Source organism: Microbacterium sp. LMI12-1-1.1 (genome assembly GCF_040676455.1).
GTDB lineage: Bacteria > Actinomycetota > Actinomycetes > Actinomycetales > Microbacteriaceae > Microbacterium.
The window spans coordinates 226,682-340,100 of the sequence record NZ_JBEGIA010000016.1 but is presented as its reverse complement, the minus strand read 5'-3'; the positions used below and the strand labels follow the sequence as shown (position 1 = coordinate 340,100).

At 70.7% G+C, this 113,419-nt stretch carries 98 protein-coding genes (2 of these 98 cut by a window edge); 48 read left to right on the top strand and 50 right to left on the bottom strand.

What is annotated here, in order from left to right; all coding sequences use genetic code 11:
- Positions 1-657, top strand: partial view of a glycosyltransferase family 2 protein gene (locus MRBLMI12_RS19630; RefSeq protein ID WP_363357879.1) — the 3' portion only. 312 nt of this gene lie to the left of the window's left edge; only the last 657 of its 969 coding nucleotides appear in the window; its start codon lies beyond the left edge, outside the window; the stop codon is at positions 655-657.
- Here the strand turns inward: MRBLMI12_RS19630 and MRBLMI12_RS19625 are convergent, their stop codons facing one another.
- Genes MRBLMI12_RS19625 through MRBLMI12_RS19615 form a run of 3 tightly spaced genes read right to left on the bottom strand, consistent with a single transcriptional unit; the run spans position 658 to position 3,833 of the window.
- Complete coding sequence (locus MRBLMI12_RS19625; RefSeq protein ID WP_363357878.1) at positions 658-1,758, bottom strand: acyltransferase family protein; 1,101 nt, start codon at positions 1,756-1,758, stop codon at positions 658-660.
- Positions 1,755-2,891, bottom strand: coding sequence for an NAD-dependent epimerase/dehydratase family protein (locus MRBLMI12_RS19620; RefSeq protein WP_363357877.1), 1,137 nt, complete (start codon positions 2,889-2,891; stop codon positions 1,755-1,757). Before MRBLMI12_RS19620 ends, MRBLMI12_RS19625 begins: the two co-directional genes overlap by 4 nt.
- Positions 2,892-2,942: 51 nt before the next feature.
- Positions 2,943-3,833: a glycosyltransferase gene (locus MRBLMI12_RS19615; RefSeq protein WP_349426784.1), complete on the bottom strand. Its 891-nt coding sequence runs from the start codon at positions 3,831-3,833 to the stop codon at positions 2,943-2,945.
- 152 nt (positions 3,834-3,985) lie between these two features.
- Here MRBLMI12_RS19615 and glf point away from each other — a divergent pair, with 152 nt between their 5' ends.
- Genes glf through MRBLMI12_RS19600 form a run of 3 tightly spaced genes read left to right on the top strand, consistent with a single transcriptional unit; the run spans position 3,986 to position 6,702 of the window.
- Positions 3,986-5,122 carry a UDP-galactopyranose mutase gene (glf, locus tag MRBLMI12_RS19610; RefSeq protein ID WP_349426786.1) on the top strand — a complete coding sequence of 379 codons (1,137 nt, stop codon included), beginning with the start codon at positions 3,986-3,988 and terminating at the stop codon, positions 5,120-5,122.
- A gap of 24 nt (positions 5,123-5,146) precedes the next feature.
- Complete coding sequence (locus tag MRBLMI12_RS19605; protein WP_349426787.1) at positions 5,147-5,953, top strand: ABC transporter permease; 807 nt, start codon at positions 5,147-5,149, stop codon at positions 5,951-5,953.
- Positions 5,953-6,702: an ABC transporter ATP-binding protein gene (locus MRBLMI12_RS19600; RefSeq protein WP_349426788.1), complete on the top strand. Its 750-nt coding sequence runs from the start codon at positions 5,953-5,955 to the stop codon at positions 6,700-6,702. The genes MRBLMI12_RS19605 and MRBLMI12_RS19600 overlap by 1 nt, the downstream gene beginning before the upstream one ends.
- 3 nt (positions 6,703-6,705) lie before the next feature.
- Here the strand turns inward: MRBLMI12_RS19600 and MRBLMI12_RS19595 are convergent, their stop codons facing one another.
- The 6 genes from MRBLMI12_RS19595 to MRBLMI12_RS19570 form a co-directional block, all read right to left on the bottom strand.
- On the bottom strand, positions 6,706-7,689 hold the full coding sequence (locus tag MRBLMI12_RS19595; protein ID WP_363357876.1) for a glycosyltransferase: 984 nt from the start codon (positions 7,687-7,689) through the stop codon (positions 6,706-6,708).
- A 60-nt stretch (positions 7,690-7,749) separates the two neighbouring features.
- Positions 7,750-9,171: a bifunctional cytidylyltransferase/SDR family oxidoreductase gene (locus MRBLMI12_RS19590; RefSeq protein ID WP_349426790.1), complete on the bottom strand. Its 1,422-nt coding sequence runs from the start codon at positions 9,169-9,171 to the stop codon at positions 7,750-7,752.
- A gap of 56 nt (positions 9,172-9,227) precedes the next feature.
- Positions 9,228-12,326, bottom strand: a complete 3,099-nt coding sequence (locus MRBLMI12_RS19585; protein WP_349426791.1) for a CDP-glycerol glycerophosphotransferase family protein — start codon at positions 12,324-12,326, stop codon at positions 9,228-9,230.
- Positions 12,323-14,644, bottom strand: coding sequence for a CDP-glycerol glycerophosphotransferase family protein (locus MRBLMI12_RS19580; RefSeq protein ID WP_363357875.1), 2,322 nt, complete (start codon positions 14,642-14,644; stop codon positions 12,323-12,325). The genes MRBLMI12_RS19585 and MRBLMI12_RS19580 overlap by 4 nt, the downstream gene beginning before the upstream one ends.
- Positions 14,645-14,781: 137 nt before the next feature.
- Positions 14,782-16,125 carry an O-antigen ligase family protein gene (locus MRBLMI12_RS19575; protein WP_363357874.1) on the bottom strand — a complete coding sequence of 448 codons (1,344 nt, stop codon included), beginning with the start codon at positions 16,123-16,125 and terminating at the stop codon, positions 14,782-14,784.
- Positions 16,122-17,621, bottom strand: coding sequence for an O-antigen ligase family protein (locus MRBLMI12_RS19570; RefSeq protein ID WP_363357873.1), 1,500 nt, complete (start codon positions 17,619-17,621; stop codon positions 16,122-16,124). The genes MRBLMI12_RS19575 and MRBLMI12_RS19570 overlap by 4 nt, the downstream gene beginning before the upstream one ends.
- A gap of 84 nt (positions 17,622-17,705) precedes the next feature.
- Here MRBLMI12_RS19570 and manA point away from each other — a divergent pair, with 84 nt between their 5' ends.
- The 4 genes from manA to MRBLMI12_RS19550 all read left to right on the top strand — a co-directional run bounded on the left by manA (position 17,706) and on the right by MRBLMI12_RS19550 (position 23,832).
- A complete protein-coding gene (gene manA, locus MRBLMI12_RS19565; protein ID WP_363357872.1) occupies positions 17,706-18,854 on the top strand; it encodes a mannose-6-phosphate isomerase, class I in 1,149 nt (382 codons plus the stop codon).
- 182 nt (positions 18,855-19,036) lie between these two features.
- On the top strand, positions 19,037-19,363 hold the full coding sequence (locus MRBLMI12_RS19560; protein ID WP_349426796.1) for a WhiB family transcriptional regulator: 327 nt from the start codon (positions 19,037-19,039) through the stop codon (positions 19,361-19,363).
- 87 nt (positions 19,364-19,450) lie between these two features.
- Entirely contained in the window at positions 19,451-22,429 is a 2,979-nt protein-coding gene (locus MRBLMI12_RS19555; protein WP_363357871.1) for a glycosyltransferase, read from the top strand.
- Positions 22,426-23,832, top strand: a complete 1,407-nt coding sequence (locus tag MRBLMI12_RS19550; RefSeq protein WP_363357870.1) for a DUF5719 family protein — start codon at positions 22,426-22,428, stop codon at positions 23,830-23,832. The genes MRBLMI12_RS19555 and MRBLMI12_RS19550 overlap by 4 nt, the downstream gene beginning before the upstream one ends.
- Positions 23,833-23,941: 109 nt before the next feature.
- Here the strand turns inward: MRBLMI12_RS19550 and MRBLMI12_RS19545 are convergent, their stop codons facing one another.
- On the bottom strand, positions 23,942-24,295 hold the full coding sequence (locus MRBLMI12_RS19545; RefSeq protein ID WP_414684615.1) for a metallopeptidase family protein: 354 nt from the start codon (positions 24,293-24,295) through the stop codon (positions 23,942-23,944).
- A gap of 225 nt (positions 24,296-24,520) precedes the next feature.
- On the opposite strand from MRBLMI12_RS19545, the gene MRBLMI12_RS19540 reads away from it, so the two are divergent.
- On the top strand, positions 24,521-24,727 hold the full coding sequence (locus MRBLMI12_RS19540) for a DUF3499 family protein (protein ID WP_163616793.1): 207 nt from the start codon (positions 24,521-24,523) through the stop codon (positions 24,725-24,727).
- A 22-nt stretch (positions 24,728-24,749) separates the two neighbouring features.
- A complete protein-coding gene (ahcY, locus tag MRBLMI12_RS19535; RefSeq protein WP_363357869.1) occupies positions 24,750-26,249 on the top strand; it encodes an adenosylhomocysteinase in 1,500 nt (499 codons plus the stop codon).
- 104 nt (positions 26,250-26,353) lie between these two features.
- Here ahcY and MRBLMI12_RS19530 read toward each other — a convergent pair whose 3' ends face one another.
- Positions 26,354-27,199 (bottom strand): RDD family protein, encoded by an 846-nt coding sequence (locus MRBLMI12_RS19530; RefSeq protein WP_363357868.1) that lies wholly within the window; start codon positions 27,197-27,199, stop codon positions 26,354-26,356.
- Positions 27,200-27,215: 16 nt separating this feature from the next.
- On the opposite strand from MRBLMI12_RS19530, the gene MRBLMI12_RS19525 reads away from it, so the two are divergent.
- The 3 genes from MRBLMI12_RS19525 to katG all read left to right on the top strand — a co-directional run bounded on the left by MRBLMI12_RS19525 (position 27,216) and on the right by katG (position 31,208).
- Positions 27,216-28,211 carry a stage II sporulation protein M gene (locus MRBLMI12_RS19525; protein WP_363357867.1) on the top strand — a complete coding sequence of 332 codons (996 nt, stop codon included), beginning with the start codon at positions 27,216-27,218 and terminating at the stop codon, positions 28,209-28,211.
- A 172-nt stretch (positions 28,212-28,383) separates the two neighbouring features.
- A complete protein-coding gene (locus MRBLMI12_RS19520; RefSeq protein WP_363357866.1) occupies positions 28,384-28,851 on the top strand; it encodes a Fur family transcriptional regulator in 468 nt (155 codons plus the stop codon).
- Between the two features lie 47 nt (positions 28,852-28,898).
- Complete coding sequence (katG, locus tag MRBLMI12_RS19515) at positions 28,899-31,208, top strand: catalase/peroxidase HPI (protein ID WP_363357865.1); 2,310 nt, start codon at positions 28,899-28,901, stop codon at positions 31,206-31,208.
- 71 nt (positions 31,209-31,279) lie between these two features.
- On the opposite strand, the gene aqpZ is transcribed toward katG, so the two are convergent.
- The 6 genes from aqpZ to MRBLMI12_RS19485 form a co-directional block, all read right to left on the bottom strand.
- Complete coding sequence (aqpZ, locus tag MRBLMI12_RS19510; RefSeq protein WP_349426805.1) at positions 31,280-32,077, bottom strand: aquaporin Z; 798 nt, start codon at positions 32,075-32,077, stop codon at positions 31,280-31,282.
- Between the two features lie 261 nt (positions 32,078-32,338).
- Positions 32,339-33,640, bottom strand: coding sequence for a DUF58 domain-containing protein (locus MRBLMI12_RS19505; protein ID WP_363357864.1), 1,302 nt, complete (start codon positions 33,638-33,640; stop codon positions 32,339-32,341).
- A gap of 63 nt (positions 33,641-33,703) precedes the next feature.
- Positions 33,704-34,633 carry an AAA family ATPase gene (locus MRBLMI12_RS19500; protein ID WP_349429105.1) on the bottom strand — a complete coding sequence of 310 codons (930 nt, stop codon included), beginning with the start codon at positions 34,631-34,633 and terminating at the stop codon, positions 33,704-33,706.
- Positions 34,634-34,722: 89 nt separating this feature from the next.
- Complete coding sequence (locus tag MRBLMI12_RS19495) at positions 34,723-35,922, bottom strand: DUF4350 domain-containing protein (RefSeq protein WP_363357863.1); 1,200 nt, start codon at positions 35,920-35,922, stop codon at positions 34,723-34,725.
- Entirely contained in the window at positions 35,919-36,605 is a 687-nt protein-coding gene (locus MRBLMI12_RS19490; protein ID WP_363357862.1) for a DUF4129 domain-containing protein, read from the bottom strand. The genes MRBLMI12_RS19495 and MRBLMI12_RS19490 overlap by 4 nt, the downstream gene beginning before the upstream one ends.
- Positions 36,596-38,110, bottom strand: a complete 1,515-nt coding sequence (locus tag MRBLMI12_RS19485) for a glycerophosphoryl diester phosphodiesterase membrane domain-containing protein (protein ID WP_363357861.1) — start codon at positions 38,108-38,110, stop codon at positions 36,596-36,598. Before MRBLMI12_RS19485 ends, MRBLMI12_RS19490 begins: the two co-directional genes overlap by 10 nt.
- A gap of 222 nt (positions 38,111-38,332) precedes the next feature.
- Here MRBLMI12_RS19485 and mtrA point away from each other — a divergent pair, with 222 nt between their 5' ends.
- From mtrA to MRBLMI12_RS19455, 6 genes are all read left to right on the top strand, one after another.
- A complete protein-coding gene (gene mtrA / locus MRBLMI12_RS19480; protein WP_308868351.1) occupies positions 38,333-39,013 on the top strand; it encodes an MtrAB system response regulator MtrA in 681 nt (226 codons plus the stop codon).
- 7 nt (positions 39,014-39,020) lie between these two features.
- The gene (gene mtrB, locus MRBLMI12_RS19475; RefSeq protein ID WP_363357860.1) at positions 39,021-40,754 is read left to right on the top strand and encodes an MtrAB system histidine kinase MtrB; all 1,734 of its coding nucleotides are present in this window, start codon (positions 39,021-39,023) and stop codon (positions 40,752-40,754) included.
- Positions 40,751-42,460, top strand: a complete 1,710-nt coding sequence (locus tag MRBLMI12_RS19470) for a hypothetical protein (RefSeq protein WP_363357859.1) — start codon at positions 40,751-40,753, stop codon at positions 42,458-42,460. The genes mtrB and MRBLMI12_RS19470 overlap by 4 nt, the downstream gene beginning before the upstream one ends.
- Positions 42,461-42,553: 93 nt before the next feature.
- Positions 42,554-43,273 (top strand): ComF family protein, encoded by a 720-nt coding sequence (locus tag MRBLMI12_RS19465; protein ID WP_363358235.1) that lies wholly within the window; start codon positions 42,554-42,556, stop codon positions 43,271-43,273.
- Between the two features lie 120 nt (positions 43,274-43,393).
- Entirely contained in the window at positions 43,394-44,053 is a 660-nt protein-coding gene (gene hpf, locus MRBLMI12_RS19460; protein ID WP_363357858.1) for a ribosome hibernation-promoting factor, HPF/YfiA family, read from the top strand.
- 131 nt (positions 44,054-44,184) lie between these two features.
- Positions 44,185-45,396, top strand: coding sequence for an amidohydrolase family protein (locus tag MRBLMI12_RS19455; protein ID WP_363357857.1), 1,212 nt, complete (start codon positions 44,185-44,187; stop codon positions 45,394-45,396).
- Positions 45,397-45,474: 78 nt separating this feature from the next.
- Here MRBLMI12_RS19455 and MRBLMI12_RS19450 read toward each other — a convergent pair whose 3' ends face one another.
- The 8 genes from MRBLMI12_RS19450 to MRBLMI12_RS19415 form a co-directional block, all read right to left on the bottom strand.
- A complete protein-coding gene (locus MRBLMI12_RS19450; RefSeq protein ID WP_363357856.1) occupies positions 45,475-46,836 on the bottom strand; it encodes a hypothetical protein in 1,362 nt (453 codons plus the stop codon).
- A gap of 131 nt (positions 46,837-46,967) precedes the next feature.
- A complete protein-coding gene (locus MRBLMI12_RS19445; protein WP_349429107.1) occupies positions 46,968-48,752 on the bottom strand; it encodes a DEAD/DEAH box helicase in 1,785 nt (594 codons plus the stop codon).
- A 295-nt stretch (positions 48,753-49,047) separates the two neighbouring features.
- Entirely contained in the window at positions 49,048-51,915 is a 2,868-nt protein-coding gene (locus MRBLMI12_RS19440; protein ID WP_363357855.1) for an ABC transporter permease, read from the bottom strand.
- Complete coding sequence (locus MRBLMI12_RS19435; RefSeq protein WP_363357854.1) at positions 51,915-52,631, bottom strand: ABC transporter ATP-binding protein; 717 nt, start codon at positions 52,629-52,631, stop codon at positions 51,915-51,917. The genes MRBLMI12_RS19440 and MRBLMI12_RS19435 overlap by 1 nt, the downstream gene beginning before the upstream one ends.
- Entirely contained in the window at positions 52,628-53,245 is a 618-nt protein-coding gene (locus MRBLMI12_RS19430; RefSeq protein ID WP_363357853.1) for a PadR family transcriptional regulator, read from the bottom strand. The genes MRBLMI12_RS19435 and MRBLMI12_RS19430 overlap by 4 nt, the downstream gene beginning before the upstream one ends.
- Positions 53,246-53,280: 35 nt before the next feature.
- Positions 53,281-54,492, bottom strand: a complete 1,212-nt coding sequence (locus tag MRBLMI12_RS19425) for an ABC transporter permease (RefSeq protein WP_363357852.1) — start codon at positions 54,490-54,492, stop codon at positions 53,281-53,283.
- Positions 54,489-55,400, bottom strand: coding sequence for an ABC transporter ATP-binding protein (locus MRBLMI12_RS19420; protein WP_414686237.1), 912 nt, complete (start codon positions 55,398-55,400; stop codon positions 54,489-54,491). The genes MRBLMI12_RS19425 and MRBLMI12_RS19420 overlap by 4 nt, the downstream gene beginning before the upstream one ends.
- Positions 55,388-56,317, bottom strand: coding sequence for an efflux RND transporter periplasmic adaptor subunit (locus MRBLMI12_RS19415; protein ID WP_363357850.1), 930 nt, complete (start codon positions 56,315-56,317; stop codon positions 55,388-55,390). The genes MRBLMI12_RS19420 and MRBLMI12_RS19415 overlap by 13 nt, the downstream gene beginning before the upstream one ends.
- A gap of 232 nt (positions 56,318-56,549) precedes the next feature.
- On the opposite strand from MRBLMI12_RS19415, the gene secA reads away from it, so the two are divergent.
- The 3 genes from secA (at position 56,550) to MRBLMI12_RS19400 (ending at position 61,296) form a co-directional block, all read left to right on the top strand.
- Positions 56,550-59,387 carry a preprotein translocase subunit SecA gene (secA, locus tag MRBLMI12_RS19410; RefSeq protein WP_349426822.1) on the top strand — a complete coding sequence of 946 codons (2,838 nt, stop codon included), beginning with the start codon at positions 56,550-56,552 and terminating at the stop codon, positions 59,385-59,387.
- A gap of 251 nt (positions 59,388-59,638) precedes the next feature.
- Positions 59,639-60,865 carry a pyridoxal phosphate-dependent aminotransferase gene (locus MRBLMI12_RS19405; protein WP_349426824.1) on the top strand — a complete coding sequence of 409 codons (1,227 nt, stop codon included), beginning with the start codon at positions 59,639-59,641 and terminating at the stop codon, positions 60,863-60,865.
- A gap of 74 nt (positions 60,866-60,939) precedes the next feature.
- Positions 60,940-61,296 carry a hypothetical protein gene (locus MRBLMI12_RS19400; RefSeq protein ID WP_363357849.1) on the top strand — a complete coding sequence of 119 codons (357 nt, stop codon included), beginning with the start codon at positions 60,940-60,942 and terminating at the stop codon, positions 61,294-61,296.
- Between the two features lie 74 nt (positions 61,297-61,370).
- Here MRBLMI12_RS19400 and MRBLMI12_RS19395 read toward each other — a convergent pair whose 3' ends face one another.
- Entirely contained in the window at positions 61,371-61,808 is a 438-nt protein-coding gene (locus MRBLMI12_RS19395; protein WP_308868367.1) for an Rv3235 family protein, read from the bottom strand.
- 150 nt (positions 61,809-61,958) lie between these two features.
- On the opposite strand from MRBLMI12_RS19395, the gene MRBLMI12_RS19390 reads away from it, so the two are divergent.
- Positions 61,959-62,567 carry a hypothetical protein gene (locus MRBLMI12_RS19390; protein WP_363357848.1) on the top strand — a complete coding sequence of 203 codons (609 nt, stop codon included), beginning with the start codon at positions 61,959-61,961 and terminating at the stop codon, positions 62,565-62,567.
- A gap of 144 nt (positions 62,568-62,711) precedes the next feature.
- Here MRBLMI12_RS19390 and MRBLMI12_RS19385 read toward each other — a convergent pair whose 3' ends face one another.
- Entirely contained in the window at positions 62,712-62,993 is a 282-nt protein-coding gene (locus MRBLMI12_RS19385; protein ID WP_363357847.1) for a helix-turn-helix domain-containing protein, read from the bottom strand.
- Positions 62,994-63,092: 99 nt separating this feature from the next.
- Between MRBLMI12_RS19385 and MRBLMI12_RS19380 the strand changes: the two genes are divergently transcribed.
- The 3 genes from MRBLMI12_RS19380 to MRBLMI12_RS19370 are packed head-to-tail and all read left to right on the top strand — an operon-like array spanning position 63,093 to position 66,543.
- Positions 63,093-63,725, top strand: coding sequence for a hypothetical protein (locus MRBLMI12_RS19380; RefSeq protein WP_363357846.1), 633 nt, complete (start codon positions 63,093-63,095; stop codon positions 63,723-63,725).
- An 8-nt stretch (positions 63,726-63,733) separates the two neighbouring features.
- Positions 63,734-65,035: an AAA family ATPase gene (locus tag MRBLMI12_RS19375; RefSeq protein ID WP_363357845.1), complete on the top strand. Its 1,302-nt coding sequence runs from the start codon at positions 63,734-63,736 to the stop codon at positions 65,033-65,035.
- 23 nt (positions 65,036-65,058) lie between these two features.
- The gene (locus MRBLMI12_RS19370) at positions 65,059-66,543 is read left to right on the top strand and encodes a sensor histidine kinase (RefSeq protein WP_349426831.1); all 1,485 of its coding nucleotides are present in this window, start codon (positions 65,059-65,061) and stop codon (positions 66,541-66,543) included.
- Between the two features lie 102 nt (positions 66,544-66,645).
- On the opposite strand, the gene MRBLMI12_RS19365 is transcribed toward MRBLMI12_RS19370, so the two are convergent.
- Positions 66,646-66,894 (bottom strand): WhiB family transcriptional regulator, encoded by a 249-nt coding sequence (locus MRBLMI12_RS19365; protein WP_018171995.1) that lies wholly within the window; start codon positions 66,892-66,894, stop codon positions 66,646-66,648.
- Positions 66,895-67,139: 245 nt separating this feature from the next.
- Between MRBLMI12_RS19365 and MRBLMI12_RS19360 the strand changes: the two genes are divergently transcribed.
- Entirely contained in the window at positions 67,140-67,568 is a 429-nt protein-coding gene (locus MRBLMI12_RS19360) for a histidine kinase (protein ID WP_363357844.1), read from the top strand.
- Between the two features lie 76 nt (positions 67,569-67,644).
- Here the strand turns inward: MRBLMI12_RS19360 and bcp are convergent, their stop codons facing one another.
- The 3 genes from bcp to aroA form a co-directional block, all read right to left on the bottom strand.
- On the bottom strand, positions 67,645-68,115 hold the full coding sequence (gene bcp, locus MRBLMI12_RS19355; RefSeq protein ID WP_349426833.1) for a thioredoxin-dependent thiol peroxidase: 471 nt from the start codon (positions 68,113-68,115) through the stop codon (positions 67,645-67,647).
- 80 nt (positions 68,116-68,195) lie between these two features.
- Positions 68,196-69,260, bottom strand: coding sequence for a ribosome small subunit-dependent GTPase A (rsgA, locus tag MRBLMI12_RS19350; RefSeq protein ID WP_363357843.1), 1,065 nt, complete (start codon positions 69,258-69,260; stop codon positions 68,196-68,198).
- Positions 69,261-69,324: 64 nt separating this feature from the next.
- Positions 69,325-70,698, bottom strand: a complete 1,374-nt coding sequence (gene aroA / locus MRBLMI12_RS19345; RefSeq protein WP_363357842.1) for a 3-phosphoshikimate 1-carboxyvinyltransferase — start codon at positions 70,696-70,698, stop codon at positions 69,325-69,327.
- A 167-nt stretch (positions 70,699-70,865) separates the two neighbouring features.
- Between aroA and MRBLMI12_RS19340 the strand changes: the two genes are divergently transcribed.
- The gene (locus MRBLMI12_RS19340) at positions 70,866-71,474 is read left to right on the top strand and encodes a sigma-70 family RNA polymerase sigma factor (protein ID WP_363358234.1); all 609 of its coding nucleotides are present in this window, start codon (positions 70,866-70,868) and stop codon (positions 71,472-71,474) included.
- Complete coding sequence (locus tag MRBLMI12_RS19335) at positions 71,471-71,713, top strand: zf-HC2 domain-containing protein (protein WP_349426836.1); 243 nt, start codon at positions 71,471-71,473, stop codon at positions 71,711-71,713. The genes MRBLMI12_RS19340 and MRBLMI12_RS19335 overlap by 4 nt, the downstream gene beginning before the upstream one ends.
- A gap of 18 nt (positions 71,714-71,731) precedes the next feature.
- Here the strand turns inward: MRBLMI12_RS19335 and MRBLMI12_RS19330 are convergent, their stop codons facing one another.
- Together MRBLMI12_RS19330 and MRBLMI12_RS19325 are read right to left on the bottom strand one after the other, a co-directional pair.
- Positions 71,732-72,637, bottom strand: a complete 906-nt coding sequence (locus MRBLMI12_RS19330; RefSeq protein ID WP_363357841.1) for a diacylglycerol kinase — start codon at positions 72,635-72,637, stop codon at positions 71,732-71,734.
- Positions 72,634-74,298, bottom strand: coding sequence for an FAD-binding oxidoreductase (locus MRBLMI12_RS19325; protein ID WP_363357840.1), 1,665 nt, complete (start codon positions 74,296-74,298; stop codon positions 72,634-72,636). Before MRBLMI12_RS19325 ends, MRBLMI12_RS19330 begins: the two co-directional genes overlap by 4 nt.
- Positions 74,299-74,332: 34 nt before the next feature.
- Between MRBLMI12_RS19325 and MRBLMI12_RS19320 the strand changes: the two genes are divergently transcribed.
- Both MRBLMI12_RS19320 and MRBLMI12_RS19315 read left to right on the top strand, forming a co-directional pair.
- Positions 74,333-74,920 carry a TetR/AcrR family transcriptional regulator gene (locus MRBLMI12_RS19320; protein WP_363357839.1) on the top strand — a complete coding sequence of 196 codons (588 nt, stop codon included), beginning with the start codon at positions 74,333-74,335 and terminating at the stop codon, positions 74,918-74,920.
- Positions 74,917-76,476 (top strand): glycerol-3-phosphate dehydrogenase/oxidase, encoded by a 1,560-nt coding sequence (locus MRBLMI12_RS19315; RefSeq protein ID WP_363357838.1) that lies wholly within the window; start codon positions 74,917-74,919, stop codon positions 76,474-76,476. Before MRBLMI12_RS19320 ends, MRBLMI12_RS19315 begins: the two co-directional genes overlap by 4 nt.
- A gap of 310 nt (positions 76,477-76,786) precedes the next feature.
- Here MRBLMI12_RS19315 and MRBLMI12_RS19310 read toward each other — a convergent pair whose 3' ends face one another.
- The gene (locus MRBLMI12_RS19310) at positions 76,787-80,509 is read right to left on the bottom strand and encodes a multifunctional oxoglutarate decarboxylase/oxoglutarate dehydrogenase thiamine pyrophosphate-binding subunit/dihydrolipoyllysine-residue succinyltransferase subunit (protein ID WP_363357837.1); all 3,723 of its coding nucleotides are present in this window, start codon (positions 80,507-80,509) and stop codon (positions 76,787-76,789) included.
- A gap of 178 nt (positions 80,510-80,687) precedes the next feature.
- Here MRBLMI12_RS19310 and MRBLMI12_RS19305 point away from each other — a divergent pair, with 178 nt between their 5' ends.
- The 3 genes from MRBLMI12_RS19305 to MRBLMI12_RS19295 all read left to right on the top strand — a co-directional run bounded on the left by MRBLMI12_RS19305 (position 80,688) and on the right by MRBLMI12_RS19295 (position 84,741).
- Positions 80,688-82,145, top strand: a complete 1,458-nt coding sequence (locus MRBLMI12_RS19305) for a GuaB1 family IMP dehydrogenase-related protein (protein ID WP_349426843.1) — start codon at positions 80,688-80,690, stop codon at positions 82,143-82,145.
- Between the two features lie 209 nt (positions 82,146-82,354).
- Positions 82,355-83,686: a hemolysin family protein gene (locus tag MRBLMI12_RS19300; protein WP_363357836.1), complete on the top strand. Its 1,332-nt coding sequence runs from the start codon at positions 82,355-82,357 to the stop codon at positions 83,684-83,686.
- Positions 83,683-84,741, top strand: coding sequence for a hemolysin family protein (locus MRBLMI12_RS19295; protein WP_363357835.1), 1,059 nt, complete (start codon positions 83,683-83,685; stop codon positions 84,739-84,741). Before MRBLMI12_RS19300 ends, MRBLMI12_RS19295 begins: the two co-directional genes overlap by 4 nt.
- A 157-nt stretch (positions 84,742-84,898) precedes the next feature.
- Here MRBLMI12_RS19295 and MRBLMI12_RS19290 read toward each other — a convergent pair whose 3' ends face one another.
- Positions 84,899-85,963, bottom strand: coding sequence for an NADH:flavin oxidoreductase/NADH oxidase (locus MRBLMI12_RS19290; RefSeq protein WP_363357834.1), 1,065 nt, complete (start codon positions 85,961-85,963; stop codon positions 84,899-84,901).
- Positions 85,964-86,004: 41 nt separating this feature from the next.
- Between MRBLMI12_RS19290 and MRBLMI12_RS19285 the strand changes: the two genes are divergently transcribed.
- The 5 genes from MRBLMI12_RS19285 (at position 86,005) to MRBLMI12_RS19265 (ending at position 90,900) form a co-directional block, all read left to right on the top strand.
- Positions 86,005-86,871, top strand: coding sequence for an ADP-dependent NAD(P)H-hydrate dehydratase (locus MRBLMI12_RS19285; protein WP_363357833.1), 867 nt, complete (start codon positions 86,005-86,007; stop codon positions 86,869-86,871).
- Between the two features lie 255 nt (positions 86,872-87,126).
- Positions 87,127-88,338, top strand: a complete 1,212-nt coding sequence (locus MRBLMI12_RS19280) for a hypothetical protein (RefSeq protein ID WP_363357832.1) — start codon at positions 87,127-87,129, stop codon at positions 88,336-88,338.
- Between the two features lie 57 nt (positions 88,339-88,395).
- The gene (locus MRBLMI12_RS19275) at positions 88,396-88,722 is read left to right on the top strand and encodes a thiamine-binding protein (RefSeq protein ID WP_349426849.1); all 327 of its coding nucleotides are present in this window, start codon (positions 88,396-88,398) and stop codon (positions 88,720-88,722) included.
- Between the two features lie 135 nt (positions 88,723-88,857).
- Positions 88,858-90,042: an MFS transporter gene (locus tag MRBLMI12_RS19270; protein ID WP_363358233.1), complete on the top strand. Its 1,185-nt coding sequence runs from the start codon at positions 88,858-88,860 to the stop codon at positions 90,040-90,042.
- Positions 90,043-90,144: 102 nt separating this feature from the next.
- A complete protein-coding gene (locus tag MRBLMI12_RS19265) occupies positions 90,145-90,900 on the top strand; it encodes an NUDIX hydrolase (protein ID WP_363357831.1) in 756 nt (251 codons plus the stop codon).
- A 7-nt stretch (positions 90,901-90,907) separates the two neighbouring features.
- Here MRBLMI12_RS19265 and MRBLMI12_RS19260 read toward each other — a convergent pair whose 3' ends face one another.
- Complete coding sequence (locus tag MRBLMI12_RS19260) at positions 90,908-92,563, bottom strand: peroxidase family protein (RefSeq protein WP_363357830.1); 1,656 nt, start codon at positions 92,561-92,563, stop codon at positions 90,908-90,910.
- 69 nt (positions 92,564-92,632) lie between these two features.
- Positions 92,633-93,838 carry a homoserine O-acetyltransferase MetX gene (metX, locus tag MRBLMI12_RS19255; protein ID WP_363357829.1) on the bottom strand — a complete coding sequence of 402 codons (1,206 nt, stop codon included), beginning with the start codon at positions 93,836-93,838 and terminating at the stop codon, positions 92,633-92,635.
- A gap of 101 nt (positions 93,839-93,939) precedes the next feature.
- On the opposite strand from metX, the gene MRBLMI12_RS19250 reads away from it, so the two are divergent.
- The gene (locus MRBLMI12_RS19250; protein ID WP_363357828.1) at positions 93,940-94,185 is read left to right on the top strand and encodes a hypothetical protein; all 246 of its coding nucleotides are present in this window, start codon (positions 93,940-93,942) and stop codon (positions 94,183-94,185) included.
- Positions 94,186-94,237: 52 nt separating this feature from the next.
- Here the strand turns inward: MRBLMI12_RS19250 and MRBLMI12_RS19245 are convergent, their stop codons facing one another.
- Positions 94,238-95,560: a bifunctional o-acetylhomoserine/o-acetylserine sulfhydrylase gene (locus MRBLMI12_RS19245; protein WP_363357827.1), complete on the bottom strand. Its 1,323-nt coding sequence runs from the start codon at positions 95,558-95,560 to the stop codon at positions 94,238-94,240.
- A 242-nt stretch (positions 95,561-95,802) separates the two neighbouring features.
- Here MRBLMI12_RS19245 and MRBLMI12_RS19240 point away from each other — a divergent pair, with 242 nt between their 5' ends.
- The 4 genes from MRBLMI12_RS19240 to MRBLMI12_RS19225 are packed head-to-tail and all read left to right on the top strand — an operon-like array spanning position 95,803 to position 98,819.
- Complete coding sequence (locus MRBLMI12_RS19240; protein WP_363357826.1) at positions 95,803-96,591, top strand: SDR family oxidoreductase; 789 nt, start codon at positions 95,803-95,805, stop codon at positions 96,589-96,591.
- On the top strand, positions 96,588-97,481 hold the full coding sequence (locus MRBLMI12_RS19235; RefSeq protein WP_363357825.1) for a metal-dependent hydrolase: 894 nt from the start codon (positions 96,588-96,590) through the stop codon (positions 97,479-97,481). Before MRBLMI12_RS19240 ends, MRBLMI12_RS19235 begins: the two co-directional genes overlap by 4 nt.
- A complete protein-coding gene (locus MRBLMI12_RS19230; RefSeq protein WP_363357824.1) occupies positions 97,481-98,173 on the top strand; it encodes a uracil-DNA glycosylase in 693 nt (230 codons plus the stop codon). The genes MRBLMI12_RS19235 and MRBLMI12_RS19230 overlap by 1 nt, the downstream gene beginning before the upstream one ends.
- 34 nt (positions 98,174-98,207) lie before the next feature.
- Positions 98,208-98,819, top strand: coding sequence for a GNAT family N-acetyltransferase (locus MRBLMI12_RS19225; protein WP_363357823.1), 612 nt, complete (start codon positions 98,208-98,210; stop codon positions 98,817-98,819).
- A 3-nt stretch (positions 98,820-98,822) separates the two neighbouring features.
- Here the strand turns inward: MRBLMI12_RS19225 and MRBLMI12_RS19220 are convergent, their stop codons facing one another.
- The 8 genes from MRBLMI12_RS19220 to MRBLMI12_RS19185 all read right to left on the bottom strand — a co-directional run bounded on the left by MRBLMI12_RS19220 (position 98,823) and on the right by MRBLMI12_RS19185 (position 107,043).
- The gene (locus MRBLMI12_RS19220; RefSeq protein ID WP_363357822.1) at positions 98,823-99,365 is read right to left on the bottom strand and encodes a hypothetical protein; all 543 of its coding nucleotides are present in this window, start codon (positions 99,363-99,365) and stop codon (positions 98,823-98,825) included.
- On the bottom strand, positions 99,343-100,413 hold the full coding sequence (locus MRBLMI12_RS19215) for a M4 family metallopeptidase (protein WP_363357821.1): 1,071 nt from the start codon (positions 100,411-100,413) through the stop codon (positions 99,343-99,345). Before MRBLMI12_RS19215 ends, MRBLMI12_RS19220 begins: the two co-directional genes overlap by 23 nt.
- Before the next feature lie 100 nt (positions 100,414-100,513).
- The gene (locus tag MRBLMI12_RS19210; protein WP_363357820.1) at positions 100,514-101,311 is read right to left on the bottom strand and encodes an ATP-binding cassette domain-containing protein; all 798 of its coding nucleotides are present in this window, start codon (positions 101,309-101,311) and stop codon (positions 100,514-100,516) included.
- On the bottom strand, positions 101,308-102,096 hold the full coding sequence (locus MRBLMI12_RS19205; protein ID WP_363357819.1) for an ABC transporter ATP-binding protein: 789 nt from the start codon (positions 102,094-102,096) through the stop codon (positions 101,308-101,310). Before MRBLMI12_RS19205 ends, MRBLMI12_RS19210 begins: the two co-directional genes overlap by 4 nt.
- 336 nt (positions 102,097-102,432) lie before the next feature.
- Positions 102,433-103,302, bottom strand: coding sequence for an ABC transporter permease (locus tag MRBLMI12_RS19200; protein WP_349429110.1), 870 nt, complete (start codon positions 103,300-103,302; stop codon positions 102,433-102,435).
- A gap of 143 nt (positions 103,303-103,445) precedes the next feature.
- A complete protein-coding gene (locus MRBLMI12_RS19195; protein WP_363357818.1) occupies positions 103,446-104,396 on the bottom strand; it encodes an ABC transporter permease in 951 nt (316 codons plus the stop codon).
- Positions 104,393-105,904: an ABC transporter substrate-binding protein gene (locus MRBLMI12_RS19190; protein ID WP_363357817.1), complete on the bottom strand. Its 1,512-nt coding sequence runs from the start codon at positions 105,902-105,904 to the stop codon at positions 104,393-104,395. The genes MRBLMI12_RS19195 and MRBLMI12_RS19190 overlap by 4 nt, the downstream gene beginning before the upstream one ends.
- Before the next feature lie 182 nt (positions 105,905-106,086).
- Entirely contained in the window at positions 106,087-107,043 is a 957-nt protein-coding gene (locus MRBLMI12_RS19185) for an alpha/beta fold hydrolase (RefSeq protein WP_363357816.1), read from the bottom strand.
- Between the two features lie 67 nt (positions 107,044-107,110).
- Here MRBLMI12_RS19185 and MRBLMI12_RS19180 point away from each other — a divergent pair, with 67 nt between their 5' ends.
- From MRBLMI12_RS19180 to MRBLMI12_RS19165, 4 genes are all read left to right on the top strand, one after another.
- A complete protein-coding gene (locus MRBLMI12_RS19180; RefSeq protein WP_363357815.1) occupies positions 107,111-107,620 on the top strand; it encodes a carboxymuconolactone decarboxylase family protein in 510 nt (169 codons plus the stop codon).
- A gap of 59 nt (positions 107,621-107,679) precedes the next feature.
- Positions 107,680-108,375, top strand: a complete 696-nt coding sequence (locus tag MRBLMI12_RS19175) for a tyrosine-protein phosphatase (RefSeq protein WP_404910347.1) — start codon at positions 107,680-107,682, stop codon at positions 108,373-108,375.
- Positions 108,376-108,463: 88 nt separating this feature from the next.
- A complete protein-coding gene (locus MRBLMI12_RS19170) occupies positions 108,464-108,940 on the top strand; it encodes an SIP domain-containing protein (RefSeq protein ID WP_363357813.1) in 477 nt (158 codons plus the stop codon).
- Between the two features lie 91 nt (positions 108,941-109,031).
- Positions 109,032-109,589 carry a hypothetical protein gene (locus MRBLMI12_RS19165; protein WP_363357812.1) on the top strand — a complete coding sequence of 186 codons (558 nt, stop codon included), beginning with the start codon at positions 109,032-109,034 and terminating at the stop codon, positions 109,587-109,589.
- Between the two features lie 11 nt (positions 109,590-109,600).
- On the opposite strand, the gene MRBLMI12_RS19160 is transcribed toward MRBLMI12_RS19165, so the two are convergent.
- The 4 genes from MRBLMI12_RS19160 to MRBLMI12_RS19145 all read right to left on the bottom strand — a co-directional run.
- The gene (locus MRBLMI12_RS19160) at positions 109,601-110,059 is read right to left on the bottom strand and encodes a Fe-S oxidoreductase (RefSeq protein ID WP_363357811.1); all 459 of its coding nucleotides are present in this window, start codon (positions 110,057-110,059) and stop codon (positions 109,601-109,603) included.
- Entirely contained in the window at positions 110,056-110,889 is an 834-nt protein-coding gene (locus tag MRBLMI12_RS19155; RefSeq protein ID WP_349426887.1) for an arginase family protein, read from the bottom strand. Before MRBLMI12_RS19155 ends, MRBLMI12_RS19160 begins: the two co-directional genes overlap by 4 nt.
- Before the next feature lie 151 nt (positions 110,890-111,040).
- Positions 111,041-111,778 carry a PspA/IM30 family protein gene (locus tag MRBLMI12_RS19150; RefSeq protein WP_349426888.1) on the bottom strand — a complete coding sequence of 246 codons (738 nt, stop codon included), beginning with the start codon at positions 111,776-111,778 and terminating at the stop codon, positions 111,041-111,043.
- A gap of 95 nt (positions 111,779-111,873) precedes the next feature.
- A protein-coding gene (locus MRBLMI12_RS19145; protein WP_363357810.1) for a TPM domain-containing protein crosses the window boundary here: on the bottom strand, positions 111,874-113,419 show its 3' portion. The gene runs 491 nt beyond the window's last position; the window shows 1,546 of its 2,037 coding nt (coding positions 492-2,037); its start codon lies beyond the right edge, outside the window — the gene reads right to left on this strand; its stop codon occupies positions 111,874-111,876.

The window sequence follows — 113,419 nt, the reverse complement described above, 5'->3', positions numbered from 1 at the left end:
AGGGGGGACGCTGACGCCGCGATCTGCGGGCGCACCGTCGTGCTCCCCGACGGCACCGAGCGCAACGCCCATTCGCCCCGTCTGGGTTCGATGAGCGGCGACATCGCCGCGTCGCGGATGATGACGGGCGAGATCACGCCCTTTCCATGGGACAAGGTGATCCGCCGATCGGCGTTCGCCGGCGTGTGGTACCCGGAAGAGGTCCACCGCTTCGAGGACCAAGTCGTCGGCGTGATCGCGCTATCCCGGACGCGTTCCGTGGTCTCCATCCCCGACGCGCTCACCCGCTACCACGTCGGCGGGGGCACGCTGACCTGGGGACGCGTCCCGAAGATCTCGGAGGCCGAGAGTGCGCTTGCGCATCTGGAGACTTCCCTCGGCGAATGGCTCGACGATCCACGTCGCCGCAGCGCGTTCCGCGTCTGCCGGACCCTCTTCCTGATGCTGACCGCGCAGTCCGCGATGCGTTCCGGCGACGATGCTGCGGCGGCCGAGGTGCTGGCCGGCTGCCGACGGCGGATCGATCTCCCCATGCTCGCTTCGACCCTGCGCCGTCGGCCGGTGTTCGGGGTCGGAGCACTGATCCTCAAGACGATGCCGGGCGTCTACCGGAGGCTGTTCACCGCGTACGTCAAGCGCCAGTACGCGCTCAGCTGATCACCGCGCTTCCGCTCGGATATCGCCGAAAGCTCGGACCTTCCCTCGAGACCAGCGGATGGTAGGACGTTCGATGAGGAACCACGAGATCACGGCCATGGCTGCCGTCGCGACGACCAGCACGGCGAGGAAGATCGGCAGGGGAGCGCCGGCCCAGCCGAACAGGCACAGCATCTGCGTCAGGGGGAAACCCCAGACATAGACGCCGTACGAGAAATCGTGGACTTGGAAGAGCTTCGGCGATGGCAGACGCGCGCCGATCCAGATCAGGATGTAGGTCAGTAACGGCGCTGCGATCTGGCCACCGAAGGACGGGAACACCAGTATCAGCGCCACCGTGGCGACGGCGCTCGCGAGCGCACCCCACCAGACAAGTGGGAACCTGTCGCCGAGACGCTCGCGGATCATGAACACGAGCGCGCCGCCGAAGAAGAACGGCAGCAGTCGCCCGAACTGGACGACGTCGAACGCGATGCCGCTGAGCAGGACCGCGAACTGGTCGTTCCACACCTTGAGCGCGCACGTGGCGATGAACGCCGCGAGCATCGGCCAGATACTGCGACGGACCGCGGGCAGCACGAGGAAGAATCCGACCAGCAGGTAGGCGCAGAATTCGTAGTAGAGGCTCCACAGTGAGCCGTTCCAGGCGTACTGGTACGGGACATTCGCCAGGGTTCCCGCCACCGAGTAGTCCTTCATGACCAACCAGGCGTTGGCCACCACGTAGCTCGCGGGGGTGTTCGGGGTGGTCAGGAAACCGGAGAGGGTGCCGTTCTGCACCTGGTAGGCGATAGGCGCGAGCAGGAACGCCGTGATGATGTTGACGAAGAAGAAGGCCGGGAACAGGCGGGCGATGCGGTTGATGAGGTAGCGGCCGCCATCTGATCGGAGGCGGGCGCCGGTGATCAGATAGCCCGAGATCATGAAGAACCCGAACACCGCCCAGCCGCCGACGGATTCGCCTGGCGTCAGCTCAACCCCCTCGCCACGGCCGGTGAGGGGAAAGACGTGGTGAACGAGCACCATCGCAGCCATCACCAGGCGCAGGAGATTCAGAGAGTTGTCCCGTGGGTCGATCCAGCGCCGGTCGGCCTCCCTCATTTCAGCAGGCTCCGCTCCGCCATCTCTTTCAGCGAACGCTCATAGCTGCTCTCCTCGACCGGTTCGGTGAGCACCCACTCGACGAACCGGGCGACACCCGTGGGGAAGTCGGTCTGTGGTTCGTACGCGAGCACCTCGCGCAGAACGCTGGTATCGGCGACGTTGTGGCGGATGTCGCCGAGGCGGTAATTGCCCGTCACGGTGGTCGGCACCTCGGTCCCGAACGCGGCGAACAGCGAGGCGACCACCTCGTTCACGGTCGTGGCGACTCCACTGCCGACGTTGATGGTGCGGCCGGCTGCCTCAGGCATCGTCGAAGCACGGAACGTCGACTCCACGACGTCGTCGATGTAGACGAAGTCGCGGCTCTCGAGGCCGTCCTCGAAGATGTTGATCGGCTTCGCCTGGCGGATGAGGGTCGAGAAGATCGAGAGGATGCCCGTATACGGGTTCTTCAAGGACTGCCCTGGCCCGTACACGTTCTGGTATCGCAGTGCGACGCCTTCGACGCCGATCGTCGGCGCGACCGTCATCACGAGGGATTCCTGCATCTGCTTGGTAATGCCGTAGACCGACGACGGGTGCAGCTTCGCACGCTCGTCGGTCGGGACCGTCTCGACCGGCCCCTCGCCGGGCATGTGCACGTCGAAGTCGCCGGCGGCCATCTGGGCGTCGGCGCGGTGCGGGGGATACACGATCCGCCCATCCGCTGTGCGGTATGCGCCTTCGCCATAGATCGAGCGCGACGACGCGATGACGAGTCGCTTGACCGCGTGCGGCTCGTTGGTGAGGAGGTCGAGCAGCTTGGCAGTTCCGCCGACATTCGCCTCGACGTACCGATCGATCTCGTACATCGACTGACCGGTGCCGGTCTCCGCTGCGAGATGTACGACGATCGCCGCACCGTCCAGCGCGCGGCGCAGGTCGTCGCTGGAGGTCACAGAGCCCTCGATCACCGTCGCCACGCCGTCCAGCGAACGCAGCAGAGCAGACGTGTTCGTCGGGTCCTCGCCGTGCACCTGGGGAATCAGCGAATCGAGCACGGTCACAGTGTGGCCGGCGTCGACGAAGCGACGTGCGAGCCGGGTGCCGATGAAGCCTGCGCCGCCGGTGATGAGCACGTGTTCGGGCATGCGTGGTCTCCTGGAAGAAGGGGACGCGCGTTCAGATCGCCGCGCGCGAGTCTAGAGGGCGAAGATATGCGCCAGCGTCGATTGTAGCCCGGCGGCAGATCCGTGCCTGATCACCCCCGGAAGTTCCGCGACGCCATGCAGTCGTGACATCACGCGCATGCGCGCCGTGGTTGCTGTCCGTCGCCATCCCTTGGAGTTCGCGAGCGCGCGCGCCTGCGCGTAGTAGGTGCGTTCGTCGCGGAAACGACGACCGTCCAGGAGCGTCTTCTGCGAAGCGCTCGCGCCGTGGCGCCGATACGAGAAAGCCAGCGTGGGGTTGTACGCCAAGCACCCGCCCTCGAACGCGACATCCATCAACAGCGCCAGGTCCTGGATGATGGGCAGGCCCTCGCGGAAATCGATCCGTCGGAGCGTCTCAGTGCGGAAGGTGAGAGAGGGCCAGTAGAGCCAGTCGCCTCTGATGAGGCTCGTCGCCATGGCCTCACCACGGAGGACGGCGACGCCCTGCCCGTTGCGAGGGGCGAGCAGGCCGGTCTTGACGCGGTCCACGAGGGGCCGAACGACCACCCCGTGCTCGTCGATCACCTCGACGCCGGGTTGAATGACGTCGGCGTCGGGGACCGCGGCGATGGTCGCGAAGATCACGTCGAGATAGTTCGCCTGCAGAAGGTCGTCGCAGCCGAGGATGGTGATGTGATCCGATGTCGCCTGTCGGATCGCCTCACGGTAGTTCTCGGTGATGCCGAGGTTCACCTCGTTGCGCACATACGTGACCCGTTCGTCGTCGAGCTCGGCGAACCACTTCGCGACCGTCTCGTCCGGGTAGCAGTCGTCGATGACGATGAGTCGCCAGTCGGGATTGTGCTGGGCACGGACGGACTCGACAGTCAGGTAGAGCAGACCGGGGTCGCCCCAGAAGGGTACGAAGATCTCGTGTGTCATAGCGCGACGAGCCTACGAGATCAGCCTGAGAGTCGCGCTGGCGTCGAAGGCGATTCTCGGAGGATCCTCCTGCGTGCGTAGACTTCCAGGTCGGCGGTGAGTTCCGCCGACCGCGCAAAGCGCCCGGTTCGACCGACCAGAAAGCCTGCCGCATGGATCTGCTCATCGTCGGCTCCGGATTCTTCGGCCTGACCATAGCGGAGCGTGCTGCGACTTCCGGCCGAAAGGTCACCGTGATCGACCGCCGCCCTCACATCGGCGGAAATGCGTACAGCGAAGCCGAACCCACGACGGGGATCGAGGTCCACAGGTACGGTGCGCACCTCTTCCACACCTCGAACCCTGGCGTCTGGGAGTACGCGAACCGGTTCACGACTTTCACCGACTACGTGCATCGCGTCTACACGAACCACAAGGGCGTCGTGTTCCCGCTGCCGATCAACCTCGGCACGATCAACCAGTTCTTCCAGGCGGCCTACTCGCCCGAGGAAGCGCGGATGCTGGTGCATCAGCTGGCCGGGGAGTTCGACACGAAGGATGCCTCGAACCTCGAAGAGAAGGCGATCGCCCTCATCGGTCGACCTCTGTATGAGGCCTTCATCCGCGACTACACGGGCAAGCAGTGGCAGACCGACCCGAAGGACTTGCCGGCCGAGGTCATCAGCAGGCTCCCGGTCCGCTACAACTACGACAACCGATACTTCAACGACACGTGGGAGGGGTTGCCCACCGACGGCTATACGGCGTGGCTGGAACGGATGGCCGATCACCACAACATCGATGTGAAGCTCGATACCGACTTCTTCGACCAGGGGCACCCACTGAGCAAGAACGCCACGGTGGGCCAGGTGCCCATCGTCTACACCGGCCCTGTCGACCGCTACTTCGACTACGCCGAAGGCGCTCTGTCGTGGCGGACGCTCGACTTCGAGGAAGAGGTGCTCGAGGTCGGTGACTTCCAAGGCACTCCGGTCATGAACTACGCCGACGCGGAAATCCCCTATACGCGCATCCATGAATTCAAGCACTTCCACCCCGAGCGGGCGGACCGCTATCCGACCGACAAGACCGTGATCATGCGCGAGTTCTCGCGCTTCGCGTCTCACGACGACGAGCCGTACTATCCGGTCAACACCCCGCAGGACCGGGCGGGACTGGTCGCGTACCGTGAGCTCGCGAAGGGTGAGCGGGACGTGCTGTTCGGAGGTCGGCTGGGCACGTACCAGTATCTCGACATGCACATGGCTATCGGGTCGGCGCTGTCGATGTGGAACAACCAGCTGGCGTGACCGCGCCCGCATAGACTCGTCACCGTGACCACAGCCGCCGTCGGCGCCCCCGGATCGCCCCGGCGCTACCTCCACTCGTTGTGGCTGCTTTCGGCGCGCGATCTCAAGGTGCGCTACTCCACGAGCGCGCTGGGCTACCTGTGGTCGGTGCTTGATCCGCTCGTGATGAGCGCGATCTACTGGTTCGTGTTCACGCAGGTTTTCCAGCGCACGGTCGGGCACGAGCCGTACATCGTCTTCCTCATCACCGCGCTGCTGCCGTGGGTGTGGTTCAACTCGTCGGTGTCGGACTTCACCCGCGCATTCAACAAGGATGCCCGCCTCGTGCGCTCGACCGCGATCCCGCGGTCGATCTGGGTCAACCGGATCGTGCTGTCGAAGGGCGTCGAGTTCCTCTGCTCCCTTCCGGTGCTCGCGCTCTTCGTCGTCGTCTCGCAGTTCACCGAGAATCCCGCCCAGCTGAACTGGGGATTGCTCTGGGTCCCGGTCGCCGTCCTGCTCCAGACCGTCCTTCTGGTCGGACTCGGGCTGCTGGTCGCTCCTCTGTGCGTCATCTGGAGTGACCTGGAGCGCACGACGAAGCTCATCCTCCGTGCCCTGTTCTATGCCTCGCCGGTGATTTACGGGGTGGAAGACCTGCCCGGAGCGTTCGAGACTCTTGCGGCCTTCAATCCGCTCTCCGGGATCTTCGCCCTCTACCGCGTCGGGTTCTTCGCCGACGAGTGGGATGCCTGGGTCATCGGGATCGGCGCGATCATGTCGTTCCTCTTCCTCGCCCTCGGGGTCTTCGCGTTCCGGCGGCTCGAGCGTCCCGTCCTGAAGGAGCTGTGATGACGGCATCCGGTCTCGCGATCGAGGTGCAGGGCCTCGGCGTCCGCTTCCGGCGGAATCGCCGGGGGAGCCGCAGCATCAAAGACCTGTTCGCGGACTCGTCTCGACGGTCGAAGCCCGGAGAGTTCTGGGCGCTGCGCGATGTCGCCTTCGACGTGAAGCCGGGTGAGTCGATCGGTGTCGTCGGCCGCAATGGTCAGGGCAAATCGACGCTCCTCAAGCTCGTCGCAGGCGTCCTTCTCGCCGACGAAGGATCCGTCTCCGTGAACGGGGGTGTAGCGCCGCTGATCGAGATCACCGGTGGGTTCGTCGGCGACCTCACTGTCCGCGAGAATGTCCGCCTGACCTCGGGGCTGCACGGGATGTCGAAGGCCGAGGTCTCGCGCCGCTTCGACGGCATCATCGACTTCGCCGAGCTCGAGGACTTCATCGACACCCCCTACAAGCACCTCAGCAACGGCATGAAGGTGCGGCTGGCGTTCGCGGTCGTCTCGCAGCTCGAGGAGCCCATTCTGCTGGTCGACGAGGTGCTGGCCGTGGGCGACAAGGCGTTCCGCGAGAAGTGCTACCGGCGCATCGACGAGCTGCTGGCCGATGGGCGCACGCTGTTCTTCGTGTCGCACAGTGAGCGCGACCTGCGCCGCTTCTGCACGCGCGGCTTGTATCTCGACAAACATCGACTGGCGATGGATGCCCCGATCAACGAGGTTCTCGACCGCTACAACGCCGACTATCCGACTGGCGTCTGAACGTCAGGCCTGCGCCGTTGCGGCCTCAAGCGGCGGCATCGGCTGCCACGAGGCGTCCTTCGCGATCTTCCGCCCGTCACGCAGGCCGCGGAAGAGGTTCGACGTTCCCCGCACCGTGCGCTCGACGAACAGCAGGCGAATCAGCTCCTTGCCGAACGTGAGGCTCGTGCCCACCCCGAACAGGACCGGGTTGTAGACGCCGAGCGTTCGGTAGTACTTCTTGATGTATGCGCGGTTGCGCATGATGTAGTAGCGATAGGCGTTGCTGGAAGCATTCATGTGGCGGATGCCCATGTCCCACTGCTTGATCTCGCGCGTGCGGCGCAGCACGAACTCGTCGACGATCACGGACTGCGTCTTTCGCGACGCCAGCCATCCATACGTCTGGTCGTCCCAGTAGATGAAGAATCGCGGGTCGGGCAGGCCGATTTCCTGCACGATGCCGCGGTGGATGAACATGCCCTCGAAGCATCCGGAGTTCATGGGCTTATAGCCCGACGCGTCAAACTCGGCAGGCGCAAAGGGGATCGGGATGCCGAGGGGCTCGGCGACGCGGTACTGCCAGTAGAACGCGCTGCCGTCATAGTCGTAGCGACGTCCCTGGATGCTCTTGAAGCGCGGAGCCCACTTGCCCATCTTCGCCAGGCCGTCGGGGAGCACTTCGACGTCGTCGTCCATAAGCCAGATCCACTCGGATCCGAGTTCGTACGCGACCCGCATGCCCTCACTGAAACCGCCCGAGCCGCCCGTGTTGGTCTCCATCCGGCGGTAGACGAGTACGGACGGCTCGAGGCGCTCCCGGAACGACTCGACGACGTCGGTCGTGTCGTCTGTCGACGCATTGTCGATGATCACGATGCGACCGGGCTTGGGGTCCATCACGACAATGCTCTCCAGGAGGCGCGTGAGCAGCCCGGAGCGGTTGTAGGTGACGATCGCGATGGTCGCGGTCGCGGGATCGAAAGGGGAAGTGGGCACAGAGGTCACAGGGGAGATTCTCCGAGTGCGAAGTAGAGCGGCCGTAGATGCGTCGGCCGAGTGCAAAGCCTACCCGGTCAGGGTGTCGGCCACGCTCAGCTTGGCGTGCGCGGCGGCCTGCTCCACGCGCACTGTCACGACCTGACCCGTCATCGAGGACGCCAGCACTCGGAGGCTGACCTCCGCCACGTGCTCCGGCTCGAGCAGGCTCGACGGCGCCTCCTCGCCGAAGGCAGAGGAGCGCATAGGCGTGCGCGTGCGCTGCGGGTTGATGCAGTTGATGCGGACACCGCTCACAGTCCATTCCTCGGCCAGCGCCTGGGTGAGGTTCACGACCGCGGCCTTGCTCGCCGAGTAGACGCCGTAGTTGGCGCGCCCGCGAGTATATGAGCTGGACGTGAAGAGCAGGACCTGCCCCTGGGTTGCGGCGAGGTACTTGTGAGCGGCCCGCGAGACGATCACCGGGGCTAGGAAGTTCGTCTCGATCGTGCTCTCGAGGTCCCTGATCCGGGTGTCGGTGAGAGCCCCCATCTGGAGCACACCCGCCGTCAGGACGACGGCATCGATGCGCCCTTCGGCCGCGAAGACCTGCTTGAGCGCACGCTTGACGAGCGCGCGCGAGCGCACATCGGTTCCTGTGGTGGACCGGCTGAACTCGTGCACCACCGCGCCGCAGACGCCGGCCAGTTCCACGACGCTGCGACCGATCCCATAACTGCCACCGAAGACGACGACTACCTTCCCGGAGAGATCGGGCAGGGACGCCGTCTCGGCGGAGAGGCTCTCAGACTGGAGCTGGAATAGCTTGTCGGCGATGTGCACGTCGATCGGCTCGGTGACCTTCATATTCTGGGGCGTGCCCTCGACGACGTAGATCGGCACGTCGGGAAGGTACGTGAAGACGACGCCGCAGTCGTCGGTCGCGTGGAATGAGGCATCCTGGGCGGCGCGCTCGTAGGCGCGACGGATGGTGCCCAGCCGGAACGCCTGCGGCGTTTGGCCACGCCGCAAGCGCGCCCGCTCCGGAATCGCGGTGATGTGGGAGGCGGCGTCGACCTCGATGATCGTGTCCGACGACGCGATGCCGGTGTCTACGGCGTCGTAGCTGTCGAGCGCCTCGACGCAATCGCGGACGATCCGGTCGTCGACGAACGGGCGCACGGCGTCGTGGAAGAGGACCTTGGTATCGGGGTCGTCGCCGAGGACGGCCAGCGCGGCCTGGGTGGAGTCGTTGCGGGTGGCGCCGCCCGGAATGATCCGGGTCAGCTTCGGGAAGCGCTCAGGGTCGACGAGCGAGTCCAGCTCATGGATCGCGCCAGCGTTCATGACGATCATCACCTCGTGGATGTACGGGCTGGCGTTCAGCACTTCGAGGGTGTGCTCGACGATCGCCTTGCCAGCGATCTTGATGAGCTGCTTCGGGATGCCGAGTCCTACGCGGACGCCGACACCGCCGGCGAGGAGGACGGCCACGGTGCGAGAAGCGGGCATGAGTTTTCGGGTCTTCTTTCCGGGGAGGGGGAGGAGGCGTACCGGGCGCGTGTTGCTCAGGACCAGGTGGCCGGGTGGTTGTCGGATCGGTGCTTCGCCCTGCGCTCGATTGCGCGCAGCTTGCGGCGGAACCCATACCGGCGCTGCGCCTCTAGGAGAAGGCGCGGCAGACCGGTCGTGCGCGCGAACGTCATCGGCCAGCTCCTGGTGACGGAGCCGCGCGTATCCCGGTTGAGGTAGTTGAAGAACAGCGAGACCGACAGCGCGGGCGCGAACTCGCGCTCTTCACCACCCAGCTCCACGGCGTCGCGCAGGGGCGCGAGATGCGTCAGGTACGGCGTGGTCGCAGGCCTGGTGCGGAAGTGATCGAAGGCGAACGCGAACAGGCCTCGGCGCGTGCGAGCCGGCTGGGTCAGCTGAAGGCGCAGGAATTCGCGTGTGAACTCCGGAAGCTCGGACTCGAGAGCATCGTGCAGATCCGCATCATTCTGGCGCGGTTCCACGATGGGCTCCCACCCTCCCGAACCATGCCGATAGCCCTGCACCGTGCCGTGGTCGAGGTTGGCGAAGATGGCCTCGACGGGAAGCATCGAGAAGGCACTGGAGGTGAAGTTGTGGCGGGCGCATAGCTCATCGCTGCCGTAGATACTGCGCGCGTAGTAGAAGGGTAGCGCCGACGTCGAGAGGCTGACGGCGGAGAGTATCCGCTTGAGACACTCCTGGGTGTAGCCCCGTCCCCAGTACTCGACCACTGCGAAGCTCTCGTCGAACACCATCTCCTGGCTCAGGTACGCAACGCATGCACGTCTCTCCTCGGCCGCCCGCTGGAGAAGATGAGCGTCCAGAACGGCGGAGGCCGACATCGCGGCGCGCAGCGCCGCCTGTGATGCTTGCGAAAGGCGGACGTCGGGTGCGAACGCGGTAGCTTCGGGGATGACTGCAGAGAACTCGGCGATCGACAGCCCGGCGATCTCGGCCAACGCGGACACGGTCCTGGCGCCTGCGAACGTGCCGAATTCCCCGAAGAACTCTTCGTCGATGCTGTCGATCTGCGAGGCCAGGCGCCACGCCTTACGGGACCCGAAGATGTAACGCGTTCGCAGGTCGAGCCCGAGCTCCTCGATAGCGGCGTCAGCGATCCGCTTGAGGTGATGTCCGTCCCGCGAGAGGAAATACAGGGTCCGGTAACCTCGTGCGACGGCGTCGTCTAGCACCCACAGCACGTATGGCACGAGGAAGAGGCTGACGTACCGGAACGCGAACGGCGTGGGACCTTCAGCGGATGCAGCGAGCCGACGGTCGTGTAACAGCCCGGCCACCCGGTAGCCGTCGCCGGTGCCCAGCGCGGTGGCCAGCGCTGACTCGTACGTGTCGAGTTCGCGTCGAGGAAGCAGCTTCGTGCTGATCCCGAGCGCGCCGGCAGCCTTGCGGTCGGCGTGCGAGTTGTCACCCGTATGACGCCACACCCGATGGTCGTAGCCGACGTCGTGGTACGCGTGCAGGTACAAGTACCCGGTCGACTTCTGCACACCCGTGCTGCTGGACAGATACAGGGGAATGTCGTGGAATGACTGATCCGCCTTCACGAGCAATTCGCGGACCACGGACTCCGGAAGATACATGTCGCTGAGGAACACCACGTGCTCGCCGGCGTCGCGGAGCGCGCGCACGTGCGCGACCTCCGCCGGCAGCGGCCGGGTCGCAGCGAGCTCGGCCTCGATCTCCCATGACATGAGGAGGTCCCGTTGGTCGGCGCTGAGGTCGAGGATCTCCGCCAGACGCCGGTAGATGTCTGCGAGCGTGATCTCGAATGCGCGGGACTCCCGCAGCTCCGGATCCTTCCGTTTCATCTCGCGCAACGCGTTCTCTGCAGTCTGGCGATCGCGTACGAAGTCGCGCGCGATCTCGGGTGGGAACCGGCCGCGTGCGTTCAGGATGCGGTCGCGGATGTCAACGAACACCGACACCGGGACGATGCCGCGCCGGCCGATGACCGTGTCGAAGACGTCGAAGCTGTACAGCGTCGGCAGATCGACATCCCGGAGCGAACGCGTCAGAGCCGTGTCGACCAGCCGGGTGAAGGTGTCGTCGTCGTCATAGGCCCAGAAGTGGTCCGCCAGACGTGCGCGCTCGTCGGCGGCGACGGTGTTGTCGCCCCCGAGTGCGGCGAGCAAGTCCTCGAACGTCGAGGCCAGCGTGCCTGCAGAGAGGGAGAGGTAGTCGTGGCTGTGCTCCTGGACGCCGGCGTCGTCGAGATCGAACGCGTAGCGGATGAACTTCCCGACACCCGCCGCCAGCAGGTCATAGTGGATCGACGAATAGTCGACGATGCCGAGGTCGACGTCGCCGAAGATCTCGTAGATGTCGTCGCGGTTGTCCCAGAAGCGCAGGTTCGGTTCGTCGCCGAACCGTTCGCGCAGGTGCACAAAGCCGGGGTCTTTGGCCATCGAGGGGTGCATCTTGAGGATGAGGAGGGTGTTCGTCTCGCGCAAGACGCGGATCAGCCGCTCCGGGTCGGGGAAGGCGGCTCGCAGGAACGACTCGCCCCGGTGCTCGGTGCGGTAGGTGGGCGCGTAGACCGCGATCCTGGCGTCGCTGGAGAGCCCGTGCCGCGCGCGGAGGTCGTGATCGAACGAGCTATACCTGCCGTACAGGCGAGCGTAGACGTTCTGTGGGTAACCGCCACGAATGAGTTGCTCGTCGTCCAGCCCCACTTGCTCACGGAAATGCGCTTCCATCGCGGGTGAGGTGACGAGGAACGACATGGTGTCGTGGTAGACCTTGTTGTTCTCGATGTACTTCCTGGCGATGCGCGCCTGCAGGCGGCCCTGGGTGAGCTTGCGCTCGATCGCCTTCACACCGACGCCGTGCCAGAGGTTGAGCAGGAGGATCCCCGACATCTCGGGTGGGATGCGCTCCTTCACCTGGTTGACTACGAACACGCCCGCACGCTGCTGGAGGTTCTTTCCTCGGCGAGATGTCAACAGTTCCGCGCGGAAGCCGAGGGAGCGGACGAAGTGGACGGTCGGCTTCGAATCGGTGACCCAGACTGCCTCTATGTCGGGGCGATGATGCACGACATAGAGGAACAGCCATTTGGGATTCCCGGAGAAGGTGTCAGCGCAGTTGAAGATCCAGGTGAGTCGGCTTCTCATCGTGTCGGTCCCGGTTCTGTCATGAAGCTCAGCAGTGAGGACGCGAGCAGCGGTGCTGCGTCCACATCCGCATCGAGCTGAGTGAAGTCTTCTCTGACCCGCCGCAGCTGGATGTCGTCCGCGTCACCGCGGCGAATTGAGTCCACGAGGTCGTCGATCGAGGCAGCAAACGGGAGTCCGAGGTCGTCCGGATAGTTGAGGTAGAAGTCGCGCGACACGAGATACTCATCCAGGTCGAGCGCGAGCAAGTACGACGGCACTCCGGCCACGGCGGCTTCGAATACCGCCGACGAGTAGTCGGTGACGAAGACGTCGGCGACGAGCATGAGGTCCTGCGTCGACATTCCGGGGGCGGTGCGAATCTCTGCATGCTCCGGTGGGGCGACGAGTGGGTGCAGCTTTGTGATCGTGGTGTATCCGGCGGCGTGCAGCGCTCGAGTGAGTTCTAGCGGATCGACGGGCTTTCGCGCAGCACTCCCAGGCGTGCGGAATGTCGGCGCGTACAGCGCAATCGGTCTGTCCCCGAGGTCGGGGTACAGTCGGGCGAAGCGCGCCCGGGCTCGCTGTCGCGCGATCGGATCGCGGAGTCGATCAACGCGCGGAAGCGAAGCGATCATGATTTTAGAAGGATCGGTCCCGAACGCTTCGGCGTATGCAGGACGGCATCGCTCCGCGCTGGTGACGACGACGTCGTACCGGTCGTGCATTCGAAGCGCTTTGGCAAGGCGGGGGTCTCGGCCTTCCGGCCGCCCGAGTATGCTGATGCCGAACTTCTTCATCGCGCCTAGGGCGTGCCAGATCTGTACGACCGTGAGGCCGCGGCCGTGCCTCGCGGCTGATGCGACGAAGGAGTAGCCGTCCAGCACAACCACCCGCGACGTTGCGACGTGGTACAACTCGACCAGCAGATGAAGGGCGTAGCCGAGCTTCGGCAGCACCCCTCCGGGCACCGTGCGGGAACTGATGACAATGTGGACACGTTCGTCAGCCGCGCAAATGGCGTCTCGCAGGAGCACGAAGTCGATGGGCGGCTTGTCTGCCTCCCTGCTGAGCATCGTGATCTTGCGACGCCGTGGCAGAACGACCATCGCGGTGCTCACCGTGGTCAGTACCAGGCGCGAGGTGTGGGCGGCGACCAGGTCGAGCCCGATTCGCCGCATGAGACGCGCCGGAGCGGAATCGATGCGCTTCGGCTTCGCACGAAGCGGATCCACGATGAGCAGGTCGCGAACGATCCGCTCCGACGAGTGCCCGTCCAATGCACCGCAGAACTCCCTGAGAAACGCCGTCAGCTTGGCGGAGTCCACGGTTGCGTGCGCGATCGTCCTAGCAAGCTCGGCTGGCTCTGTCACCACAGGGCCGATGGCATACTCCGAGAACGGCCGGTAGAAGTCGCGCGAAGTCGTGTATTCCTCCAGGTCCGGGACGAAGAACACCACCGGTCGTTTCAACAGCGCGAACTCGAAGATCACCGAAGAGTAGTCAGTGATGAGCACGTCCGCAGCGGCGAGGAGGTCGTTCATCTCTGTGCCATGCGACACGTCGATCACATTCGATGGCAGCTGCGACGCCGCGCGAGACGTGAACGGATGTTGTTTGACGGCCACACGCCAACCGGGGCCGAGTTGCGAGGCGACGGAGCCCCAGTCGGCGCTCTCTTCGGCGTATGCGGAGAGCTGGCCGTTTCCGCGGAATGTCGGGGCGAAGAGAGCGAGCTTCACGTCAGGGCCCACGTCGAGCGCCGCGCGCACCGACGTCCGCGTGCGTTGTAGCCGGCCCGTATCGAAGAACACGTCGCTGCGGGGGACTCCGAGCGCGTGCACCCGCTCGACGGGAATCCCGTAGGCCTCCGCGTAATCCGCCCGCACACCTGGCGAACTGACGGTCGCGGCCGTGTAATTCCGGTGTATGCGGCTGCCGGGAGTAGGCCCCCCGGGCAGTCCGGCGCGACTATGGCCGACTCGCTTGAATGCGCCGGCTGCGTGCCAGACCTGGACGAGCCGCGTTCCGCGCCGAATCCGCAGCGGGTATACGAGTGGATAGAAGTCGTCGAGCACGATGACCGCGCTCGTCGCCATGAAGTATGGCAGGCGGAGGGCGTCGAGAAACGATCGGCGTGCGCGAAGGCTCGGCTTGAAGATGCCGATGATCTCGGTGTCAGGTTGCTGGCGACGCAACTCGTCGCGGATGTAGGCCAGGTTTCCGCCGAAACCCCGGCGGGAGTCCGAAAGGAAGAGGACACGGTTCGTCCGGGGGCGCGCAACCGCCGACAGCAACCGATAGGGCGCTGAGTAGGGCAGGAAGCGTAGTGCGCGCACGAGGGGCGAGCCTCGCAGGTGTTCACGCAACGTTCACTCGCTCGAGGTTGAAGGATCGGGTGAAGCAAGTGTAAGGGTTGGATACATCAACGTATGCTGAGCGCCCTTTTGGCTGTCACCGAGTTCTCCGCGCGCCCTTAACTGTCCCCCTTCACGTGAGGCAGCCCCGAGTCCTCCGCAACACCGCCGTCTCCGGCATCCGTTCCGCCGCCGAGGCTCTCGCGCCACGAGCGGGACTGGCCCGCTCTCACGGCGCACAGCACGAGCATCAGCCAACCGAGCCCCGTCAGCGCGAAGCTCTCGAACATCGAGTCGATGAGGAGGGTGACGAGGATGAGCGGCGTCCAGGCGTAGACGACCGAGCGGCGCTCGCCGGCGACGAGCCATGAACGCGCCAGCGCCAGTGCAGCCAGCGCAAGGAACAGCACCAGGCCGACCCAGCCGAGCTGCAGCGCGACGTCGAAGTAGGCGTTGAGGCCGGTGGCGTGCTTCGTGTCGAGCCAGAAGTTGATCGCGTTGAACGGGTACTCCTTCTGGTCCCAGACTCCGAACCAGCCGAAGCCCTGCACGGGCTTCTGGCGGAGGATGTCGACCATGAAGTTCCACAGCTCGACGCGCATCGAGAAGTCGGTGCCGGCGCCGAGCAGCGCGATGATCGGATGCCGCGCCGCGTAGCCCACGAACACCCCGATGACCACGAGCGCTCCGAGTGCGAGCTGCAGGCCGGCGCGACGTTCGGGCCGCGCGTGCCGAACGAGGGCGAGGGCTCCGACGGCGAGCCCGACGCCGAGCGCGAGCACGACCACGGTGGGGGAGTCGCTGAGCGCAGCCAGGCCCCCGGCGAGCACGACGGAGGCCACCGAGACTCCGGGGCGGACCGACTGGGTGCGGTATTCGATGAGGAAGGTGATGAGCGCGATGACGGCGACGAAGCCCAGCAGGTTGCGCGTGCCGAAGATGCCCTGCACCGGACCCAGCTGGGCGATGTTGCCCTGGATGCCGAGAAAGGTGAACGGCAGGTCGAGGAGGACGCCCGACAGCACCTCGAGTGCGAGGGAGACGCTCAGGAGCACCCGCAGCACGTCACCCAGCGCGCGGACGGTCTGCAGCGTGTCGCGCACGTGCCCGATGACGACGGCGAGGAACGCCAGCGCGGCCATCGACACCCAGCTCCAGAACGACGCGCTCGTGTCGCTGCTCCAGACGATGCTGGCGAAGGCCCACCCGATGAAGATCAGCACCGTCGTCGGCACCAGCCGCAGCAGCGAGATCTCGCGCCGGCGCGCCACCATGACCGCCAGACCCAGGATGCAGAGCCCGGCCACGATGGTCACGTAGGTGACGTGTCCGGCGATCCGCTCGATCGCGAATGCCGAGAAGACGGTGGCGAAGACGACGAGGGTGAAGGCGCGGGCGAAGGCCGCCGAGTCCAGCAGGGCGCCCAGCCACCCGGGCGACGCGGACCGCGGCGTATCGGTCACGCGCCGGACCCTGCCGGGTCGCCCGCGGCGACCACGCTCGACTCGGTGCCCGACGCGCGCCGAGCGGGTCGCCGTGCCGGGAGCCGCCGGCCCGCAGACTCGCCCAGTTCGACGGGGTCGCCGCGCTCGATCGCGGCACTCTGCTCGGCGGGGCCGACGCCGACGTGCGGCGACTGCTTGATCTTCGCGCCGAGCATGACGACGAAGAGCCAGCCCCACAGCAGGAGGGGTGTGGACTCGGCGAGACCCTGCACGAGCAGGATCGCGCCCACGAGCGTGGGGAGGAGCGTCAGCGGTGAGTAGGGGCGGTCGGCGCGGAGATCCCAGCGCGGCCGGTCGACGGCGAAGAACCATGCCCGCCACACGAAGGCGAAGTAGAGGACTGCGAGGAGCACGACGCCGATGATGCCGAGCTGCATCGCGACATCGATCCACATGTTGTGCGCCTGCATCACGGTCTGGCCGTGGTCGATGATCCACTCGTCGAACGCCGGATCCGAAGGCACCCACGGGGTCGCGTAGCCCCAGCCGACCCACGGGCGTTCCGCGGCGCGAGCCAGCACGGCCTCCCAGATGCCCTCCCGACCGGTGAGGTCGGCGCTGCGGCCGAGGGCGGTGAAGATCGCGTCCTGCAGCAGCCACAGTCCGAGGAGGCCGCCGATCCCGACCGCGGCGTACGCGACGTAGTACTTGGTGCGCTCACCCGGCCTGGTCGCGCGCCGCATGAGGAGCACCGTGACGAGGACCACGGCGACGGCGGCGGCCGCGAGATAGGCGGTCGCCGACGATGCGCGGATGAAGAGGTAGGCCGACAGCGCCATCCAGATCCACAGGAACGTGCGGCGCGGCGCACCCGATGCGAGGCGGATCGCGAAGACGACGATCGCGAGCAGGGCGACCGGGGCGAGCAGGTTCGCATTGCCCATGATGCCCTGGAGTCGCCCGGGGAAGTCGAACAGGTTGTTGCGCGACCAGTACTCGATCGGGTCGTCGGCCTTCTCGACCACGAATCCCGGCAGGACCGGCTCGCCGATGAAGACGGCGACCCACAGCTCGAAGAGGATCGACAGTGCCAGGACCCACTTGAGCGCCGAGGCGATGGCGCGCACGAGCTCCCGCCAGGTGAGCACGCTGCCGATGAACAGCGCCTGCAGGCTGGTGATGTACAGGAGCAGCAGCGTGAGCGCGGTCGCCTGCGGCCAGGCCGACCATGCGAGCGAGAGCGTCGCCCACACGACGTAGGCGACGACGAACCACGGCAGGCGGCGCCACTGGACGGGTGGGCGCAGGACGATCCACAGCACGGCCGACAGCACACCGCCGGCGATCGTGATGACGGTGGCGGTGAGCTCGCCGAATGCGTGCACCCAGGCGGTGCCCGACAGCGCCATGAAGAGCACGAAGATGCACCAGCCGCGCAGCATGAGGTGGCCGGTCTTCTCGCGGACCGGCGGGCCCGGCGGCGCCGACGCCGGGTGCTTGGAGTGGACGGCCATCGCCTCACAGCGTACCCCGGCGCCCTGCGCGATCAGCGGGGGCGCGGGCGGGGTCAGCGACGGCCGCGTCGCTAGGCTGTTCGGGTGCTGATCCCGCTTGCCAACGACCCCCGTGACTACGCGTGGGGCTCGCTCTCCCTGCTCGCCGAACTCGAGGGACGCGAGGCGTCCGGCCGCGCTGAGGCGGAGGTGTGGTTCGGGGATCACCCGGGCGACCCGTCCGAGACGCCCGACGGCCGCACGCTCGACCGGTGGGTCGCCGAAGAAGGGGCCGCGGCCGGTATCGATGCGCCGCTGCCGTACCTGCTGAAGCTGCTGGCGGCGGCATCCGCTCTCTCCATCCAGGCGCACCCCTCCAAGGCGCAGGCTGAGGCGGGCTTCGCGCGCGAGGAGGCTGCGGGGATCCCGCGCGACGCCGGCGAGCGCACCTACCGCGACGCCAATCACAAGCCCGAGCTGATCGTGGCGCTCAGCGACACGTTCCGGGCGCTCGCGGGCCTCCGCGAGATCGAGGCCACGCGCCGCCTCGTCGCCGCGCTCGGACCCGGTGCCGCACCACTCGCGGAGCGCCTCGAAGCCGAGGATGCCTCACTCTCTGCCGTCATCGGCTGGCTCCTCTCGGACGGGGCCGACGTCGCGCGCGACGTCGTCGCCGCCGCGGTCTCAGCCGGGTCCGACGAGTTCTCCGCCGAGCTGGAACTCGCGCGCACGCTGGATGCCGCCTTCCCCGGCGACCCCGGCATCGTCGTGGCCCTGCTGATGAACCTTGTGACCCTGCGTCGCGGCGAAGGACTCTTCGTGCCGGCCGGCGTCCTGCACGCCTACCTCGACGGTCTGGGTGTGGAGCTGATGGCGGCGAGCGACAACGTGCTCCGCGGTGGTCTGACGCCGAAGCACGTCGACGCGGCCGAGCTCGTGAGCGTGCTCGACCCGACGCCGGGGCTGCCGCCGGTGATCCGGGCGCGTGCGCTCGGGGAAGGCATCGGCCAGTACGACGTGCCGGTCTCGGACTTCGCTCTGCTCGCCGTCACGCCGACGCGGGAGGGGGTCGAGGTGCCGCTGGCGGGACCGGCGATCGCGGTCGCCACCGGCGGGTCACTCAAGGTCGTCGGGCTCGCGTCGGGAGCGGCGTCGGACCTCGTACCCGGGGCCGCCGTGCTCGTGACCCCGGACGAAGGCGGGGTCCGCGTGGCAGGTGAAGGAGAGCTCTTCATCGCCCTTCCGGGACGCTGAACCGCGGGCTCATCGCTTTCTCATCGGACCGTTATCACAGCGCGACACGCCGTCGGCGCGTCGTGAAGGTTCAAGAGGCGGTTGAGCGTTTACTATCTGCGACTTGACCTCGGCGAACTACACGGGTGTAATTATCCGTACACGCACCAGCGTGGAGCAGGATCACGGGGGGTGAGAACGACATGACGGTTTCTCAATACCGTTCCGGCGTTCCCGACGACTGGTTCGTCGATCCGGTTCAACTGGGGGTACCGGGGGTTCGCCGCAACATCGACGCGGAAGAAGACAATCCGCTCGCATGGCAGACCGACGCACTATGTGCGCAGACCGATCCGGAGGCGTTCTTCCCCGAGAAGGGCGGCTCCACGCGTGATGCGAAGCGCATCTGCACGTCGTGCGACGTGCGAGGCGAATGCCTCGACTATGCGCTGCAGAACGACGAGCGATTCGGTATCTGGGGCGGTCTCAGCGAGCGCGAACGTCGCAAGCTGAAGCGTCGAGCGGGCTGAAACGCACGCCGGTCGGCCGGTTCGATCCGGCCGACCCGGCGCGTTCGCCCGAGCTGGCGATGGAGCGCGACCTAGGCTGACCAGGACATGCCCACCGTTTCGCCGACCCCTGTGCCGCCGACCAGTCCGTCGTCGGACGGTGTCACCTCGAACGCTGCCTTCGCGAGCTCCGGCCCCTCGGAGTCCGCGCTGACGCGCGCCTCCGCGTCGAACCGGATACACGCGGTTCTCGTGGTCCGTCCCGACGGTCGCACGCCGGCCGCATTCCACCTGCGACGCACTCTCGCGGCGCTCGCCGAGCAGACGCGTCCGGTCGACGCCCTCACGATCGTGGTCTGCGGCGGTGACGACCACCTCTTCGAGATCGTGGATGCCGCAGGCGCCGAGTCCGTCGTGAAGGCTCCGGCATCCACCGGTTTCGCGGCGGCGACGGCGCTCGTGTCGCCGCGCCGCGGCGAGAACGTCGATGGCGACGCGCTCTGGCTGCTGGCGCAGGATACGGCGCCGGAGCCCGACGCGCTCGCCCGGCTGGCCGGAGCCCTCGAGCTGTCGCCGTCGGTCGCCTTCGTGGCGCCCAAGCTCGTGCGCTGGGACGACCGTTCCGAGATCGTCTCGCTCGGCGTGAGCATGACCCGGGTCGGCCGCACGGTAGGCCTCGCCGACGGCGAGCTCGATCAGGGGCAGCACGACGCGCAGGAGGACGTGCTCGGTGCCGACGTGCGCGGCATCCTGGTCCGCTCCGATGCCTGGGACCGGCTCGGCGGCCTCGACCGCGGCCTCGCAGGCGCCGACGAGGGACTCGACCTCGGGGTGAGGGCGCGACTGGCCGGGGGCCGCGTGTCGCTGGTCCCGGCAGCACTCGTCGCCACGGCAGGGGACGGCGTCGCCGGTCTGCCGGTGCCGCTGACCCCGCAGCGCCGACGTCGCGCGGTCTATGCCGAGCGCGTGGCGCAGCTGCGCCGACGGCTGGCGTACGCGCCGGCCGTCGCGACGCCGCTGCACTGGCTGTCCGTGCTGCCGCTCGCGCTCTGGCGCACCGTCGTGGATCTCGTCCGCAAGCAACCGGGTCGCATCGCCTCCGAGTGGGGCGCGGCGGCCGTGGCGTTCGTCGGGATCGTGCCGGTATGGCGCGCACGTCGCCGCATCGCGCGCGCACGCACGGCGTCGTGGGCGCAGGTGGCGCCGCTGCGCACGACGCAGGCCGAACTCCGCGAACGTCTCGACGACGACCCCGAGGTCGCGATCGGCGGCCATCGGCGCAGCGACCTGAGGTTCTTCGCCGGTGGGGCTGCCTGGCTGGTGCTCGCCGCGCTCGCCGTCTCTGTCGCCGCCTTCCCCGCGCTGCTGGCATGGCCGGTGCTGGGCGGGGGAGCGCTCCAGCCCCTCGCGAACACCGTCGGTCAGCTGTGGGATGACGCCGCGTACGGACAGCGAGCGCTCGGACTCGACACGATCGGGCCGGCGGATCCGTTCGCAGCCGTGATCGCGGTGCTCGGCTCGCTCTGGCCGTGGGCGCCGTCGCGGGCGCTCGTGCTGCTGTGGATCCTCGCGCTGCCGCTCGCCGCGCTCGGCGGCTGGTTCGCGGCTACGCGGGTGACCGAACGGGCCAGCCTGCGGCTGCTCGGCGGTGCGGTGTGGGCGCTGTCGCCGACGCTCCTCGTCGCGCTCACCCAGGGGCGGCCCACCGGAGTGCTCGTTCACCTGCTGCTGCCGTGGCTGTTCTATGCGGGTGCGGTCGCGCATCGGTCGTGGGCAGGGGCGGGGGCGGCCTCGCTGCTGCTTGCCGCCGTGCTGGCGGCAGCGCCATCCCTGGCGCCCGCGATGGCGGTGTTGTGGTTCGGCGCCGTCGTGCTCGGCATCGTCCTCCGTGCGGGTCGCGGCGTGGCACGTCTGGTGTGGACGCTCGTGCCGTCGCTCGCCCTCGCACTCCCGCTCGTCTGGAACGCGCTGACCCACGGACGCGCGTGGGGACTCGTCGCCGACCCGGGTGTGCCCTGGGCAGGACCGCAGGTCGCGGCCGACGCCGCGGGCCGCGCGCTCCTGGCAGCCGGCATCCCGACCTCGGATCTTGCCGGGTGGGCGACTCTGCTGCCGGACGGGCCGACCTGGTGGGTGCCCCTGCTCAGCGTGCCGCTGGCCCTGCTCGCCCTCGCGGCGCCGTTGACGCAGCGCTGGGCCGCCGGCATCGTGCTGCTCGCAGTGACCGCGCTCGGCCTCGGCACGGCGTTCGCCGCGGTCGGGGTGTCGGTGTCGTTCGTCCAGTCGCTCACCGTTGCGCTGTGGCCCGGCACCGGGCTGAGCCTCGCATGGCTCGGCGCGCTCGGAGGGGCGCTGGTTGCCCTGGATGCCGGTCTCGCCCCGCGTGTCGCGCTGGCGCGCGGGCTGGCGGCCACGCTCGTCTTCGCCGCGGCCGTGATGCTCGCCGTGCCGTCGCTCACCGCCTTCACCCGCGGCACCGCGACGATCGCCAACGGTCCCGCCAGCACGCTTCCCGCCTTCGTCGCGGCCGAGGGGCGCGACGACCCGGATGTCGGAACCATCGTGCTCACTCCGCAGGCCGACGCCGGTGTCGCTGCCCAGGTGGTCTGGGGTGCGAGCGAGACCGTCGGCGGTCAGACCACGCTGCTGTCGACCCGCACTCAGGCGAGTTCTCAGGACGAGGAGCTGGCGGCCCTCGCCGCCGATCTCGTCACCCCCTCCTCGGAGGATGTCGTCGCCGAGCTCGCCGACCGGGGCATCGGGTTCATCCTGCTGGCGCCGTCGACACCGCCCGAGACCGATGGCGCGCGGACGATGCGGCTGTCTGCCATGACGGCGCTCGGCCAGCGCGACACGCTCGTCGTCGTGGGCGACACCGCCAAGGGAGAGCTCTGGCGCGTCGTCGATGAGATCGCACCGCGTCCGGCGGAAGCGGCATCCGTCTCCGCCCTCGCGCGGTGGATCGCGTTCGGGCAGTTCGCCATCCTCGGGATCGCCCTGCTCCTCGCGCTGCCGACGGCGACGTCGATCCGCGAGGCGCGCCGCACCCCACGCGTGGTGGGACCTCACTGGCAGGAGGGTCGATGAGCGACCGACGGGTGTTCCGCTGGGCGACGACGAGCGCCCGCCTGCTGATCGGCACGGCCGTGTCGATCGTCGCCGTGGTCGCCGTCGTCACCGCCGTCTCGGTGCCGTGGCCGACGGTCGCGCGCGAGCCGCTGAGCGTGCGGGCCACACCGGCGCCCGCGGCGTCCGTGATCGCGTGCGACGGCGGGCTGCTGTCGATCGGCCGCAATCCGGCGGCCGCCGACGCCATCACCGTGGTCGCGCCGCAATCGGTCGTCGTCGGGGTGGCAGACGGCGAACGGCCTGCGGAGCAGCGTCTGGAGACCACCGACGTCGGACCCGGCCCGCTGGCCTACACGGCTCCGCCGCTCGACGGCCAGGCGGTCGACGTGGCAGCCACGGGCGCGGCGACCGCGTCGGCCGACGACCTCTCCGGCTTCGCCGCCTCGGCATGCCGGCCGCCACTGCTGGACTCGTGGCTCGTCGGCGGGTCCGGGGCCACCGGCGCGGCCGACCTCGTGCTGCTCGCGAACCCGGGCACCGTTCCGGCGACGGTGCAGCTGACCGTCTACGGGGCCGCGGGGCCGCAGACCCCTCCCGGCGGCGTCGACCTCGTCGTCCCGCCCGGCACCCAGCGCGTCGTGCCCCTGGCGGGCATCGCGCTGGGCGAAGAGACGCCCGTGGTGCGCGTGTCGGCTGTCGGCGCGCCGATCCGGGCGTCCCTCCAGGCGAGCATCACGCGCACGCTCACGCCGGGCGGCGTCGACCAGGTCGGTCCTGTCGCGCATGCCGAGACGACAGAGGTCATCACCGGCATCACCGTGACGCGCGCGACAGCCGCGGACGGCGCGGCCGACGAGGTGACCGTGCTGCGGATGCTGGCGCCCGCTGCGCCCGCGACCGCACGGGTGACCGTCACCACGGTCGGCGGCCGCGAACCGGTGCGCGAGCCGCAGGAGGTGGCGCTCGAGGCCGGCAAACCGCTCGAGCTGGCGCTGGACAGCCTGACCGCCGGCTCGTACACGGTGACGATCGATGCGGACGAACCCCTCGTGGCGGCGGTCTGGCAGGCGACCGGTGTCGACGAGGGCGACGACTTCGCGTGGTACACCCCGGCGCCCGAGGTGGCGGTGGCATCCCTCTTCGCGACGCCCGGAGGACCGACTCCGTCGCTCTCGGTGGTGAATCCGTCGAACGAACCGGTCGCGGTCGCCGTCGCGCCGGTCGACGGCGGATCCCCGCTCGATCTCACGATCCCGGCGAACGGGTCCGTCGCCGTGCGACTGGCCGCGCGCGCGGTGTACCGGTTCGAGCCCGAGGCCCCCGTGCGCGCCGGCCTGTCCTTCGCGGGAGACGGCGCGCTGGCGGGCGTGCCGGTGTGGCCGGCGGACGTCGCGACCTCCGAGGTCCTCGTCTACCCCTGAGTCGAGCCTTCTGGTGCCCCACGGTAGGGGGTTTCGACTCGCTTCGCTCGCTCAACCTTGACGCGGCTCGCGTCAACGCTCGCTCGCGCTCGCATTCATCCGAGCCGCGTCAGAAGTAGCGGAAGCGCTCCGGGCCGAGGTCCCACGGGTCGCGGTCCAGATACTCCGCCGCGGCCCGGAAGACGGCGCCCTCGACGAGCATGCGCCGATGCAGCTCGTCGTCGCGGTGCAGATGGCTGAGCCGCTCGATCGGCAGGCGGTACAGGATGATGCGGCCCGCGTCGGGCAGCACGGTCCATCGAGGGATGCCGTCGTCGTCGGTCGCCGCCGGCATGTCTGCGACCTCGAACCGCACGTCGCGGAGCTCGGGCCAGGCCGAGCGCAGGAACTCCGCCGCGGTGCCGACGGACAGGTCGAAGCGGTCGACGCGGGTGTCCAGTGGCGGGAGGGGAGGACGCACCACGGGGCTCCGGCCCTCGCGGCCGTGTCGTCCATGGCGAGACGCGCGCGGCTGCGCGCGTTCGCTGGTCCGGGTACGCCGCCACGCCATATGCCCATCCTAGGGCGGGGTGGGGGAGCGGCTCCTCTCCCACGACGTCGCGGCCAGCGCTGCCCGATGCTGACGGGGCGGAGACGCCGCGGCGCGGCATCCGTCCGCATGGGTGGGGCGCGCGGTAGCGTCGACCCGATGCGCGAGAGAGTCTGCTCCAAGGTCGGCTGCGCCCGTGAGGCGGTGTCGACGCTCACCTACGACTACGGCGACCAGATGGCGGCACTCGGTCCGCTCGGCGCCGGCGGCGATCCTCACGCGCACGACCTGTGCGCGATCCACACCGACCGCCTGTCGGTACCCAAGGGCTGGGTGGTCGTGCGGCACGAGACCCTCCGCGCCTGAGCGGCCGTGGGAGAATGGGCGGATGCCGACCCACACGCCCGTCGCCGCGCCTTCCACCCCTGCCGTCTCAGAGCTCACTGAGGGGTTCGAGTACGAAGTCGCCGACCTCTCTCTGGCCGAAGCGGGCCGCCATCAGCTGCGTCTCGCCGAGAACGAGATGCCGGGCCTCATGGCGCTGCGTGAGGAGTTCGGCCCGACGCAGCCGCTGAAGAACGCGCGCATCGCGGGCTCGCTGCACATGACGGTGCAGACCGCCGTGCTCATCGAGACGCTCGTCGCGCTGGGCGCGCAGGTGCGCTGGGCGAGCTGCAACATCTTCTCCACGCAGGACGAGGCCGCCGCGGCCGTCGTCGTCGGTCCGACGGGCACGGTCGACGCCCCGACGGGCGTCCCGGTCTTCGCGTGGAAGGGCGAGACGCTCGAGGAATACTGGCGCCTCGCCGACCGCATCTTCGACTGGTCGGCCGAGGGCTTCGACGGCCCGAACATGATCCTCGACGACGGCGGTGACGCGACCCTCCTCGTGCACAAGGGCGTCGAGTTCGAGAAGGCAGGAGCGGTTCCGGATGCCGCGGCCGACGACTCCGCCGAGTACCGGATCATCCTCGACACGCTGCGCGCCAGCCTGGCGCGCGACCCGCAGCGCTTCACGCGGATGGCCGAGGACCTGCTCGGCGTCACCGAGGAGACCACCACGGGCGTCCATCGGCTGTACGAGCTGGCGGCGGCAGGCGACCTGCTCTTCCCGGCCATCAACGTCAACGACTCCGTCACGAAGTCGAAGTTCGACAACAAGTACGGCATCCGTCACTCGCTGCCGGACGGCATCAACCGCGCGACCGACGTGCTGATGGGCGGCAAGGTCGCCTTCGTCTGCGGCTACGGCGACGTCGGCAAGGGCGCCGCTGAGGCCCTGCGCGGTCAGGGCGCCCGCGTCATCGTCAGCGAGGTCGACCCGATCTGCGCGCTGCAGGCAGCGATGGACGGCTACCAGGTCGCGCGCCTCGCCGACGTCGCCGGTCAGGTCGACATCCTGATCACGGGCACCGGCAACAAGGACGTCGTCAACACCGAGGACCTCCTGAAGCTCAAGCACCTCGCGATCGTCGGCAACGTCGGTCACTTCGACAACGAGATCGACATGGCGGGCCTCGAGGCGCTGCCCGAGGTCGAGAAGGTCGAGATCAAGCCGCAGGTGCACGAATGGCGGCTTCCGAACGGGCGCAGCGTGCTCGTGCTGAGCGAGGGCCGGCTGCTGAATCTGGGCAATGCCACCGGGCATCCGTCGTTCGTCATGAGCGCATCGTTCACGAACCAGGTGCTCGCGCAGATCGAGCTGTTCACGAAGCGCGACGAGTACCCGACCGCCGTGTACACGCTGCCCAAGCACCTCGACGAGAAGGTCGCGCGCCTGCACCTCGACGCGCTGGGCGTGCAGCTCACGACCCTCAGCGACGAGCAGGCCGCCTACATCGGCGTGCCGGTCGAGGGCCCTTACAAGCTGGACCACTACCGCTACTGAGGCCCGCCCGGTCGCCCCACCCTCCACCCGCTTCGGTGAGACCTCATCTGACGCACGAGACATCGGGTGACACCCTCGGTCTCGGCGGTCGGGTCTCAGGGTTGTCAGCGCTCGGGGAAGCCGCGGGGCGGCGCGGAGACCGGAGCCGCCAGTGCGTCGGCGCGGGCGGTCTCCAGGCGCAGCGCGCGCAGCTCGCGCTCGCGCCGCACTGCCGCGACGCCGATGAGGAACGTCTCGTGGTCGACGGCCGGCACGGGTGAGACGTGCACGGCCGTCTCCCGCGCGAGGGATGCCGCGACTCGCGCACGCGCCGTCGGCTCCATGTTGGCCGCCGAGCGTGCGAACTGCGCGAGGCGTCGCGACAGCCGTTCCGGCAGTCGCGCGACGTCGGCGACCGCCGCCCAGTCGGCCAGGACCGGCGGGATGCCGAGGTGCACGTCGGGAAGACGAGGGGTGCGTGTTCGCTCCGAGTAGGTGCCGGCGAGCAGGTCGCCGAGCCGCTGCGAGCGGGGGGTGAATGCTCCGACCAGCGCCGCGACGGCGCCGACCGTGAACCACAGCTCGAAGACGCCGACGAGTGCCCGGATGAACGCGTGCCGGAAGCCTGCGGCGCCACCGTCGGCGCGGACGATCCGGCCGCCGACCGCGAGGCGTCCGAGGCTGCGGCCCCGGGTGGTCGTCTCGACCACCGTCGGGATCACGATCATGACGAGGACGAGGACGACGATCGTCAGGATGGGCACCACCGCCGGGTCGATCGCCCCCAGGCCGAGCAGCCAGCTGAGTCCCCACGCGAACAGCAGCAGCACGGCGACGCCGAGCAGCATGTCGATGAGCACGCCGAGCGCCCGCAGGAAGTAGCCGAGCGGCTGCACGTCCAGCGCGACGGCCTCGCCGGTGAGCACCTCGTCTTGATGGATGTCGACGATCGCGGGGCGCTCAGCGGTCATGGCTACAGTGAAACACATGGACCTCGACGCGCTCACGGCCGCTCGGCGCGAGGAGTGGGCGCGGCTCGACGAACTCAGCCGCAGGCGGCACCTCTCCGGCGCGGAGGTCGACGAGCTCGTGACGCGGTACCGCGCGGCATCCGCCGATCTCGCCGACGCGAAGACGTCCGCCGGACGCAGCGTCCAGGGCGATCACATCTCGACGATGCTCGGACGCGCGCGGCTGCGGCTCACGGGTGCGCCCGAGAACGTCATGCGCCAGATCCCGCGGTTCTTCGCGCTCCAGCTTCCCGCCGCCCTGTACCGGGTCCGCTGGACGACGCTCGCCATCGCGCTGGGCTTCGTGGCCGTGGTCACCGTCGTGGCCCTGTGGGTGTCGGGCGACCCCGCTCTGGTGGCCAGCCTCGGCAGCCAGGCGCAACTCGAGCACTACGCCGAGAACCAGTTCACCGAGTACTACAGCGAGAACCCGGCGGCAGTGTTTGCGGGCACGGTGTGGACCAACAACGCCTGGATCGCGGCCCAGTGCGTGCTCTTCGGCATCACCGGGGTCTGGCCGGTCATGGTGCTGGTGCAGAACGCCGTCGGCGTCGGCACGGCGGCGGCGATCATGGCGGCGTTCGACCGCGGCGACGTGTTCGTGCTGTACATCCTCCCGCACGGGATGCTCGAGCTCACCTGCATCTTCGTGGCCGGTGCGGCGGGCCTGCAGATCTTCTGGGCCTGGGTCGCGCCCGGCCCGCGGTCGCGCGGCGAGTCGCTGGCCGCCGCCGGACGCTCGCTGGCAACGATCGCGATCGGCCTCGTCATCGCCCTCGGCTTCTCGGGGATCATCGAGGGCTTCGTCACGGCGCAGCCCTGGCCGTGGCCCGTGAAGATCGGCATCGGCGCGGCAGCCTTCGGACTGTTCCTCGTCTACATGCTCGTGGTCGGACGCCGCGCGCACCGCCTGGGGGAGAGCGGCGACCTCACCGAGTACGAGGCCGGCACCCCGACTCTCGTCGCCGGCTGACCCCCCGCGGCGTCTTCCCCGCCTCGTCTCCCGTCGTTCACTTGCGCTGAACGTACGCTCCACGCCGGGATCGGCGTACGTTCAGCGCAAGTGAACGAGGAGGGCGGGGAGAGCGAGGGTGCATGCGCATAGCACTGTTTTGAATCAATCAAAACAACGGTAGGCTGAGGGTATGAGCCCGCATACCGCCGTCGACACGGCGGCACGCCTGCGGGCGGCAGGGCTGCGGGTCACCGACTCCCGGCGCGCGGTCGTCGAGGCGCTCATCGAGCGCCCGCACGCCAGCGCCGACGAGCTGTTCGGCATCGTCGCGCGGACGGTTCCCGGGACGAGCCTGCAGTCGGTGTACAACGCGCTCGGCGACTTCGTCGACGCCGGACTCGCACGCCGCATCGAGCCCGCGGGCCGGCCCGGTCTGTTCGAGCTGCGCGTCGACGACAACCACCACCACCTCATCTGCTCCGAATGCGGCGCCGTGCAGGATGTCGACTGCATCGTGGGCGAGGCGCCCTGCCTGACGCCGTCCGACGCGCACGGCTACGCGCTGCAGGCGGCCGAGGTCACCTTCTGGGGTGTGTGCCCCGCCTGTGCGACGGCCGAGGCGAGCGTCGCCGAGCCGGTCGCCACCGCGCGCTCCTGACATCCTGTCCGACCCTCTGATAGCCCATCCCGATTGGAAGGAAGCTCATGACCGACACCAACGACACGATCCCGGAGATCGGCGAGAACCCCACCGACGCCGACCAGGCGGTCACCCCGATCGACACGCCGGTCGACGAGCGTGAGGACGGCGAGAGCCGCCCGCGTCCGAACGAGTCCGAGGGCTGCCCGGTGATCCACGGCGGCCAGCCGCACCCGACCACCGGCAACGCCAACAGCGTGTGGTGGCCCAACCAGCTGAACCTCAAGATCCTCGCGAAGAACCCGGCCGTCGCTAACCCGCTCGGCGAGGACTTCGACTACAAGGCGGCGTTCGAGTCGCTCGACCTCGCCGCGGTCAAGGCCGACATCGCCGAGACCCTCACGACGTCGCAGGACTGGTGGCCCGCCGACTTCGGCAACTACGGTCCGCTGATGATCCGCATGGCGTGGCACAGCGCCGGCACCTACCGCGTGACCGACGGCCGTGGTGGTGGCGGCGCCGGTCAGCAGCGCTTCGCGCCGCTGAACAGCTGGCCCGACAACGTCAACCTCGACAAGGCTCGCCGCCTGCTCTGGCCGGTCAAGAAGAAGTACGGCCAGTCGCTCTCGTGGGCCGACCTGATGATCCTCGCGGGCAACGTGGCGCTCGAGTCGATGGGCTTCACGACGTTCGGCTACGCCGGCGGCCGCCCCGACGTGTGGGAGCCCGATGCCGACGTGTACTGGGGCCCCGAGACCACCTGGTTGGACGACGAGCGATACTCGGGCGACCGCGAGCTCGAGAAGCCGCTCGCAGCCGTCCAGATGGGCCTCATCTACGTCAACCCCGAGGGTCCCAACGGCAACCCCGACCCGCTGGCGTCGGCCCGCGACATCCGCGAGACCTTCGGCCGCATGGCGATGGACGACGAGGAGACCGTCGCGCTGATCGCCGGTGGCCACACGTTCGGCAAGACGCACGGCGCCGCGCCCGACACCAATATCGAGGACAACCCCGAGGCCGCCGGCCTCGATCAGCAGGGCCTCGGCTGGAAGAACAACCACGGCACCGGCCACGGCGACGACACCATCACCTCCGGCCTCGAGGTCACGTGGACCTACCACCCCACCCGATGGGACAACGAGTTCTTCCACATCCTCTACGCCTACGAGTGGGAGCTCATGCGCAGCCCGGGCGGCGGCCACCAGTGGCGTCCGATCAACGACGGCGGCGCCGACATGGTGCCGCTGGCGCATTCGAACGGCCGTCGTGAGCCGCGCATGCTGACCAGCGACCTGGCCCTGCGCACCGACCCGGCGTACGACGCCATCTCGCGTCGCTTCAAGGACGACCCCGAGGCGTTCGCCGACGCGTTCGCGCGCGCATGGTTCAAGCTCACGCACCGCGACATGGGCCCGATCGACCGCTATCTCGGCCCCGAGGTCCCGGCCGAGGAGCTGCTGTGGCAGGACCGCGTCCCGGCCGTCGACCACGAGCTCATCGACGCGGCAGACGCTGCGGCGCTCAAGGCCCAGATCCTCGACGCCGGCCTCACGGTCTCGGAGCTCGTCGAGACGACGTGGGCGGCGGCATCCTCGTTCCGCGGCAGCGACAAGCGCGGCGGCGTCAACGGCGCCCGCATCCGCCTCGCCCCGCAGAGGGACTGGGAGGTCAACAAGCCCGCCCAGCTCGCCACGGTGCTCGCGAAGCTCGAGCAGATCCAGGCCTCGTTCAACGACGGCCGCACCGACGGCAAGCAGGTGTCGCTGGCCGACCTGATCGTGCTCGCCGGCAACGCGGCGGTCGAGAAGGCCGCCGAGGACGCGGGGGTCGACGACGAGGTGGTCTTCCACCCGGGCCGCACCGATGCCACGCAGGAGCAGACCGACGCGCAGTCGTTCGCGTTCCTCGAGCCGATCACCGACGGGTTCCGCAACTACTACGGGCCGCGGGCTTTCATGCCCGAGGAGCACCACCTCATCGACCGGGCGAACCTGCTCACGCTGAGCGCTCCCGAGCTGACGGTCCTCGTGGGCGGTCTGCGCGTGCTCGGTGCGAACTGGGACGGCTCGGACTATGGCGTCTTCACCGACCGCAAGGGCGTGCTCACGAACGACTTCTTCGTGAACCTGCTCGACCTCGGCACGACCTGGAAGCCGCTCGACCCCGGTGCGCACGCGTTCTCGGGCGCGAAGGACGGTTCGGGCGAGCCGGTCGGCATCGGCACCCGCGTCGACCTGCTGTTCGCCTCGAACTCCGAGCTCCGGGCCGTCGCCGAGGTGTACGCCTCGGATGACGCGAATGAGAAGTTCGTGCGGGACTTCGTCAAGGCGTGGGGCAAGGTCACCGAGCTCGACAGGTTCGACCTCGTCTGACCTCGCGACGCACGAGAGAGCGGCCCGCCCCCGATCGGGGGCGGGCCGCTCTGTCGTGATGCTTGCGAGTCCTACTTGAGGCGCGCCTCCGCCTGGACCGGCGGCAGCGTGCCCTTGGGCTCGAAGAGCGCGCGGTGCAGGACGCCGGCGAGCAGACCACCGACGATCGGGAAGACGATGAACACCCACAGCTGCGCCAGGGGCTCGGGGCCGCCGTAGATCGCCGCGGCGATCGATCGGGCCGGGTTCACCGAGGTGTTGTCGATCGGGATCGAGATCAGGTGGATGAGGGTCAGTGTGAGGCCGATGGCGAGCGGCGCGAGCGCCGCCGTGCCGCGGGTCGAGTGCGTCACACCGAGGATGATCAGCACGAAGACCGCCGTGAGGAGGATCTCTGCGATGATCGCGGCGCCGAGCCCGAAGCCGCCCGGCGAGCCGAAGTCACCCGTGCCGAAGCCGTTGGACGCGAAGCCGCTGTCCTGGGCGTTCGCGAGCCAGTTGTCGGTGCCGAAGATGCCGATCAGCACGATGAGCGTCGTGCCGAGGGCGCCGCCGATCAGCTGGGCGATGATGTAGCCGATCGTGTTCTTCCACTCGAAGCGACCGGCGGCGGCGAGGCCGAGCGTGATCGCCGGGTTGAAGTGGCCGCCCGAGATGGGACCCCACGCGTAGGCGCCCACGACGACCGTGAGACCGAAGGCGAAGGCGACGCCGACGAATCCGACGCCCAGTGGGTTGCTCTCCGCATCTGCGGGGAAGTTGGCGGCGAAGAGCGCCGTGCCCACGCCGCCGAAGACGAGCAGAAACGTTCCCAGAGCCTCCGCGACGAGCCTGTTCACCGTGGTGGGCGGGATGGTGGTATCCGACATGGCGGACTCCTTTCCTCGTCGTGAGGCTAGCGCTACGCCCAGCGGATTCCCAGGAACCGGGCACGGAGTGTCTGAGTGTGACGCGTGATCTCGCGAGGTTTCCCTTCGTGTTCAGGCATTAGTCGCCGGCCGTTTCGGCGTCCTCCCGCGTTTGGGGCGCGCGAGCGGCGTTCGGGGCGTGCGCCGCGCGCCCCGAACGTGCGCGGCGCGCCCCAAACCAGTGAGGGAGGATCGGATGCCGAGACCCGGCGTGTTACGCCCTCAGAGCCGCCCGGCGGCTTTGAGCGCGAGATAGCGGTCGGCGATGCGCGGCGGCAGGTCCTCCGGGGTGGCGGCGATCGCCTCGCCTCCCGCGCGGCCGATCGCCGCTGCCACGACGGCGGCGTCGTGCGTGCTGCGCTCGATGGCGGCGGCGCGGTACACGTCGGCGGCGTCGGGGCGCTCGGGCAGGGGCTCCTGCTCGTCGGTCACCGCGCCGACCAGGACGTGGGCGGCTCGGGAGAGCGCGGGCAGCGATCCCAGGAACCCGCGCGCGGCCTCCGGGGCGTCCTGCGCGGTCAGGAGGACGACCAGCGACGGGCGGGACGTGAGCGTGCGCACCTGGGCGAACGCGGCATCCCAGTCGGTGTCGATGAGCTGCGGCTCGACGGGCGCCATGGCGTCCACCATCGCCGGCAGGAGTCCCGGGCCGTCGACACGGGTGACGCGGGCGCGGATCGTGCGGTCGAACATCAGCAGGTGCACGTGGTCGCCGGCCCGGGTCGCGAGGGCGGCGAGCAGCAGCGCGGCCTCCATCGCGGCATCCATCCGGACGCCGTCGCCGACGCGTGCTGCCGCCGTGCGTCCGGTGTCGATCATGATCACGACGTGCCGGTCGCGCTCCGGGCGCCAGGTGCGCAGCATCGTCGTGCTCGACCGCGCCGTCGCGCGCCAGTCGATGGCGCGCACGTCGTCGCCGCGCACGTACTCCCGCAGGCTGTCGAACTCGGTGCCCTGGCCCCGCACCTGCACGCTCGTGTTGCCGTCGAGCTCGCGCAGCCGCGCCAGCCGCGAGGGGAGGTGCCGTCGCGCCGTGAACGGCGGCAGCACCCGCAGCGTGCCCGGCTCGTCGAGGCGCGCCTGGCGTCCGGCGAGGCGCAGCGGCCCGTCGGATCGCACCACGACGAATCGCGATCGCAGCTCGCCGCGTCGACGGGGGAGGAGCGGGATGCCGATCGCCCGGGACTCGCCGGGCGGGATGTCGATGGCCGGGCGCTCCACCGGCGCACCCGCGGTGGGCTGCCAGGCATCGCGCACGCGTCCGCGGACGGTGCGATCGCCGGTGTTGCGCAGCACGAGCTCGGCCCGCACCGCCTGTCCGAGCAGTACGCGGCTCGGAAGGCGCCGCAGCACCGTCATCCGGCGCGGATCGGGCGCCGCCGCCGCGTCGGCGAGCGCCGCGATCAGGCACAGCAGGATCCACGCCGCCGCTGCGAGCCAGGGGTCTACGCCCGCCGCAGAGAGCAGCACGACGGGCACCGCCCCGACGGCGAGGAGCAGCGGCAGGCGGCCGGTCAGGTACATCAGGCGTCGTTCCGTTCGGCGCGTTTCGTCTCGCTCGTTCCTCGCTCGCTCAACGACCGGCTCCTAGATCGGGACGCGGGTCTGCTGCAGCACCGAGCCGAGCACGGCGTCGACCGACACACCCTCGAGCTCGGCGTCGGGGCGCAGGCGGATGCGGTGCCGCCACGTCGGCAGCAGCATCGTCTGCACGTGGTCCGGCGTGATCGCGGGGTACGCGCCCAGCCACGCCCACGCCTTCGACGCCGCCAGCAGGGCGGTCGCCGCGCGGGGACTGACGCCGAGCTGCACCGACGGACTGCTGCGCGTGGCCTGTGCGAGGTCGACGATGTAGCCGAGCACGTCGTCCGAGACGGTGACGGATGCCGCGGCCCGCTGCGCCGCGCGGATCTCCTCGGCGGTGGCGGCGCGGCGCAAGCCTGCGCCGGCGAGATCGCGGGGGTCGAAGCCGCTCGCATGGCGGCGCAGCACGGCGAGTTCGGCATCCCGAGCCGGCACGTCGACGATGAGCTTGAGCAGGAACCGGTCCAGCTGCGCCTCGGGCAGCGTGTAGGTGCCCTCGTGCTCGATGGGGTTCTGCGTCGCGGCGACGAGGAACGGGTCGGGAAGCGACCGCGTCACACCGTCGGTCGAGACCTGGCGCTCCTCCATCGCCTCGAGCAGCGCCGCCTGCGTCTTGGGCGGTGTGCGGTTGATCTCGTCGGCGAGGACCACGTTCGTGAACACGGGTCCCTCGCGGAACTCGAACTCCCCGGTCTTCGCGTCGTAGACCAGCGAGCCCGACACGTCGCCCGGCATGAGGTCGGGGGTGAACTGGATGCGCGTGGTGTCGAGGCCGAGCGCCGTCGAGAACGACCGCACGAGCAGCGTCTTCGCGACGCCCGGAACGCCTTCGAGCAGCACGTGCCCGCGTGCCAGCAGGGCGATCAGCAGGCCTGTCACGGTGCCGTCCTGGCCGATGACGGCCTTGCCGACTTCGAGGCGCACGCGATTCATCGCTTCGCGCAGGGCGGCGTCGTCGGGGGGTGCGGTCGGGCGGTCGACCGCGTCGGACGCGGTCGCACTCGGCACCACGGGCGAATCCGTCATCGGGGGCTCCTCTCGGGGCGGACGGCCGCGCGCACGGCGTCCTCCAGGTCTCTCAGGCGTGTGCTCAGGGCGACGAGCTCCGCGTCGCTGCGCGGGATCTCGTCGAGCAGGATGCCGCGCACCGCGCGGCGGTCGAGGCCGGTGCGGCCGGCCGCGGCGTCGGCGATCTCGGGGGCGGCGGCGTTCGCGGCGAGGCCGAGCAGGGTCGCCAGCCGACGCAGCGCGCCGATCCGCAGCCGGTCCGCGGCGTGGAGCGGATCGCCCGCGCGCGCGTACAGGCGCGCCCGTCCCTCCGTCGTCTCGGACGCCCGGACGGTCACCGGAAGCCGCTCGGCGACGAGCGGGCCGAACCGGCGGCCGCGCCAGATGCCGGCGGCGACCCCCGCGACCAGCAGCAGCACGATCACGGGACTCACCCACGGGGGCGTGAGTTCGCCCAGCGACGGGTCGGCGTCGGCGAGGTCGGTGTCGCCCGCGCCGGGCATATACCAGACGACGAGCGGATGCCGCCCCATGAGGTTCACCGCCAGCGCCGCGTTGCCGTTGTCGGCGAGGTGCTCGTTCGTGAAGAGTGCCCGGCCGTCGACCGCGGCGACGCGGCCGGCGTCGGTGGCGTGGACGACCAGTCCGAAACCGTCGGCCGCCGCGTAGCAGGCGGACGTGTCGTCACCCGCGCGGTAGACCGCGCCGGGGGCGACGGCGCCGGCGCGGACGGCATCCTCGAGTCGGCAGTCGGGCTCGACGCTCTCGTCGGGCGCGACGCCGGCGGGCGCCGACCCGGCGACCAGCAGATCGAGCGTCCGGGAACGTGCCTCGATGAGCACGACGTCATCGGCGGCTTCGGCGAGAGCGGTCACGACGTCGTCGGACAGCGCCGGCGCATCAGGCATCACGAGGGTCGCCTCCACGGCCGCGAGGGCTTCCGACGCCGCCGCGCGATCCCGCACGACGACCACGTCGACGCCGTGCTCGCGCAGGATCTCGGCGATCGCGCGCGTTCCCGCGGGTCCCGTGGAGTCGGGGTCGAGTGCGCCGCGCTGAGCCCACTGGTTCGCAGCCGACACGGCGCCGCCGATCCCTCCGACGACGAGCAGCGCGAGTCCGATGGCGATCCACGCCGCGATGCGGCGGCGTCGTCCGGTGGCTGCGTGGATGGTGGCGGCGTCCTGCCGCGGGGGAGTGGCCGTCGCCGTCATGCCGGCACCTCCTCGCGCACCGCCGGTCGCGCCGACACGACCGCGTCGTCGACCGAGGCGACGAGGCGATAGAGCTCCGCCGTGCCGGGACGCCGCAGGTAGCGGACGTCGTCGAACGCCGTCGCGGCGTCCTCCAGCCGCGGCGCGAGTGCGGGGAAGGCGCGGGCGGCGGCCCGCGCGAAGGCGTGCACCGTCGCGCCCGGCGGCGGGTCGACCACGCCGCGTTCGAGGCAGCCGCGGGCGAGCGCCCGGAAGCGCAGCACGATCGCGGCCTCCCAGTCGGCCGCCCGCGCGCGCTCGGCGGCGGCGGCGCGCAGCTCGGCGGCCGAGCGGTGCTCCGTCTCACCGAAGAGCAGCGGCGGGCGAGCTGCCGCGCGGCGGGTGGCGCGCGGCACGCCCCACACGAGGAAGGCGGCGACGATGATCACGACGACGACGATGGCGGCGACCAGCGCGAAGGTCGATCCCCAGCCGCCGGAGAGGTCGGGATTCAGCAGCGACGCGATGAAGTCGCCGATCGCCCGCGCGATGCGATCGAACGGAGTGGGCTCGGCGATGTCGTAGGCCGGGTCGGACAGCTCCTCCTCGGCCCAGCGCCGCGCCTCGTCACCGTCGGGGGTGAGCGGCGGCACGGCGTCGGCGGCACGCGCGAACGCCTGCACCAGGGCGGAGGTCAGGCCCACGGCGAGTCGCGGTCGGTGCCGTCGGACGCGGCGCCCGGCGCCGTCCAGGCCGTCGCCGAACTGGCATCCTCGGGTGCGACATCCGCCTGAGTGTCCGGGGCCGAGACCTCCGAGGCAGGGGGAGCAGCCGGCGCCGCGGGAGCCGGGTTCGCCGCCGGCGGATACGGAGGCTGCGGGGGCGCCGTCGCCTGGGCGGGGTACGCGGGCTGCGCGCCGTACGCGGGCTGCGCGCCGTACGCGGGCTGCGCGCCGTAGGCGGGCGGAGCCCCGTACTGCGGTGGTGCGCCGTATGCGGGCGGCGCACCATACGCAGGCGGGGCACCGTACGCGGGCGCCGCTCCGTAGCCCGGTTGCGCGCCGTAGACGGGCTGCTGCCCCGGGGCGGCGTAGCCCGCAGGAGCGTATCCCGGCGGGTACGCCGGGTAGCCCTGGCCCGGGAACGCGCCGGGCACGCCACGCGGCGCGATCGCGCGTCCGATGTGCTCGCGGTACGGATCGGGAAGGTCGGCGGCTCCGGAGTCCCGTCGCTCGCCGTACGCCAGCAGGTCGAGGTCGAGCCCTTCGCGGCGCATGCGGCAGTCGATGTAGATGAGCGCCGTGGCGGTGGACTGCACGACGACAGCGACCGCCTGCAGCAGGAGCGTGAGAACCTGCGTGAGCAGGGCCGCCGCGATGAAGCCGATGATGGCCGTCGGCTCGGCGGCGCCGGTCGGTGCGATGATCGTCGTCAGCCCCATCGACAGGAAGCTCATCGGCAGGCTCACCACCTGCGCCACGGCCGCGAAGATGACGCTGATCACGATGATGACGCCGAGGGCCGGCCAGAAGCGGCCGCGCGTGAGCGTCCACGAGCGCGACAGCGCCTGCAGAATGGTCGCGTGCTCGACGATGATCGCCGCGGGCACGAGCAGCAGCTTGATCATCAGCCACCACGTCAGCGGGATCGCCGCGAGGATGACCACGATCGTGAGGGCGATGGCCGCCGGGGGTGCGGCGATGGCGATACCGACGATCGCCAGGACGACGACGGTGACGAGCGCCGCCACCGCGAGGACCACCAGCAGCGAGTAGCCGATCAGCCGCCAGGCGATCGGCTTGACCTGCCGCCACAGCGCGCCCAGGGTGAGCTTCTCGGCGACGGCCGCGTGCGTCACCTCCACGACGACGATGCCCTGCACGATCACGCTCAGGGCGCCGGCGGCCAGCGACAGCACGATGCCCGCCACGGCGGTCAGGGCGATCGAGCCGGCCATGACCGTCTCGTACTCGTCGCTGCCGGGCTGCAGGGTGTTCAGGCGCGAGAACGTGGCCCACATGACACCGAGCACCCCGGCGAGCACGACGACGTACGCCAGCGTCTGCACCACGAGGGCGAAGCCCAGGAGCACGCGCGGGTTCTGGCGCAGCGCCGCGAAGGAGCGTCCCAGGATCGTGCCGAACGACAGCGGATGCAGCGGGATGATCCCGGGGCGGGACGCCGGCGTCCAAGCCGGGTACGCGGTCACGGTTTCCCCTTCCGTCGGCGCCGATGCGTCGGTGACGGCGCGGGTCGGCTGATCCCTATCGTTCCACATCGGCCGGATGCCGCACCCGCCGCGCTCGGGTGGCTCCCGGCGCCCGCTCGGGCGAGGCTCGGCCGCTCCACAGGCCGTGTCGACTACTCTGTGTGAAGCGCATGGGGACGGCGCGTGCCGTCTGTGCCTGGAGAGAAGGAACGAACGCGCGCGATGACTTCACGCATCCTGGTGGTCGACGATGACACCGCCCTCGCCGAGATGATCGGCATCGTGCTGCGCACGGAGGGATTCGAGACGGTGTTCTGCGCCGACGGCGCCGAAGCCGTCGACGTCTGGCGCACCGAGCGCCCCGACCTCATCCTGCTCGACCTGATGCTTCCCGGCATGGACGGCATCGAGATCTGCACCCGCATCCGCGCCGAGTCCGGCATCCCGATCATCATGCTCACCGCCCGCACCGACACGGCCGACGTCGTCAAGGGACTCGAGTCGGGAGCCGACGACTACATCGTCAAGCCCTTCAACCCGAAGGAGCTGGTCGCCCGCATCCGCACGCGGCTGCGCCCGGCGAGCCAGCAGGCGAACGACTCGCTGCGCATCGGCGACCTGACCGTCGACGTCGCCGCACACGAGGTGCGCCGCGGCGACGGGCCGATCGCACTCACGCCTCTCGAGTTCGAGCTGCTGGTCGCGCTGGCATCCAAGCCTCAGCAGGTGTTCTCCCGCGAGATGCTGCTCGAGCAGGTCTGGGGCTACCACTACAAGGCCGACACCCGCCTGGTGAACGTGCACGTGCAGCGGCTGCGGGCGAAGGTCGAGAAGGATCCCGACAACCCCAAGATCGTCACGACGGTGCGCGGCGTCGGATACCGCGCCGGCGCCGTGGTCTGAGGCTCCCATGACAGCGCCGATCACGGGCGTGGCGCCGACGCGTGCGCACGTCGCGTGGTGGCGGCTGTGGCGGGCGTGGCCCGGCACCATCGCCGGGCTCTGGCGACGCTCGCTGCGCTTCCGCACGCTGCTCGTGACCATCGGCCTCACCGCGCTCGCCGTCGTCGTCGCGTGCGTGTGGATGGGGCTCGCGATCCAGAACGACCTGTTCACCTCCCGCAAGGACCAGGTGCTGCTGGACGCCGAGCAGGCCAGGGGGGCGGCGCAGCGCACGCTCGACGCCGCCGTGCAGAGCGACGTCGTCCAGCTGCAGAACGTGATGACGCTGGCGTTCACGGCGCTGCGCGACCAGTCGTCGGCTCAGATGGTCGCGGCCTACCGCATCGGTCCGCCCGTGCCCAATGCCCCGCAGGACTTCAGCACCGACGAAGCCGAGATGCCCGATCTGCTGACGACGTCGATGCGCTCGCTCGTGCGCACGAACCCCGACCAGCAGATCTGGCAGCCGGTGGCCCTCCCCGACGGCGCCGATACCAGCGTGCCGGGGATCCTGGTCGGCCAGCAGCTCACGATCGAGGGGGTCGCGTCGTACGAGCTCTACCTGGCGTACGACCTCGCGAACGCGCCGCAGACCCTGACGTTCGTGCAGCGCACGCTGTGGGTGGTCGGCATCGGGCTGGTGCTGCTGATCAGCGGCATCGCGTGGTTCGTGCTGCGCTCGGTCACCGCGCCGATCAGCGAGGCGGCCGACACCAGCGCCATGCTCGCAGCCGGCCGCCTCGACGTGAGACTGCAGGTGCACGGCGAGGACGAGCTCGCGACCCTCGGCCGCTCGTTCAATGCGATGGCCGACAGCATCGAGTCGCAGATCAAGGAGCTCGCCGAGCTCTCGCTCGTGCAGCAGCGCTTCGTCTCGGACGTGTCGCACGAGCTGCGCACGCCGATGACGACGATCCGCCTCGCCGCCGACATGATCAACGACCAGCGGGCGGACTTCGACCCCGCTACCGCGCGGGCCGCCGAGCTGCTGAACGCCCAGGTGCAGCGGTTCGAGACGCTGCTGACCGATCTGCTCGAGATCAGCCGCTACGACGCGGGATCGGTGCAGCTGGAGCTCGAGCCGACGAGCCTCGCGCACCTCGCCGAGGACGTCATCGCATCCATGCAGCAGCTGGCCGAGCAGCATGGCACGGACGTGCGTCTCGTGGCTCCCGGGGGATATTCCCCGGTCGACATGGACCCCCGGCGTGTGCGTCGCGTGGTGCGCAATCTGCTGGGCAACGCGATCGAGCACGGCGAGGGGCGCCCGATCGTGGTCACCGTCGACAGCGACCAGCAGGCCGTCGCCATCGGGGTCCGGGACTTCGGCCTCGGCATGAAGGCGGCGGACGTCGAGCACGTGTTCGACCGCTTCTGGCGCGCCGATCCGTCCCGCAAGCGCACGATCGGCGGCACCGGACTCGGCCTCTCGATCGCGCTCGGCGACGCGAAGCTGCACGGCGGCGAGCTCGCGGTGTGGTCTGAACCCGGCCGCGGCACCAACTTCGTCCTCACGCTGCCGCGGCAGGACGTTCCGCTGGCCGGCGCGTCGCCTATCCCCGTCGATCCGGGCGACGATTCGGTGGCCGCCCTCGATGACCTCGGTCTCACGGCGCCCGTCGATGTGTCGCGCCTGGACGCCGGAACGGACGGCGATCGCCGGACGGCGACGGATGCCGGATCGCCGGGAGGGACACGATGACCCGGGCGCGCGGCATCCTGGCAGTGCTGCTGGCGCTGTGCGCGGTGGTCGTCACCGGGTGCGCCGGTTTCCCCACGAGCGGGCCTCCGGAATACGGACTCGAGAGCGGCGGCACGGACGACGACTCGCAGAACGTCGCCTTCATCCCCAACAGTCCGCAGCCCGGGGCCACACCCGAGCAGATCGTCGAGGGCTTCGTCGACGCCGGGTCGGGGCCGGGCGTGCGGGGCGACTGGACGGTCGCCCGTGAGTTCCTCGCGCCGTCGTTCCGTGAGACCTGGAAGCCCGAGACGGGCGTGTTCGTCGACGAGCGCGCCGAACGCGACTACGTCGAGACCCAGGAAGGGTCCGTCGACTTCGTCTACGACGTCGTGGCATCCGTCGACGACAAGGGCGCCTACGAGCGCGCCGACATCGCCACCGCGAGTTCGACGTTCCGCCTCGCGCAGCAGTCAGACGGCGAGTGGCGCATCACCGAGGCGCCCGACGGCATCTGGCTCGACGAGGCCCAGTTCCCGACTGTCTTCAACCGCTATCCGGTGATGTACTTCGACCCCACGTGGCAGTACCTCGTGCCCGACGTGCGCTGGTTCGCGATCACCAGAGCCCCGGGCAGCATCGCGGACGCCCTCGTCAACAAGCCTCCGAGCGAGTGGCTGGCAGGTTCGGTGGACACAGCCTTCCCCGATGGCGTGGCCTTCGTCGCGGCCGTGCCGAACGACGAGGACGGTGTGGACGTCGCTCTCACGGGCGACGCGATGCTGGCGGTCGACAGCGACGTCCTCGACCGTATGCAGACCCAGCTGGAGGTGAGTCTGCGGGCGGCCGGGGTGACCCAGGTCGCGATGACCGTCGACTCCACGCAGATCGACGCGGAGCCCGTCGCGGTGCGCTCCACGCGGGTGCCGGCGGCGCCGCTCGTGCTCACCGAGCAGGGCTTCGGCTTCCTCACCGGCGACGAGATCGACAAGATCCCCGGCCTTTCGGCGGCCGTCGAGGCGAACGCACCGGTCAGCGTGCAGGTCGGCGCCCAGCGCGACCTCGCTGCAGCGAAACTCGCCTCGGGCGCGGTCGTGCGGCTGAACTCGGCGGGAACCGACGCCGAATCGCTCGATACCCGCGTGGGACTGGTCGATCCCGTCATCGACGGCTCGGGCGCGGTGTGGAGCGTTCCGCAGGACCAGCCGTCGGCGCTGCGCGCCTTCCTGCCCGGGGGCGATGTCGTCGAGATCGCCGATGCGTGGAGCGAGGCGACCGCCATCGCCGGGATGTCGCTGTCGCGCGACGGCACCCGGATGGCCGCCGTCGTCAGCGCCGGCGGCCGGACGGTGCTGGTGGTGGCCGGCGTCCTCCGGAACGCTGACGGCATTCCCGTCGGACTCGGCACCCCCACGATGCAGCTCGCCGTCGTCGGCGGCGCGGTGGTCGGCGTCACCGACATCGGCGTCACGTGGATCGACGACGTGTCGATCGGCGTCCTCGCCGGCGCGGAGTCCGAGTCGACCGTCGTCGAGCAGGTCGTCGGCGCGCCGACGTCGCTGTCTACGGCGTCAGCGGGCATGGCATCGATCGCCGGCGGCACAGGTGGCTCGAGCCTGCGCCTGAGGGCCGACGACGGCACGCTCTACGTCAAGCGCGGCACGGCGTGGCAGCCGACCGCGACCGGCGTCCTCGTCCTCGCGACGCAGCAGGGAGCGCCGCAGTAGGTTCCTCCCCAGCGGTGCGCCGGGGCGACCTCTCCACGGATCGGCCGGGCGGCAGCCGCGGCCGGAGACGGCGACGCGAGGCTGGTCCCCGTGATGGCACAGCTGATCGTGGCGGTGCGCGAGGCATGCGCCGATGCGCTCGCCCTGCTCCTGCCCGTCTGGTGCGCGGGATGTGACGAACCCGACGTCGCGCTCTGCGAGCGGTGCGCTCTGGCGCTGCAACCGGAGCCGCGGTGCCGGGTCGTCGATGCGCCCGGCGGCGGGGTCGCGGTGTGGAGCGGGCTCGCGTTCGAGGGCGTCGCGGCGCGGGTGCTGCGCGCGATCAAGGAGGAGGGGCGAACCGGGCTCGCCACGGCGCTCGCACCGGCGCTGGCGGCCGCTCTCGACCGGGCCGGCGCCGCCGGCTGCGTGCTCGTTCCGATGCCCACCTCCCGCGCGGCGTACCGGCGGCGCGGGTTCCGGGTGCCCGAGCTCCTGCTCCGCCGTGCACGTCGCCGCGGGCGACGGCTGCTGCGTATCGCGCGGCGGACGGACGACCAGCGCGGCCTCGATCGAGACGCGCGGCGCCGCAACGTCGCAGGCAGTCTGGTCGCCACATTCGCCGCGGCCGCACCACCCGTTGCGGGGACGCGGCGAGGCGCTTCGGCGAACGTTCGCCCGGCCGCGGGCCTGCGGGTCGTGGTGGTCGACGACGTCGTCACGACGGGCGCAAGCCTCGCTGAGGCGGTCCGTGCGCTGCGGGCCGAAGGCGTCGACGTGGTGGCGGCGGTCACCCTCACCGCGACGCCGGGACGCCGTGGCACACGCGGGTGAACGGAACCCGTCGCATTCGAAACTCACAGGTGACAGAGTCCGGACGCCGGGCTACCGTGGGGGTGACAAGGCGACTGATGGTCCGCCCTTGGCCGGGCGGACCGGAACAAGGAGGCAGGGATGGAAACCAGCATCGTCGGCGTGGGAGTAGGGATCACGGATCGCTTCCGCGGAGTCGTCGAAGAGAAGGCTCTCCGCATCGAGAACCTCGCGCCACGCGCTCAACGCGTCGAAGTCAAGGTCACACACCGCGCCTATCACAACGGGCGGATGGAAGACGAGACCGTCGAGCTCACCGTGAACGGCAAGGGTCCCGTCATCCGGGCCGAGGCCACGGACGGAGACAAGTTCACCGCGCTGGACCTCGCCGTCGACAAGCTGTGCGAGCAGCTGCGTCGCGCGAAGGACAAGCGCGTCGACGCGCGCAACCACCCCCGGGGAGCGAAGTTCGAGAAGGGCAGCGGTGCGATCGAGGGGATCGACGTGCAGCCGGCGTCCGTCGAGGTGCTCCGCGCCGTCGCGACCGGCGAGATCCCGATCGTCACCGGCAACGAGGAAGAAGAGGGCTATACGCCCGTCGTCATCCGGACGAAGGAGTTCCACCCCGAATGGATGTCGGTCGAGGAGGCCGTCGATCGCATGGAGCTGGTGGGTCACGACTTCTTCCTGTTCATCGACGCCCGCAGCGACCACCCCAGTGTCGTGTACCGCCGCAAGGGCTGGGACTACGGCGTCATCTCGCTGACCACGCAGGCGCAGCCGGAAGAGCTGGCGTCCTGAACCGGCGCACGTCGTTCTGACAGGCGGCAGCCTGACAGACAATGAAGGGTGCGGCCGTCCCGGCCGCACCCTTCATCTGTCTCCGCGCGCGCCCGGTCCTGCGCGGCGGCATCTCATCCGGAAGGACCTTCGTGATCATCCGCAACGTGCGCCCCTGGGGCGCCGACGCCGCCGACATCCACATCGAGAGCGACCGCATCGCCGCGATCTCACCACACGACGCTTCGGTGGCGCCGGGCGCAGACGACGTGGACGGGCGTGGACGACTGATCTTCCCCTCGTTCAGCGACGTGCACGTGCACCTCGACTCGTCCCGGATCGGGCTGCCGTTCCGTCCCCACACCGGTGCACCGGGCGTCTGGGGCATGATGCTCAACGACCGCAACAACTGGCGCGACACCCAGGTGCCGCACGCCGAGATCGTCGCGGGAACGCTCGAGCAGATGATCGCGAAGGGGACGACCCGCATCCGCTCCTACGCGCAGGTCGATGTGGACTGCAAGCTCGAGAAGTTCGACTCCGTCCTCGCGGCGAAGGAGAAGTTCCGGAGCCACGCCGACGTGCAGATCATGACGTTCCCGCAGGCAGGGATCCTCCGCGAGGCCGGCACGGTGGAGTACCTCGAGGAGTCGCTGAAACAGGGCGCCGACGTCATGGGCGGCATCGACCCGAGCCAGCTCGATCGCGATCCGGTCCGGCATCTGGACATCGTGTTCGGGCTCGCGGAGAAGTACCAGGTCGAGGTCGACATCCACCTGCACGAGCCGGGTGCACTCGGCGTCTTCAGCACCGAGCTGATCCTCGAGCGCACGCGTGCGCTCGGCATGCAGGGAAAGGTCACGATCTCGCACGCCTACGACCTCGGCTCGGTGTCGGAGGCCGTGAGCCGCCGACTCATCGACGAGTTCGCCGAGCTGGATGTCGCGATGGCGACGGTCGCTCCATCGACGACGGGGCACCTGCGGCTCATCGATCTGGTCGAAGCCGGCGTCCGGGTCGGGTTGGGCGAGGACGGCCAGCGCGACTACTGGAGCCCGTACGGAAACTGCGACATGCTCGACCGCACATGGCAGCTCGCGTTCGTCAACGGCTTCCGCCGCGACGACCACATCGAACTCGCGCTCGCGGTCGCCACGATGGGCGGTGCATCGATCATGAGCCACTCGACGCCGCGCGTCTCGGGCGTGGGGGATCGTCCCGGCGTCTCCGCGGGCGACCGCGCCGACCTCGTGCTCGTCGACGGCGAGACCCCGACGAGCGCCGTCATGGACCGGGGCGTCGATCGCACCGTCATCCACGACGGCCGCATCGTCGCGGACGGGCTTCGCGTCGTCGGGACCTGACCGGCCGCGTGCGGCGGTCGTGGCGGACTGAGGCGCGGCGTCCCGCGCCGGCGGCCCGAACCCGGGGCCGCGGCAGCGTCAGTCGATGAAGCCGTCGAGGATGCTGCCGATCACCAGGCCGCCGAGGATGCCGCCCATCAGGTCGCTGCCGCCGCTGCGGCGACCGCCGCCCCAGCCGCCCTGCTGACCGTAGCCCGGCCCGCCCCACTGGTCGGGCTGCGGGCGGGCGGCATCGATGTCGCGCTGCGCGAGCTGCAGCGCCTCGCTCGCGAGGAAGGCTGCGCGGCGGGCCATGGCGAACGCCTGCTCGCGGTGGTCCTCGTCGATCGTGGTGACCGCGGCAGCCGACGCCCCGAGGTAGCGGTCGAGGTCGAGGCGCACGCGCTCGGCCTCGGCGAAGCGCGTGCGGGCGTCGGCGCCGATCCAGCCCCGGTGACCGGCGATGACGTCCCGGGAGACAGCCAGCTGCCGATCGGCGTCGTCGATCGCGTGCCGGACGTGCTCGAGCGGTGGGATCGGACGAGCGGCGCGTTCGCGGGCGGCCGCGATCGCGGCATCCAGCCCGGCGTTCGCCTCGCGCAGGCGCGTGAGCTGCTCGAACGGATCGGTGTTCACGCCGGCGGCCGGAAGCGCGGCCAGAGCGGCCTGCAGCTCCGCGATCGCGGCGCTGACGGCGGGGGACTGGGGCTCTCGGAGGGCGACGACGAGGTCGCCGCGGGAGTCCTCGATGATCGCGGCGAGCGTGGACTCGGCGCGCAGCGCCTCGACCTCGAAGGTCTCGACGGCGTCGATCAGCGTCTCGGCGCGGCGGACCGACTCGGTCGACGCCTCGAGTGCCATGTTCGCCTGCTCGCGCTGTCCGGCCTCGCGGCGCCGCTCGGCGACGCCGGCGCTGTGCTCGGCGAACCCGAGCAGCTGCTCCGCCTCGGCGGGGTTCGCCTCGATCTGCGAGAGCGCGTGGGCCGAGTACCGGACCGCCAGCCGCTCGACGGTCGAACGGGCGTCGGGGAGGCGGAGTCGCAGCCGAGCGGCATCCGCTCGCACCCGCGCGATGACTTCGGGAGCGCGACGTGCTCGCTCGATCGCCGCCGCGAGCGCCTGGGTGCGGTCGTCGAGCAGATCCTCGGCCCACTCGCACAGCTGCACGATGCGCGCGTTGCGGGTGCGCAGCTCTTCAGGCGTGTCGGGGATCTCGTCGTGGTTCAGCTGGTGCAGGTGGAACGCCTCCTGCATATGGGTGCGCACGGACTCCACCGCCTCGCGGAGCTCGGTGGTCGGACCGGCGCCGAGTTCGGCGTCGGCGAACGCGAGCTCGTCTGTGGTGAGCCGCAGGCGCTCGTCCGCTGCCACCAGCGTCTGCTGCGCGCGGCGCGCCAGATCGGCGTCCTGCGTGTTCAGCTCTTCCTGCTCGCGCTTGCGTCTGCCCCAGAATCCGGCCATGGATCGATCCTACGGGGGCCGCTGAGAGCAAGCTGAAGCGAGCGGGCGGCGGTGTGCAATGTTCGCGCACAGCGTCGCCGCGCCGGGTGAGTGATCGCCCGGCGCGCCGTCACCTGTGGCGGCGGGGTTTCTCAGCCGTCGGTGCGCTTGTGCCGGGGCTTGCGCGCCGGCCGGTCGTCGTACGAGCCGCGGGCGCTCGAGTCGCCATAGCCGCGGCTGGTCGAACCCCGGTCGTCGCGGCGGGGGCGAGAGGCGCCATCCGTCCTGCGCTGCGGGCGGCCGCTGTCGGGGCGCAGCTCGATGAGCTGTCCCGAGATGCGGGTGTCGGCGAGCCGGTCGAGGGCGTCGCGCGAGAGGTTCGCGGGAAGCTCGACGAGCGAGAAGTCGGGCATGATCTTGATCGCGCCGAAGTCGTCGCGGCGCAGGCCCCCCTCGTTCGCGAGTGCGCCCACGATCTGACGCGGCTCGACGCGCTGGCGCTTGCCGACGGCGATGCGGTACGTCGCGAAGCCCTCGCGCGGGGCACGGCGCTCGCCGCGCTCGGGACGGTCACCACGATCCGGCCGGTCGCCGCGGTCCGCGCGCTCTCGCGAGGGCGAAGGCTCGGCGTCGGGCTCGAGGAGAAGTGGCGTGTCGCCCTGCGCCACCACAGCGAGGGCGGCAGCCACGTCGGCCTCGGGAACGTCGTGATTGCGGACGTAGTGGGCCACGATGTCGCGGAAGGCCTCGATGCGCTCGGCCTCGCCGAGGGCGGCGGTGATGCGGTCGTCGAAGCGCGAGAGGCGGGTCACGTTCACCTCGTCGACGCTGGGCAGCGGGATCTCGGTGAGCTGCTGACGGGTGGCGCGCTCGATCATCTTGACCAGGCCGCGCTCGCGCGGCGTGACGAAGCTGATGGCGTCGCCGCTGCGGCCGGCGCGACCGGTGCGGCCGATGCGGTGGACGTAGGACTCGGCATCCGTCGGGATGTCGTAGTTGACGACGTGCGAGACGCGCTCGACGTCCAGGCCACGGGCGGCGACGTCGGTCGCGACCAGGATGTCGAGCTTGCCCGACTTCAGCTGGTTGACCGTCTTCTCGCGCTGCGGCTGGGCGATGTCGCCGTTGATGGCGGCGGCGGAGTAGCCGCGTGCGCGGAGCTTCTCGGCGATCTCCTCGGTGACGCTGCGCGTCCGGCCGAAGACGATCATGCCGTCGAAGTTCTCGACCTCGAGGATGCGCGTGAGGGCGTCCATCTTCTGCTGCCACGCCGTGATGAGGTAGCGCTGCGAGATGTTCGCCGAGGTCTGGGTCTTGGACTTGACCGTGATCTCTTCGGGGTCGCGCAGGTACTGGGACGCTATCCGTCGGATCTGAGCGGGCATGGTCGCCGAGAACAGGGCGACCTGCTTGGTGGCGGGAGTCTCGGCGAGGATGGTCTCGACGTCCTCGGCGAAGCCCATCTTCAGCATCTCGTCGGCCTCGTCGAGGACCAGGTACTGCAGCGCAGAGAGGTCGAGAGTGCCCTTCTCGAGGTGGTCGATGATGCGGCCCGGCGTTCCGACGACGATGTGCACGCCGCGTCGGAGAGCGGACAGCTGCACGCCGTAGCCCTGGCCGCCGTAGACGGGGAGGACGTGCACGTCCTTCAGGTGGCCGGCGTACTTCTCGAACGCCTCGCACACCTGCAGCGCGAGCTCGCGCGTGGGGGCGAGCACGAGCGCCTGCGGGGTCTTCTGCGACAGGTCGAGCCGGTCGATGATCGGCAGCGCGAACGCGGCGGTCTTACCCGTTCCGGTCTGCGCCATGCCCACGACATCGCGCCCGCCGAGGAGCGTCGGGATGGTGGCCGCCTGGATCGCCGAAGGCGTCTCGTAGCCGATGCCCTTCAGCGCCTTGAGGACGGGCTGGCTGAGCCCGAGGTCGGAGAAGGTCATCGCTGCGGGCTCGGTCTGAGCCTCGACTTCGATCTGATCGGCGTCTGTGTGCACAGTTAAGCGTAGCGGGACCCGCCTGGGAGGCGACAGGATGCCGCTTCCCGCGCGATCTCGGACGCCGTGAGCTGCGGCATCCGCGGTCCCAGATCAGGTGATTTCGCGGAGGTAGGACGGTCTGCGCCGAAACGGTCCTACCCCGGCGAAATCACCTGAATTCGAAACGGAGGCGGCGCGGCCCGCAGGAGCGTGCGGCGACGGTGGCCCGAACCGCGACGTCGCAGCGGGGACCGATACGTCAGGTGATCGCGGTGCGGCGGGTGAGGTCGGGGTGCCGCGGTGGCACGAGCCAGTTCACGAGTGCGATCGCGAGCGGCAGGCCGAGACAAAACGCACCCAGTACCTGCCACGGGATGTCGGCGAGCAGAAGAGCGCCCTGCGACTGGATCGCGAAGCCGATGGGCGGCAGGATGCCGGCGATGGCGCCTGCGATCGTGCCGAAGCCCGCGATGATGAGGCCCTGCCAGAATCCGACGTTCCGGCGCAGCACCGGCGTCCCGCCGACGGCCGCGAGCGTCGCGTCGTCGGGCCGCCGTTCGAAGCGGGCCAGCCCCAGGGCGACGGCGCTCGCGCCGAGCACGAGGACGGTCACGACGGACAGCAGCGGGACCATCCAGGTGGCGTCGCTCGGTGGCCCCGCCTCGACGGTCTGCGCGAGCGTGAAGTCCTCACCGCTCGCGAGCTCGACCTGAGCCTGGAGGCGGTCGCGCTCCTGCGTCGACAGCGGCGCCTCGAGCGAGGCGATCACGCGTTCGGGAACGGCGGCGATGCCGAGTCGAACCGCCGTGGCCGGGGCGATGGCGATCGCGGTCGGCTGCCGCGGTGCGTCGACGACGATCGCGTCGACCTGCTCCGTCCATGCGGGGTCGGCGATTCGCCGGCCCGACGACGGTATCCAGACGTTGCTCGGCATCCCATCGATGAGGTCGCCGCCTGACCATGCCGCGATCGAGATCTCGCCGTCCGTGACGAAGCGCTCGTCCGCCACGATCGCCGCGCCGTCGCGGTAGGCGTCACGCTGACCGGCAGTCAGTGTGATGCCGAGCACCGTCTCCAGATCCGCGGGTTCCACCACGGACAGCGGATTGTCGGGATCCTGGCCGTTCGAGGTGAAGCTGTCGTCCCGCTCAGGATCGAGCAGGTGCTGCGGGGGAAGCAGGGCGATCGCGAGGGTGAGCTCGTCCGGCACCTCTTCCGGCAAGCCGTAGTTCCAGTGACTCGGCTGCTGCCGCGCGACGACGGCGAGATCGGTGGCGCCCGTATCCTCCGCGACGTCCACCGCGGCGTCCCTGCCGTCTTCCGCCGCGTCGGGGTCGACCAGCCCCGTCGTGCCGGCGGCACCCGGCCAGATGTTGATCGAGAGACTCCCGGGAGGGGCGGCGTAGTACCAGGTGCGCGCGTTCTGAGCCGTCTGCATCGAGGACTGCCCGACCGCGAACACCCCGATGAACACCGTCGCGGCGATGGCCGCGAACGCCGGCACCGTGCGCCCCGCATTAGAGGCGGCATCCCGCGACGCGATCCTGGCCGCGAGCCCCACGCGGGAGAGGATCCGGGACGTCATCCACAGGAGCCAGCCGCCCGACATGAGGATGCCCACCTGCGTGAGGATCGGACCGACGACGATGCCGAACGCCGGGATGTATCGCAGCGGGGAGTCGCCCGGGAGGTCGGAGACGTTCACCGCGGCGACCACGACGGCGCACGCGATCGTCACCGCGACGCCGACGACCAGCACGATGGATCCCCACACCGGCCGCGCCACTCCCGGCTTCTGCGGGCGCCGAGCGCCACTCAGCGCGCGGAGGACGTCGGTCCTCGCGACCGTGCGAGCCGGGACCAAGGCTGCCGCGGTGCCCACCACGATCGCGAACACGAAGATGGCGGCGAGCCCCGGCCAGGGCACGTGGAAGCCCCAGTACTGCGTGGCGCTCCCGTCGGCCGTGAGCGCGACGACCAGTGCCGCTGTTCCGACGCCGAGGATGAGCCCGATGAGGCCGCCGAGTGCGCCGAGCGTCGTGCCCTGGAGCAGGACGATCCGCGACAGATCGCCGCGATTCGCTCCGACGCTCGCGGCCACGGCGAGCGACCGCTGCTGACGGCGTGCCGTCACCGCGAACGCGGCGCCCGCGAGCATGACCACGACATAGGCCGCGAACAGTCCGCCCGCCGAGATCACGAGCACGATCGGCCACACGCTCGCCCACTGGTCCAGCACCGAGCCGCGCACCTCTTCGCGCAGCGCGGTCGGCGGATCGAGCACCACTGCGCGCGAGTACGCGACGACGCCGTCTTCGTTGAGCGCCTGCACGCCCTCCCACGACAGGGCGAGTGCGGGCAGATACCAGCGTCGCTCGCCGCCGATCACGCCTCGCAGTTCGGCGGTGCCCGGCAGGAACACCGCACTGGCGGCATCGGGCAGGATCGCGGCATCCAGCGTTCCTACGATCTCGAAGGTGCCCGCGCCGTCGGCGAGCGTCAGATCCTCGCCGATACCGACGTCCAGCCGTTCGAGGGTTGCCGGAGTCACCATCGCCTCGGTCGCGCTCGTCGGACGCTCGCCGTCGACGATGTCGAACGCACCCGAGAATCGCGGGTCCCAGGCGTCGCCCGTCCACGCCGCGACGAGACCCACGCCGTCGCGCGTCTCGATGCGCGCGCTCGCGCTGGTGAGGAGGACCGTCTCGGTGCCGGCCGGCAGCGCGTCGGTCGGGTCGTCGGCGATCGGTCCGTCGGGCAGCTCCCAGCTGCCGTCGTCGCCCGCCGGATAACCCGTCCACTGCGGCTGCGTGGGCGCTTGCCAGAACCCCTCGCCCGGGACGCCGGCGGGAGTGATCCACGCCTGCATCTCACCCAGCTCGGCCCGCAATCTGTCTTCTGGCGCGCCGAGAGTGCTCGCGGCGAAGATGCCGTAGGCGGTCATCGCGGCGATGGGAAGCGCCACGAGTGTCGCGATCAGCAGGCTCGACAGCCTGGTGCGGCGCACCTGCCGGCGAGCCAGCAGCGCCGCGACGCGCCACCGCGACCATCCGCCCCCGCGCGCACGCAGCGCTGAAGCCTCCTGTCTCACGCTCGCCTCGACGGGCGCCTCGAGAACCCCCGTCATCACGGCCCGGCGAGCAGGGACTCCGCGCCGGCGCGGCGGGACTCGTCGATGATCCGGCCATCGCGGAGGAACACGATGCGGTCGGCGAAGGCGGCATGGCGGGCTTCGTGGGTGACCAGGATGCCGGCGGCTCCGGCATCCACCCGCGCGCGAAGCATCTTCAGCACGAGCTCGCCGGTCACCGAGTCGAGTGCGCCGGTCGGCTCGTCCGCGAGGATCAGACGGCGGCCGCCGACGACGGCCCGTGCGATGGCGACGCGCTGCTGCTGGCCGCCCGACAGGTCGTCGGGATACGCGTCCGCCTTGGCCTCGAGGCCGACCGATGCGAGCGCATCGCGTCCGGCGCGACGGGCGACCCGGGTGCGGAACCCGTCCAGCTCCAGCGGCAGCGTGACGTTCTCCAGCGCCGTGAGCGTCGGGATGAGGTTGAAGTCCTGGAACACGAAGCCGAGCGAACGTCGCCGCAGGCGTGCCAGCTGCTTCGGCGACTGCTCGCTGAGGTAGGCGCCTTCCACGACGACTTCGCCCGTCGTGGGGATCGCCAGCCCGCCCGAGATCGCCAGCAGCGTGGACTTGCCCGATCCCGACGGTCCCATCACCGCGACCAGTTCGCCGCGGCACACCTCGAGGTCGACGCCCGAGAGAGCTGAGACGGCGGTGGCACCCGTGCCGTACTGCTGCGTGACGCCGATGAGCCGCAGCACCGTGTCGGTCATCGCGCCGTCTCGACGGGTTCGACCGGCGACTCCTTCGCGGGGCGGCCGCGCTTGGGCTTGTCCGTCGACAGCTGCAGTGCCATCGCGTGATCGGGATGCAGCGCCAGACGCTGCTCGGAATGATCGAGCCAGCGCACCTCGGCCTCGGCGGCGAAGATCATGGAGTCGACGACGAGCGACCAGGCGAGCTCCTCGGGCCCGTCGGGGTTCGCACCCGCGTACTTGGCCCGGTTGAGCTCCTGCAGCTGGGTGAGTGACGCGCGGCGCTGCGTCTGGATGATGTCCGAGACGTCGACGCCGGGGAGAGTCGCGGCGACGGCCAGCTTGATCGCCAGCTCGTCGCGGGTGCCCTGGCTGCGCTGGACCGGCGAGCTCAGCCAGGCGTGCGCCTCGGCGGCTCCGGCATCCGTGATCTGCCAGTAGACATGGCCCTGTTCGTCGATGTCTCCCTTCTCGACGAGGCCGTCGCGTTCGAGGCGGTCGAGCGTGTTGTAGATCTGACCGACGTTGAGCGGCCAGGTGGACCCGGTGCGGCGGTCGAACTCGGCGCGCAGCTGGTAGCCGTAGCACGGACCTTGATCGAGGATGGCGAGCAGACTCTGTCGGACGGACACGGGAGCTCCTTCGGGTCGGAGGTGACGGAATCGCGTCAGAAGCGCAGCGCGTCGATGACGTTCGAACGCACCGCGACGAGGGCGGGGATGAACCCGGCGAGCGCGCCGATCGCCACGGCGGCGACGAGACCGGTCAGGGCCGCGCGCATCGGGAACGGCGGGACGTCCTGCATCCCCTGGAACATCTCGAGCACGAACGGGGCCTTGAGGACGGCGACGGCGATGGCGATGCCGACCACGCCCGCGACCGCCGTCGCGACGACCGACTCGAGCATCACGGATGAGAAGATGCGGCTGCCGGTCGCGCCGAAGCTGCGGCGGACGCCGATCTCGCGGATGCGCTGGCGCATCGCGACGAGCTGGATGTTGACGAGGCCGAGACCGCCGAGCAGCAGCACGAGGCCCGCGATCCCGCCGGTGACCAGCTCGAACGTCTGCGCGTACTGCGCCTGATCCGGTCGCGACGCCCAGTCGGTGCGGCTCACCATGACCTCGACACCGGCGTCCAGGCCCGCCCGGAGATCGGCGGCGAGGACGGGGCCGATCTCCGCCGCCATCTCTTCGGGAACCCACGTCTCCCACATGATCGCCATGTCGGGGGGAAGGATGCCGCTCTGCGCGGTGTAGTCCTCGTACAGCATCGTCAGGTGCTTGTCTTCGTCGCCGGTGTACTCCCGCGGCGTCACTCCGACCACGGTGTACGTCCCGCCGGCATCGCCCCCGACCTGCAGTGCGAACCCGGTTCCGAGGTCGGGGCGACCGTAGACGTCCCACAGCGCCTCGGTGATGACGATCGGGGGAGAGACGAGCTCGACGTCGGCAGCGGTGAACCAGCGCCCCTCGAGGAGCGGCGTGCGATGGATCACCGGGTACGCCGGGTCGACGAGCCGCGTCGGCACCTGTCGCACCTGCTCCGGAGTCTGCAGCGACAGCATCACCGGATCCACGAGTCGGGTCAGGTGCGAGAACTCGTACCGCTCGGCCACCCGGTCGACGTGGGCGCCGAACGCCTCCCAGTCCATCGGTGCGCCGTCGGAGCTGTTCGCGGTGAACTGGAGCGTCGCGGGACGGCCTCCGAATCGGTCGGACTGCTCCGCCATCTGCTGCTGCTGATACTCGCTGAGGGCGACGACCGCCGTGATCGCCGCGACCGAGACGGCGATGCCGATGAGGCTCAGCAGCACGCGCAGCTTGTGGTGGCGGATCTCCGACCATGCCTCGCCCAGGGCACCGACCAGGCCGCTCATGAGGGCGCTCCGATCGGGTCGGGCGCGGGGTCGGCCTCGGAGACGGCGTCGGGCTCCGCCTCGACATCATCGGCGTCGACATCGGCTGCGAGGTCCCTGCCGGGGTGCGTCTCGACAGCGCCGGCGGCTGCGACCGCGGTGGCGGCATCCGTCCCGTCGTCGACGTTCGCGGCGAGGCCCGACGCGTCCGCGGCGGCGGCGTTCGCCGGCAGGTCGAGCGCAAAGGCGGTGAGCACCCCGGCGTCCAGCCGGTAGTGACGCCGGGCGCGGGCGGCGACGTTCAGGTCGTGGGTGATGGTGACCAGTGCCGCGTCGGCCTCGGAGGCGATCTCGTCGAGGAGCGCCATGACCGATGACCCCGTCTCGACGTCGAGCGCCCCCGTGGGCTCGTCGGCCAGGATGAGCGCGGGGCGGCGCACGAGCGCGCGTGCGATGGCCACGCGCTGCTGCTCGCCGCCGGAGAGCTGCTCGGGGGTGGACTCGATGCGATGGCCGAGGCCGACGCGCTCGAGCATGCGGGTCGCGGCGGTGCGGCGCGTCCAGAACTCGCGACCGCGCGCGTAGCCGAGCGGCATCATCACGTTCTCGAGGGCGGTCCGCCCGGCGAGGAGATTGAACTGCTGGAACACGAACCCGACGTTGCGCCCGCGGAGCCGGTCGAGCCGCGCCTTGCGCATCCGGCGAACCGGCTCGCCCCGGAAGGCGACGCTGCCCTCCGACGGTGCGTCGAGCATCCCCATCAGATTGAGGAGCGTCGACTTGCCCGAGCCGCTGCGTCCGACGATGGCGACGTGATCGCCCGCCCCGATCTCCAGGTCGATGCCCCGCAGGATGTCGAGCCGCGTGTCGTCGGGGAGCAGCACGTGCTTCGCGACCCCTTCGAGCCGGACGAGGCTCACCAGTTCCATCCCTGCGGCTCGCAGTACTCGCCGCCCATGCCGTCGTCGTAGCAGACCGGCTCGTCGTCGGCGGCGACGCCCGGGACGTACTGGCGCACCTGCTCGCCCTCCTCGAGGCCTGTCGTCACCTCGACGATCGTGCCATCGCTGACACCGAGCGCGACATCCCGCTCCTCGAGCTCGCCGGTGCCGGCATCCACCCACACGACGCCCGTGCCGGCGCCGCCCTTGACGGCGGTCGTGGGCACGACGAGCACCTCCGACACCGTGCCGAGGTCGATGTCGAGCTGGGCCTGCAGTCCCGCGAACACGGTCTGGTCGGCCGGCACCGCGCAGGTGACCGTCGTCGTGCCGTCCTCGGCGACCTCGACCTTCAGCCCCGTGCACGTGAACGGCGCGGGGCCGCCCTGGATCGTCACCGCTCCCTCGGCGGGCGCGCCCTGCAGGCGGTACAGCTGCACCGGTTCGACCGTGGCCTGCACGTGGTAGCGCGCCGGGGTGAGCGTCGCCAGCTCGCCGCCGATCGACGCGGGCTGGCCCTTCACCACGGCGAGCTCAGTGACCTCACCGGCCTCGGGGGCGACGACGTCGATGCTCTTGACAGGGTCGGCCTGCTTGATCGTGAAGAGCTTCTGCCCCGCCGCCACGGACTGGCCCTCGCCGACGTGCACGGCGGTGACGGTGCCGTCCACCTCGGAGCGGACGGCGTAGGCGGTGTCGCGCGCGATCGTGCCCGGCAGGCTCAGCGCGTTCGCGACCTCTCCGCGCTCCACCGCCACGACGGGATCGGCGATCTGCGCGGAGGGCTCGACAGCGGCTGCCGGTGCAGCGTCGGGGAAGAACGCGATCTTGACCAGCGCGGCCGCTGCCGCACCGAGGATGACCACCATCAGGATCGGGAAGACCCACCGCCGCCAGACAACCATTCCGCACCTCTCCATCGGGGCATACCGAGTATGTAGTCACCGAGTATATGCATACCCGGAATGCAACAAACGGATGCCGCGACCGGCGCGTCGCGGGGTGGGTGCGCTTCCACACCCAGCGCACACCAAGGTCACGGGTGGATAACATAGGCAGGTATGCCTGGGGCCATGCGCCCGGGCGGCACCGGCGGCGTCGCAGCCGCACCCGAAAGCCTGAAGATGGAGACACTCCGTGGCCAACCCCCTCGAGAAACTGCTTCGCGCCGGTGAGGGCCGCATCCTCCGGCGGCTCCAGCAGGTCGTGAAGGCCGTCGGCGCCCTGGAAGAGGACTACGAGCAGCTCACCGACGAAGAGCTCCGGGGCGAGACCGCTGAGCTGCGGGCGCGCTACCAGGCAGGCGAGACTCTCGACCACCTCATGCCCGAGGCCTTCGCCGCGGTGCGCGAGGCGGCCAAGCGCACTCTCGGCCAGCGCGCGTACGACGTGCAGATCATGGGCGGCGCGGCCCTGCACCTCGGCAACATCGCCGAGATGAAGACCGGTGAGGGCAAGACGCTCACCGGCGCCTTCCCCGTCTACCTGAACGCCATCGCCGGCGAAGGCGTCCACGTCGTCACGGTCAACGACTACCTGGCGTCGTACCAGTCCGAACTGATGGGCCGCATCTATCGCGCGCTCGGCATGACCACCGGCACCATCGTCGCCGGCCAGACGCCCGAGGTGCGTCGCGAGCAGTACAACGCCGACATCACATACGGCACGAACAACGAGTTCGGCTTCGACTACCTGCGCGACAACATGGCGTGGCGCAAGGAGGACCTCGTGCAGCGGGGCCACTTCTACGCGATCGTCGACGAGGTCGACTCGATCCTCATCGACGAGGCTCGCACACCGCTGATCATCTCGGGGCCCTCGTCGGGCGAGGCGAACCGCTGGTTCGTCGAGTTCGCCAAGATCGCCAAGACGCTCGAGGCCGGCGTCGACTACGAGGTCGACGAGAAGAAGCGCACCATCGGCGTGCTCGAGCCCGGCATCGAGAAGGTCGAGGACTACCTCGGCATCGACAACCTGTACGAGTCGGCGAACACCCCGCTCATCTCGTTCCTCAACAACTCCATCAAGGCGCTCGCGCTCTTCAAGCGCGACACCGACTACGTCGTGATGAACGACGAGGTCATGATCGTCGACGAGCACACCGGCCGAATCCTGGTCGGGCGCCGCTACAACGAGGGCATCCACCAGGCGATCGAGGCCAAGGAGGCCGTGCCGGTCAAGGCCGAGAATCAGACGCTCGCCACCGTCACGCTCCAGAACTACTTCCGTCTCTACGACAAGCTCGCCGGCATGACAGGTACGGCCGAGACCGAGGCGGCCGAGTTCATGTCGACCTATCAGCTGGGTGTCGTGCCGATCCCGACGAACAAGCCGATGATCCGCAAGGACCAGGCTGACCTCGTCTACAAGAACGAGACGGCCAAGTTCGACCAGGTCGTCGAAGACATCGCCCGGCGTCACGAATCCGGCCAGCCGGTGCTCGTCGGCACCGTCAGCGTCGAGAAGAGCGAGTATCTGTCGCGTCTGCTCGCGAAGAAGGGCATCAAGCACGAGGTCCTCAACGCCAAGAACCACGCGCGTGAGGCCGAGATCGTCGCCCGCGCCGGCCGCCTGGGCGCCGTCACCGTCGCCACGAACATGGCCGGCCGCGGCACCGACATCATGCTCGGCGGAAACGCCGAGTTCCTCGCGGTGCAGGAGCTCAAGGCCAAGGGCCTCGACCCGGAGGAGACGCCCGAGGAGTACGAGGCCGCGTGGGGTTCTGTCTACGAGGCGACCCGCGACCACGTCGCGTCGGAGGCCACCAAGGTCGTCGAGGCCGGCGGCCTGTACGTGCTCGGCACCGAGCGCCACGAGTCGCGCCGCATCGACAACCAGCTGCGCGGTCGCTCGGGCCGTCAGGGCGACCCCGGTGAGAGCCGCTTCTACCTGTCGCTCACCGATGACCTGATGCGGCTCTTCCAGTCGGGTGCGGCAGAGGCGATCATCGCCCGGACGAACTTCCCCGACGACGTCGCGATCGAGTCGGGCATGGTCACGCGCGCGATCAAGTCCGCGCAGAGCCAGGTCGAGGCGCGCAACGCCGAGATCCGCAAGAACGTCCTCAAGTACGACGACGTCCTCAACCGGCAGCGCGAGGCGATCTACTCGGACCGCCGCCACATCCTGCACGGCGACGACATCGCCGACCGCGTGCAGCACTTCATCGAAGACGCGATCAACACCGTGATCGACGACCACACCGGGTCGGGGCACAGCGAGAACTGGGACTTCGACGCCCTGTGGACCGAGTTGAAGACGCTATACCCGGTCGGCGTCACGATCGACGAGGTCGTCGCGGAGGCCGCCGGTCGCAAGGGCGGCATCACGGCGGAGGGCCTCAAGCGCGAGATCCTCTCCGATGCCCGGATCGCGTACGAGACTCGTCAGACCACGCTCGGCGAGGCTGCGACGCGCGAGCTCGAGCGCCGCGTGGTGCTGCAGGTGCTCGACCGCCGCTGGCGCGATCACCTGTACGAGATGGACTACCTGAAGGACGGCATCGGCCTGCGTGCCATGGCCCAGCGCGACCCGCTCATCGAGTACCAGCGCGAGGGCTACCAGATGTTCCAGGCGATGATGGGGCAGATCAAGGAGGAGTCGGTCGGCTACCTCTACAACCTCGAGGTCGAGGTGCGCCGTCAGGGCGAAGCCGGTGCCGAGCAGGTCACGCAGGTCGAGGCCAAGGGCCTGGGCGCCCAGCCGGTCGAAGGCCAGCGCCTGCAGTACACCGCGGCCAACGACGCCGGCGAGGTCGAGGTGCGCAACGATCGCGGGCAGGTGCAGCAGGCGGCGACGCAGTTGCGTCAGGCGGCCGCGGCCGCTGCCGCCGCACCCGCGCAGCCTCAGGCGCAGCCCGCCGCCGAGCCGCAGCGCGGTGCCTTCGGCCAGCGCACGGACGGCGAGGCCCCGGCCGCGCAGCAGGCTCCGCTCAACCGCGCCCAGCGCCGCGCCGCCGAGCAGCGCAAGAAGTAGGGGAGGATGCCTCGGCACGGCGTACGACGTCGAACCGAGGCATCCCGTCTCCACGACCGGCCTCGTCGACGTCGGCCGCGCTTCGACGCCGGCTCGCGGCATCCACGCCTCCAGATCAGGTGATTTCGCGGAGGTAGGAAGATTTCGCGCAGATCGTCCTACGCCGGTGAGATCACCTGATCTCGCGACTGCCTGGGTCGCGAGCCACGGGGCGTCCATTGGCCCTCGCCGGCCGCGGATATCCTGATGCGATGAGTCCCCTCCGTACCCTCGACCAGTCGAGCAAGCTCCAGAACGTTCTCTACGAGATCCGCGGGCAGGCACTGGCCGAGGCAGACCGGCTGGAGGACGAGGGCTACACGATCCTCAAGCTGAACACCGGCAACCCGGCGGTGTTCGGCTTCGAGGCGCCGTTCCAGATCGTCCGCGACATGATCGAGGCGGTCCCGCACGCGCACGGCTACAGCGACAGCAAGGGCATCATGTCGGCGCGGCGCGCCGTGGTGTCGCGGTACGAGCAGGTGCCCGGATTCCCGCAGTTCGACCCCGACGACGTCTACCTCGGCAACGGGGTCTCGGAGCTCATCACGATGACGATGCAGGCACTGCTCGACGAGGGCGACGAGGTCCTCATCCCGGCGCCGGACTACCCGCTGTGGACCGCGATGACGAGTCTCGCCGGCGGCACCCCCGTGCACTACCGCTGCGACCCCGACGACGACTGGCAGCCGGATCTCGAAGACATCCGCGCGAAGGTGACGCCGCGCACCAAGGCGATCGTCGTGATCAACCCCAACAACCCGACAGGGGCGGTGTACACCCGCGAGGTGCTCGAGGGCATCATCGAGATCGCGCGCGAGAACTCGCTGCTGCTGCTGTCCGACGAGATCTACGACCGCATCCTCTTCGACGACGCCCAGCACATCCCCCTCGCGACACTCGCGCCCGACCTGCTGTGCCTCACCTTCAACGGCCTGTCCAAGACCTATCGGGTCGCGGGCTACCGGTCCGGCTGGCTCGTGATCACGGGACCCAAGCGCCACGCCGCAGGCTTCCTCGAGGGCATCCAGCTGCTCGCCTCGACGCGGCTGTGCCCCAACGTCCCCGCGCAGCACGCGGTGCAGGCGGCGCTGTCAGGGGTGCAGTCGATCGACGCGCTCATCGCCCCCGAGGGCCGGCTCCACGAGCAGCGGGACGCCGCGTGGGAGGGCCTCGAGCGCATCCCCGGCGTCACGTGCTCCAAGCCGAAGGGCGCTCTCTACGCGTTCCCGCGACTCGACCCGAACGTGCACGAGATCCGCGACGACGCCAAGCTCGTCTACGACTTCCTCGTCGCCGAGCACGTGCTGCTCGTCCAGGGGACGGGCTTCAACTGGCCGACTCCCGATCACCTGCGCATCGTGACGCTGCCCGAGGCCCGCGTGCTGTCGGAGGCGATCGAACGCCTCGGCAACTTCCTGTCGTCGTACCGGCAGTGAGGCGTAGGGTGCCGCCGGCCGCGGCATCCGTCAAGACCCTCGCCGGCGGACAGCGCGCGACGTAGCGTCGCGACATGGCCATCGAACTGAACCAGCCGGCGCTGCGCCACGCGCGAGCGCTCATCCGGGACGGCAAGGTCGTGCGCGATGAGCGCGACGACTGGTCGGAGGCGGCACCCACAGCCGATGAGGAGAACTCGTTCATCGAGCGAGAAGGATGGACCGAGTACTCCCACTGGCATCTCGGCGTCGACCGGCGGGAGAACGAGGAGACGAAGCAGGCGTACTCGTTCCCGTTCGGCGACTTCACGCGCGTGCACCGCTCAGGGGTGATCTCGGCGGAGAGCCGGGCCGGCCAGTACGACCACTACGAGATCCGCGACGCACTGCGGACGCTCCTCGACCTCATCGACAAGGACGACAAGGACTGACGGGGCCGGCCGCATCGTCGGGACCGGCTCCGTCGTCGCGTGCGCCCCGGGTCGGGGCGCGGCTCAGGGGTGCGCTAGAGGAGGGCGAGGGAGGTGGCGCGCCAGCGCCCGTCCATACCCTCGATCCTCACGGCGAGCGCGCGCGTACGCGCGGGACCGCGGACCACGACGACCGCTTCGACGATGCCGTCGGCGGGCGAGGACTCGTGCACGGACAGGATCGTGTGCACCGGCCGCTTCGCCGCGACACCGCGTGCGCTGCGCGCACGCGTCGCGAGGTTCGCGCGCGTGACGAGCTTGCGGTAGGCGTCTTCGGTGAGCCAGCGGGCCAGCTGATCGACCTCGCGGACTCCGGCGAAGACCTCGAGCACGCCGAGCGTGAGGTTGCGCAGGAAGGGTTCCGGAAGGGGGAGGGCGGTGGAAGGCGTCCGCTGCGGCGCGAAGAACTCTGCGAGCTGCGTGCTGCGGAACGCGTGTGGTGCGCGGGCGGTGCCCGCGGGCGTCGTTGCCATGGGTGCCTATCTCGACAGGGGGATGTCTTCTCTCGACAGGGGGATGTCTTCCGGACAGTAGAACACACGGCGAACTCACAGGAAAAATCGAGCGGCTCCACCTGTGGATAACTCGGGGCCCGATCGCCTGACGTGTCCTACTCTCACTGAGTGCGCTGGGACCGCTTCTTCGACGATCTCGAGGATCAGCTCGCCTCCGAATGGGAGGCGGAACGGGCCGCGCTCGACACCGAGGCCGAGCGACTGCGGCTGTCGCGGGTGCAGCTGACGGAGAGACTGACGCTGCTGACGGCGCGCGATCCTGGCGTACCGGTGGTCGCATCGTTCGACCTCGCCGACGGCACCAGCGTGCGCGCGAGTGTCACCGGTGTGGGTGCGGACTGGGTCTCGCTGGCGCTCGCCGAGGGCCCGGCCGGTGCGGTGATCGTGCCGTTCGCGGCGATCTCCTCGATCGGGATGCCGCATGCCGACCTGCTGCGCACCGCCCGCCCTGCGCCCCCGCGGTCGCCGCTCGCCGACCGCCTGACCTTCGGGTTCGTGCTGCGCGACCTCGTGCGGCGCCGGGCCGGCGTCGCGCTGCACCTCGTGTCGGGACGCGTGCTGACCGGCACGATCGACCGCGCAGGCGCGGATCATCTGGACCTCGCGCTGCATGAGCCCGGCGCGCCACGGCGCACCGACGCCGTCGCGGGCTACCGTCTGGTGCCGTTCGTCGCGATCGCGTGGCTGCGGGCGGACGAGGCGCCGGCGCTGCCCTGAGCCCGCCAGACCGTCGACGGCGTCTAACCGACGGGCGGGCCGTCCGGCCCGCGTCTACGGCGCCGCGCTCGGCTGCCCCGCGGCCCGCGTCTGCGGCGCCGCGCCGGCGGGCCGGGTCGATGGTCTGTGCCGGTCTCCGCGTGCTCAGTCCGGTCGGCGGACGATGCCGCTGCCCCACAATTCGGGGAAGCTCGCCGTCTGCGACTGGCGCCACAGCGCCATCCGCCGTGCCTCCTCGGCCTGGTCGTCGAGGTACTCGTCGATGCTCGCCGCATCCACGCGCCAGCGCGCGGGGGACCCGACCCGAAAACCGCGGAGCCGTCCTTCGTGCACGAGTGCCATGACCTCGTCGACGGAGACGCCGAGCACCTCGCCCACCTGGGCAGGGGCGAGCAGACGCACGTTCGACGTCGGGTCATCGGACATGCCCCCATTATGGACCCGCCTCCGGAGTACGGGCAGGGGCCCGGAGGGGCTGTGGATAACGCCCGACGCCGACGCGCCGAGTCGGCGACGATGGGTGCCATGACGGCCCACAGCGACCCTGTCCGCACCCCCCGACGAGCCTTCTGGGGCGACGCGCGCTTCTTCCTCGGTGTGCTGCTCGTGGCGGCATCCGTCGTCGGCGTCTGGCTGGTCGTCTCGGCCGCACGGCAGACCGTGCCGGTGTACGCGGCAGCGCACACGATCGTGCCGGGCGAGACGATCGGCACCGGCGACCTCAAGGTCGTCGACGTCGCGCTCGGGTCGTTGGCGGGCACCTACCTCACCGCCGACGACCTCGATGAGGCTCAGGTCGCGACCCGCACGATCGAGTCGGGCGAACTCGTGCCCGTGGCCTCCGTGGGCGACCCGGCCGCCGCCCGCACCACCAGCGTCGTCGTCCGCAGCGCCGTCGACGTTCCGGCCTCGGTCGAGGCGGGCACGGTCGTCGAACTGTGGTCCGCACCGCTCCTGGAGCAGGGTGCGTACGACGAGCCGCGCATCCTCGTCGCCGACGCCACTGTCGTCTCGGTCACGCGCGACGACTCGATGATCGGCGGCGGCGCCGCTGCGCTCGAAATCGTCATTCCACGCGCCGATGTCGCGGCGACGCTGGCAGCGATGGCCGACGAGTCCGCACTCTCCATCGTGCCGACGACGGGCGCCGGCTCGTGAGGGTCGTGGTGGCCGTCGACGACGCCGTGCTCCTCGTCGAGGGACTGCGTCGCGAGGGGATCGACGTCATCGCCGAGGTCGCGGCCGCGGCTCCCGCGCTCGCCGCGGCAGATGGGATGCTGGGCGACGACGGCGAGGCGCTGCTGCGCGCGCTCGCCGACGCCGACGCCCTGGTCGTCTCGGTGTCGCGCGCCACGATGTCGCCCACCGTGGTCGCGCTGTGCGACCGGGCGGGGACGCGTGTCGTACCGCTCGTCGAGGACGCTGCGGGGGAGCGCGTGGCCGCGGCGTGCGGGCTGGAGGCGCCGCTGAACCGGCACGCCGAACCGTGGAGCATCGCCGAGGCGCTCTCGATCGGTCCCACGACTGCGGCTGCGCCGCCGCGGGAACCACGCTCGCAGCCGAGAGTGATCGCTGTCTGGGGTCCGTCCGGGGCGCCCGGACGCTCCACCGTCGCGACCGAGCTGGCTGTCGAGCTCGCGCGCGGCGGCCGCCACGTGGGACTCGTCGACGCCGACACGCACGCGCCGTCCCTCGCTCTCACACTCGGCCTCGCCGACGAGGGGCCGGGTTTCGCCGCGGCCTGCCGGCAGGCCGAGCTCGGCGGTCTCGACGTCCGCGAACTCACCCGCATCGCGGTGCCGCTCGGCCGCACCGGCGTCGACGTGCTCACCGGCATCAACCGCCCGTCGCGCTGGCCCGAGCTGAGCGACCGGCGGGTCGCCGCCGCGCTCGCAGCCTGCCGTGAATGGGCCGACTACACGGTCGTCGACGTGGCGTCCTCGCTCGAGCGCGACGAGGAGATCGTGAGCGACCTCGACGGTCCGCGGCGCAACGCCGCCACCCTCGCCGCCCTGCGGAGCGCCGATCTGGTCGTGGCCGTGGTCTCCGCCGACCCGGTCGGCATCGCCCGGTTCCTCCGCGGGCACGCCGACCTGCGCGCGACCATCGGGGCGACGCCGGTGGCGGTCGTGGCGAATCGGCTGCGGCCCGGCACCCTGGGCATCGATGCCCGTGGGCAGGTGCGACGCACGCTCGACCGGTTCGGCGGCGTCGAGGACGTGTGGTTCCTCCCGCAGGATCCGAGATCGACGGATGCCGCGATCCTCGCGTCGCTTCCCATCGCAGAGGTCGCGCCGCGCTCTCCGCTCACCCTCGCGCTGCGACGATTCGTCGGTGAGGCCGTCGTGCCCGCACCGGAGCCGCAGCGCCCGGCCACCGGCCGACATCGTGGCATCGGGGCTCGCGGCCGCCGGGCCGCGCGAGCGGGTGCCGACGAGGCCGCCACGGTCGGTGCGCCGGTCGCCTGAGCTCAGCGCCCTAGGCTAGACGGGTGTCGACCCTCAGCGATCTCGTCTACGCCCAGGGCCGCTCCAGTGAAGAGGACGTGGAGTGGCTGCACCGTCTCGCGGGGGATGGTCAGCTCCTCGCCGATCTGGCGTTCGCCGACATCGTGCTGTGGGTGCCGACATCCGATGACTCGTTCGTCGCGGTCGCCCACACGCGACCGGGCGGCGCCGCGACGCTGTTCTACCGTGACATCGTCGGCGACCGGGTGCGGCCGCAGTGGCGCACGCAGGTGCGCGAGGCGTTCCAGACAGGCGGCATCGTCGACTCCGCGTCGCCGGACTGGTTCGAAGAGACGCCGACACGGGTGCGAGCGGTGCCCGTCGCGCGCAAGGCCGGAACGACGGTCACGGTGATCGGCGTGCTCACCCGGCACACGAACCTGGGGGAGGCGCGCATCCCGTCGCGCCAGCAGATCACCTTCAACGACTGCGCCGACGACCTGTTCGGCATGATCGCGTCCGGCGACTTCCCCGACCTCGCCGCGCCCACCTCGCCGCGCCGCGGCGCGCCCCGCGCGTCCGACGGACTCGTCCGGCTCGACGTCGACGGCATCACGACCTTCGCGAGCCCCAACGCGCTCTCGGCGTTCAACCGCCTCGGCTTCGACGACGAGCTCGAGGGGGAGTCCCTCGTCGAGGTCGTGACCGGCATCCTGCCGACGAAGCGCCAGTTCGACGAGTCCCTGCCGGTCGTCGTCACGGGGCGCGCGCCCTGGCGCGCCGACCTCGAGGCGCGGGGCGTCACGGTGTCGCTGCGGACGATCCCGCTCCGCGACAAGGGCACGCGCATCGGCGCCATCGTGCTGTGCCGCGACGTGACCGAGATCCGCCACCAGGAGCAGGAGCTCATCACCAAGGACGCGACGATCCGCGAGATCCACCATCGCGTCAAGAACAATCTGCAGACGGTCGCCTCGCTGCTGCGCATCCAGGCCCGCCGCTCGCACACCGAAGAGGCGCGCGAAGCACTGACGCAGGCCATGCGGCGTGTGTCGGCCATCGCGGTCGTGCACGACACGCTCTCGGAGGGCCTCGCGCAGAACGTCGATTTCGACGAGGTCTTCGCCCGCGTGCTGAAGCTGGTCGCCGAAGTCGCGGCCGCTCCCAACACCCGGGCGCGCACGCATTCGACCGGTCGCTTCGGCACGCTGCCGAGCGAGTACGCGACGCCACTCGCTCTCGCGCTCACCGAGCTCGTCACGAACGCGGTCGAGCATGGCTTGGCCGGCCAGGAGGGTGACGTCGAGATCATCGCCGAACGCGGCGACGACCGCCTCGAGGTGCGCGTCCGCGACACCGGCTCGGGTCTTCCCGAAGGTCAGGTCGGCCGCGGTCTGGGCACGCAGATCGTCCGCACCCTCATCCAGGGCGAGCTGGGCGGCACGATCGATTGGCACACGATCATGGGCAGCGGCACCGAGGTCACGATCGACATCCCGCTGCGCTACATCGAGCGCGCCAGGAGCTGACGCCGAGGCGGATGCCGGTATCCGGTGACCGTCTCGGGCGCCGGGCGGTGACCGAAGAAGAGCGGATGCCCCGAGGGGCATCCGCTCTGTCGTCTCTCCAGGTCAGGACGCGCGGCGGGCGCGAGCGGCGCGGCGCTTGAGGGCGCGGCGCTCGTCCTCGGACAGGCCTCCCCACACGCCCGAGTCCTGTCCGGTCTCGAGGGCGTACTGGAGGCAGATCTCGGTCACTGTGCAACGCGCACAGACCGACTTGGCCTTCTCGATCTGATCGACGGCCGGTCCGGTGTTCCCCACGGGGAAGAACAGTTCGGGGTCGACGGTCAGGCAGGCGGCCTTGTCGCGCCAGTCCATGGTGGTGCTCCTTGTGACAGAGGGGATGGGGTTTTGGGTCGGTTCGGGTCCGATACCCTGTGGGATGTGCGAGATTGACTCGCCCCACGTCGCTGTGGGAGCACACGGCTTCACCAATCGTCCCATAGCGGTTTACCTGAATCAAGGGTTGATCGGCGCGTTTGTGTAGGACTTGCTGAGTGTTCCCCATGCGGTGTGGAGGGTTCGCACAAACCACTGGTCGTGCAAGAGGAAGTCGACGGAGAATGCGGACAAACCTGTCCGGAAGGATCGCGGCGCTGCTGGTCGGGCTCGAGGGAATCGGCCTGGCAGCGCTGACGGTGCGCGAGGTCCTCGCGATCGCGGCGGGCGACACCGGATCGATCGCGAGCGCGATCGCGCTGGCGGTGCTGACGCTCGTGGGCGCCGCCGCTGTGGTGGCGTTCTCGGTGGCCGTATGGCGCGGCCAGTCCTGGGGTCGCTCGGGCGGCATCGTCACCCAGCTGCTGATCCTCGCGGTGGCGTTCGGCGCGGCGACGGGGTCCTTCGCCGATCCGTCGATCGCCCTGGCGCTGGCCGTCCCGGCCCTGCTCACGCTGGTGCTGCTCGTGCTGGCCGTGCGCGATGCCGGTCGTGCGGCACGCCGCCAGGACGGCAGCGCCGACGACGAGGCCCCGGGCGCGGCATCCCGCTGACGTCGCCGGACGCGAGTCGCGGCCATCCGGCGACCGCCGGGAAGCGCGGCGAGGCCGCCCGCAGCCGGCGGACCCCCTAGACGCCCAGCAGGGTGCGCAGCCGCGCGACGTGCCCGGTGGCGCGCACGTTGTAGAGGGCGTGAGAGATGCGGCCCTGCTCGTCCACCACGAACGTGGAGCGGATGACGCCCATGAACGTCTTGCCGTAGTTGACCTTCTCGCCCCACACGCCGTACTTCTCGTGCACCGCGTGGTCGGGGTCGCTCAGGAGGTCGTACGTGAGGCCGTCGCGTTCGCGGAACCGGCGGAGCTTCTCGGGCTGGTCGCGCGAGATGCCGAGGATCGTGTATCCCGCCGCCTGCAGCGGCGCGAGGCTGTCGCGGAAGTCGCAGGCCTCCTTGGTGCAGCCCGGTGTCATCGCCTCGGGATAGAAGAAGAGGATCACGCGGCCGCCGCGGAGGTCCTTGAGCGTCACGGCCTTGTCGTCCTGATCGACGAGGGTGAAAGCGGGGGCGGCGGATCCGGGTTCGAGGCGCGTCGTGGTCACCGCTCCACTCTAGGTGGGGAGCTTCCGGTCGAGCGGACGGGGTGGCACCCCGAGGACGGCCGGGACCCTGTCACGGATGCTCAGGTGCCGGACTTGTGGGACTTGTCGGCGAAGGTCTCCAGCAGCCGCTGCAGCGAGTCGAGGCGCGCCGGCCCGCCGGGCCCGAGTCTTCCTGCCTCGACGGCTTCGATGATGGCGCAGTCGGGGGCATCCGGCAGGTGCGTGCACCCGCGTGGGCATTCCTCTGCGACCTCGGCGAGATCCGTGAACGCGCGGAGGATGTTCGCGGGATCCACGTGACCGAGGCCGAACGAGCGGACGCCCGGCGTGTCGATCACCCAGCCGTTGCCGCCCGCGCCGAGGTAGCGCAGCGACACCGTCGAGCTCGAGGTGTGACGCCCGCGACCGGTGACGACGTTGACGTGGCCCGTCGCGCGTCGGGCGTCGGGCACGAGGGCGTTGACGAGCGTGGACTTGCCGACGCCGGAGTGTCCCACGAACACCGTCGAGTGCCCCTCGAGAGCGGCGCCGATCCGTTCGAGCGGCATCTCGTCGCGCCCGCTCGTGAACACCATGAGGTCGAGGCCCTCGAAGTGCGCCAGGAACTCGGCAGGGTCGGCCAGGTCCGTCTTCGTCACGACGAGAAGCGGACGGATGCCGGCATCCAGCGCCGCCACGAGGTACCGATCGACGAGCCGCGGGCGGGGTTCCGGATCGGCCGCCGCCACGACGACGAGCATCTGGTCGGCGTTGGCGACGACGATCCGCTCGACCTGGTCGGTGTCGTCGGCGCTGCGGCGCAGCAGCGATGTGCGCTCCTCGATGCCGACGATCCGGGCGAGGGTGCCGTCGTCGCCCGACGCGTCGCCCACCACGCGCGCGCGGTCGCCCGTGACGATCGGCATCTTGCGCAGTTCGCGGGCCCGCACGCCGAGCACGGTGCGCTCGCCGGGCAGGTCTTCGTCGAGCAGCACCGTGTAGCGGCCGCGATCCACCCCGAGCACGCGGGCGATCTGGGCGTCGCTGTGCGCGGGTCGCCGCTTGGTACGGGGCCGGTTCGCCTTGGGGTTGGGCCGCACCCGGATATCGGCTTCGTCGAACTCCGACTCGTCCTCGTCGTCGTCGAGATCGTCGAGCCAGCTCATGACGTCGTCCTGAGCTGCTTCACCGTGGTCATCCCGTCAGCTCCGCCACCGACTGCTCGCCCGTTCACGAGGCGCGCATCGTCTCCTCGGAGACGCCGCCGTCGGCGTGCTCGCCGTCGAGCATGCGCTGCCAGATCTGCGGGAACTCGGGCATCGTCTTGGCGGTGGTGCCGATGTCGTCGACCTCGACGCCCGGTACGGCCAGGCCGATGAGAGCACCGGTGGTCGCCATGCGGTGGTCGTGGGAGGCGTGCCACACGCCGCCGTGGAGCGGGCGCGGCACGATGCGGATGCCGTCGGGAAGCTCTTCCGCCTCTCCGCCCAGGCCGCGCAGCTCGGCGACGAGTGCCGCGATGCGGTCGGTCTCGTGTCCGCGGATATGGCCGATCCCGTGGAGCGTCGAGGGCGAGTCGGCGAACGCGGCGAGCGCGAAGATCGTGGGGGTGAGTTCGCCGGCGGCCGACAGGTCGAGGTCGACGCCCTGGATGCCGGCGCCGCCGGTGACGGTGAGCGCCCCGCCGCGGCGGACCGCGCGAGCACCCATCAGGGAGAGGATGTCGGTGAGCATGGCGCCAGGCTGCGTCGAGTGGGCCGGCCAGCCGGTGACCGACACGGAGCCGCCGACGACCATCGCGGCGGCGAGGAACGGCGCGGCGTTCGACAGGTCGGGCTCGATGGCGACGTCCTTGCCGCGGATGGGTCCCGCCGGCACGATCCATTCGCCGACGCCCGGACGCTCGACGTGCACGCCGCGGTGGGCGAGGGCCTCGACGGTCATGTCGATGTGCGGAATGCTAGGAAGCCGCTCGCCCGAGTGGCGGAGCTGCAGGCCGACGTCGAATCGCGGCGCGGCCAGCAGCAGGCCGGACACGAATTGGCTCGAGGCGCTGGCGTCGATCGTGACCTCGCCGCCGCGGACGTGCCCGTGCCCGCGGATGCTGAACGGCAGTGCCCAGTGGCCGCCGTCGTCGATGTCGACCCCTACGTCGCGCAGCGCCGTGATCATCGCGCCCATCGGGCGGTGCAACGCGCTCTCGTGCGCCGTGACGGTGACGTCGCCGCGGGCGAACCCGCCGAGCCCGGCGACGAAGCGCATGACGGTGCCGGCCTGTCCGCAGTTCACCTCGGTGCCGCCGCGCAGCGGCCACACCGGCGTCACCTCGATGTCGTCGCCATACCGCCCGGTGCCGGGGACCAGCTCGATCCCGACGCCGAGCGAGCGCAGCGCGTCGATCATGCGAGCCGAATCGTCGGAGTGCAGCGGGGCGATGAGGCGGCTCGGAGCGTCGGCGAGAGAGGCGAGGATGAGCTCGCGATTCGTCAGCGACTTCGAGCCGGGGACGGTCACCGTCGCGTGCAGCGGCCCGTCCGCCACCGGAGCGTGCCAGTGGCCGCGCCCGATCGGCGCGGAGGTCGGGGAATACGCGTCGGCTGTCATCGGGTTCTACCCTACTGAACCCGGTCGACAGTGGCCGGGAGCCACCCACTGAGCGGAGCCGGATGTTCGCCACTCTCGATCGCCTCGATCTCGAGGCGCCGCTGCAGAGCGAGCCCGTCGTGCGGGTCCCAGGCGGCGTGCAAGCCGCCGCCGTAGACTGGCGCGTGATGAGCGACCCGATCGACCAGACGGACCAGGTGCAGGATCCGCGTGCGCAGTTCGAAGAGCAGGCACTGCCCTTCATGGACCAGTTGTACGCGGCCGCCATGCGCATGACTCGCAATCCCGCGGACGCGGCAGACCTGGTGCAGGAGACCTTCGTCAAGGCGTTCGCGTCGTGGAAGACCTTCACCCAGGGCACGAACCTCAAGGCGTGGCTGTACCGCATCCTGACGAACACCTACATCAACACGTATCGCAAGAAGCAGCGCGAGCCGTACCAGGGCACGATCGACGACCTCGAGGACTGGCAGCTCGGCGGCGCCGAGTCGACCACCGCGTCGAGCACCCGCTCGGCCGAGGCCGAGGCCATCGACCACATGCCCGCGTCGGTCGTGAAGGACGCGCTGCAGTCCATCCCGGAGGACTTCCGGCTGGCGGTGTACCTCGCCGACGTCGAGGGCTTCGCCTACCAGGAGATCGCCGACATCATGAAGACACCCATCGGCACGGTCATGAGCCGCCTGCATCGTGGCAGGCGGATGCTTCGTGAGCTGCTGGCCGACTACGCAAGAGAGCGCGGCATCGCGACTGCCGCCACGAGGAGCACGAAATGACCGACTGCGGCTGTGAGAAGGCGCGGCGCGACCTGGAGGAGTACCTGCGCCACGAGGTCTGCAAGACCGAGCAGAGCGACATCGCCGAGCACCTGGAGCACTGCGCGGGCTGCCGCGACGAGGCCCTGGTGGCGCGCACCCTCACCGAAGTGGTGGCGCGGGCGTGCAAGGAGAGTGCACCCGAGGAGCTGCGCGATCAGGTGCTGGCGAAGCTCCGGGCGGTCCAGGCGGCGCACTGACGCCGCTCGCGCCGGCCGTCAGCCGGCGGGCGTGAAGATGGTGAGTGCGCCGGGCGCGACGTCGACCGTCAGCGGCAGCGCGCCGATCGGGTCTCCGTCCGCATAGGCGGTCACGCCCGGCGACGAGAGCCGCACCGAGCGCACCCGCCGGATCGACACCTCGGGCACCGTGCCGTGCGTGCCGCGGTAGACGCGCGGCAGCAGTCTCAGCAGACGCAGGCGGCCGGCGGGACGGACCAGCACGAGATCGAGCAGGCCGTCGGCCGGGTCGGCGTCCGGGCAGATCGGGATGCCGCCGCCATACGTGCGCCCGTTTCCCACCGTCGCCATCACGAGGTCGCCGCGCTGCTGCACCCGGGTTCCGTCGGCGAGCTCGAGCTCGACCTCGTACGGGATGCCGGCCAGCGTCAGGAACTCGACGAGGATCGCGATGTTGTACCGGGAGCCGCCTCGCGGCCATCGCATCGCGTTGGCGCGGTCGTTGACCTTCGAGTCGAAGCCGCTGGCGAGAACGGACCCGAAGTACCGGGTCGAGCCGTCGTCGCGCGTGACGCGCGCCAGGTCGATGCGGCGCGTGCGGCCGCCTGCGATCGCGTCGGCGGCCGCGGCGACGTCGAGCTCTCGCAGCCCGAGCGTGGCTGCGAAGTCGTTGCCGCTGCCCGACGGCACGATTCCCAGCGGGATCCCGGTGCCGGCGACCTCCTGGATCGCGAGGTTCACGGTGCCGTCGCCCCCCGCGACGGCGACGGCATCCACTCCGACCTGGATCGCGGCGCGCAGCAGCGCGGACGATTCCGCCGCGCTCCCGCCGCTGAGGATCGAGGTCTGCACCCCGTGGGTGCGCAGCCGCTCGGCAGCCTGGGTGGCGGCTCCCGTGTGGGCCCCTGCCCGCGCGGCGGGGTTGACCAGGAGGGCGACCTTCATGCGGGATCGGCCGGCGTGGTGACGAGGGTGCCCGGGTTCATGATCCCGGCGGGGTCGAGGACGGCCTTCACCGCGCGGAGCACCTCGAGGCCGAGCGCGCCGATCTCCGCCTCGAGATACGGGCGGTGATCGCGGCCGACTGCGTGGTGGTGGGTGATCGTGCCGTGAGCGTCTCCGATCGCCCGGGAGGCGGCATCCTTCGCCCGCGCCCACTGGCCCTGCGGGTCGTCGGTGAGCGCCGCGACCACGGTGAAGTAGAGCGAGGCGCCCGCCGGGTACACGTGCGAGATGTGGCACAGCACGATCGGCTTGGTGCCCGTCGCGGTGAGGCTCTCGGTCAGCGCGGCGGTGACGGCGCGCTTGAGCGCCGGCAGGTTCGCCCACGTCGTCGCCGTCTCGAGTGTTTCGGCGAGGACGCCGACGTCCATCAGCGTGTCGCGCAGCGCGGGAGATGCGAAGCGCCCACGCTCCCACGAGCGGGCCGGATCCTCGCCGCGCGACGTCGCCCCGTGTGCGGTGAAGACGGAGTGGAGATCATCGCGCGCAGCGTCCGCGTCCGCTGACGTCGTGCCTTCGAAGGTCGCGACGGCCAGGCATCCGCGCAGCCGGGTGAGGTGGCCGCCCATCGCGGCGTTCACGCGCGTCTCGGTCTCGTCGCTGAGCCGGAGGACGGTGGGACGGATGCCGCGCTGCGTGGCCTCGCGGAACGCCGCCGATCCGGACGCGAAGTCGGGGAAGGACCATGCCCGGTACGCGGTCGCCGCGGGGATGGGCCTCACGCGCACGGTGATCTCGGTGAGCACGCCGAACGCGCCCTCCGAGCCCAGGAGGAGCTGCCGCAGGTCGGGGCCGGCGGCGCTGGCGGGGGAGCGGCCGAGGCTGAGATCACCGGCCGGCGTGGCGGCGCGGAGGGCGTGGACGAGGTCGTCGAAGCGACCGTAGCCGCGCGAGGCCTGGCCGCTCGACCGCGTCGCGGCGTAGCCGCCGAGCGAGGCGTAGGCGAAGCTCTGCGGGAAGTGGCCGAGGGTCAAGCCGTGCTCAGCGAGCAGCTCCTCGGCCTGCGGACCGGTCGTGCCGGCCCCGAAGGTGGCCAGGAGCGACACCTCGTCGAGCGCGAGGAGGGCAGCGGTCCGGCTGAGATCCAGCGCGATCACGGCGTGGTGTGCCCCGCGCACGGGATCGACCCCGCCGACGACCGATGTGCCCCCGCCGAAGGGGATGACGGCGATCCCGCGCTCCGTGCAGAGCCGCAGCACGGCGCCGACCTCGTCGTGACCGGCAGGGCAGACGACGGCGTCGGGGGCGGCCTGGGGATCGTCGAGGCGGCGGCGCAGCAGGTCGGGCGTGCTCTTCCCGCCGAGGTGACTCATCCGCACGGCGTCATCGCGCGTCGCGTGCGCGCTGCCCACGATCGCCGCGAGGGCGTCGAGGTCGGCGTCCGCGAGCTGCGAGGGCGCGAGGACCGGCGCCGCGCGATGCGGCACCGGATGCGCCTTGCCGGGCAGCAGTGTCGCAACGATCGCCTTCGCTGCGGCCGGGAGGCGCGCGGGCTCGTCGCCCCAGGCATCCCAGCGGCCGCGAGGGCGCGGCGCGGGGATCGCGAGCGGACGCGGCGGGGGAGCAGGGTCGCTCGAAGTGTCGGTGTGCGCCGTCGCAGCCATGGCGACAGTATGACACATTCTGTATGGTTGTCACATGCCCGATGGAGCGCTCGACACGGAGACCGCGATCCTGGACGCCGCGCTGGCGGAGGTGCTGGCGCACGGGATCCGCCGGACGACGGCATCCGATATCGCCCGTCGCTGCGGAATCGCACGGCAGACGCTGTACCGCTACTGGCCCGACGCGCAGGCGGTCTTCGCCGCCCTCGTCACGCGAGAGCTCGTGGCGGCACTTCCCGCGGGCGAGCGCGAGTGCACCGACCTCGATGAACTCGCCGCTCTGCTGGTCGAGACCGCCGACCGGGTGCGCCGGCTGCCGCTTGTCGACCGGCTGCGCGACACCGATCCCGAGCTCTTCGCGCACTACATCCTCGACCGGCTCGGCACGAGCCAGCGGGCCATCCACGCCGAGACCGCCCGGCGCATCGTCGCCGGGCAGCGAGCCGGCTATGTGCGTCCGGGCGACTCCGCCCAGCTGGCCGCGATGGTGCTGCTCATCGCGCAGTCCGCCGTGCAGTCCGCACCGCTGGTGGCGGAGTGGCTGCCGGACGACGCCTGGCGCACCGAGCTCGGGCACGCGCTGCGCGGCTACCTCTCACCCTCCGGCGAGCAGACCCGATGACGTCGCGGATCGTCGGGCGCACGCCGCTCGCATCGGCTCTCACCGCGGCCCGCCGTGCGCGGGAACTCGACGCGCTCGCCGGCGCTCGCGAGATCGATCTGCTCGTCGTCGGCGGCGGCATCACGGGAGTGGGGATCGCCCTGGATGCCGCCAGCCGGGGGCTGCGCACCGTCCTGGTCGAACGGCACGACCTCGCGCACGGGACCAGCCGCTTCAGCTCGAAGCTCGTGCACGGCGGCCTGCGCTACCTCGCCTCGGGGCAGGTCGGCATCGCCCGCGAGAGCGCACTCGAGCGGCACATCCTGCTCACGCGCACGGCGCCACACCTCACGCGCGCGCTGGCACAGGTCATGCCGCTGCACGGGCCGGGTCACCTGTCGCGCGGCGCCTACATCGGACTGGGGTACGAACTGGGCGATGGGCTCCGCCGCGCGGTGGGCACCCCGGGCGCTCTCCTGCCCGGCCCCGGCGCGATCAGTCGCGGCGAGACCCTCCGCCTCGCCCCGTCCGTGCGCGCCGATGGCCTGCGCGGAGGTGTGCGGGGCTGGGACGGTCAGCTCATCGACGATGCCCGGCTGGTCGTCGCCGTCGCGCGGACGGCCGCCGGGTACGGGGCATCCGTCCTCACGCGTGTCGAGGCGCTCTCGGCGTCCGGGCGCACTGCGACCCTGCGCGATCTGGTGACAGGTGCGACCGTCGACGTCCGCGCCCGGGCAGTGGTGAGCGCCACGGGCGTCTGGGCGGGAGACCTGGATCCGCAGGTGCGGCTGCGGCCGAGCCGGGGCACCCACCTGGTGGTCTCGACGGAGCGGCTCGGCGGATCGGACGTCTCCCTCACGGTTCCGATCCCGGGATCGAGCAGCCGCTTCGTGTTCACCCTCCCGGCGCAGCACGGCCGCACCTACATCGGGCTCACGGACGTGCCGGCCGACGGGCCGATCCCGGAGGTCGCGCACGCGACCGAGCCCGAGATCGACACTCTGCTCGGCACCGTCAACACCGTGCTTGCGGATCCCCTCCAGCGCGCCGATGTGCTGGCGACCTTCGCGGGCCTGCGTCCGCTGCTGGCGGGCCAGCACGACGACGACACCAGCGACCTGTCGCGTCGCCACGAGCTCATCGAGTCGTCGTCCGGCGTGCTCAGCATCGTCGGCGGCAAGCTCACCACCTACCGGCGCATGGCGGAGGATGCCGTGGACGCCGTCATCCGCCGCGACCCCGGGCTGCCGTCGCGGCCCTCGCTCACCCGGTCGATCCCGCTCGTGGGGGCGTGGCCGCGGCCTCGGCTGGGTGAGATCGCCGCGCCACCGCGCCTCGTGCGCCGCTTCGGCGCCGAGGCGCCGTACGCGGCGTCGCTGCCCGAGGGGCCAGGGGCGGCGTGCGGCGTGACGCCGCAGGAGCTTCAGTGGGGCGTCGCCGTCGAGGGTGCGCTCAGCATCTCCGACCTCCTCGACCGGCGCACGCGACTGGGCCTGGTCGAGGCGGACCGTGCGAGCTCGACGGATGCCGCCGCCGCGGCATTCGCCCGCGCGGGCGTGGAACCGCTCGAGGACTGACCGGCACCGACGTGGAGGGTCCTCAACTGAGGACAGGAGCCGAGATGAGGGTCGACACGCCGTGGCGGGTTCCGCATCTCGGCGCAGCTCCTCAACTGAGGACCGTGCCCGTTCTCCTCGGCTGAGGACCGCACCCATCTGCTCGCAGCGGACCGGCGTCGAGTGGCTCCGGGGTTGGCAGGATTCCGTCCCAGGACGGCGGCGAGGACCGTCGAGGTGAAGACGACGACGCCCACGGGCTGACGCGATCCGGCCCCGGACGCGTCCTCACGGAGGAGAGCGTCCGGGGCCGGATCGGCGAACTCGTGGCCTAGACCGTGAGCGCCTGCTGCATGATGGCGGCCTGCTCGGCGGCGTGCACCTTCGGCGATCCGGTCGCCGTCGATGCCGCGGACGCCCGCGAGACGCGGCTGATGGTGCGGCCACGCAGGTGCTTCACGACCTCGAGCGCGATGAACGGCCACGCACCCTGGTTCTCGGGCTCGTCCTGCACCCACACCAGCTCGGCGTTCGGGTACGAGTCGATGACGGCGTTGAGCTCTTCGACCGGGGCCGGGTAGTACTGCTCCAGGCGGACGAGCGCGATCGCCGGGTTCGGGTTCTTCTCCAGCTCGGCGCGCAGATCCCAGTGGATCTTGCCGGCGTGCAGCAGCACGCGCTTGACGGCGGACTTGTCGACGCCGCGGTCGTCGTCGAGTACCGGCTCGAACCGTCCGGTGAGGAAGTCGTCGACCGGGCTCGTCGCCCCGCGCAGGCGCAGCATCGCCTTGGGCGTGAACACGATGAGCGGGCGGCGGGGACGCGCGTACGCCTGGCGGCGCAGCAGGTGGAAATACGAGGCGGGCGTGGACGGCCGCGCGACCGTCATGTTGTCCTGCGCGCACATCTGCAGGTACCGCTCGATGCGTGCCGACGAGTGATCGGGGCCCTGACCCTCGTAGCCGTGGGGGAGGAGCAGCACGACGCTCGACTGCTGGCCCCACTTCTGGTCCGCCGACGAGATGAACTCGTCGACGACCGACTGCGCGCCGTTGCCGAAGTCGCCGAACTGCGCTTCCCACAGCACCAGCGAATCGGCGCGCTCGACCGAGTAGCCGTACTCGAACGCCATCGCCGCGTACTCGCTGAGCAGCGAGTCGTAGACGTAGAAGCGGCCCTGGTCCTCGCTGAGGTTCGTGAGCGGGATCCACTCCTGTCCGTTGGAGCGGTCGTGGAGCACGGCGTGCCGCTGCACGAACGTGCCGCGACGCGAGTCCTGGCCGGCGAGGCGGACGTTGGTCTTCTCGAGCAGCAGCGAGCCGAACGCCAGCAGCTCGCCGAAGCCCCAGTCGATCGAGCCGTTGCGGCTCATGTCGAGGCGCTTGTCGAGCAGCTGCTGCAGCTTGTTGTGGACCGTGAAGTTCTCGGGCTTGTTGACGAAGGTGTCGCCGATGAGGCTGATCATCTCGCGCGAGACGCCCGTGGTGTCGGGCTCGCCGGCCGCGGGCTGGGCGGCGGCGGCCTCCGGGGCGACCACCGGCGACGAGCCGGTCTCAGCCGCATGGGTCTCGGCGAAGGCGATCTCGAGGCGGTTCTGGAAGTCCTGCTTCGCCTTCTCGTACTCCTCCTCGGTGATGTCGCCGCGGCCGACCAGGGCCTCGGTGTACAGCCGGCGCACCGAGCGCTTCGCCTCGATGAGGTTGGTCATGAGCGGCTGCGTCATCGAGGGGTCGTCGCCCTCGTTGTGTCCGCGGCGGCGGTAGCAGACGAGATCGACGACGACATCGCGGTGGAAGCGCTCGCGGTAGGCGAAAGCCAGCTGGGCGACCCGCGTCACGGCTTCGGGATCGTCGCCGTTCACGTGGAAGATCGGCGCCTGGATCGTCTTGGCGACGTCGGTGGCGTACACCGAGGTGCGCGCGTCGGTGGGCGTCGTGGTGAAGCCGACCTGGTTGTTGACGACCACGTGCACCGTGCCGCCCGTGCGGTAGCCGCGCAGCTGCGACATCTGCAGAGTCTCGACCACGACGCCCTGGCCCGAGAAGGCCGCGTCGCCGTGCACGAGGATCGGCAGCCAGGTGAAGGTGCCGATCGGCTTGCGGTCCTGCTTCGCGCGGACGATGCCCTCGAGCACTCCGTCGACCGTCTCGAGGTGCGAGGGGTTCGCGGCGAGGTACACCGGCAGCTCGGACCTGTTGTCTGCGACGAACGTGCCCTCGGTGCCGAGGTGGTATTTGACGTCGCCCGATCCGCTCTTCGAGCCGATGGCGACGGACCCCTCGAACTCGCGGAACACCTGGCCGTAGGTCTTGCCGGCGATGTTGGTCAGCACGTTGAGGCGGCCGCGGTGGGCCATGCCGATCGCGGCGCCGTCGAGGCCGGCCTCGGCCGCACCCTGCAGGATCTCGTCGAGGAGGGGGATCAGCGACTCGCCGCCTTCGAGGCTGAAGCGCTTCTGCCCGACGTACTTCGTCTGCAGGAACGTCTCGAACGCCTCGGCCTGGTTGAGCTTGTCGAGGATGCGCAACTGCTCGTCGTGACCGGGCTTCTGGTACTTGATCTCGACGTTCTCCTGGAACCACGCGCGCTGCCCGGGGTCCTGGATGTGCATGTACTCGATGCCGATCGTGCGGCAGTAGGAGTCGCGCAGCACACCGAGGATGTCGCGGAGCTTCATCTGACGCTTACCGCCGAACCCGTTCGTGACGAACTCGCGGTCGAGGTCCCAGAACGTCAGGCCGTGGTTCTCGATCTCCAGGTCGGGGTGCGTGCGCTGCACGTACTCGAGCGGGTCGGTGTCGGCCATCAGGTGGCCGCGGACGCGGAACGAGTTGATGAGCTCCTGCACCCGCGCGGTCTTGTCGACGCGCTCGGCGAGGTCGACGTTGATGTCGGCGGCCCAGTGGATCGAGGCGTACGGGATGCGCAGCGCCGCGAAGATGTCGTCGTAGAAGCCGCGCTGGCCGATGAGCAGCTCGTGCACCTTCTTGAGGAACTCGCCCGAGCCCGCACCCTGGATGACGCGGTGGTCGTACGTGCTGGTGAGCGTGATCGTCTTGCCGATCGCGAGCTCGTTGAGCGTCTTGTCGCTCGCGCCCTGGAACTCGGCGGGGTACTCGAGCGCACCGGCGCCGACGATGCAGCCCTGCCCCTTCATGAGGCGCGGCACCGAGTGGACGGTGCCGATGCCGCCGGGGTTGGTCAGCGAGATCGTGGTGCCCTGGAAGTCCGCGGCGGTCAGCTTGTTGCCGCGCGCGCGGACGACGAGGTCCTCGTAGGTCGTGAGGTATTCGTTGAACGTGAGCTGCTCGGCGCGCTTGATGCTCGGCACGAGCAGGGCCCGGGTGCCGTCAGGGCGCGGCAGGTCGATCGCGATGCCGAGGTTGATGTGCGCCGGGGCGACGACGGACGGCTTGCCGTCGATCTCGGCGTAGAACACGTTCTGGCTCGGGAACTCCTTGAGCGCCTGGATGATCGCCCAGCCGATGAGGTGCGTGAAGCTCACCTTGCCGCCGCGCGTGCGCGACATGTGGTTATTGATGACGATGCGGTTGTCGATCATCAGCTTGGCCGGCACGGTGCGCACGCTCGTCGCGGTCGGAACCGTCAGCGACTCGTCCATGTTCGCCGCGAGCGTCTTCGGCATGCCCTTGAGCGTCGTGACGACGTCGGCCTGCGGCTGGGGCTGCTCGGTCGAGGACGACGGCTGGGCCTTGGGTGCCTGCGCCGGGATCGGCTGCGGTGCGGCCGGGCGCGCGGTGGTGCGCGCCACCGGCTGTGCGCCGATCACGGGGATCGGGGCGGTCACCGGTCGGGGCTCCTCGGATGCCGCCGGCGGGGTTGCTCCCGCGGCCGGGGTCTCCGGAGCCGGCGCGGAAGGCGCCGTCGGTGCTGCGCCGTCGGCAGGGTGGTAGGCCTCGAGAACGGGCCACCACGCCTTGTCGACGGAGTTCCGGTCGATTTTGAACTGTTCGTACAGTTCCTCGACGAGCCACTCGTTGGCTCCGAACTCTCCCTCGTTCGAAACCCCGACGCCCGTCACCTGGCTCGACACGCTGAATCGCCTGCTTTCATCGGTGAAGTTCTGGGATGCGCGCGGGGCGCTGAAAGCCCGCACACGCGACGGTTAAGCCTAGCCCAGTCTGGGCGGGCCGTTCCGGCCCCACCGGCTGCGGAGGCTGAAAGAATCCGCAGGATTATCCGCACAGGAACTGTCACTACCCTTGGCGCTCATGGAGTTCTACGGCGAAACACCCGACGTCGACCTGACCTACTCTGACGTCTTCCTCGTTCCGCGGCGTTCGGCGATCACCAGTCGCCTCGACGTCGACCTCTCGCCCGGCGACGGCACGACGGCGACGCTTCCGCTCGTGTCGGCCAACATGAACTCCGTCACCGGCGCCCGCCTGGCTGCCACGCTCGCACGCCGCGGCGGACTCGGCGTGCTGCCTCAGGACATGCCGCTGCAGGAGCTCGACGCCGCCATCCGCTGGGTGAAGGCGCAGCCGGTCGAGTGGGACACGCCCATGGTCCTGCCCCCGGACGCGACCGTCGCCGACGCCGCGCGGCTGCTCCCCGCCACCGACGGGCACGGCATCGTGGTGGCCGACGCCTCCGCGGCACACGTCGATGCTGACGACATCCTCGGCATCGTGCCGGCGACCCGGCTGGGCACGGCCCTGCCCGACGCGCGCCTCGGCGATCTCGCTCGCGGGCGGGGTGCATCCGTCGACGCCGACGACATCGAGGGCGCGCGCCACGCGTTCGACGTCATCGTCGCCGCCGAGGCCGAGACGGTGGCCGTGTTGCACCACGGCCACCTCGTCGGCACGCTCTCGCGTCGCAGCGCCCTGCGCTCGACGCTGTACCGGCCCGCCGTCGACGCCTCGGGACGCTTGATCGTCGCTGCGGCGATCGGGATCAACGGCGATGTCGCGGCGAAGGCGCAGGCGCTGGCCGCGGCCGGTGTCGACGTGCTCGTCGTCGACACGGCGCACGGCCACCAGGAGGGCATGCTGCGGGCGCTGCGCACCGTCGCCGACCTCGACCTCGGCATCCCGATCGCCGCCGGCAACGTCGTGACCGCCGAGGGCGTGCACGACCTGGTCACCGCCGGCGCGACGATCCTCAAAGTCGGCGTCGGACCCGGCGCGATGTGCACGACCCGCATGATGACGGCGGTGGGCCGGCCCCAGTTCTCCGCGGTCCTCGAGACCGCCGAGGCCGCACGGGTGATGGGCGCGCACGTGTGGGCGGACGGCGGCGTGCGGTACCCCCGCGACGTGGCGCTCGCGCTGGCCGCGGGCGCGGCATCCGTCATGATCGGCTCGTGGTTCGCCGGCACCATCGAGGCTCCCGGAGAGCTGCAGGTCGACGACGCCGGCCGCGCCTACAAGGAATCGTGGGGCATGGCCTCGACGAAGGCGGTCCACGATCGGTTCGGACGCCTCGACCCGTACGAGCTCGCCCGCAAGGAGCTATTCGCCGAGGGGATCTCGTCGTCGAGGATCTACCTCGACCCGTTGCGTCCGGGACTCGAGGACCTGCTCGACATGATCACCTCGGGTGTGCGGTCGTCGTTCACCTACGCCGGCGCGTCGACCGTCGCCGAGTTCCGTGACCGCGCCCTCGTCGGCCTGCAGTCCGCCGCCGGCTACGAAGAGGGCAAGGCGCTCCCCGTCAGCTGGTGAACACGACGGCGGGGTGAACCACTCCGCCGGACGACGCGGGGACTCATCGGTCGGTCTGACGCATACAGGCGCCCGGCGGCGAGGGGTGGCAGCCGACCAGTCGGACTGCGGAACGCCTGCCGTAGACTTGTCGGCACGATGGACGACCCCCCTAGTTGCAGACCCTCGCCCCACCGACCCGCCTCCCGTTCGATCGGGGGTGATGCGTGATGGATTACGTCATGTTGGGCGTGGGGCTTCTGCTCACGATCGGCACCGGCCTGTTCGTGGCGAGCGAGTTCGCTCTCGTCAACCTCGACCGTGCTGATCTCGAATCCCGCCAGGAGGCGGGTGAGACCCGTCTCTCGCTCACGATCAGCGCGCTGCGCATCACGTCGACGCACCTCTCGAGCGCGCAGCTCGGCATCACGCTGACCACGCTCCTCACCGGTTACACGATGGAGCCGGCGATCTCGAACCTGCTCGCACCCGTGTTCGACGCGTGGGGCATCCCGCCCGGCGTCTCGCGACCGCTGGCCGCGATCATCGGCGTCTCGATCGCGACGGTGTTCTCGATGATCATCGGCGAGCTCGTCCCCAAGAACTTCGCGCTCGCCATCCCGCGGCAGACCGCCAAGCTCGTGATGCCGTTCCAAGTCGGGTTCACCACGGTGTTCCGTCCTGCCGTCGCGGTGCTCAACGGCAGCGCGAACGGCGTGCTGCGCGCGGTCGGCATCGAGCCGAAGGAGGAGCTCTCCGGTGCGCGGACGGCCGAGGAGCTGTCGAGCCTCGTCCGCCGCTCCGCCAGCGCGGGCGTGCTGGAGGAGGACACCGCCTCGCTCCTCGACCGCAGCCTCACCTTCGCGCGATTGTCCGCAGCCGACGTCATGACGCCCCGGCCGAGCATCCACGCGCTCGCCGCCGACGACTCCGCCGAGGATGTCATCCAGCTGGCCAGACGCACCGGGCACAGCCGCTTCCCGGTATACGGCGAGTCCATGGACGACATCACCGGCATCGTGCATCTCAAGGCGGCGGTGGGTGTGCCCCGCAAGCGCCGCGCCGACGTGCCCGCCGCCGCGCTCGCGACCGAGCCGCTGCGCTTCCCCGAGGCGGTCCACCTCGATGTGCTCATGTCCGAGCTGCGCGCCCGCGGCTATCAGATGGCCGTGGTCGTCGACGAGTACGGCGGCACCGCGGGCGTCGTCACGCTCGAAGACCTCGTCGAGGAGATCGTCGGTGAGGTGCTCGACGAGCACGACCGTCGCCGCGCGGGCATCGTGCGCGTCGAAGACACTGTCATCTTCCCCGGCGAGCTGCGCCCCGATGAGGTGCGCGATCGCACCGGCATCCGCATCCCCGAGGGCGACGTGTACGACACCGTGGGCGGCTACATCATGAGCGTGCTCGAACGCATCCCGGTCGCCGGCGACACCGTCGAGATCGAGGACGGCGCCCTCGAGGTGCAGCGCATGGAAGGACGACGCGTGGACCGCGTCCGGTTCACGCCGACTCCGATGCCGCACGAGGACGCGGCGATCGAGGCAGGTGATCGCCGATGAGCGACTGGGCCGGAATCGCCTGGCTGGTGGTGCTGCTCATCGCCAACGCCTTCTTCGTCGGCGCCGAGTTCGCCGTCATCTCCGCGCGCCGCTCGCAGATCGAGCCGCTCGCCGAGAAGGGATCGCGGTCGGCCAAGACCGCGCTGTACGCGATGGAGCACGCGACGCTCATGCTGGCGACGAGCCAGCTCGGCATCACGATCTGCTCGCTGCTGATCCTGAACGTCTCGGAGCCAGCCATCCACCACCTCCTGGCAGGGCCGCTGGGTCTCACCGGATGGTCGGAGGCCGTCGTGGACGGTGTCGCGTTCGGGGTCGCACTCGTGCTGGTGTCGTACCTGCACGTCGTCTTCGGCGAGATGGTGCCCAAGAACCTCGCGTTCTCGGTGCCGGATCGCTCCGTCCTCATGCTCGCCACTCCGCTGGTGTGGGTGTCGAAGCTGTTCCATCCGATCATCGTGAGCCTCAACTGGATCGCCAACCACGTGGTGCGCCTGTTCCGCGTCGAGCCGAAGGACGAGGCCGCCTCGACCTTCACTCTCGAAGAGGTCGCGACGATCGTGAACCAGTCGCGCATCGAGGGGGTTCTCGACGACACGGCAGGCACCGTGTCGGCCGCGCTGGAGTTCACCGACAAGAAGGCCGCCGAAGTCGCGGTGCCGCTGTCGCAGCTCGTGACGCTCCCCGAGACCACGACCCCTGCCGAGATCGAGCGCGCGGTCGCCAAGCACGGCTTCTCGCGCTACGTGATCGTCGACGAGGCGGGCGTGCCGGTCGGCTACGTGCACCTCAAGGACATCCTGCGGGCGGCGGAGGGGCCGGATGCCGCCACCGACGTGGCTCGCCCGATCCCGACCAAGCGCATCCACCACATGGTGCCCGTGCTCGAGTCGACCGACCTCGAGGACGCGCTCGCTCTCATGCGGCGTGCCGGCCGTCACCTCGCCCAGGTGCGCGACGACGCCGGAGAGATCACCGCGGTGCTGTTCCTCGAGGACATCATCGAGGAGCTCATCGGAGAGGTGCAGGACGCGACCCGTCGCCGCGGCTTCTGATCCACGACCACGAGCGGATGCCGCGGCCCTGTGCCGCGGCATCCGCTCATCGTCTTCTTGGTTCTGCGCGGTTCGGGGTGCGTCGCGAACGCGTGGGGCGTGCGGCGTCCGCCCCGAACGCGCGCGGCGCGCCCCAAAACGACCGAGCGCCGGCGGATCAGCGACGGGCGCGGAGGTACTGCTTCGGCCAGTAGTCGATCTCGGCACCGAGCTCGTCGGCCGCGCGCAGTCCGTAGTGCGGGTCGCGCAGCCATTCGCGGCCGGCCATCACGGCGTCGGCGGCGTCTTCGGCGAGCACGCGCTCGGCGTGGGCCGCGTCGTCGATCATGCCGACGGCGTTCACGGGCACACCGGCCTCCCGCCGCACCCGTGCGGCGAGTTCGACCTGGTAGCCCGGGCCCGTCGTCAGCTTCTGGTGGGCGACGAGCCCGCCGCTGGAGATGTCGAAGAAGTCGGCGCCGCGGTCCGCCGCCCAGCGTGCGACGGTCGCCGTCTCGTCGGCATCCCAGCCGCCGTCGGCCCAGTCGGTGGCCGAGAACCGCACGATCACGGGAACGCCGGGAGCGGCATCCGTCAGCGCGTCGAGCACCCGCAGCAGCAGCCGTGCGCGGTTCTCGAGCGAACCGCCGTACTCGTCGTCGCGCCGGTTCGACAACGGGGAGAGGAACTGGTGCAGCAGGTAGCCGTGGGCCCCGTGCAGCTCGAGCACCTGGAATCCGGCGGCGACGGCACGGCGTGCGGCGGACGCGAAATCGGCGACGATGCGATCGATGCCCGCATGGTCGAGAGCGAGTGGCTGGGCGAAGCCGTCGAACGCGATCGCCGACGGGGCGACGGTGCTCCAGCCGCCCTCGTCGGCCGCGACCGATCCGCGCCGGCCCGAGAACGGCCACCACGTCGACGCCTTGCGTCCCGCGTGGGCGAGCTGGACCCCGGCGACCGCGCCGCGGCTGCGGATCGCGGCGACGATCGGCGCCCACGCGTCGCGCTGCTCGTCGTTCCACAGACCGGTGTCGTGTGGCGAGATCCGCCCCTCCGGCGACACTGCCGTCGCCTCGGCGACGATGAGGCCCGCACCGCCTGATGCGAACTGCGCGAGGTGGGTGTGATGCCACTCCTGCGGCACCCCGTCGATCGCGCTGTACTGGCACATCGGCGAGACCCAGAGGCGGTTGCGCACCGTCACGTCGCGCAGCGTGAGAGGGGTGAACAGGCGGGCCATCGGGTCTCCGGATCGGATCGGGTGCGCGGTACTGTGACCACATGGTGAGGACGTGGACGCGCGCCGACACCGCTCGCGCCCTGCGGAGGCCAACGGCCGACGATGACAAGTATTCCCGAGGCGTGCTCGGCATGCGAACGGGCTCCCAGGCGTATCCGGGAGCGGCCGTGCTGGGCGTCGAGGCGGCCTGGCGCACGGGCCTCGGCATGGTGCGCTACCTCGGCCCCGACCGCCCGAGCGATCTGGTGCTCGCGCGCCGGCCAGAGACCGTGACGGCCGACGGGCGGGTGCAGGCGTGGGTGATCGGATCGGGAACGGATGCCGCGGTCCGCACCGCCGCCGACACCGACGCGCTGCGGAGCCTGCTGTCGGACACCGATCCGGTCGTCGTCGACGCGGGTGCGCTGGATCTCGCGGCCGAGGCCACCTCGCCGCGCATCCTCACGCCGCACGACCGTGAGCATGCGCGACTGCGCTCGGCACTCGGTCTCGGCCATGCGCCGGCCGACCGCGCAGCCGCGGCCCGCGAGACCGCCGAGGCCACGGGCGCCGTCGTGCTGCTCAAGGGCGCCGTCACGGTCGTGGTCGCCCCCGACGGATGGACCGCCACGATCGAGTCAGGAACCCCGTGGCTCGCCACCGCCGGCACCGGCGACGTGCTCGCCGGGGTCATCGGCGCCCTCGTCGCCGGCGCGGTGGCGCGGGACGAGCACACGGATGCCGCCGGGCTCGCGGCGATCGCTGCCTCGGGCGCGTGGCTGCACGGGCGGGCGGGCGCCATCGCGGCGATGGGGGCGAGCATCGCCGGGTCGCCGAGTTCGCCGCCCTCGGGGGACGGGCCGATCACGGCGCTGGACGTCGCCGAGGCGCTTCCGCAGGCGGTGGCCGAGGTCCTCGCGCGGGGCTGAGCCACGGCGCGGCCGCGGGGCTGAGCCACGGCGCGGCCGCGGAGTGAGCCGCCGCGCGGCCGCGGAGTGAGCCGCGGCGCGGCCGCGGAGTGAGCCGCGGCGCGGCCGCGGAGTGAGCCGCGGCCTGGCGGCGACCCTGAACCGCTGCGCAGCCGCGCACTGAGCCGCGGCTCGACCGCCGACGCTGAACCGCGGCGCCGCAAGGACGCTGGACCGCGGCGCGGCGGCGTTCTCGCGGCTCCCTAGGATGGTGGGGTGGCGCGACGGGCGGTGGTGTGGGCGGCTTTCGTCCTGGTGCATGCCGTGGTGATCTGGCTCGGTTTCGCGGCCGATCACGCCGCATCGTGGGACGTCGACCAGCTGTACCGGTGGTGGGCGGGACGCACCCTGATGGGTGGGGCCATCCCGGGCATCACCGAGGAGTGGGTCTACCCGCCGCCGGCGCTCCTGCCGATCCTCCTGGTCGGCGCCTTCAGCGGCCTCGTGGACTACACGCTCGGGTGGGGGCTGCTCGTCACGGCGCTCGACGCGGCGGCGTTCGCGGTGCTGCTCGGGAACGCCAGGTCACGCGGCCGCCTGGTCGCCGCCTGGTTCTGGCTCGCCGCCATCCTGGCCCTCGGCGGTGTGGGCATGTTCCGGCTCGACGCGGTCACCGTGCCGCTGGCCGTCGCCGGCGGGCTGTGGCTCGTCGGCCGGCCGTGGCTCGGGTCGGCGCTCCTCGCCGTCGCCACCTGGATCAAGGTCTGGCCGGCGGCGCTGCTCGCTTCGGCTGTGATCGCGGTTCGGCGACGGTCGGCCGTCGTCGGTGGTGTCGCGATCGTCTCGGCCGTCGTGGTGATCGCCGCACTGCTGGCCGGTGGTGGCGGCCACCTGCTCGGCTTCGTCGGCGACCAGACCTCCCGGGGTCTTCAGATCGAGGCTCCGGTCAGCACGGTGTACATGATGCTCGCGGCGGCCGGCGTGCCGGGCGCGACGATCTTCTACGATCGGGACCTGATCACCTTCCAGGTGACCGGCCCCGGCGTGGACCCGGTGATCGCCGTCATGACGCCCGTGCTCATCACGGGGATGCTGGCGATCGCGACGGTCGGGGCCCTCAAGGCGTGGCGGGGAGCGTCGTTCGTCGCGCTGTTCCCGCCGCTCGCCGCCGCACTCGTCCTCGGGTTCATCGTGCTCAACAAGGTCGGCTCGCCCCAGTACATGACGTGGCTCGTGGCGCCCGTCGTCGCCGGGCTCGTCCTCCAGGTGCGGCGCTGGCGGCGGCCGGCGGTTCTGACGCTCGTGATCCTGGCGCTCACACAGCTGATCTTCCCCGTCTGGTACGACGCGATCCTGACGCTCATGCCCGCGGCGGTGGCGCTGCTCGTCGTGCGCAACGTGCTGCTCGTTGGCCTGTTCGCCTGGGTCGTGGTGCGCCTGGCGCGGGTGCGCGTGCGCCGGCCGGTGCCGCTGCGCGTGCCAGAGTAGGTCGGGGCCGCGCCACCGTCGCGGCTCCGCGACACCCCTCGAGAACCGGAGGTTCGAATGCTCGTCGCCTTCTCCGTCGCCCCCAGCGGGACCGGCCGTGCCGACGGCTCGGTGCACGATGCCGTGGCCGCCGCCGTGCGGGTGGTCCGCGACAGCGGCCTGCCGCACCGCACGACGTCGATGTTCACCGAGATCGAGGGGGAGTGGGACGAGGTCTTCGACGTCGTAAAGCGGGCCACCGACGCCGTGGCGCCCTACGGCTCGCGGATCTCGCTCGTGCTCAAGGCCGACATCCGGCCCGGATACACGGGAGAGCTCGACGGCAAGATCGAGCGACTGGAAGCCGCGGTAGAGCGGCAGGAGGTCGACGGCGGGCTCGAGTAGAGGCCGGTCGCACCGCCGCGCTGTCCTATGCGACGTCGGGTGCCGAATCGATTCGACAGCGGGCGCGACCGCCGCTAGCGTGACGTGGTGCCCTCCTCGGACCTGACGACCTCCTCCCTGTCGAAGAAGGCCGCGATGTGGGCGCTCCTGTCGCTCGCCGTCGGCAGCTTCGGCATCGGCATGACCGAGTTCGTGGTGATGGGCCTCCTGCCGAACATCGCGGAGGATCTGCTGCCGTCGCTGTGGGCCACGCGCTCCGAAGATGCGATCGCGCAGGCCGGCTGGCTCATCTCGCTCTACGCGCTGGGCGTGGTCGTCGGTGCTCCGACCATCGCCGGCGCGGTGGCGAAGTATCCGCGCCAGCGGGTCATGATCGGGCTCGCCCTGGCGCTCACCGTCTTCAACGCGCTCACCTTCCTCGCCCCGACGTTCGAGTGGGTCGCGGCATCCCGGTTCCTCGCGGGGCTCCCGCACGGCGCGTACTTCGGCATCGGCGCGCTCGTGGCCGCCGACGTGCTCGGCCCGGGCATGCGCGCGAAGGGCGTCGCGTTCGTGCTGACCGGCCTCACCGTTGCGAACGTGGTCGGTGTGCCGCTCGGGACGTACCTCGGGCAGCAGGTGGGCTGGCGTGCCGCGTTCATGGTGGTGGCGGCCATCTTCGCCGCCGCGACGATCCTCATCGCGTTCTTCGTGCCCGAGCGGCCGGGGGATCCGAGCCGCACGATGCGTGCCGAGCTCAAGGTCTTCCGCATCGGGCAGGTGTGGCTCGCGCTCGGTGTCGGTGCGATCGGCTTCGGCGGCTTCTTCGCGGTCTACAGCTACATCGCCCCGCTGGTGACGGAGGTCGCGGGCTCGCCCGAGTGGGTCGTGCCCATCGTGCTCGTCGTCATGGGCCTCGGCATGACCGTCGGAAACCTCGTCGGCGGGCACCTCGCCGACGTCGACCTCAAGCGCACGCTCATCGGCGGGCTGATCGGGCTCGCCGTCGTGCTCGCGCTCCTCGCCGCCACCGCGGAGTGGATCTGGGCGCTGGGCTTCTTCGTGTTCGCGACAGGCTTCGTCGCGTCGGCGCTCAGTCCCACGATCCAGACGCGCCTGATGGACGTCGCACAGGACAACCAGTCGATCGCCGCGGCGCTCAACCACTCCGCCCTCAACATCGGCAACAGCCTGGGCGCGTTCCTCGGCGGCGTCGTGATCGCGGCGGGCTGGGGCTTCCTCGCGCCCGCGTGGGTCGGCGTGGCGCTCGCCGGCGCCGGTCTCGTGCTCGCTGTGGCGAGCATCGCGGCCGAGCGCCGCCGCGTGCTCGTCGCGGTGTGAGCGTCGCAGCGTGCTCGTCGCGGCGAGAGCGCGGCGTCCGGCATCCGCTCAGCCGCACTCCGGGGCCGTGGACGCGGTTCGGGCGCTGGGTAGAGTGAGCGGATGCCGGAGCCCACGCCCGCCGACCGTGCGCTGCAGGCGCTGAGCGACTCGATCGGCGGCGCGCGGAGTCGTCGTCCCGAGGACGCCACGGACCCGTCGGTCCCCGTGGCGGCGACCGTCGTCCTCCTGCGCGACACAGCCGACGGGCTCGAGGCACTGATGATCGAGCGGCCCGACCGCGGCTCGTTCGCCGGCGCGTGGGTGTTCCCGGGCGGCAAGCTCGAGGCCGCAGACCGCCGCGCCGCCGACGAGCCGGAGGAAGAGGTCGCCCGCACTGCGGGCGTGCGCGAGACGCGTGAGGAGACGGCGCTCGCTCTCGATCCGGACGCCCTCGTGACCCTGTCGTGCTGGGACCCGCCGCCCGGACTCGCGCTGCGGATCCGCACGTGGTTCTTCGTCGCACCGGCTGCCGCGGGCGTGCTCGCGCTCTCGGCCGACGAGGCGGTCGCGGCCGAGTGGCTGCGTCCGGCCGACGCGCTGGCCCGGCATGGCCGCGGGGAGTTCACGCTGTACCCGCCGACCTGGGTGACGCTGCACGGCCTGGCCGGCCACGCCGACGCCGCGTCCGTCATCGGCGCCGCGCGACTGGGCGGCGTGCACCACTTCGAGACGGTGGCACGCCGGGGCGGCGACGGACCGATGCTGGTCTGGCGGGGCGACGACGAATGGGATCCGGATGCCGCAGCCGCGGCATCCGGATCCCGTCATCGCCTGGAGATCGGCGCTCTCCCGTGGCGCTACGAGCGCACGGGCTGAGCCGGCCTCAGGCGCCGATCACATCGGCGACGCGCACCACGTCCGCGAACGTGAACGCGCCGGGGGCTGCCCCGAGCGTCGGGATGAACGAGACGTTCAGCATCGACAGCGCGTCCCGGCGCAGCAGCGTGACGAACGTATCGGCCACGATCTTCGCCCCGAGCGGTCCGAGGTGCTCTCCGGCAGTCGTCACCATCGCCTCGCGCAGCACGTAGTACCAGAGCGGCGTCTTCTCGAGGAGGAGGCCGTTCTGCTGCTCGAGGACCGCGATCTCGTCGGCGGGAAGACCGTCGGTGAGCTGGGCGGCGGTGAGCACGGGCACGCCGAGCGCCGCCGCCGTCGCCTGTCCGCTCGGCAGGCCGAGGACGAGGCCGCGCAGCAGGTTGCGCGTCGCGAGGATGCTCATGAGCGCGTTGGTGCCCGACCCGTCGAGGTCCTCGAGCGCGCTCGCCAGCACGCTGTCGATCTTGCGTGCGCTGTTGAACACGGGGACGGCGAAGCCGGTCTCGAAGAACGCGTTGAAGTCGACGACCCAGTTCGAGCGCACCGGCAGGTGCGGTTCGTGGATGAAGGCGAAGACGTCCGACATCGGCTTGTTGCGCAGCTCGAAGTTGAGCCAGTACTCGTCGCGGATCATGCTGTGCCCGAACCGGTAGGCGGCGACCGAGAACTCCACCGGCATCTGGAACCTGCTGTTCGGCTTCGCCTTCACGTTCGCCAGCGCGTCGTCGACCGCTGCCTGACCGCAGATGCGCGGCAGGAAGTCGTGCAGGACCGCCCACTGATAGTGCAGCGTCGCCTGTCGCTTCGCCTCGACGAAGATGTCGCCGGTGAAGCCCGACGCGATCAGCTGGTCGACGATGGCGTTGTGCAAGCGCAGCATCGCGTGGTGCAGCTGCGACACGATGAGGTTCTCGTTGTTGCGCGGGTCGCCGATGATCGCCGTGAGCGCCGAGGTGCGCGGAACGTCGAAATCGGTGTGCGCCACCATTCCGCCGCCGCCCGCGGCGCCGCCGGCGCCCCCGAGACCGCTGGGAAGGTTGGTGCCGAGCAGCATGCGGAACGCGGATGCCGGTTCTCCCGGTGCGGGCGCGGCGTAGAGGAACGCGTCCACCGCCGGACCCCTGCCGTAGACGCTGTCGAGATCGAGCATCGGCGAGCGCATGTTGTTGATGATCGTCGCGTCGACGAGCGCCGGTGAATCGAGCGCCGAGGACACGTCGAGGGTGATGTCGTGGTCGACGAACTGCCCGACGTAGGTGTAGCCGGCCGGCGTCGCCGAGTCGGCCGCGGTCTCGCGGCCGCTGTTGGCCATGAGGTTGCCGAGCTGGCTCAGCAGGTCTCGCGTCGCGTCGTCGAGCGGCAGCCGGCTGGCCGCGCGCACCTTGGCCTTCGTCAGGTACCCGAACTTGTCGGCGTCCGACGCGAAGACGTCGTGCGCCGGAAAGTACCCGAGCGAGAACTTGGCGCCGTGGAAGCGTCCGTGCTCCGGTCGTACCGCCTCCAGTGAGGACCGGATGTCGACGGGGAGCCGCGGCGCCTGCCGCTTCTCACCGGGCGACCTCTCGCGGGTGCCGTTCAGGCCCAGCTGCTCGCGCAGGAAGGGCTGCGCGGCGAATGCGTCTTCGGGCGACTCGGCACCCGGTCTGGTCTCAGTGCTCATGATTCCCTCCTTGGGACATTGCCCAGTGGGAGGGGGACACCTACAGCGGTGATACGCCGACGGTGCGAATCAGGACTCGAGCAGTCGCCGCAGGTGCGCACCGACCGCGTGCGTCTCGATGAGGAAGCCATCGTGGCCGAAGTCGCTCGAGAGCACGACGGCGCGGTCGCCGTCGAGGGTGCGGCGGATGCCGCGCGCGATGCGGTGCTGCCCGTCGATCGGGAACAGCCGGTCGCTGTCGATGCCGAGCACGAGCGCTGTGGCGGTGACGAGGGCGAGGGCGTCCTCGACCCCGCCGCGGTCGCGGCCGACGTCGTGGGAGTTCATCGCCTCGACGAGCGTGATGTACGAGTTCGCGTCGAAGCGCCGCGTGAACTTGTTGCCGTGGAAATCGAGGTACGACTCGACGGCGAAGCGTCCGTCGTGGCCGAGCGGGCTCACGCCGGACTGCCAGCTGCGCTGGAACCGCTGATTGAGCTCGGTGGGGGAGCGGTAGTTCAGGAGGGCCATGCGGCGGGCGAGCGCGAGTCCGCGGTTGGGGCCGTCGCCGTCGCCCGCGTCGTAGTACTCGCCGCCCTGGAAGCGCGGGTCGATGCGGATGGCCTCCTGCTGCACCGAGTTGAGCGCGATCTGGTCGGCGGTGTTGACCGGCGGCGACGACAGGATGCCGACGCGTGCCACGCGATCGGGCAGCATCACCGCCCACTCGAGCGCGTGCATGCCGCCCATGGACCCGCCGACGACGGCCGCCCAGACGTCGATGCCGAGCGCGTCGGCGAGGCGCACCTGCGCCGCGACCTGGTCGCGGATCGTGAGGTACGGGAATCGCGAGGCCCACTCGTAGCCGTCCGGGCCGATGGATGCCGGACCCGTCGAGCCCTGGCAGCCGCCGAGCATGTTCGGTGCGATGACGAACCAGCGGTCGGTGTCGATGGGGGCGCCGGGGCCGACGATGTCGTCCCACCAGCCGGAGGTCGGATGCCCCGCGCCGGCCGGTCCGCGCAGGTGGCTGTCGCCGGTGAGGGCGTGCAGCACCAGCACGGCGTTGTCGCGCGCGGCGTTGAGTTCGCCCCACGTCTCGTAGGCGAGGCGGTAGGCGGGAAGCTCGCGACCGCCCTCGGTGCGGAACGAGCCGAAGGCGGCGAAGTGGCGGTCGCCGACGGGGTCGCCGTCACGCCACGCGCCGGTCGCCGGCGGTCGCCCCAGCAGCAGCCGGGCGTCGGCCTCCGTCACCGGCGCGCTCGGCACCGTGTCTTCGGAGGTCTGCCAGTCCATTCGTCCATTCTCGCGTGCCGGTGCGGTCGCACGCGGTCTGTTACGGGTGCCGGCGCGGCGCGGTATATCGGCCGTGCACCCGCGCGTGGCATGATGCGCGCATGTCCAGCGCTGAACCCTTCATGCCCGCCCACGAGCCTCCGCCGTCCACTCCGCCGGAGGAGCACGACGTCGATCACGACGCCGACGTGCTCTTCGACCCCGAGGACACGGGCGGGGACGCAGATCCGCAGGCGCAGCCGTGGCACACCGACGCCGCAGCGCCGACGCTGCCCCGTCCTGTCCCGGGTGCGCATCTCACCGCCGAGCAGCTGTCCGCCGACCTGGCCTCCGACGACGGCGAATGACGAATGCCTCGGCCCGGCGCAGTGCGCCGGGCCGAGGCACCTGAGGAGGGGATCAGGCGCGAGCGGCCTCCGACACGCGCCGGGCCGCCGCGAGCGCCTGCTCGAGGTCGGCCTTGAGGTCGTCGATGTTCTCGAGCCCGACCGAGAGGCGCACGAGGCCCGGGGTGACACCGGTCGTGAGCTGCTGCTCGGGCGTGAGCTGCGAGTGCGTCGTCGACGCGGGGTGGATCACGAGCGAGCGCACGTCGCCGATGTTCGCGAGGTGGCTGAAGAGCGTCAGCGAGTTCACGAACTCACGGCCCGCCTCGACACCGCCCTTGAGCTCGAACGACAGGACAGCCCCGACGCCCTTGGGGGCGTAGTTGTTGGCGGCGGCGTACCACGGCGAGGTCGGCAGGCCCGAGTAGTTGACCGACGCGACGTCGGCGTGGTTCTCGAGCCACTCGGCGATCTCCTGCGCGTTCTGCACGTGGCGCTCGACGCGCAGTGACAGCGTCTCGATGCCCTGGATGAGCAGCCACGCGCTGTTCGGCGAGATCGCGGCACCGAGGTCGCGCAGCAGCTGCACGCGCGCCTTGATGATGTAAGCGAGGCCGTCGCCGACCGCCGCGGTGTACGACGCGCCGTGGTACGACGGGTCGGGAACCGTGAGGCCGGGGAACTTCTCGACGTTCTTCGACCACTTGAACGTGCCGCCGTCGACGATCACGCCGCCGATGGTGGTGCCGTGGCCGCCGAGGAACTTCGTCGCGGAGTGGACGATGATGTCGGCGCCGTGCTCGAACGGCTTGATGAGGTACGGGGTGGCGATCGTGTTGTCGACGATGAGCGGCACGCCGTTCACGTGCGCGACGTCGGCGACGGCGCGGATGTCGAGCACGTTGATCTTCGGGTTGCCGATGGTCTCGGCGAAGAAGAGCTTGGTGTTCGGCCGGACGGCGCGGCTCCACTCCTCGGGGTCGTCCTGGTTCTCGACGAACGTCGTCTCGATGCCGAGCTTCGCCAGCGTGTACTTGAAGAGGTTGTACGTGCCGCCGTAGATCGAGCTCGACGACACGATGTGATCGCCGGACTCCGCGATGTTGAGGACGGCGGAGGTGGCGGCGGCCTGGCCGCTCGCAAGAAGCAGCGCACCGGTGCCGCCTTCGAGTGCGGCGAGGCGCTCCTCGACGACAGCCTGCGTCGGGTTCTGGATGCGCGTGTAGATGTTGCCGAACTCCGCGAGCGCGAAGAGGTTCGCCGCGTGGTCGGCGTTGTCGAAGACGTACGACGTGGTCTGGTAGATCGGCGTCGCGCGAGCCTTCGTCACCGGATCGGGCTGGGCCCCCGAGTGGATCTGCTTGGTCTCGAAACGCCAGTTCTCGGGTGCGGACATGGCTTGCTCCTGCGGGATCGGATGCCGGGAGCAGGCGCCCCCAGCCGGGTTCGACAGTACGGACCGCCCCGCGTTGTCAACAACCCACGGGAAATGTGACGTAACCTCCTCGCTTCCCGCGCCGCGGTTCCCCGGGTTCCCCGTTCACTTGCGCTGGATGTACGAAGCTCACGGCGTGTCACGTACAGACAGCGCAAGTGAACGAGTGTGGGGGCGGGCACGCGGGTGGGTAGCGTGGAGGCATGGCGAACAGACGTGCAGTGGTGACCGGCGCGAGCTCGGGGATCGGTGAGTCGGCGGTGCGGGCACTGCGCGCGACCGGCTGGGACGTGGTCGGCGTGGCGCGACGCGCCGATCGGCTCGCGGCGCTCGAGGCCGAGACCGGTGCGGGCGCGTTCGCGGCAGACCTGACCTCCGACGCCGACGTGGAGGCGCTCGCCACATTCCTCGCCGAGACGGGTCCGCTGCACGCCCTCGTGCACGTGGCCGGCGGCGCACGCGGCACCGATCGCGTCGAGGACGGCCGTGTCGAGGACTGGCAGTGGATGTTCGAGGCCAACGTGCTCTCGGCGCAGCGGCTGGTCTCGACGCTCCTTCCGCAGTTGCGGCGGGCCGCGGCATCCGACGGTCACGCCGACACCCTCTTCGTCACCTCGACCGCCGCGCAGACCGCGTACGCCGGCGGCGCCGGCTACAACGCCGCCAAGGCGGGCGAGGCCATGCTGGCGCACGCGCTCCGCCTCGAGCTCAACGGCGAGCCGATCCGCGTCGTAGAGGTCGCGCCCGGCATGGTGCACACGCCCGAGTTCACGCTCAACCGCCTCGGTGGCGACAGTGCGGCCGCCGAGCGCGTGTACGACGGCGTCGCGAATCCGCTGACCGCCGACGACGTCGCCGACGTGATCGCCTACGCGCTCAACGCGCCCGGGCACGTCAACCTCGACCTCATCACCATGCGTCCGGTCGCGCAGTCGGCGCAGTTCCTGCTCGCCCGCGGCCCGTTGCGCCCTCGCGGCACGGGGGAGCTGTGATCCCCACCATCGGCACCGCCGTCAGCTATCCGGCAGGCGCGACCGCCTCGCGCAGCACCGTGGTGCACGTCGCCGATGCCGGCGACGGCCGCCGGGCCGTCGTCCTCGACGAGACCGCCTTCCATCCGGTCGACACTGCGTGGCCCGACCAGCCCGCCGATCGCGGCACGCTCCGCGTCGCCGGTGCCGACCTCGCGGTCATCGACGCGGTGGTGGGCGCTCTCCCGGTGGACGCGGCACCCGCCGACCGGCTCCTGCTCGGCGCAGAGGTGCCGGTGCGCACCGGCACCGAGGGGTGGACCTTCGTCGTGGCGCACCTGATCGACGGAGATGCGCCTGTCGCCGAGGGCGACGTCGTCGACGTGACGGTGGACGCCGGCTACCGCGCCGCGCTCTCGGCCGGGCACACCGCGTGCCACCTCGCCTCGCTCGCCCTCGATGCGGCGCTGGCGGACGCCTGGCGGAAGGAGGCCCCGGCCGATGCGCTCGGTGCACCCGCCTTCGATGCGCTCGCGATCCAGGAGTCGCGCATCGTCGGCGACGGCTCGGTGGACGTCTACCGCATCGGCAAGTCGCTGCGTCGCAAGGGGTTCGATCCGGAGGCGCTCGCCGATCTCGACGCGCTCACCGCGCGCGTCGACGCACAGCTGGCGGACTGGCTCGCGGCCGGCGGCGCCGTGCGCGTCGAGCGCGACGGCGCTGCCCTGGCCGACCGCCGCACGTGGGTGTGCGAGCTGCCCGGCGCCTCTGCGCGCATCCCCTGCGGCGGCACCCACGTCACCTCGCTCCACGAGCTCTCGGCGGCGACGGTCTCGTTCGCGGCGACGACGGTCGAGGGCGGCGTCGAGCTCGTCATGACGACGACGGCGACGAGGGCCGAGGCGCCGTGATGCCACTGACGCTGCCTGAGCTCGCCGACGCGGGCCTCATCGACCCCGACTGGTCGACGGCACTCGCTCCGGTGGCGCCCGACATCGCCGCGCTGGGCGACCGGCTCCGGGCCGAGGTCGCCGAGGGCCGCCACTACCTGCCGGCCGGGGACCGGGTGCTGCGCGCGTTCCAGCGCCCGCTGCCCGAGGTGAAGGTGCTCATCGTCGGGCAGGACCCGTACCCGACGCCGGGGCATCCGATCGGACTGTCGTTCGCCGTCGACGCGCACGTCCGGCCGCTGCCGCGGAGCCTCGCCAACATCTACCAGGAGCTCGAGGCCGATCTCGGCATCCCGCGCGCCCCGCACGGCGACCTGTCCGCGTGGAGCGGCCAGGGCGTCATGCTGCTCAACCGCGTGCTGACCGTCGCGCCCGGGGCTCCGGCATCCCATCGAGGCTGGGGGTGGGAGAAGGTAACCGAGCACGCCATCCGCACCCTCGTCGCCCGCGACCAGCCGCTCGTGGCGATCCTCTGGGGGCGGGATGCCGCGAACCTGCGGCCGCTGCTCGGAGCGACGCCCATCATCGAGTCGCCCCATCCGTCGCCCCTGTCGGCCAGCCGGGGCTTCTTCGGGTCGCGGCCGTTCTCGCGCGCCAACGAACTGCTCGCGCAGCAGGGTGCGGCCCCCGTCGACTGGCGGCTTCCCGCTTAGGGCGCCCCGCACACCGGACATCGAGGAGGAGCTCATGCTCGAGGAGGAATACGAGAAGGATCGGCGTCGCCTGCCGCGGCATCTGCAGCGCCAGCCCGAGCCCGAGCGTCCCTTCTCGTTCACGATCCGGCCCGTCGAGGACCGCGACATGCCCGACATCCGCGAGATCTACAACTACTACGTCACCAACTCCGTGGTGACCTTCGACGAAGACACCTGGTCTGTCGGAAAGTGGCGCAAGAAGCGCGACGGCCTGGCCAAGCAGGGCCTTCCGTTCCTCGTCGCCGAGTCGCCGTCGGGGCAGATCCTCGGGTATGCGCTGGTGCAGCCGATGTCGAGCAAGTCGGCGTACCGGTACTCGGTCGAGAACTCGATCTACCTCGGGCAGGCGGCGACCGGGAAGGGCCTGGGCAAGGCACTGCTCGAGGCGCTGATCGAGGCGAGCGAAGCGGTCGGCATCCGCCAGATGGTCGCGGTGATCAGCGACAAGGGCGCCGAAGGCTCGATCGCCCTGCACGAGAAGCTCGGCTTCGTCGAGGTCGGCCGCATGGGCCGCGTGGGGTTCAAGTTCGGGCGGTGGCTCGGGACCATCTACATGCAGAAGGCCCTCACCCCGGTGAAGAAGAAGGGCATCTTCACCCGCTGAGCGTCACCGGCCCGGTCGCTCGGGCCCCGCGGACGCGCCGCTGCGACTCCACTCGCGCACGGCGTCGACGAGTTCGCGCCAGGCGCCGACGACCTCGTCGTCGTACAGCTCCGCCTCGCGCGGATCCGTCCCCGACCAGCTCGCCCGGATGAACCACACGAAGCTGTCGGGCATCGGACTGCGGGGTTCGGCAGGCGCCGCCTGCGCGTCGTGGGGGGAGACCGGCACCCCGATCCGCTGCGCGACGGCGGCGTCCGGGGCGTCCCGGCCGTCCGGGCCGATCCGCTCCGCGACGGCGGTGTCCGGGGCGACGGCGGTGTCCGCATCGTCCGGAACGTCCGCTCCGGTGGCGTCGGCTGGCGGATGCGCCTCGTTCCACGGGCAGCGGTCGATCAGGGAGATCCACTCGGGCGCCTCGGTCTCGGGCGGCTGGGCCGACCAGCGGCGGGTGATGCCGGCGATACCGCCGGTGCGCGCGACGTCGACCTCGACCGCGGGCCGCGGCTCGGTCGATCCGGTGGTCTCAGGCGTCGGGTTCTGGGTCATCCGGGATCACGCCGACGCCCGTCCACCCGGCGCGGACGGCATCGACCTCCTCCGACTTCTCACCGTACTCCGCAGCCGCCGCGGCGAGGGTGGCGCGGGCGAACGTCGTGAAGTCCGCCGTCGACGGCACCGTTCCTGAGGTGAGCGTGCGGTACCAGATGAGACCCGCCTTCTCCCAGGCGTGGCCGCCCAGCGCAGTCGCGACGAGGTAGAACGCGTGGTTCGGGATGCCGGAGTTGATGTGCACGCCGCCGTTGTCGTCGCGGGTGTCGACGTAGTCGCGCATGTGCGCCGGCTGCGGGTCCTTCCCGAGCACGTCGTCGTCGTACGCGGTGCCGGGAGCGGCGAGGGACCGCAGCGCGCGCCCCTGCACGGCATCCGTGAAGATGCCCTCGCCGATGAGCCAGCTCGCCTCGTCGGCCGTCTGCCCGTTGCGGTGCTGCTCGGCGAGCGCGCCGAACACGTCGGCGATGGACTCGTTGAGCGCACCCGACTGCCCGCGGTAGAGGAGCCCGCCCTCGTCCTCGACCACGCCGTGCGCGAGTTCGTGTGCGATGACGCTGAGAGACCCGGTGAAGCCGCGGAACACCTCGCCGTCGCCGTCGCCGAAAACCATGCGCTCGCCGTTCCAGAACGCGTTGTCGTAGTCGCGGCCGTAGTGGACCGTCGCCAGCAGCGAGCTGCCCGAGCCGTCGATGCTGTCGCGGGCGAACGCGTCCCACCAGAAGTCGTAGGTCGCCCCGAGCCCGTCGAACGCCTCGTCGACGGCGGAGTCGCCGGTGGCGGGGTCGTCCTCGCCGCGCACGCGCACGCCGGGCAGGACCTCGCGCTGCCGGGCGTCGGAGATCTCGCGGTCGGGAGCCGGCGTGGCCTCGGCGACGAGGGTGCCGGGCTCCTGGATCGACAGTCGCAGCCGCGACCTCACCGGGCGATACTCGCGCGGCGCGGCGAGCGTCGAGCGGGCCGCCTCGGCGGCGCGCGCCCAGCCCTCTTCCTGCACGGCGGCGATACGGGCGAGCAGGTACGGCGGAACGATTCCGGGGGCCATGATCCGAACCTATCGGCGGCCGCCGACGCCGGCGCCCGCCCCGCCGACCCGGGCTGGACGCATCACGAGGCGTCGGCGTCGATGGTCCTGCCCGGACGCATCACGAGGCGTCGGCGTCGATGACGGGGATGGACGCCAGCAGCCGCCGCGTGTACGCCACCTGGGGCTGCAGCAGCACCTTCTCGGTAGGCCCTTCCTCGACGATGCGGCCGTCCTTCATGACGACGACCTCGTCGCACAGGTTCTGCACCACGCCGATGTCGTGAGAGACGAGCAGCAGCGTGAGCCCGTCACGGACGCGCAGCTCGCCCAGCAGCTCGAGGATCTGGGCGCGGACGGTGACGTCGAGCGCCGAGAGCGGCTCGTCGCCGACGAGCAGGCGCGGGCGATGCACGATCGCGCGGGCCAGGGCGATGCGCTGCCGCTGCCCGCCCGAGAACTCGTGAGGGAACCGGTCGGCCATCCCGGCCTCGAGTCCGACGTCGTCGAGCACCTCGCGCACGCGCGCCCGGCGGTCGCCGTCGATCCCGAGCGCCCACAGCGGCTCCCCGACGATGCGGCCCACGCTCATGCGGGGGTCGAGCGACGCGTAGGGGTCCTGGAAGACGATCCCGGTCTGCCGGCGCAGCCAGTGCAGGGACCGCGCCGATGCGCGGGCGTCGACGGGGCGTCCGTCGAACTCGACGGTGCCGGCAGAGGGCCTGTCGAGGGCCAGCAGCAGCCGCACGAGGGTCGACTTGCCCGAGCCCGATTCGCCGATGAGGCCGACCGACGAGCCCTCGCGCACGTCGATGTCGGCATCCTCGAGTCCGGTCGTGAAGCTGCGCGGCTCGAACAGGCGCGTCTTCGGGGTGGGGTACCGGCGCCCGAGGCCCCGACCGCGGATCAGCACGCTCACTCGGCACCTCCCGGCCGCCACAGCGTGGCGGTCGCGTCGCGGAGCAGCTCCTGGGTGACGGCGGACGCCGGTGCGGAGAGCAGCTGCGCCACCGGCGCCTGCTCGACCACGCGCCCGTGCTCGAGCACCACGCCGTGCGTGGCGATCTGCGACAGCACCGCGAGGTCGTGGGTGATGAAGACGAGCGACATGCCGTCGTCGCGCGCGAGCGACAGCAGGAGGTCGAGGATCTCGGCCTGGATGGTGACGTCCAGCGCCGTCGTCGGCTCGTCGGCGATGAGCAGCCGCGGGCGGCAGGCGAGAGCCATCGCGATGGCCACGCGCTGCCGCTGGCCGCCCGACAGCTGGTGCGGATAGCGGGCTACGATGCGGTCGGGGTCGGGGAGGGCGACACGGGACGCCTCCGCGACGGCGCGGGCCGCGGCATCCCGCTTCGACAGCCCCTCGTGGATGCGGATCGACTCGGCGATCTGCCTGCCGACGGTGCGGATGGGGTTGAGGGCGGTCCGCGGTTCCTGGAACACGATGCCGATCTCGTCGCCCCGGAGTTGAGCGAGCTCGCCGTCGGCGAGGCCGAGGATCTCGTGGCCGTTCCAGCGCACGCTGCCCCCGGCGGTCGCGCCGTCGGGCAGGAGCCCCAGGATGGCGAGGGCGGTCAGGGACTTGCCCGACCCCGACTCGCCGATCAGGCCGACGCGGGCGCCGTCGGCAACGGCGAACGAGACGCCGTCGACGACGCGGCGGCCGCCGATCTCGATGGTGAGGTCGTCCACCTCGAGGCTCATGACACCACCTCGGGGATGTGCAGGCTCACGGTGCCACCCTCCCGCCCGCCCGATCCTGTTCCCAACTCAGGAACGAGGCAGCATCGACGGGCGCCGAATCGCGGAATCATGCGGACGGGACCGCGGCGCGGATGCGCGGATCCTGAGTTGGGAACGTGGGTGAGGCTCATGACACCACCTCGGGGACTCGCCGGCTCACGGTGCCACCCTCCTGCCCTCCCGATCCTGTTCCCAACTCAGGAACGGGGCAGCATCGACGGGTGCCGAACCGCGGAAGCATGCGGATGGGACCGCGGCGCGGATGCGCGGATCCTGAGTTGGGAACGGGGGTGAGGCTCATGACACCACCTCGGGAATGTGCAGGCGCGCGCGGCGCGTGGCGAACGGGCTCCGCGAGAGCGTGGGATCGGTCGCCTCGCGCAGGCCGTCGCCCAGCAGGTTGAGGCCGAGGACCGTGAGCGTGATGGCGAGGCCCGGCCACACCACCGACAGGGGGTGCACCGCGATGAACTGCTGCAGCTGCGCGAGCAGCAGGCCCCAGGACGGCTCCGTCACCGGCGCGCCGAAGCCCAGGTAGGACAGGCCCGCCTCGGCGAGCACGGCGACCGCCATGCCCCATGAGAGCTGCACGATGAACACCGGGGCGACGTTGGGCAGCAGGTGGCGCCACAGATTCTGCGCGGGCGTGAGACCCGACGCGCGGCCGGCCAGCACGAAGTCGCTCTGCAGCACCCGTCGGAGCTCGGGGCGGGTCACCCGCGCGATGTTCACGCCGAAGCCGATGCCCACCGCCCAGATCACGACCCACAGCGATCCGCCCCACACGGCCGAGATCATCATCGCGATGATGAGCACCGGGAACGCGATGAGGATGTCGACGAAGACCGCCACCGACTCGCGCACCCACCGCGCGGTGAGGGCGCCGAGCGCGGCGAGCGAGATGCCGATCACCGTCGCGACGATCCCGGCGCCGACGGCGACGAACACGGTGGTGCGGGCACCGGCCATCAGCAGGCTCAGGATGTCGCGGCCCGACCCGTCGGTGCCGAGCAGGTGCGGCCAGCCGGGAGGCGCCCAGCGGTCCGAGATCTCGACCTGCTGCGGGTCGAACGGCGTCCAGAACCGTGCGACGACGGCGGTGACGACGACCACCGCGACGACGATGAGGCCGAACCGGCCGGTCGACAGCGCCCACAGCCGGCGCAGCCATGCCCAGCGCGACGGACGCCGCGCCGGGGCCGGCGTCGCGGCTCCGGCATCCGTCGTCGCACCGGCCGGCGCCGCGGCTCCGGCATCCGTCGTCGCACGCGTCGGCGCCGGGTCGCCGGTGCCCGAGCTCGTCGAGGGGCTCACGAGGCCTCCCGCTGACGGGGGTCGATCACGCGGTGCACGAGGTCGACCACGAATCCTACGATGAGCACGAACCCGGTGAGCGCGAGCAGCTCGCCCTGCACCTTGGGGAGGTCGCGTGCGGCGACGTCGGCGACCAGCATGCGGCCGATGCCGGGGAGCGAGAAGAGCTGCTCGATGACGACGGCGCCGACGATGATGCCGGCGACCTGCAGGCCCAGCACCGTGATCACCGAGAGGCCGACGACCGGCAGGCCGTGGCGGATGAGCGCCTGGTCGCGGGTGAGCCCCTTCGCCGCCGCGGTGCGCACGAAGTCCTGCCCGACGGCCTGGAGGGTGGCGCTGCGCACGAAGCGCAGCAGCATCGCGCCCTCGACGATGCCGATCGTGAGCGCGGGGAGTATCAGGGAGCGCAGCGCCGCCGCCGGGTCGTTCCAGCCCGCACGGGGGAAGCCCTGCGCGGGGAGCCATCCGAGCCAGACGGCGAAGACGACGACGAGCATCATGCCCGCCCAGACGACCGGGACCGCCGCCAGGGCCTGCGCGCCGACGCTGAGCGCGGTGCCGTCGGCGCGGCCGCGCCGCATCGCCGAGAGCACGCCGAGCGGCACGCTGATGACGACGGCGATGAGGAGCGACAGGATGCCGAGGGGCACCGTCACCTCGGCCTTCTGGGCGAGCTCGTCGACGACGCGGGTTCCCGTGAGCAGGGAGGTTCCCAGGTCGCCGCGGAGAAGCCCGCCGATCCAGTCGAGATACTGCGCCGGCAGCGGCCGGTCCAGGCCCAGCCGCTCCCGGATGGCGTCCTGCTGCTCGGGGCTCGATCCCACACCCGCGATGAGGTGCGCGATGTCACCCGGGAGCACCCGGAGCGTGACGAAGATCAGCACGCTGGCGACGAGAAGCCCGAGCAGAAGCAGGGCCAGACGGGTCAGCGTGTACCGGATCACCCGTTGCTCTTGGCGATCTCGGCGATGTTCAGGCGCTCGTTCACATTGATCGAGGGCATACCGGTGATGTTAGTGCCGACCGCGACGACGGACGCGCCGTTGTACAGCCAGTCGGCGCCCGCGTCCTCCGACACGATGCGCGCGGCCTGTTCCAGCAGATCGGCCGCCTCGGCCTCGTCGGTCGCGGCGAGCGATTCGGCGTACAGCTCCTGCACCTCGGGGTTGTCGTAGGTGAAGTAGTAGTCCGGGTTCGCCCAGTTCTCGAAGTCGTGCGCCTCGGTGTGCAGCACGAAGCTGAGCTCGTAGTCGTGGTTCGTGTAGACGTCGGTGAGCCACGTCGTGAAGTCCACGGAGTTCACGTCGAGCGTGATGCCGACCTCGTCGAGGTCCGACACGAGGATCTGCGGGATCGTCGTCGAGTAGAAGCTCGGGATCGTGAGGGTCAGCTCGAGATCCTCGGCTCCGGCCTCCGCGAGGAGCGCCTTGGCGGCCTCCGGGTCGTAGGGGGCGACATCCGAGAGGTCCTCGTAGCCGGGGTCGAGCTCGGGGATCGGGCCGTACTGGGTCTGCCCCGACGCGAGCGCCTCGATGACCGCGTCGTGGTCGATGGCCTGACGGATGGCCTGGCGCACGCGCTTGTCGGCGAGGGGCCCAGACGTCTGGTTGAAGGCGAGTGTGCCCTTGTCGGTGGACTGGCCGAGCACCAGCGAGAAGTCGCCGTTCGCCTCGACCTGGTCCTTCAGGTTCGCGTCGAACCCCGTGAGCACGTCGACCTCGCCCGCGAGCGCGGCGTTGAGCGCGGCCTGGTTGTCGGGGATGTAGTCGAACACGACCTCGGCCGCGCCCGCCTCGTCGCCCCAGTACGCGTCGTTGCGTGAGAACGTGATGCTGTCGCCCTGTCGCCAGTCGGCGAGCACGAAGGGGCCGGTGCCGTTCGCCGCCGTCTTGTAGTCGACCGTGTCGCCCTCCTTGAGGACGATGCCCGCGCGGCCCGTCAGGTTCCACAGCAGCGTCGAGTCCGGCGCGCTGAGGGTGAGCGTGATGTCCTGCCCCTCGGCCGCGATCGACGTGACGTTCGCCAGCCGGGCGGAGTCGCGCCACTCGGGGGTGTCGCGGCGGGTGGTGAGCGACCACACCACGTCCTGCGGGGTCAGCTCCTGGCCGTCATGGAAGGTGACGCCCTCGCGGAGCGTGAACGTGTACGTGAGGCCGTCGGGAGAGACCGTCCAGTCGCTCGCGAGCGCCGGCACGATGTCCTGCTCGGGGGTACGGGCGACGAGCCCCTGGTAGATGTTGTCGACGAGGATCTGGTCCAGCGCCGAGCCCGCCGTCTCGCGGATGTCGAGGTTGCCAGGCTCCAGCACCAGCCGGATCGCGACCGATGCGTCCGGGTCGGGCTCGCCGGGCGTCGTCGGCGCGGCGTCGCCGCTCCCACCGCTGCAGGCGGTGAGGACGAGGAGGCCGGCGGCGAGCAGCGAGGCGGCGGCGAGGGTGGTGCGGCGGAGCATGAAGGTCCTTTCGGGGGAGGGTCCCGTGTGCTGTGCGGCGACTGTTGCTGGTGGCACCGGGGCCGATCGGGGCGGCCGGCGGTGCGCGTAACAGCCTAGGGATATCGCGACGGCGAACGGCAACCCGCTACCCGGAACGCAACAGAAGCGTTAAGGCTTCCCTGAGAAGGGGAATCGACGCGTCAGGACCGGGTGGCCAGGGTCCGCAGCCGTTCGCCGAGCTCGAGGGGGATCTCCTCCTGCACGTTGTGCCCCGAGGGCACGATGACCACGGATGCCTCGGGCACGCGTCGCAGGAACTCCTCGGCATCCGCCTCCGTGACATACCCGCGGTCGCCGCGCAGCAGCGTCGTCGGCGCCGTGGCCGCCGCGAGGTCCTCCCAGCCGGATTCGCCGAGCACCGAGCCGACGGCGTCCTGCTGCGCGGCCACCTCCGCCGCCGCCGCGGAGGAGGCGGATGCCGCGTTCGCGAGGTGCGCGAAGTGGTGCTTCCACTCGACGCGCCCGTCCGGGCGGACGCGGGAGTTGAAGTACACGCCGCGCTCCGCCTTGCGACGCGTGCCGCCGCCCAGACCGAAGGACAGTGCGCGGTCGACGAGCTCGTCGCGGGAGGCCCAGTCAACGGGGCCGGCGAAGAAGTCGCGGATCTGGGTGGGGCCGGCGTTCGGGTCGACGCCGGGCGTGATGTCGATGACGACGAGCTCGCGCACGAGATCGGGCCGGGATGCCGCGACCGCCGCCGCGGTGAGCCCGCCGAGCGACTGACCGACCAGCAGCTGGGGTCGATCGGTCCAGGCCCCGATGCCGGCGGCTACGTCGGGGGCGAGCACCCGCGCGAGGTAGGCCAGGTCGTCGCGCCACGACGAGTCGCCGTGGCCGGGCAGGTCGATCGCGAGGGCGGGGAGGCCGAGCGCCAGGATCGTGGTGTCCCACGTGTGGGCGTTGAGGCCGGCGCCGTGCAGGAAGGTCACCACCGGTGCCGTGTCGGGCCCGCCCGGGGTCGCGTAGCGCAGGGCGCTGAGGGTGCGGCCGCCGGGCAGTGCGAGCGTGAGGCGCTCGCCGCGGGGCGTCGGGCCGTCGATGCCGGCCTCCGCCGCCTGCTCGGGAAGGAACGAGAACTCGTCGATGGGGTCGCTCACCCGCTCATTGTGCCCCACGCGCAAGACGCCCGTCCCGACCCCGCCGACCCGTCGGTAGTCTGGCGTCATGACGGCAGAACACCGTGTGCACCTCTCGCGAGCGGCGCGACCCGCCTACCAGGCGCTCTCCGCGTTCTCGAAGACCGTGGGCGGCATCGCCGCCGAGAACGGCATCGACGACCGACTCAAAGAGCTGGTGCAGATCCACGCCTCGCAGCTCAACGGCTGCGCCTACTGCGTGCGTGTGCACGTCGAGCGGGCGGTGGCCGCCGGCGTGACGGCGGACGACATCGCCCAGCTGCCGGTCTGGCGTGAGTCGGGCGTCTTCTCGGATCGTGAGCGCGCCGGTCTGGAGCTGGCCGAGGCCTACGTCTTCATCCACGAGGAGGGCATCCCCGACGAGGTGTACGACAGCGTCGGCGGCGTGCTGAGCGAGCAGGAGTATGTGGCGCTCAGCTGGATCCTCGTGTCGATCAACGCGTTCAACCGCATCGCGATCGCGGGCCGCTACAGCACCCCGCCGCGCGACGACCTCGTCGGCGAAGACAAGGACGCCGCCGCGGGCGCCGCGTGGTGACCGTCCCCTCGCCGGCCCCCGGCGACGCTCTGCCGGCGGACCCGTTCGTGCCGGGTGCGATGAACCTCCGCGACGTCGGCGGCCTGCGTGCGGGCTCGGGCGCGACGCGTCACGGAGTGCTGTTCCGCTCCGGCAACCTCGCGCGGCTCGACGCGGACGGCACGCGCGCACTGGCGGAGCTGCGCCTGCGGCGCATCATCGACCTCCGCGCCGACGACGAGATCGCACGCGAGCCCAGCCGTATCGCCGGCCTCGATATCGTGACGCAGCGCGTGCCACTCTTCCTGGGCTCGGTCGAGTCGTTCTTCCGCGACGATCTCAGCCTCGACGAGATGTACCGGCGCCTCGTCGACGATTCGTCCGAGGGCGTCGTCGCAGTCGTCCGGGGCATCCTCGCCGATCAGCCGGTGCTGGTGCACTGCACGGTCGGCAAAGACCGCACCGGCGTGACGATCGCGCTCACCCTCGCCGCCGCGGGCGTCGACACCGAAGCCGTCGTCGGCGACTATGCGCGCACCGAGGGTCTGCTTCCGCCGCGGCGCAACCGCAAGATCGTCGAGACGCTGCGCTCGCTGCACCCCGAGGCGGTTCACCTCGAAGACCTGGCGACCCGCTCACCCGCGCCGGTCATGCGTGCCCTGCTCGACGATGTGACCCAGCGGTACGGCTCGGCAGGAGACTATCTGCGTTCCCACGGCCTCGCCGACGACGAGATCGCCGAGCTTCGTCGCGTACTGCTCACGCCGGACGCCTGAATCCGCTCCACCGAGCGACGCGCGGATTCTTTCGCTGTGTATCACTGAGGTAAGGCAACCCTTCATAGGTGGTTATACTGGAGGAGCCATGCCCCACACCACACAGCCTCAGGCCGTCGCGCACAACGCGTCGGCGTGCCGCGCGTCGCGTCACACGCGCGTGCAGCACCTGATCACGGCGGACGAGTCCTCGCTGGCCGAGCTCGAGGCCGTGCTTGCAACGCTACCGATCTGCTCGACGGGCCGGGTCTTCATCGAGATCCCCGACGACTCGTGGCAGGCGGCGATCACGGCACCCAGCCGCATGGTCGTGACGTGGCTGGATCGCTCGCAGCGGTCGGGCGCACCCGGCACCGGCCGCGGCTGCGCATCGGGCGAGGCGCTCGCGCGCGCCGTGACCGCCTGGGCCGATGAGATGCTCTGTGCCGAGGACGACCAGACCCGCATCCACCTGCTCGGCGGCTACCTGGGCACGGCCGACATCGTCGACCACCTCGTCGAGCTCGGCATCCGCGCGGACTCCATCCACGCGCCCGAGCAGTACGGTCTGACCACCGCGCGCTGACCACCGCGCGCTGACCACCGCGCGCTGACCGACGCGCCGGAACGCCGCGTGCCGGGGTGCCGCAGCGGGTGCGGTCGGTACAGTCGTGCGCATGACGCAGACTGCCGCCGCCTCGCCCGCGCTCGCCGTCGACCCGCGCGACCTCCGCATCCCGACCTGGATCGTCGTGTGGCTCATCATCTCGGCCGTCATCCAGACGTATGACGCCTGCTACGTGCTGCTGGGTCCGCTGTCGCACGCCGGAGGGCCGCTCGCCGGCTTCTGGCCGGGCCACGTCTTCTACGGCACGTTCGACCATCGGTACGGGCAGTTCGACGCCTTCGGCAGCGCGCAGAGCTGGGCGAACCTCATCGAGGTCGTGTTCATCGTGTGGGCGCTGTTCCATGCGCGCCGCTGGTCCGGTCTCGTCGTGGCGCTCCTGGTCACGGTCGCCACCTTCTGGAAGACCGTGATCTACTTCCTGGTCGAGGCCTCGAGCGGACTCGAGATGACGCGTCAGTCGCTGGAGCGCGGCGACCTCGTGGGCTTCCTCATGGTCGCGGTGCTGCCGAATCTGTTCTGGATCGTCTTCCCGCTCGCCGTCGTGATCGTCCTGGGCCGCCAGGTGTACCGCGTCGGTCGAGCCGCTGCTGCCTCCGTCGCCGGCTGACGGGACCGCAGTCAGGCCGCGCCGCGCGGAACGTAGTTGCCGTCCGCCAGCCCCGCTTCGATCTCGAACCGGTTGCGCAGCGGATTCCGGCCCGCGAAGAGGTACAGCAGCGGCATGAGCAGGCCGTAGCGCTGCCACTGCCGCTTGTGCACGGCCTCGTGCCGCAGCAGTGCATCGCTGACACGGCCGTCTCCGGTCAGGAAGCACCCGCCCACGCATGAGCCGCCGCGCGGGAAGGTCCAGCGCGGCATCCCGCGGAACACCCACAGGCCCTCGCGCTTCTCGATGGGACCGGTGCTCCACAGCGTCCCCCACACCCAGCCGACGGCGCAGCCGTACCAGTAGCCGGCGTGGCTGACGGGCGAGTCCAGCAGGAACGAGGGAATGAGCTCGTCGATGCGCCTGCCGCGGGCCAGGGCGCGCTCCGACGCGGCGCGCCAGCCCGCGGGTGGCTGCGGAATCGGGCTCATGCGAGCGCGCCGATCACGCGGAGGATGGCCCCCAGGTCGTCGGTGGCGGCGTCGGCGGAGGCGGGGGAGTAGCCGGCGAGGGATGCCCCGACCAGCGGCACCCGCTCGCGCAGGCGCCCGATCGCGACGGTCAGCTCCGCGACGGTGACGCCGAACGGCTCGGGATGGGCGTTGCCGGCGATCTCGGCCGGATCCAGCGCGTCGATGTCGACGTGGATGTAGACCCCGTCGGCCCCGGTGGCGAGCACTGCATCGGCGAGCGCGTCGGCATCCCGCAGCGCCTCCACGGTGAGCGCGGTGATGCCGAGGTCGGCGACGGCCGCGAGCTCGGGCTCGTCGAACGAGCGCGCCCCGCCCACGATGACCCGATCGGCCGCAACGGCGCCGTCCAGCCGCAGTCCGGGTTCACCGTCGCCGATCACGGCGCGCAGCACCATGCCCGCGAATGCGCCGGAGGGCGACGAGTCGGGCGAGTTGAGATCGGGGTGCGCGTCGATCCACACCACGGCGAGGCCGGGGGAGCGCCGCGCGGCGTGCGCGATCGGCGCGAGCGCGATGCCGCAGTCGCCGCCGATGGTCAGTACGGGCTCGTCGGGTGCGCCGACGTCGTGCGCGTCGAGCGCGTCGGCCACCATGCCGCGCACCCGCTGGAGAGCGCTGAGGCGCTGGATGCCGGTGCCCAGCGACTCGCCGGCCTCCATCGGCACGTCCAGCACCGTGGTCGAGGACCGGGGGAGGTCTCCCGCGATGGCCTGGGCGCCGTCGATGAGCTGCATCGCGCGGGAGGAGGGACTTCCCTGCCACTGCGGAACCACCAGGTATCGCGTCATCCCCTCATCTTCTCGTACACCGGCGGCCGCGGCATCCGTGCGCGCAGCGGGGAGCCCGCGCTGTGGGCGAACACGACGCACGCGGAGTCGTCGCAGACGGCGAAGGGCGCCGGATCCTCGCGGATCCGGCGCCCTCGTCACCCCGGAGGGGTCAGTTCTCGATAGCCGCCTGCACCGGCGTGCCGGTCTTGAGGGCGGCGAGGCGCGCCTCGACCTCCGTCAGCTCGCCGACGTCCTCGAGCGCGTTGAACTGGGCGTCCAGGCTCGACGCGGCAAGCTCCTGCTTGCCGGCCGCGAGGGCCTCCTGGCGACGCACCTTGTCTTCGAACCGGCCGAGCTCGCTCGTCGGATCGAGCACGTCGATCGACTTGACGGCGTCGTGCACCTTGTTCTGGGCCTCGGCGGTCTTGGCGCGCGCCAGCAGCTCGGAGCGCTTGGACCGCAGCTGCTCCAGCTTCTGCTTCATGCCGTTGAGGCCCTCTTTGAGCTTGTCGACGACCTCGTTCTGCGTCGCGATGGTCGGCGCGATCGCCCTCGCCTCGTTCTCCTCGCTGATCTGGCGCTGCAGCGCGATCTTGGCGAGGTTGTCGAACTTATCGGCGTCGCTGGTGTTGCCGGCCTTGCGCAGCTCGTCCGCCTTGCGGCTGGCGGCGAGGGCCTTGTTGCCCCACTCGGCGGCCGCCTGGACGTCCTCCTGGTGGTCGCGCTCGAGCAGGCGCAGGTTGCCGATCGTCTCGGCGATGGCCGACTCGGCGTCGGCGATCGAGTTCGTGTAGTCGCGCACGAGCTGGTCGAGCATCTTCTGCGGGTCCTCTGCGGAGTCGAGGAGTGCGTTGATGTTCGCCTTCATGAGGGTCGAGATGCGACCGAAGATGGACTGCTTCGCCATCGGATTTCCTTCCTATCGGACTTCAGTTCTGGGTCGGTGGGTTCTGGTCTGGGGATGGATGCCGCGCGCGTCGCGTGCGGGTCCGCGGGGAGAGGTCAGAAGCGGCCACCTCCTCGGCGAGCGCGTGTGCCGCCGCCTCCGAAGCTACCGGGCCGCATGCCGCCGCCCGAGGAACGGCCGCCGCCGCCCAGCATCCCGCCCAGCCCGCCGAGACCGCCGCCGGAAGAGCGTCCGCCGCTCAGCACCGAGTTGAGCACGATGCCGCCGAGCACCGCGCCGAGCATGCCGCCGCCGGACTGGCCACCGCCCTGCGACCCGCCGCCGAACATCCCGCCCGATCCGGAGTCGAACGCGCCGACGTCGTTCTGCGCGAGCTGGATCGCCTGCCCCGCGAGCTGGTCGGCGCGCTGCGCCCGCTGCATGGCCTGCTGCGGGTCGCTGGCCTGCAGGGCCTGGGCGCGGGCGAGCGAGGCCCCGGCCTCGGCGAGGCGCGTGCGGGCCTCGGCGCCGACGGCGCCGCGGCGCGCGATGATGTAGTCCTCGGCGGCGGACACCTGCGCCTGGGCCTGCATCATGAGCTGCCCGACCATCTGCCGTGCGCGCTCTGCCTGGGCGGCGGCATCCCGCACGCCCTGCACGAGCGTGTCGATCTGCGTGTTCGCCGCCTCGAGGCTCTGGAGGGCCGCCAGGGGGCGCTTGGCCGTCCCGGTGAGCTGCGCGCGCGCGGCGTCGAGCTGCTGCCGCGTGGCGGCGATGACGCTCGCGATGCGGCCGTCGGCGTCGGGCAGCGCGGAGGCCGCCGCGATGTCGCTCTCGAGCTCGGCGACCAGCGCGGTGGCGTTGCGCTCGCCCGCGGCGAGGTCGGCCTGGAGCTTCTCGATCGCGTCCTCGAGCAGCGTCGCCTGGCCGACCGCCTCTTCTGCGGCGCGGATGCCGACCGCGGCCTCGCCGCCGTCGCCGGCGCCGATCGCGGTCTGCGCGGCGGTCAGCTGCTCGTCGGCGAACGCGAGGCGCTGCCGCGCCTGTGCGGGGTTGTCGATGACGGTCGCCAGGGCCTCGGGGGCGTAGGCCGACTGCAGCTCCTGCAGGCGCGCGGCCGCCTGGTCGAGGGATGCCGCGGCCTTCGTCCGCTCGTCCTGCACGCGGGCGAGCGCTTCGGGCGCGTTCTGCTCGAGCTTGCGCAGCTCGTCGAAGGCGGCGGCCTTCTCGTCCAGCAGCGCATTGGACGCCTCGCACAGGGCGATGATGCGCTCGTTCCAGGCGCGGGCGTCCTGGGGAGAGTCTGGGGTGGCGTCGTCGAGCTGCTGCTTGAGCCCGAACGCCTCGTCGAGGCTCTGCTGCGCGGTCGCGAGCGCCGCCTCGAACTCGGTGGTCGCGGCATCCCCGAACTGCGCTTTCGCGAAGCCCAGCTCCTGGGCGCTCGTCTTGATCGCGTCGTCCGTCTCGACGAGGAGCGACGAGGCGCGCCGTTCGAGCTCCTCGACGCTCGGCTGCGGCGGTCCGCTCGGGCCGCCCGGCACGGCGCTCCGGGTGCGCCGGCGACGGAGGAACATCACGAGCAGCACGATGCCGACGCCGACGACCACGATCACGAGGAGCCAGGTGAACCACGACCCGCCGCCGGAGGCTCCGGAGTCGGCT

Excerpts from the sequence above, each read along its gene's own strand:
- MRBLMI12_RS19625 (WP_363357878.1), bottom strand. The coding sequence starts at position 1,758 with ATGAGGGAGGCCGACCGGCGCTGGATCGACCCACGGGACAACTCTCTG.
- MRBLMI12_RS19620 (WP_363357877.1), bottom strand. The coding sequence starts at position 2,891 with ATGCCCGAACACGTGCTCATCACCGGCGGCGCAGGCTTCATCGGCACC.
- MRBLMI12_RS19615 (WP_349426784.1), bottom strand. The coding sequence starts at position 3,833 with ATGACACACGAGATCTTCGTACCCTTCTGGGGCGACCCCGGTCTGCTC.
- glf (WP_349426786.1), top strand. The coding sequence starts at position 3,986 with ATGGATCTGCTCATCGTCGGCTCCGGATTCTTCGGCCTGACCATAGCG.
- MRBLMI12_RS19600 (WP_349426788.1), top strand. The coding sequence starts at position 5,953 with ATGACGGCATCCGGTCTCGCGATCGAGGTGCAGGGCCTCGGCGTCCGC.
- MRBLMI12_RS19590 (WP_349426790.1), bottom strand. The coding sequence starts at position 9,171 with ATGCCCGCTTCTCGCACCGTGGCCGTCCTCCTCGCCGGCGGTGTCGGC.
- MRBLMI12_RS19585 (WP_349426791.1), bottom strand. The coding sequence starts at position 12,326 with ATGAGAAGCCGACTCACCTGGATCTTCAACTGCGCTGACACCTTCTCC.
- MRBLMI12_RS19570 (WP_363357873.1), bottom strand. The coding sequence starts at position 17,621 with ATGGCCGTCCACTCCAAGCACCCGGCGTCGGCGCCGCCGGGCCCGCCG.
- MRBLMI12_RS19560 (WP_349426796.1), top strand. The coding sequence starts at position 19,037 with ATGACGGTTTCTCAATACCGTTCCGGCGTTCCCGACGACTGGTTCGTC.
- MRBLMI12_RS19555 (WP_363357871.1), top strand. The coding sequence starts at position 19,451 with ATGCCCACCGTTTCGCCGACCCCTGTGCCGCCGACCAGTCCGTCGTCG.
- MRBLMI12_RS19550 (WP_363357870.1), top strand. The coding sequence starts at position 22,426 with ATGAGCGACCGACGGGTGTTCCGCTGGGCGACGACGAGCGCCCGCCTG.
- MRBLMI12_RS19540 (WP_163616793.1), top strand. The coding sequence starts at position 24,521 with ATGCGCGAGAGAGTCTGCTCCAAGGTCGGCTGCGCCCGTGAGGCGGTG.
- ahcY (WP_363357869.1), top strand. The coding sequence starts at position 24,750 with ATGCCGACCCACACGCCCGTCGCCGCGCCTTCCACCCCTGCCGTCTCA.
- MRBLMI12_RS19530 (WP_363357868.1), bottom strand. The coding sequence starts at position 27,199 with ATGACCGCTGAGCGCCCCGCGATCGTCGACATCCATCAAGACGAGGTG.
- MRBLMI12_RS19525 (WP_363357867.1), top strand. The coding sequence starts at position 27,216 with ATGGACCTCGACGCGCTCACGGCCGCTCGGCGCGAGGAGTGGGCGCGG.
- MRBLMI12_RS19520 (WP_363357866.1), top strand. The coding sequence starts at position 28,384 with ATGAGCCCGCATACCGCCGTCGACACGGCGGCACGCCTGCGGGCGGCA.
- katG (WP_363357865.1), top strand. The coding sequence starts at position 28,899 with ATGACCGACACCAACGACACGATCCCGGAGATCGGCGAGAACCCCACC.
- aqpZ (WP_349426805.1), bottom strand. The coding sequence starts at position 32,077 with ATGTCGGATACCACCATCCCGCCCACCACGGTGAACAGGCTCGTCGCG.
- MRBLMI12_RS19505 (WP_363357864.1), bottom strand. The coding sequence starts at position 33,640 with ATGTACCTGACCGGCCGCCTGCCGCTGCTCCTCGCCGTCGGGGCGGTG.
- MRBLMI12_RS19500 (WP_349429105.1), bottom strand. The coding sequence starts at position 34,633 with ATGAATCGCGTGCGCCTCGAAGTCGGCAAGGCCGTCATCGGCCAGGAC.
- MRBLMI12_RS19495 (WP_363357863.1), bottom strand. The coding sequence starts at position 35,922 with ATGACGGCGACGGCCACTCCCCCGCGGCAGGACGCCGCCACCATCCAC.
- mtrA (WP_308868351.1), top strand. The coding sequence starts at position 38,333 with ATGACTTCACGCATCCTGGTGGTCGACGATGACACCGCCCTCGCCGAG.
- mtrB (WP_363357860.1), top strand. The coding sequence starts at position 39,021 with ATGACAGCGCCGATCACGGGCGTGGCGCCGACGCGTGCGCACGTCGCG.
- MRBLMI12_RS19470 (WP_363357859.1), top strand. The coding sequence starts at position 40,751 with ATGACCCGGGCGCGCGGCATCCTGGCAGTGCTGCTGGCGCTGTGCGCG.
- MRBLMI12_RS19465 (WP_363358235.1), top strand. The coding sequence starts at position 42,554 with ATGGCACAGCTGATCGTGGCGGTGCGCGAGGCATGCGCCGATGCGCTC.
- hpf (WP_363357858.1), top strand. The coding sequence starts at position 43,394 with ATGGAAACCAGCATCGTCGGCGTGGGAGTAGGGATCACGGATCGCTTC.
- MRBLMI12_RS19450 (WP_363357856.1), bottom strand. The coding sequence starts at position 46,836 with ATGGCCGGATTCTGGGGCAGACGCAAGCGCGAGCAGGAAGAGCTGAAC.
- MRBLMI12_RS19445 (WP_349429107.1), bottom strand. The coding sequence starts at position 48,752 with ATGACCTTCTCCGACCTCGGGCTCAGCCAGCCCGTCCTCAAGGCGCTG.
- MRBLMI12_RS19440 (WP_363357855.1), bottom strand. The coding sequence starts at position 51,915 with ATGACGGGGGTTCTCGAGGCGCCCGTCGAGGCGAGCGTGAGACAGGAG.
- MRBLMI12_RS19435 (WP_363357854.1), bottom strand. The coding sequence starts at position 52,631 with ATGACCGACACGGTGCTGCGGCTCATCGGCGTCACGCAGCAGTACGGC.
- MRBLMI12_RS19425 (WP_363357852.1), bottom strand. The coding sequence starts at position 54,492 with ATGAGCGGCCTGGTCGGTGCCCTGGGCGAGGCATGGTCGGAGATCCGC.
- MRBLMI12_RS19420 (WP_414686237.1), bottom strand. The coding sequence starts at position 55,400 with ATGGAACTGGTGAGCCTCGTCCGGCTCGAAGGGGTCGCGAAGCACGTG.
- MRBLMI12_RS19415 (WP_363357850.1), bottom strand. The coding sequence starts at position 56,317 with ATGGTTGTCTGGCGGCGGTGGGTCTTCCCGATCCTGATGGTGGTCATC.
- MRBLMI12_RS19405 (WP_349426824.1), top strand. The coding sequence starts at position 59,639 with ATGAGTCCCCTCCGTACCCTCGACCAGTCGAGCAAGCTCCAGAACGTT.
- MRBLMI12_RS19400 (WP_363357849.1), top strand. The coding sequence starts at position 60,940 with ATGGCCATCGAACTGAACCAGCCGGCGCTGCGCCACGCGCGAGCGCTC.
- MRBLMI12_RS19395 (WP_308868367.1), bottom strand. The coding sequence starts at position 61,808 with ATGGCAACGACGCCCGCGGGCACCGCCCGCGCACCACACGCGTTCCGC.
- MRBLMI12_RS19385 (WP_363357847.1), bottom strand. The coding sequence starts at position 62,993 with ATGTCCGATGACCCGACGTCGAACGTGCGTCTGCTCGCCCCTGCCCAG.
- MRBLMI12_RS19380 (WP_363357846.1), top strand. The coding sequence starts at position 63,093 with ATGACGGCCCACAGCGACCCTGTCCGCACCCCCCGACGAGCCTTCTGG.
- MRBLMI12_RS19365 (WP_018171995.1), bottom strand. The coding sequence starts at position 66,894 with ATGGACTGGCGCGACAAGGCCGCCTGCCTGACCGTCGACCCCGAACTG.
- MRBLMI12_RS19360 (WP_363357844.1), top strand. The coding sequence starts at position 67,140 with ATGCGGACAAACCTGTCCGGAAGGATCGCGGCGCTGCTGGTCGGGCTC.
- rsgA (WP_363357843.1), bottom strand. The coding sequence starts at position 69,260 with ATGAGCTGGCTCGACGATCTCGACGACGACGAGGACGAGTCGGAGTTC.
- aroA (WP_363357842.1), bottom strand. The coding sequence starts at position 70,698 with ATGACAGCCGACGCGTATTCCCCGACCTCCGCGCCGATCGGGCGCGGC.
- MRBLMI12_RS19340 (WP_363358234.1), top strand. The coding sequence starts at position 70,866 with ATGAGCGACCCGATCGACCAGACGGACCAGGTGCAGGATCCGCGTGCG.
- MRBLMI12_RS19335 (WP_349426836.1), top strand. The coding sequence starts at position 71,471 with ATGACCGACTGCGGCTGTGAGAAGGCGCGGCGCGACCTGGAGGAGTAC.
- MRBLMI12_RS19330 (WP_363357841.1), bottom strand. The coding sequence starts at position 72,637 with ATGAAGGTCGCCCTCCTGGTCAACCCCGCCGCGCGGGCAGGGGCCCAC.
- MRBLMI12_RS19325 (WP_363357840.1), bottom strand. The coding sequence starts at position 74,298 with ATGGCTGCGACGGCGCACACCGACACTTCGAGCGACCCTGCTCCCCCG.
- MRBLMI12_RS19320 (WP_363357839.1), top strand. The coding sequence starts at position 74,333 with ATGCCCGATGGAGCGCTCGACACGGAGACCGCGATCCTGGACGCCGCG.
- MRBLMI12_RS19315 (WP_363357838.1), top strand. The coding sequence starts at position 74,917 with ATGACGTCGCGGATCGTCGGGCGCACGCCGCTCGCATCGGCTCTCACC.
- MRBLMI12_RS19305 (WP_349426843.1), top strand. The coding sequence starts at position 80,688 with ATGGAGTTCTACGGCGAAACACCCGACGTCGACCTGACCTACTCTGAC.
- MRBLMI12_RS19300 (WP_363357836.1), top strand. The coding sequence starts at position 82,355 with ATGGATTACGTCATGTTGGGCGTGGGGCTTCTGCTCACGATCGGCACC.
- MRBLMI12_RS19295 (WP_363357835.1), top strand. The coding sequence starts at position 83,683 with ATGAGCGACTGGGCCGGAATCGCCTGGCTGGTGGTGCTGCTCATCGCC.
- MRBLMI12_RS19290 (WP_363357834.1), bottom strand. The coding sequence starts at position 85,963 with ATGGCCCGCCTGTTCACCCCTCTCACGCTGCGCGACGTGACGGTGCGC.
- MRBLMI12_RS19285 (WP_363357833.1), top strand. The coding sequence starts at position 86,005 with ATGGTGAGGACGTGGACGCGCGCCGACACCGCTCGCGCCCTGCGGAGG.
- MRBLMI12_RS19275 (WP_349426849.1), top strand. The coding sequence starts at position 88,396 with ATGCTCGTCGCCTTCTCCGTCGCCCCCAGCGGGACCGGCCGTGCCGAC.
- MRBLMI12_RS19270 (WP_363358233.1), top strand. The coding sequence starts at position 88,858 with ATGTGGGCGCTCCTGTCGCTCGCCGTCGGCAGCTTCGGCATCGGCATG.
- MRBLMI12_RS19265 (WP_363357831.1), top strand. The coding sequence starts at position 90,145 with ATGCCGGAGCCCACGCCCGCCGACCGTGCGCTGCAGGCGCTGAGCGAC.
- MRBLMI12_RS19260 (WP_363357830.1), bottom strand. The coding sequence starts at position 92,563 with ATGAGCACTGAGACCAGACCGGGTGCCGAGTCGCCCGAAGACGCATTC.
- metX (WP_363357829.1), bottom strand. The coding sequence starts at position 93,838 with ATGGACTGGCAGACCTCCGAAGACACGGTGCCGAGCGCGCCGGTGACG.
- MRBLMI12_RS19250 (WP_363357828.1), top strand. The coding sequence starts at position 93,940 with ATGTCCAGCGCTGAACCCTTCATGCCCGCCCACGAGCCTCCGCCGTCC.
- MRBLMI12_RS19245 (WP_363357827.1), bottom strand. The coding sequence starts at position 95,560 with ATGTCCGCACCCGAGAACTGGCGTTTCGAGACCAAGCAGATCCACTCG.
- MRBLMI12_RS19240 (WP_363357826.1), top strand. The coding sequence starts at position 95,803 with ATGGCGAACAGACGTGCAGTGGTGACCGGCGCGAGCTCGGGGATCGGT.
- MRBLMI12_RS19230 (WP_363357824.1), top strand. The coding sequence starts at position 97,481 with ATGCCACTGACGCTGCCTGAGCTCGCCGACGCGGGCCTCATCGACCCC.
- MRBLMI12_RS19225 (WP_363357823.1), top strand. The coding sequence starts at position 98,208 with ATGCTCGAGGAGGAATACGAGAAGGATCGGCGTCGCCTGCCGCGGCAT.
- MRBLMI12_RS19220 (WP_363357822.1), bottom strand. The coding sequence starts at position 99,365 with ATGACCCAGAACCCGACGCCTGAGACCACCGGATCGACCGAGCCGCGG.
- MRBLMI12_RS19215 (WP_363357821.1), bottom strand. The coding sequence starts at position 100,413 with ATGGCCCCCGGAATCGTTCCGCCGTACCTGCTCGCCCGTATCGCCGCC.
- MRBLMI12_RS19205 (WP_363357819.1), bottom strand. The coding sequence starts at position 102,096 with ATGAGCCTCGAGGTGGACGACCTCACCATCGAGATCGGCGGCCGCCGC.
- MRBLMI12_RS19190 (WP_363357817.1), bottom strand. The coding sequence starts at position 105,904 with ATGCTCCGCCGCACCACCCTCGCCGCCGCCTCGCTGCTCGCCGCCGGC.
- MRBLMI12_RS19180 (WP_363357815.1), top strand. The coding sequence starts at position 107,111 with ATGACGGCAGAACACCGTGTGCACCTCTCGCGAGCGGCGCGACCCGCC.
- MRBLMI12_RS19175 (WP_404910347.1), top strand. The coding sequence starts at position 107,680 with ATGAACCTCCGCGACGTCGGCGGCCTGCGTGCGGGCTCGGGCGCGACG.
- MRBLMI12_RS19170 (WP_363357813.1), top strand. The coding sequence starts at position 108,464 with ATGCCCCACACCACACAGCCTCAGGCCGTCGCGCACAACGCGTCGGCG.
- MRBLMI12_RS19165 (WP_363357812.1), top strand. The coding sequence starts at position 109,032 with ATGACGCAGACTGCCGCCGCCTCGCCCGCGCTCGCCGTCGACCCGCGC.
- MRBLMI12_RS19160 (WP_363357811.1), bottom strand. The coding sequence starts at position 110,059 with ATGAGCCCGATTCCGCAGCCACCCGCGGGCTGGCGCGCCGCGTCGGAG.
- MRBLMI12_RS19155 (WP_349426887.1), bottom strand. The coding sequence starts at position 110,889 with ATGACGCGATACCTGGTGGTTCCGCAGTGGCAGGGAAGTCCCTCCTCC.
- MRBLMI12_RS19150 (WP_349426888.1), bottom strand. The coding sequence starts at position 111,778 with ATGGCGAAGCAGTCCATCTTCGGTCGCATCTCGACCCTCATGAAGGCG.